Genomic DNA, 115343 nt, shown 5'->3' with positions numbered 1-115343 from the left:
TGACATTCAAGACCACCTGTTTTTCATCCAGCTGCGCTTGAAGCTCGGTAAGGAACTTGTCTACAACCCCTTTAATCACCTCTGGGTTCAGTGGTTTGAACTGAATAACACTATCAAGACGATTACGGAATTCAGGTGTAAACAAACGCTTCAAGGCTTCCATTCCATCAGTGCTGTGATCCTGATGTGTAAAGCCTATGGAGGGTCGACTCATGGCCTCAGCACCCACGTTGGTTGTCATCACCAATACTACATTGCGGAAATCGGCTTTACGGCCATTATTATCCGTCAAGGTACCGTTATCCATCACCTGCAGCAGGATGTTGAATACTTCTGGATGCGCTTTCTCTATCTCATCCAGCAACAACACACAATGAGGAGATTTACTGATCGCCTCTGTCAGCAAGCCGCCCTGGTCAAAACCAACATACCCAGGCGGAGCACCAATTAAGCGCGATACAGTATGTCGCTCCATATACTCGGACATATCAAAGCGTACCAGCTCAATCCCCATAATGCGGGCCAACTGCGCCGTCACTTCGGTTTTACCCACCCCAGTGGGGCCAGCAAACAGGAAGGAACCGACGGGCTTGTTTGGCTCTTTAAGCCCGGCACGAGACAACTTGATCGCTGCAGCCAGTGTATCTATGGCCTCATCCTGACCCAACACCACCATTTTCAGGTTGGTATCCAGCTTGCGAAGCAGATCTTTGTCGGAGGCCGACACACTTTTTGGAGGAATCCGCGCTATTTTTGCAACCACCGCTTCAACCTCAGGGACATCAATAACTTTTTTGCGATTTTCCGGCTTTTGCAGGCGCTGATAGGCACCGCTTTCATCGATGACATCTATGGCCTTATCTGGCATATGTTTGTCATTGATATAGCGATCCGCCAATTCCGCGGCAGCCTTTAAAGCTGCATCGGTATATTCCAGCTCATGATGCTCTTCGAAGCGAGATTTGAGCCCTTTAAGAATCTGATAAGTGTCAGCCACGCTAGGTTCCAATACATCCACTTTCTGGAAGCGCCGCGCTAATGCCCGATCCTTCTCAAAGATGCCTCTAAATTCCTGGAAGGTGGTGGAACCGATACAACGTATCTCACCCGAGCTCAGCAGCGGCTTGAGCAGATTGGACGCATCCATAGAGCCACCAGACGCAGCACCAGCACCGATAATGGTATGTATCTCATCAATAAACAGGATAGCCTTGGGCTTCTGGCGAATTTCATTCAGCAGATTTTTAAGGCGCTTTTCAAAATCGCCACGATACTTGGTTCCTGCCAATAGCGCACCCAGATCCAACGAGTAAACCACGCTGTCAGCAATGATTTCAGGCACTGAATTTTCAATGATTAACTTCGCCAACCCTTCCGCTATAGCGGTTTTACCAACACCCGCCTCGCCCACCAACAATGGATTATTTTTACGCCGACGCGAGAGTATCTGCACTACGCGCTCCACTTCCATGTCACGACCGACCAATGGATCAATGCGCCCTTGTGCCGCTTGCTGATTAAGGTTCACGGCATACTGTGCCAGCGCACTCTTGCTCTGACTTTCCCCACCCGACTCAGATGCTTCTTCATCTGATTGCTCAGGTTCGGGAGAGTCACCCACACGGGAAATACCGTGAGAAATATAATTCACCACATCAACCCGTTCGATTCCCTGCTGCTGTAGAACGAAGGCCGCATGACTTTCCTGTTCGCTGAAAATGGCCACCAGAACATTGGCGCCATTGACATCCGACTTTCCGGAAGACTGCACATGAAATACGGCGCGCTGCAATACCCGCTGAAAACCCAGAGTCGGCTGAGTTTCAACATTGGGAATATTGTCTGGTAGCAGCGGTGTGGTTTCTTCAATAAACTGTGCCAACTGATCACGCAATCGATTAAAGTCGGCACCGCAAGCCAGCAACACCTCGGCCGCATCACGATTATCCAGCAATGCCAACAACAGATGCTCAATAGTCATATATTCATGACGTTTGTCACGTGCTCCTCGAAAGGCAGCACTCAGGGTTTCTTCAAGCTCTCGATTCAACATAGGGCTACCTCTTATACCTGCTCAACTTCACACAATAATGGATGTTTGTTGGCTCTTGCATACTGATTAACCTGCGCCGCCTTGGTTTCAGCTACATCTCGGGTGTACACACCACATACGCCCTTTCCCTGAGTATGGACCGATATCATCACCTGTGTCGCCTTTTCCTGATTTAAATTGAAAAAAATCATCAACACTTCAACCACAAAGTCCATCGGCGTGTAGTCATCGTTCAGCAGTACCACCCGATACATGGGTGGCTTTTTCAATGCTGGCTTTGCACTGGCCGTCGCCAGTTGTCCATCGGACGGGTGCTGGTTTTCATCCCCAGTTCCATCACCTGCCATTGTTACTAACCACTGCCTATCACTGTTCATTAAACACCTGACCTGATTGTTTTGCATCATTCGCTTTATCTGCACTTTCGTTTGATCACCGTAACGTAATATAATTCCCATTCGCAGGAGTGGTACAAGTATCTGCAGTCCCTGCATGGATGTAAAGGAACGCTAGTCTACATAAAGTGTAACAGCTAGGCGTCATCATAGGATATCGGGTCAAAAATGGCTCGGATGATTGAATTTCAGGGGAGCAGATAATGCAGACAGGTATAGTCAAATGGTTCAATAACGCCAAGGGTTACGGCTTTATTTTAAGTGAGGCATTCGACGAAGAGTTATTCGCCCACTTCTCTGCCATAGTTGCAGACGGTTACAAAAGCCTTAAAGCCGGGCAAACCGTGGAATTTGAGACCCAGAATGGTCCCAAAGGATTGCACGCCATTAATATCAAACCCTTAGATACGCCGCCGCGTATGGATTAAATAATAACTGCCTTGAATCTGCGCAGGTTTTCGGAGAACAGACATCGCTACACTGATACTTTTTCATAAACCGTTTCAGGTATTAAGCTGTTTCACCGATGCCGAAGGCCGCACAACTTTGGCTGACTACATTAGCCAGCCGGGCTTTTATGCGGCTGGACGGTTAGATTACGATTCCGAAGGATTGCTGCTGCTGACCAACCATGGACAGCTTCAGCAACACCTGGCCAATCCCCGCTACAAACTCGAAAAAACCTATAGAGTTCAGGTTGAAGGCATTCCTGATGCCAACGCCCTTGAGCAGCTTCGTCAGGGTGTAATGCTTAAAGATGGCATAACCTTGCCTGCCAAAGCACGCCTGATTGATCCTCCTACGACCTTCCCGCGCAACCCGACCATCAGGGAACGCAAAAATATTCCGACACAATGGCTGGAGTTGACACTGCGCGAAGGGCGTAACCGACAGGTGCGACGCATGACGGCGGCTGTCGGTTACCCAACCTTACGCCTGATTCGCTATGCCATAGGGGACTGGACGCTTGACGGGTTGGCTCCAGGGGAGTGGCGACAGCAAGACGTAGCCGCTCCGGAGCAAAAAAAGCCAACACCCTCAGCCAAACGCAGTGGAAAACCGATCAAGCGCTACGGAAAAGCAGCGAAAACAGCGCAAAAATGATATGCTAAGTTTTTTATTCAGAACCAGAATCTGCTCTCACACTCATGACTGATCACGCCCAAACCAAAGTTATCGTCGGCATGTCCGGCGGCGTAGACTCCTCCGTATCGGCTTTACTCCTGTTGCAACAAGGCTATCAGGTGGAAGGACTGTTTATGAAAAACTGGGATGAAGATGACGGCACCGAATACTGCACCGCCAAGGTTGATCTGGCCGATGCGCAGTCCGTTTGTGACAAATTGGGTATCCCGCTACATACTGCCAACTTTGCCGCTGAGTACTGGGACTTTGTCTTCGAACACTTTCTGGCTGAATACAAAGCGGGCCGTACGCCTAACCCTGACATTCTGTGTAACCGGGAAATCAAATTCAAAGCCTTTCTTGAGTACGCTCAGTTTTTAGGTGCCGACATGATCGCCACCGGTCATTATGTTCGCCGCGGTGAGCGTAACGGACAAATCTGCCTGCTTAAAGGGCTGGATAACAATAAAGATCAAAGCTATTTCCTGCATCAGGTCGGTGAAGCACAACTGAAACAGACCTTCTTCCCTGTCGGTGAACTGGAAAAGCCAGCTGTTCGGGCTCTGGCGGAAGAATTCGATCTAGTCACCCATGATAAAAAAGACAGCACCGGCATCTGCTTTATCGGAGAGCGGCGTTTTCGCGACTTCCTGCAACAGTACCTGCCAGCCCAGCCAGGCAAAATAGAAACACCCGAAGGCCAGGTGATTGGCGAGCATATGGGGTTGATGTATTACACTCTTGGTCAGCGTCAGGGACTGGGTATCGGTGGCCTTAAAGATTTTCCCGATGCACCGTGGTTTTCGGCTGCAAAAGATCTTGAGCGCAACGTATTGATCGCCGTACAAGGACAGCAACACCCGCTGCTTTTTTCAGACTGGCTGACAGCCTCTGATATTTTTTGGATCAATGGCCAGCCACCGCAACTTCCCTTGCAGTGCAAAGCCAAGGTACGCTACCGCCAAAGTGATCAGTCTTGCTGTATAGATACAGACGGGCAAGGCGGGTATAAAATCACATTCACACAACCTCAGCGTGCAGTCACCCCAGGACAATCGGTTGTCCTGTATCAGGATGATATCTGTCTTGGAGGGGGGGTTATAGAAACCACCAGCCGCTGCAAGCCTAACCAGGTGAAAGACTAGTATGTCCAGAGAACACGATGAACAGGTCATAGCACTGGCCGGTATTTTTCAGGCGGCCAGTCTGGTTGATCAGATAGCTCGCCGCGGCATGGTGCCGCAAAATAGTTTTGAAACCAGTATTGCCAGTCTTTTTGTCACCAACCCAGAAATGACCGAAGATATCTATGGCGGCGCCACAGAGCTACCCTTCAACCTGAGTACCGGACTGCGTACCCTGCAAGATGTAGTGGAAAAAAAACGCAACGAGAATAATGCCGATGTCATGCGTTATGCACTCAGCGCCATGCACCTTGAACGCAAGCTCAGTGCCCGCCCTGACCTGCTCAACGAGATAGGCAAACGCCTCGACGAGTTGAATCGCAAGGCTCAGTATTTTGGTGACCATTCAGACGTTACTGATGACACTAAAGAAGACCGCTTTATACCCTCTGCCTTTACTCATACCAACGTCATAGCGGGTCTGGGTGGGCTTTACCAGGACACCCTTAGCACTTTCAGTTTCCGTATCCAGGTCAGTGGCGATCCGCGCAACCTGCAAAACAGTGAAAATGCAGCCAAGATACGCGCCCTGCTACTAGCTGCCGTACGTGCTGCAATGCTCTGGCGCCAGGTAGGCGGTAAACGCTGGCACCTGATTTTTTTCAAGTCCCGGGTACGCCCTTCCCTGAAGCGTATTCAGCGCTAAAATCAGGTATAATATTGCCCATTCCTTTAACCCGTAGATAAAAGCGAGACAGTTGCTCATGGAGCTTTCCGCCCTTACCGCTATTTCCCCCGTTGACGGCCGCTATGGCAGCAAAACCGCTGCACTGCGTGAATTTTTCAGTGAGTTCGGTCTGATCCGTTACCGTGTTGAAGTGGAGATCCGTTGGTTACAACAGCTGGCTGCTCATCCACAGATTACCGAAGTGCCAGTGCTTAGCCACGAAGCCGATGTCTTGCTGAATAGCCTCATTACTGATTTTAGTCTGGCGGATGCCGAAAGGATCAAGGCAATTGAAAGCCGCACCAATCATGATGTTAAAGCGGTTGAGTATTTCATCAAGGAAAAGATTAAGGACAATACTGAACTTCTTAATATTACAGAGTTTGTTCACTTCGCTTGCACCTCGGAAGACATCAACAATCTGTCGCATGCCCTAATGCTTAAGAATGGCACTGCCGAATTGCTGCAACCGATGAAACAGCTGGTTAGCGTCCTGTCCGGGCTCGCCCAGGCCCATGCTGAACAGCCGATGCTGTCACGTACGCATGGCCAGACAGCCTCGCCTACGACGGTAGGCAAAGAGTTAGCCAATGTCGCTTATCGCCTGCAGCGTCAGATCAAACAGATTGAAGCTATTGAATACCTGGGCAAAATAAATGGTGCTGTCGGTAACTACAACGCCCATTTAAGCGCCTATGCCGAAATCGATTGGGAAGCCAACGCCAAACGCTTTATCGAATCCCTCGGCCTGACCATGAACCCTTTCACCACACAGATAGAACCGCATGATTATATTGCTGAGCTGTTTGATGCGGTATGCCGTTTCAACACCATACTGATCGATTTTGACCGTGATGTGTGGGGCTATATCTCACTGGGTTACTTCAAACAGAAAACCGTCGCCGGTGAAGTGGGTTCATCTACCATGCCGCACAAGGTCAATCCGATCGACTTTGAAAACTCGGAAGGTAACCTGAGTCTGGCCAACGCCATCATGCAGCATTTGGCTCAGAAGCTACCCGTGTCCCGCTGGCAGCGGGATCTAACCGATTCCACCGTATTGCGTAACCTGGGTGTTGGCTTTGCTCACAGCCTGATCGCTTACCAGGCCAGCCTGAAAGGCATTTCTAAACTGGAAGTGAATCCAACCCGCCTGAATGATGATCTTGATAATGCCTGGGAGGTTTTAGCCGAACCCATCCAGACCGTCATGCGCCGCTACGCTATAGAAGAGCCCTATGAAAAGCTCAAGGATCTGACCCGCGGCCAGGCCATGACCCGTGAAACCCTACAGACCTTTATCACCACACTGGAGATTCCCGAGCAGGCGAAACAGGACCTGTTGGCACTGACACCGCACAGCTATATCGGCAATGCGATCACACAGGCCAAGCGTGTCTGAGTGCGTCTATCATGCTGAACAATATACGTATCGTCCTGGTTGAAACCTATCATCCAGGCAATATAGGCGCGGTTGCCCGGGCCATGAAAAACATGGGGTTGTCTCAGCTAACCCTGATCAACCCACGTGTTTTTCCTGATCCGGAAGCCACCTCCCGTGCCGCCGGTGCCAAAGACCTACTGCAACAGGCACAGGTGGTCAGCAGCCTGGATGAAGCCATTGCCGACTGTCAGTTGGTGGTAGCCACCAGTGCTCGTGAACGTACCTTTGATCTCCCGTTGATGGACCTGGAAACCGCCGCACAGCAGATGCTAAGCGAAAGCCCTGGCGGTAACATCGCCATCCTGTTTGGGCGTGAAACCATGGGACTGACCAACGCGGAAATGCTGGCGTGTAACCGCCACCTGTATATCGATGCCAACCCGGACTACCCGGTGCTCAATATTGCTCAGGCGGTTCAACTGGTTTGCTATGAACTTTGGCGCACCCAGCGCAAAGCACTCCATACACCCACAGAGCCTGCACCCTATCCACGCCAGGACGAGATGACGCGTTTTTATACACATCTGGAAAAAGTGCTGCGCGCCACCCAGTTTATCATTCCTCAGCACGAAGGCCGGGTACTGGATAAGCTCAAACGCTTTTTCAACCGCGCCCGACCGGAAAAAACTGAACTGGGTATCCTGCGGGGTATTCTGACATCGGTTGAAGAAAGCCTTGAGCGCAAACCGAGCCAATCGACTGGCCAACACCCTCCCGATAAACACTGATTCCTGAATGGATATTATGCCCATGAACCTGCCCTTTCCGCTTGGTGATATGCCTGTCGAAACCTTTCTGCGCGATTACTGGCAGAAAAAACCGCTAGTGATCCGCCAGGCTTTTCCTAATTTCATCTCACCAGTAGCTGCAGACGAACTGGCCGGTCTGGCATGTGAAGCCGATGTCGAGTCGCGCCTGATTGCGTTCGATCCAGCGTCAGATAGCTGGAACATGGAGCAAGGCCCGTTTGCAGCCGATCGCTTCAGCAGTCTACCTGAGCGTAACTGGACACTGCTGGTACAAGCCGTGGACCACTGGGTACCCGAAGCCCATGCGCTGCTGCGACGCTTTAACTTTGTTCCCAACTGGCGAGTTGATGATCTGATGATCAGCTATGCCGTTGATGGCGGCGGTGTCGGCCCGCACTATGACAATTACGATGTCTTCCTGATTCAGGCCAGTGGCACCCGGCGCTGGGAGTTTGGCGGCTTGTATGATGAGCACTCCCCCAAGCGTGATGATGCCCCTGTGATGATTCTGCCGGAATGGCATGCCGAGGAAAGTTTTGATCTGCAGCCCGGTGATATGCTCTATCTACCCCCGCGGGTGGGTCACAATGGTATTGCGATTGGCGATGACTGCCTGACCTGCTCCATAGGATTTCGCGCACCCGCCATCCATGAGATGCTCAGTAGCTTTTCAGACTTTATGGGGGAGCGCATTGGTCATGATGAACGCTATACTGATGCCGACCTGACACTGCCAACTGATCCAGGTGAAATCAGCTCAACCGCCCTGGACAAAACCCGGCAGCGTTTGCTGGCAATCTTCCAGGACGAGCAGCTGTTCAGCCAATGGTTTGGCCGACTGGTTACGGAGCCCAAATACCCTGAACTGGCCGCTGACGATGCCGACAGTGTCAGTCATGAGGATCTGCTAGCGTTTCTGCAGGACGAGGGTGAACTGTATCAAAACGAAGGCAGTCGTCTGGCCTGGACTGCCTGTGACACAGGCATTTTATTATTTGCTGATGGTGAGCATTACGCCCTCAACAGCGAATCGGCCATCGCACTGGCCAAGCATCTGTGTCTCTATCAGCCTGTCGATGTCAACGGCGTGGATACTGCAGATGCACAATCATTGGATCTGTTGTGTGAACTTCTGAAACGTGGATTGCTTTACAGTGAAGCACCAGAAGAGGACGATGCCTGACACTGACTGACAATAAAATTCAGAACGACTGACAGTTAACTTCACGACCATCCGAAGCCCGCTCCAGCATGAGAATGCAGCGGGCTTTTGTTTATACTAAAGCCTAACAACTTTGGTATAAATTTCTTAGAAATCAGCTATTTCTTAGTAAGTTTTCCAATTTTGTAGTCAACTTTTTATAGACTTATTACGAATATAAAAGTTATTTTTTATTCCAGTAGTGAAGGTTAAAAACCTTACAGACCCGACTGAACCAAAGTCTAATCTCTGCCTTTAATTGGGCTGGAACCACCTTGTTTGCTCACGGGTGCCGCCATCATTTACTGGGTGTCAATGTAGTAAAATTACACTCCGGGTACCGCCAAGCCTGTAGTATGACTACACCTTTGCTGCTATGCACAAAATTAGCTTTGACTCTCCTCAGACTTCACCGCATCATTCGTTTCAGCAACGCCCTGACAGTTGGCTGATCAGTGGCAGGAATTTAAGTTCAATTTCCTAAACCGAAAATTTTGAGAAGGAAAAACCATGTCTACTCTCGATAAAGACATTGATGCTGTTGCAAAACTGACAGAAGAGTTTGGCCCAGCTTTTAAAGGTATTAATCCTGAATATGCGGCTCGCATGCGTGCTCAGAACCGTTTCAAAACCGGTCTGGAAATCGCGCAGTACACAGCTGACATCATGCGCCAGGATATGGCCGACTACGATGCCAACAGTGCGGCTTACACTCAGTCTCTGGGTTGCTGGCATGGTTTTATTGGTCAGCAGAAACTGATTGCGATCAAAAAACACTTTGGCACCACTAAAAAGCGCTACCTCTACCTGTCTGGCTGGATGATCGCGGCACTGCGTTCTGAGTTCGGTCCGCTACCTGACCAGTCAATGCATGAGAAAACCTCAGTGCCCGCACTGATTGAAGAGCTTTACACCTTTCTGCGTCAGGCTGATGCCCGTGAAATGGGTGGCTTGTTCCGTCAACTGGATGCCGCACGTGCGGCTGGCAATGCCGCCGAAGAGAACGCGATTCAGGCCAAAATCGACAACTTTGAAACCCACGTTGTGCCTATCATTGCTGACATCGATGCCGGTTTTGGTAACGAAGAAGCCACTTACCTGCTGGCCAAGCGCATGATCGAAGCCGGTGCTTGCGCCATTCAGATCGAAAACCAGGTATCGGATGAGAAGCAGTGTGGTCACCAGGATGGCAAGGTTACCGTGCCACATTCTGACTTCCTGGCTAAAATCCGTGCGGTTCGCTACGCCTTCCTGGAACTGGGTATCGACAACGGCATCATCGTTGCACGTACCGACTCCCTGGGTGCTGGCCTGACTAAACAGATCGCTGTAACTAACGAACCAGGCGACCTGGGCGACAAGTACAACAGCTTCCTGGACGGTGATTACATCAGCAGTGCCGACGATATCGCCAACGGTGACGTAGTCGTTAAAGCCAATGGCAAACTGCTCAAGCCTAAGCGTCTGGCATCTGGCTTGTTCCAGTTCAAAAAAGATTCTGGTGTAGACCGTGTGGTGCTGGATTGCATCACGTCACTGCAGAACGGTGCTGACCTGCTGTGGATCGAAACTGAAAAACCCCACGTTGGCCAGATTGCCGATATGGTTAACCGTATCCGTGAAGCCGTACCAAATGCCAAGCTGGTATACAACAACAGCCCGTCATTCAACTGGACACTGAACTTCCGTCAGCAGGTATTTGATGCCATGGCTGAAGAAGGTAAAGACGTCTCTTCTTACGACCGCGCTGATCTGATGAGCGTCAAGTACGATGAAACCGAACTGGCGATCGAAGCTGACAACCGCATCCGTACCTTCCAGGCTGATGCCTCACGTGAAGCGGGTATCTTCCACCACCTGATCACCCTGCCGACTTACCACACTGCCGCCCTGTCTACTGACAACCTGGCGAAAGAGTACTTCGGTGACGCGGGTATGCTGGGTTATGTTGAAGGTGTTCAGCGTAAAGAGATCCGTCAGAGCATCGCCTGTGTGAAACACCAGAACATGGCCGGTTCCGACATGGGTGACGATCACAAAGAGTATTTCTCTGGTGATGCCGCGCTGAAAGCATCTGGTAAAGACAACACCATGAACCAGTTCTAATCTGATTTGAACTAAATCACCCTGCCTAAAGCTGAGTCTAGCTCTAGGCAGGGTATCTCCATCAATATTGACAACGGCTAGTCCCAAGAAAAATCAATCGTAACATCACGTCCATATGAGTGTTCAACTGTTTTATAGTGCCACTTATATTGCTGAATTATCCGATCCGTCAATTCTAAACCCAAGCCGAAGCCTAGCTTGTCCTGCGCGTCACCGAAGCTTTCATCCTGATTTGAAATGGTTACCAATGACCCCTCCTGGCTAATCACCACCCTTCCACACAGTGTGTGTTGATAGGCATTACGAATCAAATTACTGAGGACAATCCGACATAGGGTTGCCGGCAGCAGAAACAGCCCCGGGCTAATGTTCAGCTCTACCTCCACGGCTTTGTCGCTTAGCAGATACCTAAGCTCTTGACTGATTTGCGCCACCAACTCGCCCATGTTCAGTTCAGTTAAGGGCACTTCAGTTTGCTTTCCTCTATTCAACCACAACAAGGTTTCGCATAGATCAGTAACCGTCACACCCGCACGTAAAATACGTCCTACTACTTGCTGCTGCTTTGCTTCTGTGTGTGGCATGCCAATCAACTTGGCCAGTAACTCTGCATTACTGCGCACCACGGCAATAGGGGTACGCAGCTCATGACTGGCATGTGCTAAGAATTTCTGTTCACGACGCAGCGAGTTTTCTACTGACAACAGGCTGTTTTTCACTACTTCAGCCAATCGATTCAGCTCATTGTAGTGGAAGTCTGGAGCCGGAGAATTCAGTTGCCCTGGTGTCAGTTGCTTTGCCCACACAGCCAAGCGCTCAACGGGTTTGGCCACCATTTGCATCAAAATATACATACACAATGCAAACAATCCGATGCCAAGCAGGGCGTAACTCAGTAGCTTAATCACATGAGGGATTTCTTCATGCGGTATATCACGGCTATAATCCTGACGATTTAGATCATCCATTACACGGGTAATGTACAAGATTTCATCTGAAGGTTGGTCGTAGCGCATAACAAATACAGCCCGGTCCGGTACAGAAAACCAATGGGGCCTTTCAATCTGTTTAACGAACTGCATGTGCTCATCAGGTATCTCAAACAGCGACGTGATTTCAGGTGAGATATCTTGCCAACGATTGAATACCTGAAAACCAAGTAACTGTTGTGGCTGGTTGTCCTGGATGTCAGCATGACGTCCAACTTCCATCATCATCAGACGTATGCCGCCATCCAATCCTTGCTCAAAGTAGTTTGCCGCCAAGGTAGAAAAGCTGAGCACGGTAACACTTGCCATTGCCATCATCATGCAGGTAAAGAATATTTTAAGACTGCGGCGTATTTTCATCGTGATCCTGTCGCTTAATGCTAAATCCGTAGCCTGGCAGGGTATGGATGAGCGGTTGCCATCCTTCTCTATCGATCTGTTTGCGTAAATTAAATACGTGAACTTTTAAGCTGTTACTATCTGGCGGTTCATCACCCCAAATGGTTTGAGCGATTTTATCTCGCGACACACCAGCTGGATATGCACGCATCAATAGCTCTAAAATTTTTATCGAGATGGGAGCAAGCTTAATTTCCTGTCCTGAACGAATAACCTGGCGTAGAGAAAGATCCAGCTCCAAGTCCGCCACTCGTAGTTTGGAAATTTGTCCACTGCGACGTTTGCCTAATACCCTGATGCGAACCATCAGTTCTTCCATGGCAAAGGGCTTAACCAGATAATCGTCCGCGCCATGACTAAAGCCCTGCAGCTTGTCATCTAATGTGTCGCGCGCTGTCAGCATCAGTACCGGCGTTTCAATACCCAGTTCCCGAATACGTTCACAAACCACCAGTCCTTCGATTCTAGGTAAGTTGAGGTCAAGAATGATCACATCATAATGATTGGCGACGATCAGGTTATAACCCACCAGACCATCGGCAGCAAAATCGCAGGCAATCCCTTCCAGTGACATGTAATCGATAAGAGCCGTTGCCAGGTCAATATCATCCTCTACCAATAAGGCACTTAACATTTCTTAGAACCTACCGCTGTTAGGGATATCCTTTTAATGATATTGCTAATCCCCTGGCTGATTTCATACTGAATCATCAATAACGCAGGGATCAGCAACAAGGTGATCACCGTGGCAAACATAATACCGTACCCCAATGAAGCGGCTGCCGGTTTAAGAAATTGTGCCTGCATCGATGTCTCGCTTAGCAGTGGCAGCAGACCAGCAAAGGTAGTAATGGACGTTAGCAGTATCGCCCGCAAACGTCTATTGCATGCTTCTAGGATAGCCTGAGTAACCGTTTTACCCTCCCCCATTAGATCGTTAAAACGACTCACCAACAGCAAACTGTCGTTCACCACGACACCACTTAATGCCAGCATACCAAATATCGACAAAATGCTCAGCGTCAGTCCATTTAACCAATGACCAAGTATGGCACCTACAATACCAAAAGGGATTGCGGTCATGATCAGTATAGGCTGTATATAGGAGCGCAAGGGTATTGCCAACAAGGCATATATGGCAATCAACGCAGCTATAAACATCAACTCCATCGACTGCATGGTTTCTTGCTGTTGCTCCGCCTCACCGGCAAAATCAACACGCAAATGGGGGTATTGCGCTTGCAGTTGAGGTAACACCAGTTGAGTGACCTGATTGACGACCTGACTTGAAGACAGTTGGCTTTTATCAACCACGGCACTGACATACACGGCACGCTGGTTATTAATACGGGTAATTTCTGATGGCTGGTATTCCGACTGAATGTTAGCAACCGCACTCAGTGGTACTATGTTGCCATCCTCTGTGCGGACATTTGCAGTCAAAATATCCGCCATTGTTTGGCGTTTCTGATCTGGGTAGCGCACACTTACGGTCACTTCATCCTGACTGCGCTGAAATTTTTGCACCTCGCCCCCACCAAACGAACGCAAAATTTGTTCAGCCAGGGACGCCGTTGTCATACCCAGCGAACGCCCCTGTTCGGTCAGCTCAAAACGATACTGCGGCACCCCTGAACTCAGGTTGTCGTCAATGCCACTGATCGCAGATAAGGTTTGCAAATAGCGCTTCACCTCATTACCCGCCAGGATGGCCGACTCACTATCACTGGCTTTCAACTCAATTTTGAAGTTATCGACCATGTCCATACTGGAGAGTACTTTTAACTTTTTCACCCCTTCTAACGGCCCAATCAATTCACGCCAGAGGTGTGTGTATTGATTCGTGTCATAACCCGGTTGATCAATGAAGGCAACGGTTACACTGCCTTCGGTATCAGCCGATGCCAACACTTGTAAACTCGAAATACGGCTGTCGTCCAGCGACATACCAAGCTGACTGCGTAACTGCTGATCGGCTTGCAAGGCGGCTTGCTCTATAATTAGCAGGTTTTTTTGAGTCTGGCCAAAGCTGACGTCTTCCTGCATAGTCATGCTGGCGGTGGCGATATCACGTGGAATATCTGGAAAAAATGCCATTTTTACCACACCTGACATTGGCAGATTCACCACCAGAATGAGTACACTGATAAACGCGAGTACCAGTGCATAGCGCAGTTTAAGGCATACTTTGATCGCCGGCGTATAAACCTGGGTATTAAACCAAGCCAGCGCCGCATCGGCGCCATGCTGAACTCGGGACCAGCCTGTGCGATTTGGGTTACGCTGCGTGTTCAAATGAGCAAGATGTGATGGCAAAATTAATTTAGATTCCACTACTGACAACAATAAGCAAATCGTCACGACCGATGCAAATTGTGCAAAAATCTGTCCCAAACCTCCGCTCACTTGAGACAAGGCCATAAATGCCGCCACCGTGGTTAATACGCCAAAAATGGTTGGCAAGGCCACCTTCATCGTCCCTTTGATGGTGTTCTCTAAGCTGTCACCCTCTTTGCGCCGGGTATCATAAATACTTTCACCCACTACGACGGCATCATCAACGACAATACCCAGCGCCATAATGAAGCCAAACGTAGTCATTTCATTGAGAGTCAGATTAGCAAAGGACCCTGACATAAAAAATACTGTGCCAAAGAAAACAAACGGCAAGCCAGCAGCCACCCAAAATGCCACACGTACATTGAGAAACAAGGCTAGTATCAGAAAGACCAGGGCGATCCCTGAAACTGCATTTTTCACTAAAAGATTAAGTCGATCCTTAATCATCAAGCTTTGATCATACCAGGTTTCAATATACACCCCCTGGGGTAACAGCTCTCGACTTTGCCACTGCTGCACAACTTGATTAGCCTGATCAGCGATGCGGGTCACATCACCGTATTCATCCATGACTATCTCAATAGAGATACCATTTTGTTGATTGTAGCGCGAATAGGTAAAGCTATCTTCATCAAAGCTATTGCTAAGGCTGGCAACATCCCCCAAACGAATAACGGCACCCTCGGAGGTCGTCAACAAAGGGATACTGGCAAAGTCTTCAAGCTCGTACTTCTGATCCGCAACCTTTAAGCGCACTGATTTTTCACTATTGCGCAAACTGGTAGTTAGTGGCGATGATGATTCAGCGTTAATCGCGCTTTCTATGTCCGAAAGACTTAAGCCATAAGCCTGCAAGGTCGCCTCATCTATTTCAATTGCAACAACCGGATCACGCGTTGCCTCAATAGACAAATCACGAATACTGCTTTGCTGCAATAAATCGGTTTTGAGCTGTTCAGCGAGCGCCTGTAGCGTAGCATGATCGGCGTCACCATAGAGCTGAACCCAAATCGCATGATCTTGCATCCGTGCTTTTTCAATCACCGGTTTTTCTGCATCATTTGGGAAATTATTGATCGAATCGACTTTGGTTTTTATATCTGTAAGCAACGCATCCAAAGCATAATCACTGGTCTTTTCCACCGTTACTCTGGTACCAGACGCATTGGAAGCTGAGGTAATGCGCTTAATGCCAGAGACACTTTCCAGCGCATCTTCAATTTTAATTGCAATGCCTTCTTCGGCTTGTTTCGGATCGCCACTGTTATAACTAACTGAGATGGTTACCTGATCCGGCTCCATGCTCGGAAAAGCCTCCCTGCGCAACTCTCCCAAGGACATGATCCCCATAAAGATCACACCCAAAAGCAATAAATTAGCCGCTACAGTATTACGTGTGAACCAGGCGATAATGCCTTTTTGAGTCGATAATTCACTCATAGTGAAGTTTCCTCTTGCACTTGCACCAGCGTCCCTACTCTGTAACTACTCAAGGGGCGCTTAACGATTTGTACTTCACTGTCAGTAAAGGGTTGAAGATAAACATAACCCGCTTGCTCGAAATGTTTGTTGGCGGCCTGCTTCGCTAGTTTCCCTTCGCTATCGACGTACCAGATATCACCTTGTTGTGAAACTGCTGACTGAGGCAATTTCCAGATAGCATCGAGCGTAATACCTTGAATGGAGGCCGTCACAAAAGTCCCTGGATACAGGGGATGATCCTGCTCTAGCGGATGCTCCACCGTAACAATCAAGGCGCGTTGACGGGTAGCCGCGTCCAGGTGCTGCTGAATACGCGTAACATAGCCCGGCCACTGCTGCTGGTTGCTATTGTTAATCAGGGTGACCGGCCAGGCTTGCGGGTTTGCCGCCAATTGCTCATTGTCCAGTGAGGGCAAATTTAGCCACTGAGCTTGTGAAAGTGGTATCGACACTTCCACTAGATCGGTGCTGTAGAGGGTCACAATTTGAGCCCCTTGCTGCAGGTAGCTACCCAACTGAATATCACGACTGATGACCAAGCCATTAAAGGGTGCGCGAATCATGGTATTGTTTAAGTCGTACTGTGCTTCAATCAATGCCTGCTCGGCACTTTTAAATGCCGCTGTAGCCTGCGCCAATTGAGGTTCCCGCAGCACCAACGGTGAGTCAGGTTCACCGGTTAATCCTGAGCGTTGCCATTCCAGTCGAGCCTGGTCACCTTGGCGTTGCTCTTCGAGTAAATCCAGTCGGGCTTGTGCCAATTCAGCGTTGGCGTTGCTCAGCGCATTTACATATCGGGTTTGCTCCAACTGAGCTAGTAACTCACCTTCTACCACCCGCTTACCTACTTCAAAATTGTCACCAAGCTGCATCACCCGCCCTGACAATTCGGCCGTTAAACTTAACTCATAACGTGATTTAGCTTCACCATAACCTTCAACCTCCGCTCTATATTGCCCGGGTTCAACCGTCACAACTGACACCAGTAATGCAGTTGTCGGCAAATCTGAGGCTTGGGTTTGCTCTGCTACTGGGGAATCTGGACTAGCAGGTGGCGACAGTTGGGCATTGGTATAACCAACCACGCCAGCTAACACGACACAGGACAGCAAGGTAATCCAGATCACTGTATTATTGCGCTTCATTTATAACTCCTAATCCCAGCGCTAACCCCAGGTCTACGCGGTTGCTTAAACGGTTAAAAGTGACTTGGGCCAATTGAATTTCAATGTCATAGACTTGTTGCTGTGCCGTCAGCAGATTGAGGATATCCACCAACCCCATGCGATACTTGTCCTGATAATTGGCTTCACTGCGACGTACACTGGCGAGTGCCAGGCCAAGATGTTGTTGCTGCCGCTCCAGCGCTTGCTCCTGGCTAAGCGCATCTTCGACTTCATTTACGGCATTCAATAAGGTTTCCTGATAAGCCCAGAATGTCTGCTCGGTTTTCAAGGCCTCAATCTGCGCTTCAGCTTTTAGCCTGCCGCCCTGAAACAAAGGTGCGGTAACCTGCCCCAAAATGCTCCATAACGGGCTGGTCAGCAGGCTATCACTTAGGTGTGTGGCAGTGTCGCTTAGCGCTGCACTCAAACTGAGGCTAGGCAGCATGGTTTTGTAAGCAACTTGGGTGGTGTACTGCTGTGCTTGAATATCTGCAAACGCCGCAATTAAATCTGGTCGACGTGCCAAATCCTGATCAGGGACATCGGCCAAGGGCAGGATGACCTGTGGAAATTGATCGGGGATCTCAGGTAACGAGTAATCACCTAGCTGACCCAGCAACACTTTAAGGTTGCGCTGAGCCGCCGCCAGTGTTTCCTGATACTCAGCAATAGTTGATTTAGTCGATTCGCTACTGCTTTTGGCGCTATCTAAATCCTCAAGACCACCCAGGCCTTTGCGATAACGCTCAGACACAAAGGTTTGATTGGCATCCAATGAAACCAAACGCTGCTGCTCAATACTTACCTTTTGCTGATAGAGACTAATTGACAGCCACTGACGCATGATGCTGGCCGCCAGGGTATCTTTCGCCGCTTGATAATCTGCCGCACTACTGGCTAACTGAGCACTAGAAGCCGCTTTACTGTCGGCGATTTTTTGCCAGATATCCAATTCCCAACTCACACTCAATTCGGTATTGAACTGGCGTTCGTTTTGCTCTTCGTCACTTGCGTTGATATTTAATCCAAGGCTCGGTAGTTGATCGGCCCCTACTTGGCGTTTTTGCGCATAGGCAATTTGTAACGCCAGCGCAGTCTGCTGCACACTGGGATTATGATCTAATGCCTGTTTGATTAATTGTTCGAGTTCAGGAATAGTGACCAAATCGACAAGGGTCGTCGCGCGCTGTGCCTGGGAAGTATTAGAGATCGACCAGACGCTCAGTGGTTCAAGTGATTGCGCTACTCTATCGCCGTAATCCTGTTGCGAATACATAGCGCAGCCAACCAGGCTTGCCGATAACAAGCTGATGACTGAAAAACGCAATGAATTCGATAATTTCATAGTTCTTTACTCCTCGTTGATATAGCAAAGAGTAAATGACGCGGGGTTAAGAGCGGGTTAACTACTGGACTGAAGCACTTTACATTCTGCCAGGCTGTACTAGTATGGATATAGAGAAGCTCAATTGCATCTCAGACCGCAAAGCCCCAACCCCACGGGTCTGGCGGCATAGGTCAGAGGCCAGCCACCTTCGGGTCGCTGGCCTTCCTATGTGTTCAAATTGTACTCAAATCGGCAGGGGCGTTTCTGTCTTTACCACACGTATCACAAAGTTACTGTGTATATCCTTTACGAACGGCAGGCTCTGTAGTTGTCGCAACAAAGCTTCATAACCTTGCAAATTGCTCACCACCACTTCCAGCCGATAATCGGCGGCTCCAGACACCAAGTAACAACTGATCACATTCGGCATTATCAGCACCGCCTGTTCAAACTCATCACTGGCTTGATCGTTATGGTGACTCAAACGCAGATCGACAAATACCGTCATACCCAGATTCAATTTCACACGACTCAGTGAGGATTGATAGCCGGTAATGATGCCCGCCTCTTCTAATGCCCGCACCCGCCTTAGACAGGGTGAGGGTGACAGACTCACCTGCTCGGCTAGTTCAACGTTGGTGAGACGCCCATTGCGTTGCAAGCAGGCCAAAATACGCATATCTGTGATATCTAGCGAAAACTGTGGCATATATAATTAAAAATCTCCATAAAATTGGCATTTAACGCCAATAATACACGATTTCATAGTCAAATTAGCAAGGACATGCCCGTCTTTTCAACGCCATAATAGGCTGTAACCTCAGTCTGTCATTAAGGGAAAAAGCGATGAACACAGCCTTGCCTGCTTACCGATACACCGCTACCGGAACTGCCATGTATTTAGGTATTGCGGCGGCCTTGCTGACTGTTTGCATCTGGTCAGGCTGGTTAATTGCGGTGCGTTTTTCCAGTGGCTCTGCCCTCACGGCATTTGATCTGGCGCTGATGCGCTACAGTCTACCGGCGCTGCTGCTATTGCCCTTTATCTGGCAAGCCAGAGTGGCGATACGCCGCACCCATTGGCTACACCTGATCGGCATCAGTATCGGTGCTGGCGTACCCTTTTTCTATCTGAGTTCTACCGGCCTGAATTATGCACCCGTCGCCCATGCGGGGTTACTGATACCTGGCACTTTCCCCGTATTCGTGACGATGATTGCGGTCCTGATCTACCGGGAGCCCCTTACTCGACATAGGTTGATTGGATTGAGTCTAATTATGACAGGCGTTACTTTGCTAATGCTTTCGTCATTGGTCCAGCAGCAGGCTAATATTTTGAAAGGCGATCTGTTACTGCTCGGTGCCAGCTTTTGCTGGGCACTGTTTACCGTATCCATGCGCGTGGCAGGTCTACCACCACTGGCGGCGGCAGGCCTGCTTTGCTGGGTTTCCACTCTGATACTGGGGGTACTTTATCTGTTTGGCTGGGTAGAGAGTGGTTTAACTCAAGCTAGCCAGGATGAACTGTTACTGCAATTGATCATGCAGGCACTCGGAGCGGGATTGTTGGCGGGCTTTTTTTACGGCTTTGCGATTAACCGTCTGGGAGCAGAAAACACCGCCGCTATAGGTTCACTGACGCCGGTTATTGCAGGTCTCGCCGCTATTCCGCTACTGGGAGAGCACTTGAGCCTGGCCGCTCTAGTAGGTATGGCGTTTATCTGCTTCGGGGTTGTCAAAGCCAGCGGCTTCCGTCGCCGCAAGCAAAAAGCGGCGGCGATCATTCCCGCTACGCGTGATGAAGTCGACCTGTTAGCCTCTCGTTAACAGGTCGCAAAAGCGCTGTACATCTTCATCGGTGGTGGCAAATGAGGTGACCAGGCGCACGAAACGCTGGTTAGCGCCGCATCGCTGTCCGGCGGGTAATGCACTCAGCCCCCAGTCATAGAACACAGCACCAGCTGCCTCTAGCTCCTCAGCCAGTTGGCTCGGCAGCAAGGCAAATATTTCATTCGCCTCTACGTTCCAGGCCAGCCTGACTCCCGGCGTGTTCTGCAAAGCACTGGCCAGCACCTGTGCATGTTTATTAGCTTGTGCGGCCAGCGTTAACCAGTGCAGGTCTTTGAGCCAGGCGACGACCTGAGCACCGAACAAGCGTCCTTTGGACAACAGATGCCCAGTGCGCTTACGCCGATGCACAAAGCCCTGCGCCAGACTCTTATCAAAGAAAATAACCATTTCAGCACTGAGGCAGCCATTCTTGCTGGCACCCAGACAGAGCACATCAACCCCGGCCTTCCAGGTCAACTCGGCCGCTGAACAGCCCAGACTCGCCAGTGCATTGGCAAAACGCGCACCGTCCATATGTACACGCATGCCTCGCTGGTGCGCCAGACTCGCCAGGGTTGCAACTTCTTCCGGACTGTAAACCTGGCCTGCTTCATTGGCTTGAGTCAGGCTCAATACACCTAATAAGGGATTGTGTGGTACATGTTGGCTCTGAGTAGCCAGCAGTGCTGAAAAGTGTTCCGGGGTTATCCTGGATTCGCCGTCAGCAATGCTCAATAACCGGGCCCCTCCGGTAAAGAACTCAGGTGCTGTCGACTCATCGACCAAAATATGCGCCTGCGAATGACAGACAATCACTTCCCAGGGCTGCACCATCGAAGACAAGGCCAGGCAGTTAGCTGCCGTACCACTGGCGACAAAGAACACCTCACAGTCGCACTCAAATGTGGCTTGTACGGCCTTGACCGCCGCCGCAGTCCATTGATCATCACCGTAGGATGCACAAATACCCGTGTTAGCTTCAACTAGGGCTTTAAGCACCTGCTCCGAAGCCCCAGTTTGGTTATCACTACCAAAATACATTAAAAACTTTACCCCTTGAGTGACTTAATCTGATGACTCTTTAGTTGCGTCGCTAGACTCTTCAGCCTCGGCTGACTTGGAGGCACGGGCCTCCTGCTGTTTTTTCTTGGCATTGAGTTTGCGAATCTTATCAGCCAGCGGACCAAAGGTTTGTGAACCACGGCGCCCAGATGCCTCATTACGTGCTTGCTGCTCAGCTTCCAGGCGTGCTTTTTCATAGACTGACAGGTGTTTTTTACGCTTTTTCTGCGCCTGCTGCTTGCGGCTTGCATAGCTGTCCGGATCCGATAAGCGTTCTTTTTTCTTCGGTGCTGTTTCCATCAGGATAACTTTTACCGACTTGCGCTGTTTTTTAATGCGTGTCATTACTTTTCTCTCCGGTCGCGGCTGCATTTTCAGCTTCAAGCGCAGCGAGCCGAGCCGCTTCATCTTTTTGCTGCCATTCTGTAAGGGTTTCGAAACTGATGCGACCCAAGGTACCGGCGCGCATCTCATTAATCAGTATTTCGGATGCTTTATGTCTGTCTACCACACCACCAGGACGCAAACAGCCGCGCTTTCGGCCAATCACATCGAGCAGGTCATCAGCTATCTCCGGCAAGTCTGTCAAACGGTAACGTTCGCGCAGATTATCGGCATAGTGATCCAGCATAAAGCGTGCAGCAAACGTGGCGACTAATTCATGCTCAATGGCCGTGTCTTTAATCGCACCACTTGCCGCCAAACGGTATCCAGAATCCAAATCTTCAATTTTAGGCCAGAGTATACCTGGCGTATCAGACAGTGCCAGTCCACCTTGAACTGTGTAGCGCTTCTGCTGACGCGTGACCGCTGGCTCATTACCCACTTTCGCAAGCTTACGTCCCAGTATGGCATTCAGCAGCGTGGATTTACCCACATTGGGTATGCCCATAATCATCGCTCTAACCGGACGTTCAGCTTTGGCCCTCGCCGGTATCATTTGCTTGCAGATCTCAGGTAGTCGCTTCACTAATTTCTGTTGAGAAGCGTCCAGTGCAATGGCCCGCACACCGTCCTGGCTATTAAAATGCGCAAGCCACTCTTCAGTGACTTGCGGGTCAGCCAAGTCCTGCTTATTGAGGATTTTCAACACTGGTTTACCTTTACGGAGTTGATTAACCAGTGGATTTTCGCTGGATCGTGGCAAACGGGCATCCAGTACTTCGATTACCAGGTCGATTTCACTCATCACTTCAGCGATCTCTTTACGCGCTTTGTGCATGTGTCCTGGGAACCAGTTGATTTGACTCATAGATTTCAGACTTATATAACTTAAAGGGATTCAGTGCTACAAACTAGTGCGCTCTTACTACAAACATTATACACTTTCATGACACCACTCCTCAGTACAAATTAAGGTTTTCCATCGGTATGGGCACACAGGCGCAAATTCTTCTTACCCGACAACCGATCTTTGATGCCCATCAAAAAGTTGTAGCCTATGAATTGCTCTGCCAAAGTGAGTCCATACAGCAACTGGTCAGTGCCGAAGACGACAGCCTGTCGTCAGCGGCGGTGCTGGATGCCTACACTAGCATTTCAGATCAGGGGGAAGTCAAAAGAGTTCCTGCCTTTATTTCCTTGTCTTTTGCCTTGCTTAAACAAACCGGTCTGCCTGGCTTGCCAAAAAAACAGGTCATCCTTGAATTCAGTCTCAGAGGTGCAGACCCTAAAGATGCACTGCGTAATCTACTGCCACTGATTAATGAGGGCTATCGGGTTTCTGTCAGTAACGTTGACGACCCAGAGGCTTTTTCTTCCCTGTTGAAATTGGTCTATTTGATTAAAGTCAGTGTGGATGGTAAATCACCTGACGAAATCCACGCCTTGCAACAGCATCTGGCGCCCTGGAAACGGCCGTTGATGGCCACCCATATCAGTGACTATGAAACCCTGGAACTTTGTGTATCCAGCAAGTTCAGCTTGTTCCAGGGAAATTTTCTCAGCAAACCCCGCGCCATGCCTGGACAAAAAGTCAAAGCTAATCAAGTGGTTCTGATTCAGTTACTGCAGATACTCGGTGATCCCAAAGCCACGCCGGAAAAAATTGAAAAGCTGATTCTGCAAGATCCAGTACTGACATACAAACTGCTGCGCATTGTTAACTCGGCGGCCTATGCACTGGTCAGAGAAGTGGAATCAGTCGCTCAGGCGGTGGTACTGCTTGGACTTGAGCAAGTGAGAAAGTGGGCAACCGTTATTTCGTTGGATGCGCATACTGGTAAACCTGAAGAATTGACGCGTAACTTACTGACACGTGCACATATGTGCGAATTGATTGCCGCCAAACAGAAGCGCTTACCGCACTCCTCCTATTTTATGGTGGGTATGATGTCCGGTATTCACTTATTATTGGATATACAGCAGGATGAACTATTGCAGCAGCTACCCTTGGCTGATGATATAAAAGAGGCCATCAGTCAATACAGCGGTCCGCTGGGCGATATTTTATCTCAGGTGATGAGCTATGAAAGTGGCGAATGGGATAAGCTACCGGCTGATTTTGATGGTGAGCTGTATGAAAATGCCTATCGTGGTGGCCTGAAGCTAACCAAAGAATCCATGCAAGCTTTGTATGACACAGCCAGTAGTTATAGTTAGCACAGCATGATTAATACACTTGATGCTTATCAGCATCTTGCCAGGCAGGAAAACCATCTCTAAAACCGTCGAGTGCCGCCTTACTTAATTGACAGGTTTCAATAAAGGCTTCCCCCTTGGGATAATCACACAGCGCTTCCCCTTTAAAATCAACCAGCATCGAATCACCACTATACTGATTACCCTTGGCATCATCTCCTACTCGATTAACGCCAATGACATAACTCAGATTTTCGACGGCTCGCGCCTGAAGCAATATACGCCAGGGGTGCGCTCGCGGTGCAGGCCAGTTAGCCACACAAAGTAACAAATCATATTCAAAAGGCTGTTCAGACGATGATTGCTGGCGTAACCAGACTGGAAAACGCAAGTCATAGCAGACGCTTAGCAAGATACGAAAACCGTTTAACTCAACTACAACCCTTTCCTGCCCCATGGCATAGCGTTGGTGTTCCCCCGCCATACGAAACAGGTGACGCTTATCATAAAAAGTTAGCTCACCGTCCGGGGTTGCCCAGATCATGCGGTTATAATACTGCTCGTTCTGTTTTACCGCTACACTACCGGTAATGACACAGCCCCGCTGAATCGCCTGATCTCGCATCCATTTGACCACATCGCTTTCGTCATAAGGCTGTGCCATTTCACGTGAGTTCATAGTAAAACCGGTGGCAAACATTTCCGGTAACACGATCAAATCGGTAACATCCGAACCTAGGTCACCTAGCATAGTATCGATACGGTCACAATTTTCTACCGGATCTTCCCAGCGCAAATCGCATTGCACCAGTGTAGCTCGCAAAGATGAGTGCATGGATGACATGAATGACTCCTAGGCTTTTTTGGTCAGGTCGGTGCTGAAATGCTTACCCATTTCCAGCGCAATTCGACATTGTACCAAAAATTGGTTAAACACTCTGAAATCACGATCTTCAACCGGGCCAGCCACGTCAGTTTTATCCGCATAGAGTAAGCCCAGGACTTTGCCGGATACTATCAGTGGTGACACGATCAAACCACCCGGCCTGACACTGTGTAAGTAATCATCTGGCAAACGATTCTGCCAGCTTGGGTCGCTGGCATCAGATACCAGCAACGCAACACCTCGGTCCATAATATGAAAGAACAGGCGGCTGTTTTTATCTGTCCGGTTCAACTGAAAGTAACTCATTAGTGGGTCCAATTGCTCACCCTCAAGCAGCTTTGCCACCAATTGCTGGCCAGCATTAACACTAAGACAAAACACCACTCGTTCCAGTGAACTGCTGGCCTCAATACCTTCAACACAGGTCAATAATACCTGAGTTGTGGGTGCCTGACCGGTCATCAGTTCATTCATTTTTTCCAGATATTTCAGCTGCAATTGATTGTATTCAGCCAGACGCTTTTGTTGTTCCACAGAATAAGCGTCCTCCTGATATTTTTTCGAGCTTTGCTGTTCCTGTCGTGCATGCACATAAAAGGACACTTTACGACTGAGTTCATCAAGCGATTCATTACCACTAGCGGAAACGGGTGGAATTAACGCGCGGTGCGACAATCCATACTGATCAATATGGTCACACAACTGCCGGACAGAATAATGCAGTGTTTCTTCAAGTTTTTCGGCAGGTTGACGAGTCAACGCTGACATCAGCTTTAGTTGCTCGGTATATTCATTACCTTCCAGTTGCGGAGAGCGCTGATAAACCTGCTCGAACAATTGATGACAGCCGGAAACGATCTGCTGATTAAGTCGTTCCTGCTCGGATACTCCCGGTTGAGGCTCACCCGTACGCAGACTACTAACAACGCGTTTAGAAAAACCCCAGCTCTGAATTAAGTCACGTCCAAGGGTAACAAACTCTCCTCCCAGGGTTTGCTGTTGGATGTTCACCCAGCTCAACAGACGTTGCTTACGCTGTTCCAGCATGGCGCGATAGGTATCAGGTAGGGTAAAGGCGACAACAATTTCACCTAAGCTGAAGAGTAAGCCACAAATATAGGTTTCCTCAACATCATCGATGCCAGCACTCAGTGCCAGATCACGTGCGGTTGAAGCATTCAGAACAGCGCTAACCAACAGATCCTCTACATGGCGATTCGGCTCTTTCTCGCCAAAGCTTTCGATCAGCTTTAATGTCATGCAGAGGTTACGTATACGCTCAAAACCTATCAATACTACAGCGCGTGAGATGGCCGTTATTTTGCCACTGCCACGGTTATAATGATTAGAGTTGGCCAGACGCAGTAGCTTGGTGGTCAGATTGGCGTCCTTCATGACGGCGATGGCCAGTGCCATAGCATCCGTATCACCAGCACTACTGATCTGGCGAATATGATTGACCGTTGCACTGAATACCGGCAAATCACCTAATCGATCAAGGCGCGCGTAGATGGTATTCAAGGTTTCCTGATACTTCAAGGAGATACCACACTTATCGATAGTGACAGTTTATATAAACTTATAGTATTCAGCATAGCCCCAAGCTCAGGGTGACTCAAGCAAAACAGGCTAATCCAAACGTCGACCCTGATCCAGCCTGATAACCTGATCATAACGATGCAGCTCTTGCATATGGTGGGTGATAATCAACAGGGTTTGCCCTGGCCGGTAACTGAACACGGTCTCCATGACTTGTGCAGCAGTGTGAATATCCAAACCTTCTGTGGGCTCATCCAGAATCAGTATCGGTGCCGTCTTCAACAAGGCTCGCGCAATACCCAGGCGCTTACGCTGCCCACCCGACAGGCGATTCCCCCCCTCACCCACTTCACGGTCCAAGCCTTCGCTGCCGAGCATCTCTGTCATGCCAAGCTGACCCAACAACGCCAGCATCTGCTGATCAGAGGCTTCAGCATCAGCCACTTGCAAATTCGCACGGACACTACCGGCAAACAGCTGTACCGGCTGAGACAAGACCGCCATCTGGTCACGCAACTGCTGTTCGGGGTAGGATTCAACAACCACTCCCCCCACTAACACGCGCCCTTGTTGGTATTGCCAAAAGCGGGATAACAAATTAATGATTGAGCTTTTACCACTGCCCGTATGACCCACCAATGCAACTTTGTCCCCTGGATTCACCTGCATAGACAACCCTTGCAATACTGGGGCGGAATCATAGGCAAAACTCACCTGATCAAACTGAATTTCTCCTGCTCTTACAACCACTATGGGCTGGTCGGGAAACTCGATATCTGAACGTTGGGAAGTGATCTCCTGCAGGTTCTCTGCCGCCGCACGGGTTTTACCCAGGTATTGGTAAGCCAGCGGCAGTGAGGCTACGGCCTCGAAACTTGCCAGCACACAAAACACCACCAACGCCAGCCAGGCTGGCGACAGTTGCTCTTCGGTCACCAGATTGATGCCAATCATCAACGCCAGCAGTGTAGTCAATCCAGCCGCCAACGTCATCAGTGCCGCTGTCACGCCACTCACCAGACTCATACGTAGTTGCGCTTGCAACAAAATCTGCTGAGATTGCTGCAACTCCAGCTGTTGTTTATCCAGGGCCGAATATACATGCAGCTCTGCCATTCCCTGCACATAGGTCAAGGTACGCTGACGCAACGCTGATGCCTGGCCAACCATGTCCCGCCCTGTCACTGCACCTAGCTTATGCCCTAGCATGGGGATTAACACCCCCGATACCGATAAAGCCAGCAACAGCAACACCCCCAGTGAAGGGGAAATCCACCAGAGGAACAAGGACACCAGTACAGCTGTAACCAACGCAACCAGGCTGGGAGAAATTACCCGTAAATACAGATTATCAAGTGAGTTAATATCACTAATCAAACGGTTAAGCAGGTCAGCCGAGCGATAATGCCGCAGACGTGCTGGATTCAAGGGTTCCAGGTGGGCATAAAACCAACTGCGCAGCTGTGCCAATAACCTGAAGGTTGCTTCATGTGTTGTGACCCGCTCAAAATACCGCCCAGCGGTTCTGGCTATAGCAAAGGCCCTCACCCCTCCACCTGGAGTCATGTAATTAAATGCCTGTGCAGAGACCACTGACACCCCAGCCAGAGCCGTGGCTGAAATAAACCAACCGGAGAGGGTCAACAACCCGACACTTGACAGCAGCGTGACCAAACCCAGAAAGCTACCTAACAGCACCCAACCCAGATGCGGTTTCATCAAGCGGATAAAAGGCATAAGTGCTGACATTAGTTAACTGCCCCCTGTAACGCTTGTCTCATAGCCGCATCTGCTTCAACACACCGACCTTGCTGCAACACACACACGCGATCAGCTAACTTCATAGTAGCCGGGCGGTGTGTTAGCAGCAGGGTGGTCCGCCCACGACAGAGTCGAGACAATGCCTGCAACACCAGCTCTTCACTGGCATGGTCCAGGCTCGCGGTAGGTTCATCCAGCAGCAGCACCGGTGCATTCTTCAAAAAGGCTCTCGCTAAGGATAAACGCTGAATCTGACCACCAGAAAAGTTTGCCCCGGCTTCGCCAACCGACGTATCCAGCCCCTCCTCAAGGCGATCAATAAACTCACTGGCTGCGGCCTGATCACAGGCCAGCCTGAGTTGATCATCGGTCGCTTGAGGGTTAGCCATCAAAAGGTTGTCACGAATACTGCCTGGAAATAACGTCGTATGCTGGCTGACAAATGCGACCTTATCCATCCACTGTGAACGTGATAATTTTGCCAAGGGGATAGCACTTATAAGAATGTCACCCTGCTGCGGACAATCGAAGCCTGCCAGTAAATTCAGTACAGTCGATTTACCTGCTCCACTAGGCCCTACCAGTGCAACACATTCGCCAGGTTCAACCTGTAAATAAAAATTGTCTAGCACGGGCTGGGATTGTTCAGGGTAACTAAAACTGATCCGATCCAACGTAAGCGCAGGTTGGTGTTCAGGTAACACTTGTTGACCACCCGATTGCAGGTGCTCATGTTGATCAAGCAGTTCAATGATCCGCTCAGCAGCGGCAATGGCTTCCTGCTTGGAATGGTAATGTGTGCCCAACTCCCGCAATGGCAAGTAAAACTCCGGCGCCAGAATCAACAGAAACAGTGCATGGTAGAGTGTGATTTCAGCGCCCCAGCTACCGAAATCAAGCAAACCCAAAAAACTGAAACCCAGGTAAACGGCCAGAATGGCAATAGATATAGAGGCAAAAAACTCCAGGACGGCTGAGGACAAAAAAGCCAGCCGCAATACCTGCATGGTGCGAATACGGAACTCATCAGCATTATCAGCGATAACACGCTGTTGCTCCTGGCTACGGGAAAACAGCTTCAGTGTGCCCAATCCCTGAACAACATCCAGAAAATAGCCACTCAGCTGTGCTAAAGCGCGAAAATTACGACGGTTAGCTTCGGCTGCCCGGGTCCCGACCAGCGCCATGAACAAAGGGATCAGTGGCGCGGTTGCCAGAAAAATCAGTGCCGCGGCCCAGTTAATCGGTAATACAAAAGCCAAAATAACTAATGGAATAATGCCAGCCAGGGCCATTTGCGGAAGATAGCGTGCGATGAAGCCATCCAGTGCTTCGACCTGCTCCATCAGCAGGCTGCTAAGCTCACCACTACGCTGGCTCTTGCTATAGGCTGGCCCCAGTTGCGCTAACCTGGCCAGTAGTTCAGCGCGTAACCTGGAGCGCACTCCTACAGAGGCACGTTGACCGCTCCATTCTCTGAACACACCGGCAGCGGCACGGAACAGTAAAGCTAACAACAGGATAACTATAAGCCCTTTCAGCTCACTGAGCTGAGCGCCCTGAAACAGGGTCTCATTCACGGCACGCGCTAACAAATGCGCCTGCAGCACCAGCATTAAGCCAGCAAATATACCGGCGGCAACACTGAGCCGAACCCAGCGTTTCTCATTACCCAACAGTCCTTTCAACCAGCGGGATTTGTCACCTGTTGACTCGCGTGTTGTTGCTTGCATCGTTGCTCTTAAATTTTCGTAGGACTACGGGTTAACTCACTATCAGATCAGCGCCACACAACGGCCCGCCAACTCACGGGCCTGCTCAAGTCGCTGGGTGTCCTGCAGTAAGTCACTGGGTTTTCCACGCATCGTGGCAATGCGCGGATTGTTTACCACCGGCCTAGTTTTTAAATAGTCCAATACCTCAAGCGCATGCTGCGGCTTATTGCAGACCAGCACCATATCACAGCCAGCGTCCAAAGCTTTTTGGCAGCGTTGCGCATAACTTCCGGCAATACTGGCACCTTCCATAGTCAGGTCATCACTGAATATGACTCCGGAAAAGCCCAATTGTTTGCGAAGTTTCTCTTTTAGCCAATAAGGTGAAAAGCCTGCCGGTTCCGCATCAATCTTACTGTACACTACATGGGCAGGCATAATGGCATCCAAACCCTTTGCAATCAAATACTTAAATGGCTGGATATCGGACTGTTCAAGACGGGATTCGTCACGCTCATCAACAGGCAATTCCAGATGTGAATCAGCCTGTACCCAGCCATGCCCGGGAAAATGTTTACCAGTTGCCGCCATACCGGCCTCATGCATACCCTGCATAAAGGCCAGCGCCAATTTGGCCAGGGTTTCAGGCTCAGATGCGAAGGCTCGATCGCCGATAATGGAGCTTTGCTGCCAGTCAATATCCAGCACTGGGGCAAAGCTGATATCTATATCAAAAGCCCGCAACTCGGCAGCCATCAACCAACCCAGCTCATGCGCTGAAGCACAAGCCTCGACTGGATCTTGTTGGTACATACGCCCCAGGACAGCCATTGGCGGCAGCCTGGTAAAACCGTCGCGAAAACGCTGCACCCGTCCACCTTCCTGATCTACAGCAACGATCAAATCAGGTCGTATCGACCGAATTGCTTGCATCAGTTGCTGAAGCTGCACCGGATCGGTGTAGTTACGGCTAAATAAAATCAGCCCACCCACTTCTGGTTGTTGAAGGGTTGTCGCTTCCTCAGCGGTCAGCTTTGTGCCAACCAGGTCCAGCATCAAGGCGCCTGTTGCCATGTATTCTCTCACTCAGCAGTAATGCTGACCCGACAACCCGCCGGAATCAGTTCAAAAAGTTCAATTATATCGGCATTGCGCATGCGCACACAGCCATGAGATAAGGGTAACCCCATGGGTTCTGAATCGGGGGTGCCATGAATGTAGATAAAACGGCGCATGCTATCGACCCGCCCTAAGCGGTTGATGCCAGGTTCAAGGCCACACAGCCAGAGAATACGTGTCAGAATCCAGTCACGCTGCGGGTAACGCGCCGCTAATGCCGGCGTATAGTATTCACCGGTAAATCGACGACCGACAAACACGGCATTCACAGGCAAACCCGAGCCAATTTTAGCACGGACATAATGCAAGCCAACGGGTGTGCAACCACTGTTTTCGGTATTACCTATACCCTTTTTAGCCGTGGAGACAGCATAACTACGAACTGACTCGCCTGGAATAAACAGCTGAAGTTGCTGCCTGGCAATCGAGACTTGGATGGCTACGGCGGTCATCAGATGCGGCAGAAATAGGTTTTTTCACCACGCGCCTGCATGCCAGCGGCCAGTACTGGGATCATGCGATGTAAAATACGCTCAATTTCAGCACTGTCCTTGAAACTGCTTTTTTCTAAGGTCAACAGCATATGGTAGTTGGACAGGGTAAACACGATTGAGCCAAGCAAAAAATGCAACCGCCAGAAAAACTCATTATCTTCCATCGGGGCGGCATCTTTACGTAGGCAATCCATGAATTTTTCCAGCCTATGCCAATACTCAGTAATAAAGAATTCGCGTAACTCTTCCTGGTTCTTCATATACGCCAGTTCTAACAAACGCATAAAAACTGACAGCGAGTAGGTGTTAATCTGACTTACATTCAGCAACGCACGCATCAGAATTTCGAGAAGTTCTTCAATACGTACAGGTGAGGGATCAAGCATACGATCTTCAAGCGCTGATTCGATCTCATCACAGAGCGGCTCCATCAGACGCTCACATACAGCATTTACCAGCCCTTGCTTTGAGCGGAAGTGATAATTCACAGCAGCCAGATTTACATCAGCCGCTGACGTAATTTGCCGCATGGTGGTTTCAGTGAAACCCTGCTCTGCAAACAAGGCCTCTGCTGCCAGAATGATCCTTGTAGCGGTTTTCACTCGACGTTTCATCACCATCTTCCGTATACTCCCTTAAAGACGAACCTGCGTTTGAAACTATTCAACACCTATTATACAAATTTTAGCCGGAATGTCAGTGATAATTATTACATTAAGGGGCGCTGACTAATACGCTGCCACCAGCGCAATAACAACCGATCGGAAGAATCAGCGGCCAATTCGCCCAATCTATCTTGCAAACCTTTTTTGTGTTCGTAACTGACTTTGTACAAGTCAGCCTCTTCAGCCGCCTCGGTCAGATATTCATCGCTGGTGATCAGCTGATCCACTAACTGTTCGGTTATGGCCTGGCGACCATACCAAATCTCACCCGTTGCCACCTTGGCGATATCCAACTGGGGACGGTATTCGGTAACAAAGGTTTTAAAGAGCTGATGCGTCTCTTCCAGCTCTTCAACAAACTTCTCCCGACCTTTATCGGTGTTCTGTCCAAATACCGTCAAGGTACGCTTGTACTCACCTGCCGTCAGTATTTCGTAGTCGATATCGTTTTTCTTCAGCAAGCGGTGAAAGTTGGGTAATTGCGCAACCACACCAATCGAACCCACAACAGCAAAGGGTGCGGCCAGGATTTTGTTGGCAATACATGCCATCATATAGCCACCACTCGCCGCCACCTTATCGACACAAATGGTCAGATTAATCTGTTTGCGGCGCAAGCGCTCCAGCTGTGAGGCAGCAAAGCCATAAGCATGTACCATGCCACCGGGGCTTTCCAGGTTCAGTACCACTTCATCTTTTTCAGGACGGGCAATGGCCAGGATAGCGGTGATCTCTTCGCGCAGCTGATCCGTAGCCGAGGCACTGATATCACCATCAAAATCCAACACATAAATGCGTTTTTTATCGTCCTCTTCTAACTCACCCTTCTTCGCGGCTTTTCGACGGGCCTTGGCGTCCGATTTTTCTTGCTTACGCTCTTGTTTGATGCGCTGACGCAGCAACTCATCATCCAGCACAGCCTCTTCCAGCGCTTCGTACATCTCCTTGTACTTGTCATTAAGATTTTTTACTTCAACATGTCCTTCAGACTGCTGATGACGACGGCGACTGACCAAACTCGCCGCAACAATTATGACCAGCAAAATTGCTAATACCAATGTCAGTGTTTTGGCCAGAAACAGGCCATATTGTGTCAGAAAATCGATCACCATCTTCTCCAAGTACAGGAAATTGCATCAGGTTCGCTTTCGCGGCGGGCTAATGTAACATATATACGTAATAATGAGCCCGGAAGCCACTGCATGAGCACAAATATTACACTTGATAAAATTGTCCTAAAACTGCCTGCAAAATTTAACCCAGAGCAGTCCAAGGGTCTGAAAGCCATCTATCAGTTCAGAGTGACCGATGCAGCCTCTTTTTATTTGACCATCATAGATACCCACTGCGAAAGCCATTATGGTGACCATCCAGATCCAGACATCACCCTATTGATGGATGAAGCAACGCTGATTCGAGTCATCAGTGGTGAACAGGATGGCATGAGCGCGTTCATGAAAGGCCAACTGCGAGCCGAAGGCAATATCATGCTGGCCACTCGCCTGGGCAAACTCTTTAGTCGTTGATTCGTCCGGTCAGAAAATGCTCGATTAGCTGCCGTGATATAGAAAATGACGGTGGCATATAGGGCATTTTGTCAGCCGAGAACCAGTCCGCAGCGAGTATTTCCACACCATCAGGCTGCAACTCCCCGCCTGCATATTCGGCAAAAAAGCCCAACATCAGTGAATGAGGAAAGGGCCAGGACTGGCTTTTGAAGTAACGAATATTAGTCACTTCAATCCCGACCTCTTCACGCACTTCCCTGGCAACGGCTTGCTCGGCCGTCTCGCCAGGCTCAATAAAACCGGCCAGGGTACTGTAGCGTCCAGGTGCGAAATTGGCCGCATGCGCTAATAAGCATTGATCACCCTTGGTAATCAGTACGATGATGCAGGGCGACACAGGGGGGTAATGCACATGGCCGCAGTGAGTGCACTCCCGCGCTATCGCCTCCTCGGCATGGGGTTGCAAGGGCGAGGCACAACAATGACAAAACTGAGCCTGCTGCTGCCAACGGCTTAACTGCGCTTCGCGCGACAATGCGGCAAACTCATCCTCATCAACGGCTTGCGACAAAGCTTCACGTAAATCCTGCATAATCAATCCTAACTTGCTGTTTTAGATTCACTATCCTGCTTAAGCCAGACACAATTACCCGCTGATTTTTTATCCAGCAGATTTAGAAACGCCTGGTGCGCCTGCAGTTCGGCTTCGGAAGGCTCAATCACTCTGAAAGTCAGATTTTCAGTGTTAACCGGACGCACACCAAACACCCCGTCGTCATCTTCATTATCACCCTCCTGCCCCAGCGCCAATGCCGTTTGCCCACCGGTGAGCAGCAGATAGACTTCTGCCAGGATTTTCGAATCCAGTAAAGCCCCGTGCAACTCACGGTCAAAATGCTCAACACCAAAACGACGGCACAGTGCATCCAGATTATTTTTTTGCCCTGGAAATTTCCTCCGAGCCAACATCAGCGTATCGGTTACCTTCGGGCAAATATCTTCCATCCGCTCGGTATAACCGTTGCGCGCTAACTCCGCATCCAGAAAGCCTATATCGAAGGCCGCGTTATGAATGATCAGCTCAGCTCCACGCACAAACTCAATAAACGCCTCGCTGATGGCGGCAAATTTTGGCTTATCCGCAAGATCGGCATTGGTGATCCCGTGCACAGCGATTGCTTCAGCTTCAATCTCACGATCCGGTTGGATATATTGATGATAGGTATTACCCGTAAGCCGGCGTAACTGCATCTCAACACAACCGATTTCAATAATATTATGGCCCTGTGCCGGATCGATACCGGTGGTTTCCGTATCCAGAATAATCTGTCTCATTACGCTTCTCGCCTACCGAATTCATCGACACCACGGTTTGCCAAGGTATCGGCTATCTCATTTTCCACATGGCCACTATGACCCTTTACCCAGCACCACTCGACCTGATGTCGAGCAACCTGTTCATCAAGCGCCTTCCATAGATCAGCATTTTTAACTGGCTGCTTTGCGGCCGTCTTCCAACCGTTTTTTTTCCAACCCTTGAGCCACTCGGTAATCCCTTTACGTAAATACTGCGAATCGGTAGTTAAACGTATCTGACAGGGCCGCTTCAGGCATTTAAGCGCCTCCACAGCGGCAGTCATTTCCATGCGGTTATTGGTCGTATCTGGCTCACCACCATACAACTCTTTCTGCTTACCTTCATAGCGCAACAAGGCACCCCAACCTCCTGGCCCAGGATTCCCCTTACAAGCGCCATCGGTAAATATTTCCACTAGACTCAAACTGACTTCCCTCGAGCGGTTTTGTTACGTGCCGATGGCTCAGCCACCGGAAAAGGGATAAGTTTACGCGTTTTCCAGGCAGGTTTTAATGGGGTAACACCCGCAACATCCTTGCGGATTAACATCATTAACACCACGCCACTGTAGGTAGGAAAGCGAGATACCCATTTTTCAAGAAAACCCATACGTTTGCGCCAACGTTCATTCTCCAGTGGTGGACGATGAAAAGCACTGACACTTTTGAGTTCGGTCAAATCCAGCAAACGCACCCAGTCATTCAAGCGCCAATGACTGAAGCCATGCGCCACCCAAGGCACTCTGGCACCACGCTTACTGCGTCGACAAATCCCCCAGAAGCTGGTCGGATTGAAACTCACGATCAACATATGACCACCAGGACGCAATACCCGCGAGGCTTCTCGCAACACCTGATGGGGCTGATCAGCAAAATCCAGTGTATGGTGCAGAATCACAACATCCATGGTGCTATCAGGCAAGGGTAACTCATGCGGCTGAGCAATAATGGTGTGTTCATCCATACCCAATGACATCCGCGGACAGAGCATCACTTTATGCGAAACCGGGCTCGGCTCATACAGCTTCACCGAAGCGTCATAGCCTATTTGCACCAGATGATAACCAAAGGCTGTATGGATCAACTGATCAGCCATCTGACGTTCACAGGCTGCTATTTCCTGGCCTAGTGGCGAAGCAAACCAGTCTTTAAGGCCTTCCGTCAGGCCTTCGGCAGAGATGTGTTGTGCTTGACTCATACAGCGTCCTCTGTGGTATGAAAGACAGGTTACAGCAGATTATTTCCCCACTGACTAAACATGCCATGCTTAATTACAGTACAATCGATTAAGGCTAAAGTTTTATTAACCGGAGCATATTATGCTTAATCTGACCCCCATCCCCGCATTCAACGACAATTATATATGGGCTATCTGTAACCCTGAAGCCCCTGATTCAGGCGTTATCATAGTAGACCCCGGCAGTGCGGAAGGCGTTCAGCAATGGCTTCAGGAAAATAACAAAAATCTCGCTGCCATACTCATTACCCACCATCATGAAGACCATACCGGCGGCGTCACTGAGCTACAGCAACAAAATGACTACTGCCCCGTCTACGGGCCTTCCAACTCTCCCTTTGAAGGTATTACTCAACCACTCAGTGAAGGCAATCTGATTTGTTTACTTGATACGGCTTTTGAAGTCAAAGCCGTTCCCGGACACACCCTCGATCATATCAGCTATTATGCGCCGTCTGCGGCTTTATTGCTCTGTGGTGATACGCTGTTCATGGCGGGTTGCGGACGACTTTTTGAAGGCACCGCCGAGCAGATGCAAGCAGCAATGGATTACTTTGCCAGCCTGCCCGATGATACCCGCGTTTGCGCAGCACACGAATACACTCTGTCCAATCTGGCATTTGCTCATGCTGTTGAACCCGAAAATCAGGACATACGCGTGATGACAGAAAAATGCCGCAGCATGCGCGAACAGGACCTGCCAACACTACCGTCTCGAATCGGTCTGGAGAAAGCCATTAACCCCTTCATGCGCACCCGTGAAACCTCTGTTATTCATACGGTTTATGGTCACAGCGGCGAACATCCTGACACGCCAGCACAAACTTTAGCGCTGTTGAGGGAATGGAAAAACAGTTTTTGATTGCGTCTGAGTGTTTGACTGATAGAATGTGCGGTTAAGTTCACATTCAGGTTCAGATTATTTATGTCTAAATTACGCACAGGTCTATTCTCTCTGCTTGCCGCGGCCGTCATCAGCGGCTGTGCCAGCAGCAGTAAGCCCACTCAAGAAATAAGTCATAATACCTATGAACAGAGTCTACTGATTTCCAGAATGCACATGGGTAACTTGTATAAGCGTAGTGTATCTCAACAAAAAATCGAACCTGTGACCGCCTGGGACCTGACCCGAGAACACCTGCTTCTGGAACTGGACCGAGAGGATATCAGAGTGACACGGGAGCTGGACTGGCTAGCTGAAAACCCTGAGCATTTGACTGCCGTAAGCCACCGAGCACTTCCCTACTATCACTATATTCTTGAGCAGGTAATTGAGCGAAGCATGCCAGCTGAAGTCGCTCTGATTCCATTCATAGAAAGCGGCTACAACCCTTTTGCAGTCTCTCCAGCTAGAGCGGCTGGCCCTTGGCAGTTCATTCCTGGTACCGCTCGCAACTTTGGTCTGGAAAGTAACTGGTGGTACGATGGCCGTCGTGACATAGTTGCCTCCACTGATGCCGCACTGACCTATCTAACCAAGCTCAACGATATGTTTGATGGTGACTGGTTGCTTACCTTTGCAGCCTATAATGCGGGTGAAGGTAATGTATTGCGCGCTATAAAGCGCAACAACAATGCCAATCAGCCTATTGACTACTGGTCATTACGCTTGCCTGGTGAAACGATGCGTTATGTTCCAAAACTGCTGGCCACAGCAAAAATGATTCGTGATGCCGACAGTTTGGGGGTTGAGCTAGAGGCCATCCCTGCTGAACCTTACTTCACCGAAATTGATACAGGTGGACAACTCGATCTATCTCAGGCAGCCGAACTGGCAGAGATAGACCTGGAGGAACTGAAACGCCTCAACCCTGGCTTCAATCGCTGGGCAACAGCACCAGAGGGACCACACCGTCTGCTGGTACCGGTTGAGCAAGCGGATCAATTCCAGAGCGCGCTGGTTTCATTACCCGCTGAACAACGGGTTAATTATCAACACTACACCATTAATTCAGGCGACACGCTGGGTGCTATTGCACGACGTTACAGCACTACCGTTTCGGCGTTACAACAGGCAAATAAATTAAACACCACCAACATTCGTGTCGGCCAGACCTTGCTTGTTCCGGCTGACAGCACCAATATAGCACTCAAAACTACAAGGTCTGAATCAGGTTAAGACTCTATGATAAAACGCCTGCAACACACTACACGCATCACGGCAAGCATCCTTTTTTTTAGCCTCAGCAGTTGGAGTTTTGCAGACACAACCACCACTCATGGCATCGCCATGCATGGTGATCTTAAATACCCTGCTGACTTTCCCCACTTTGAATATGTTAACCCTGACGCACCCAAAGGCGGCCGCGTTGCGCAAGCAGCGGCTGGCAGCAGCTTTGACAGCTTCAATCCATTCATAGTTAAAGGCACCCCGGCTGATGGGATCGGCCTGCTGTATGACAGTCTGACCACAAAATCCGATGACGAGCCTTTTTCTGTATACGGACTCCTGGCTGAACACATCACCCTGCCGGATGATCGTCGCTGGATCGAATTTGAACTGCGTAAAGAGGCCGTGTTCAGTGATGGTGTGCCGGTCACTGCCGAAGATGTGGTAAACACCTTTCAGTTACTACGAGAAAAAGGCAGCCCATTTTATCGTGCTTACTATGCTGACATCACTCGCATCGAAGCACTCAGTAGTCACCGCGTTCGGTTTGAGTTTGCTGAAACAGAAAACCGTGAACTGGCGCTGATTGTCGGTGAAGTACCGGTACTGCCAAAGCACTTCTGGGATCAGCGCAACTTTGAAGAGTCTGGCCTGGAAGTACCCATCGGCTCAGGACCTTATCTACTAGCCAGCTACGACCCAGGACGTTCCATCACCTATAAACGTAACCCTGACTATTGGGGTAAAGACCTGCCGGTACAACGGGGACGGTATAATTTTGATGAATGGGTATTTGATTATTATCGCGACGGCACCGTGGCACTGGAAGCCTTCAAGGCAGGCCGGTATGACTTCCGCACCGAATATGCCGCAAAGAACTGGGCTACCGGCTATACTGGCTCAGCGCTGAACGAAGGACGGATAATCAAAGAATCCATTGAGCATGAAAATCCTACCGGCATGCAGGCTTTTGTAATGAATACCCGGCGCTCGCTCTTTGAAGATGCGCAGGTACGTTATGCCCTGGCGCACGCTTTCGATTTTGAATGGACCAATCGCGCTATTTTTTACGATGCCTACAAGCGCAGCCATAGCTATTTTTCCAACTCGGAGATGGCCGCTGATGAACTGCCCAGTGCAGAAGAGCTGGCGATACTGGAACCACTAAGGGAACAACTGCCAGAAGAAGTCTTTACCCAGGTTTATCGTGCGCCACAAACCGATGGCGACGGTAATATACGTACGCAGATACGTGAAGGGTTACGACTACTGGCCAAATCCGGCTGGAACCTGGATCAGGGCGTACTCCGCAATGAGCAAGGCCAACCCTTTCGTTTTGAAATACTTATTTTTCAAAATAACCTGGAACGCCTGATCTCGCCCTTTATCCGCAACCTGGAACGCATGGGCATTCAGGTTAGCATTCGCGTAGTGGATATTTCTCAATACATCAATCGTCTGCGTGATTATGACTTTGATATGGTCGTGGGCAGCTTTGCCCAGTCAAATTCGCCGGGCAATGAACAACGCGAATACTGGCATTCATCCAGCGCTGAACGCCAGGGTAGTCGCAATATAATAGGTATCCGCAACCCCGCCATAGACCACCTGGTTGAACAATTGATACAGGCACCTGATCGAGAGCAGCTAGTCTACAGAGCCAGAGCACTTGACCGTGCTTTGCAATGGAATCATTATGTTATTCCGCATTATCACACTAACGCTTACCGTATTGCCTACTGGAACAAGTTCGGTATACCCGATATTCGCCCAAACCATGCAATAGGTTTTGATACCTGGTGGATTAAACCCTGATGGTCGCCTACATTGTCCGACGTTTACTGCTGATTATTCCCACACTGTTCGGTATATTGCTGCTGAACTTTTTAATCGTACAGTTGGCACCCGGCGGACCGGTTGAACAGACCCTTGCGCACCTGCAAGGCTTTGGCGATACGGCTGGAGAGCGTATTGGCAGCAGCCCTAGCTCTGACCTGGCTTCAGCACCATCCTCAGGAGGAACAGGCTACCGAGGCGCGCAGGGGCTGGATCCTTCTCTGATTGCCGAAATCGAAAAAATGTATGGTTTCGATAAGCCCGCACATGAGCGCTTTATGCAGATGCTGGTCAGCTACCTGAAATTTGATTTTGGCAGCAGCTTTTACAGCAATAAAACCGTAATGGAACTGATCATTGAAAAAATGCCGGTATCCATATCACTCGGGCTTTGGACCACACTGATCGCCTACCTGGTATCTATCCCTCTGGGCATACGTAAAGCTGTCCGTGATGGCACCGCGTTTGATATGTGGACCAGTAGCGCGATCATTATCGGCTATGCAATCCCCAACTTTTTATTTGCCATCCTGTTGATCGTACTGTTCGCTGGAGGCACTTACTTTGACTGGTTTCCGCTACGAGGCCTGACATCAGCCAACTTTGATGAAATGACACTGCTACAAAAAATTGGCGATTACTTCTGGCATCTTTCGCTGCCGGTACTTGCATCGGTAATTTCCAGCTTCGCCACCTTGACGATGCTGACCAAGAATGCATTTCTGGATGAAATTCACAAACAGTATGTGCTAACTGCTAAAGCTAAAGGCCTGAAAGAAAACCGTGTGCTTTACGGCCATGTGTTTCGCAACGCTATGCTACTGATTATTGCCGGCATGCCTGCCGCCTTGATCGGTATCTTCTTTACCGGCTCGCTGCTTATCGAAGTCATCTTCTCACTCGACGGGCTAGGATTACTGGGTTACGAAGCCGTTATTCGCCGTGATTATCCGATAATCTTCGGTACACTGTATATCTTCACCCTGGTCGGTTTGTTGCTCAAGCTAGTGAGTGACATCACCTATACGCTGGTCGACCCGCGTATCGACTTCAGTAGCAGGGAGGGCTGATCATGACGCCGATTATGCGCCGCCGCATCGATGCTTTCTGCCGCAACCGCCGGGGTTTCTGGTCGCTGTGGATTTTTCTGGCATTATTTATCCTGTCATTAGGTGCCGAGCTGATTGCCAACAACAAGCCAATACTGGTCAGTTATCAAGGCAGTCTCTATTCACCTGTTTTCAATAACTACTCTGAGCTGGAGTTCGGGGGAGAGTTTGATGCGCCTGCCGATTTTCGTGATCCGTTTATACAATCCCTGATTGAAGATGCTGGCGGCTGGATGGTCTGGCCGATGATCCGTTATCACTACCAGACCATCAACTATGACTTGCCCTCACCCGCTCCCTCTCCACCTTCCTGGGAGAACTGGCTGGGTACCGATGATCAGGCCCGCGATGTGATGGCACGGGTGATCTATGGTTTCCGTATCTCGATTGTGTTTGCCTTGGTTCTGACACTGGCCAGTTCCGTCATTGGCGTCGCCGCAGGGGCTGTACAGGGATATTACGGCGGTAAGGTTGACCTACTGTTTCAACGCTTTATTGAGATCTGGTCAGGCTTACCGGTGCTGTTTCTGTTGATCATTCTTGCCAGCCTTGTTGAACCCAACTTCTGGTGGCTGCTGGGAATCATGTTGCTGTTTTCCTGGATGCAACTGGTCGATGTGGTGCGTGCTGAGTTTCTGCGAGGACGCAATCTGGAATATGTACGTGCCGCCAGAGCCTTAGGGTTAGGCAACTCAACGATCATGTTCCGCCATGTACTGCCCAATGCGATGGTAGCCACTCTGACCTTCATGCCGTTCATTTTCAATGGCTCGATTGTCACCCTGACAGCTCTGGACTTCCTGGGCTTTGGTCTGCCGCCCGGTTCACCCTCGCTGGGTGAGTTAGTCGCTCAGGGTAAAGAAAACCTGCATGCGCCCTGGTTGGGGCTATCAGCCTTCTTTACCCTGGCACTGATGCTGACCCTGCTGATTTTTATCGGTGAAGCCGTGCGTGATGCCTTTGATCCACGTAAAGTCAGTTGAGTTTAACGGTGCTTCGCATGTAAACGCACATACAGACGTCGGGTCACCTTGGCAACCAGGGTGCCCTGCTGATCGCGAATATACACCACAAACTCAGGAAAACACTTATCGCCCTCAGCGGTCATTTCACGAATCTGGTGCAGTTGCTCATCCTCAAGATGAAACTCGGCAGTCAGACGTCCGATACCAGGTGAAATAAAATCGATATCGGCTGATTTATCCCAGATAATATAGCGCTCATAGCCCAGACAACCGAACAACAACAGGGCGTAGTAAGGATCAGTCATAGAGAAGAGACTGCCGCCATACTGGCTGGCATTGATATTTTTAGTCCAGGGGCGCCACTTCAGATCCACTCGTGCCGAACGGAAGTCAGAACTGATGGTTACCAGCTTGATGCCACTAAAAAACAGTGGCGGCCAGAGATTCATCACTCGACGAAACAGGTTAGGATAACGAAACAAAAACGCTTTCATACTAGGCATACCACTGAGTAAAAACTGGCATGCTAGCATCTGATCAACAGGTTACGTATAACAAAAAGCGTCAGATTGACTGTGTAGAAAAATCATATCCGGGCAGGCTTTCAAATCCTGGCTTGGCAAAATAGTAACCCTGCATCAACCTAACCCCATGCTTACGGAAGTACAGCATTTCGGCTTCGGTTTCCACGCCTTCAGCCAGCACTGTAATCCCTAACTTTGCACACATGCCAAGCAGACCCTCAACAATAATCTGCTTGACGGAATGGCTATCGATATCACGCACTAGCTCCATATCGATTTTGAGGATTTGGGGTATAAAGCTGGCCAGCATATTCAGCCCGGCATGGCCGGCACCAAAGTCATCCAGCGCGGTAATAAAGCCCTGTTTTTCATAATGCTTAAAAATATTGGTCAGGTGAGCCCGATCATACACATATTCTGATTCGGTAATTTCAAACATGAGCTTTTCAATCGGAAAACCACTTTCTCGCGCGGCCGCCAGGGTACTGCGAATACAATGCGCCGGTTCATACACCGCATTAGGCAAAAAGTTGATGCTTAATACCTTATCCAGCCCTAACTCACTGGCCAGGTGGATAGCCTTAACCCGGCAAGCCTGGTCAAAAGCATAGCGATTTTCATCATTGATACGATTAAGAATACTATAAGCGGATTCAGCCTGGGGGCCTCGCACCAAGGCTTCATAGCCAAAAATCTCACGCGCTTCCATATCCACAATGGGTTGAAAAGCAAACGTAAACTCGAAGCCCAATGGAACAAAACAATAGCCGCAACCGGGTTTAGTCAAGGATTCTGGAAACTGGGTAGCCAATACAAGGCTCCTTTTCAAACAAAATTCAATTTGAATACACTAACCTTAGCATAGCAAAAAATCACTTAAACTAAACCCGAATACGGCCTAACCTTGATTTGCAACATCCCAATGCGTTGAGATTATTTTACCGTCTGGCTGGCACGCGTAAAGCCCATCAACGAGAGTTCTACTACCAGTGTTTGTTCTGTATTAAAAGGCCGGAAACCCACCTTGGCAACACTACCCGAACGCAGTTCAGTCAAGCGATTTTCGTCCAGGGGTACTGCAACCAGACAACCTTCCTGAACGCAGGTCAAAAATGGCGCGCCAAACTCGGCACCTTCATCGATCTGCATCACTACGCCCGGACGAACATCCAGTCCCAGAGGCAAAAGCAGTTGCATAATCAACTGATTATCTAGCTTGCTTATTGTTGCTCTGAGCAGTCGAGTATTACCCTGTTCGTTCTCCATATTCAGCACTTGCTGTATTTCACAACGCTCTTGACCCTGAACCTCAGCACAAATGCCAACCCAGTCCTGATACTCTGTTGTTTGCGGTGTTTGTGCGAAGGTCACTGACGAAAAAAATAAAGTCAGTAATAGTGAAGAACGAAGTTTATTCATTTTGATCATCTTAACTCGCCGTATTGGTATTAATAGAGAAATTTATAGTGACAGAAATTAAGACTTTCTGCCAGAACCTGTCACGAACATCCTTGTTCGTTCAGGCCCCATCTCCTGTTGCACGCGAGTCTTTGAAGGGGATACGCTGTTTATAAACCAGTCTAGTGTCGATACGGCTATATGTCCTGAACAAAAAATGAATATTCCCTGTTGATTTTGAATCATTAATGAACCTGGTCGTCATCCGAGGGTTGACTAACCGATGTAATACCCTGCTTAAGTAGCGCCAGATTTTCAGTACGCGACAGTGAAGTCAGGTGTGCATAGATGGGTGCCAGATAGTGCTGATGACGAATCTGTAGAAAAAGCTCGTCAGAAAGATTGGCAAAACGCTGCTCATTCACAACATAGCACCCGGTCACATTTTGTACTTTATTACCCACACGAACCTGCATATTTAGCGGTGTAAACAGATTGTGGCTTTGCAGAAACCGACAAAATGCTTCAGTGATCACTTCCATTTGCTGTAACTCACCCAAATAGCGTTTGACCTGTTCAATCACCTCAGCAGGTTCACCGGTATCAGAGAACAACGGATTACCTTCCTGGGTACTAACCAATTCGGCGTCTTCGTCAATACAGACGGTAAACACTTCGTCTTCACCCGAACGAGCCAATGCAAATGGATAACGCCGAATTACAGCGGGAATGTAGGAGGCTTGCCAACGTCCTTCATCGGTCACAAACAGATTCTCATTCTGCTCCAGACCTAATAGAGCAACGGGATAGAATTTATCCTGAGCCTGATCTTCAAGAAACACTATCGGGTAAATCGCGGAGGCGCGGGCAAACTCATGCAGCATAACGGCGGCAACGTGCACACCAGCTGCAAACTGAAAGCCATTGATCGGCTGGATACGCAATTGTTGATGATGTTCTTTGTTCAGTGGAACCAGTTTCTTATACATACTTAAATCTCTGATCAGTTATTCATGTCGGATAGAGCCTTATGCGCAATCCGTAAAGTTAAAGTGGGTTAATACTACAACTCAAACCTGCCGGGATATGCGAATCCGGATTGGGTAATGACAGACGCACGCGAAAGGTACCACTTCCGGCATCTATAATCGGATCAACAGCAATCACTTCAGCATCATGCTGTGTCTCTAGATGTTGCAAATGTACCTGATACCTGTCGCCGGGAACGACCCGACCAAATTGATCCAGTGTCATCACCACCTCAACATAAAGCGGGTCCAACTGCACTAATCGAAAAATATGACTTTTTTGTATCAAGTCACCGACATCAGCATAGCGTTCCACAATGATACCGGAAAATGGACTAACCACTCGGCGCAGTTCCAATTGTTCCTGCTGGACAGCCAGCTCAAGGCGGGCCAGTTGCTGCTCAGTGCGGATGTCATCCACTTCCTGAGCGGGTATCAGGTTGCCTGATTGCAACTCCTGAATGCGCTCCAGACGCCGACTGGCATAATTTTCGCGAGCACGCTGCATGCTAATTATCGCTTGCTCTACCGAGAGGTCCAGCTCTGCCAATACGGCACCCTGCTCTACCCTTACCGAACGCTCAGCATGAACCTTAGCCAGCACACCCTCAACAGGCACACCTAACTCGGCATCCAGTGAAGGTTCCAGCAAACAACTCAGCACTGACAGCTCAGTTGCCTGAATAGGTACAGCAACGGCAAGTACGCAAAACCCGGCAGCTATCTGTTGTTTCATCCAACGCATGATTTACTCCATCTTACCGGTAAAAGAAAGTGACCGGCGCAAATTGAATTCGGCCTTAAGCAGTTTGGCACGAATACGCCGGTGTAAGCGCTCCAGCATCCACTGTGCGGATCGGTAATAGCGGCGGGCCATCCATTGAATTGCTCGATTTTCAGGAGCAGAGCGCAACAACAGGCTCAGTAGACGATTTAATACAGGTAACCAGTTGGCCACCAGCTCATCCTCAAGTGACAATATTTCCTGCCAACTACCGGGTTCGCCCTGTCGAGCACAACGGCCAATTAATTGCCGATCGATACGCTGATTATCATGCAACTCAGTGATCAGTACATGCAAACCACCCAGTTCAGCTACACCCGCTTGCAGTTTGATATCGGTTCCTCGTCCAGCCATATTCGTAGCGATGGTGACGCGCCCGCGCTGCCCTGCCTGTGCAACAATTTCTGCCTCAGTTTCATCCTGGCGGGCATGTAATAATTGGTGCTCAACGCCACGGGACTGCAGGCGCGATGATAAGGTATCTGCGGCTAAAATCGAACGGGTCCCAACCAGCACCGGCTGCCCGCGTTGCTGGCACTCAATAATACAGGCTTCAACTGCCAGCCATTTTTGCTCTACATCGGCGAATAACTGATTGGCATGTTGTACACGTTGGCTGGGTTTATGCGGCGGGATACGGATCATCCGCAGGTTGTACACCCGACTGATCTCCCCGGCAATTTCACGACAGGTGCCCGACATTCCGGAAAGTTGCAGAAAGCGACGAAAGAACAGCTGAAAACTGATTTTTGCCAGAGTGACACGAGGCGGTGTCAAGGAAACACTCTCCTTGACCTCAATCAGCTGCTGCATACCTTTCTCCCAGGAACGATCTGGCATGATCCGCCCAGTATGTTCATCAACAATCAGCACCTTGTCGTCGCGAACAATATAATGAATATCCCGTTGAAAGCGATGCAATGCACTGAGTGCTTGCAATATCGCTTCTTCTCGCCGAAAACGGTTACACCACAGCCCTTCCGCTTCAGCAGTCAGTTGCTCCAGCAGATGACGTCCAGCCAGTGTCAGGTCAATCAACTGACGGTTTTCGCTGAATTGAAAATGTTCTGCCTGTCGCAGTTGCTGGGCGAATTCAATCGCGCTGACATAAAAAGCGTCTTCTTCTGCTGAGCCGCCAGAGGATGAAATAATCAGCGGTGTGCGTGCTTCATCGATCAGAATGCTGTCCACTTCATCCACTATGGCAAACTGCAATCCTGGCAAGAGCACCTGTTGTTGCCAGCGACCGGTGTAGGCATCCAGTAACATTTTTAAAGGCGATACACGATCATCCAGAGCGATACGGTCCTTGAGGTAGTCAAAGGTCAGCGTTTTTCCGGTGCAGTACACAATATCAGCCTGATAGGCCTGGCGTCGTTCAGCCGGTCCGGCCTGTTCAAGCACCCAGGCGATGCGTAGCCCCAACCATTCATAGAGAGGCTGCATTTCAGTAGCATCCCGTTGAGCCAGATAATCATTGACCGTCACCACCTGAACTTGTCGACCTGACAGTGCCGCCACAGCAGCGGCCAGGGTAGCCGTCAGTGTTTTACCTTCGCCGGTATTCATTTCGATCAGAAAACCCTGCACTAAGGCATGGCCGCCACGAATCTGTACATCATGATGGCGTAACCCTAGCGTCTGTTGCGATGCCACACGCACCAGTGCAAAAGCCTGTGCCAAATGCCGCTGCTGTAGACCCTCCCGACGCAAATGCAGGCGCACATCACATAAAGCCTGCTGTAACACTTCAGACGTTGCCCCCTGCAGTTCCATTTCACACTTTGACACCGCCCGTACGAATGCCTTTTGTCGCGCTTCATTCATCAGAATCAGCCGACGAAACAACGTCGCACCGCGGTCCCAGAATCGCACTAACAAGGGATCTTCATGCCAATCTGTACGTTGCGGATACTGAACAGTGCGTGTTTGCAATGCATACATGGATCAGATTCCAAAACGACGAATAAAGAGTTCACGCAGGTGACGGTATATCTGCCGTGCCGCTGACTCATCGGTATGCGCAAAGCGAACATAGACACGTCCACCCAAAGCCTGTACCGCAAAGTTTTCGGGCTGCAGCAGTTCCAGTTCGAACAGAAATACCGGATTGAGTGCCTGAGGCCGACTTCCCGGCGCTCCGTCAGGGCTTAAGCCAATACGCCCTCCCCCTTGCAATGACAACGCCAGGCTTGGCAGATCACGCGTGGCTGCTGGCACAGCTCGCAATATTCGAAGTGGGTGTGACTGATGTACTGAGTCGGCAGAACGCATAGCAATACTGACACTGTCACTGCGAATACGGTCAACATCGGCCTGATCAACAGCAACAAGTAAAGTGAAGTGGCTAGGATCCAGCAGATAGCCAATAATATCGCCACGATGATACCAGCGACCCATAAAGTCATCAGGCGATGACATCACAAATTCACCCGCATGTGGACTGCGAATTTCGAAGGCATCAATACGCTGTTCAAGCGTAGCAACACGCTGCTCAACATGCTGGCGCTCTTCCAGAAGATTTTGTGCCAGGACTCTGTCTGTCCCTCTCGCCAGCAGCAACTCCGCATCCAGCTCAGCCAAACGTGCCTGCGTTTCCTGCAGCTCGGCTGGCAATACAGGCTCATCACAGTATAGCAGGGGCTCATCGGCTTTCACGACCCCGGGGTTGTGTAGTACCTGCTGACCAAAACAGTCGGTCCGTGCGCGTACCTGTGACTGCTCCGGCATCCACACCACCCCCTCTACAAAGGTCGCTGATGGCAAGGGCAGCACCCCGACCAACCCTACCAGCAGACTAACAGCCGTGAAACTGACCAGGTACAGACGAGGACGCTTTTCACTGATTAATGGATCGCTAAAGGCTGTCTTGAGGGTACGACTCAACGGCATCAAAATCATCAAAAAGAACGCATAGGCCGCCAGCAGCACCCCGATGACAAAAAACTGGGAGGCGACAAACAGCAGAATCATCCCGACAATGAACATCCGATATACAAAAGACAACAGTGCAAAGCTAATCAACCAAGCCGGTTCTCCAGCCGTTAGACGTGGCGGCTGTAAGCCTCGGTCAATACGCAACAAGTAACGTTTCAGTAAATAGCCAAAATACTGATTCGCTTTATTCCCCAGATTGGGAATTTCCAGCCAGTCACTGAAAATGTAGTAACCATCGAATCTTAATAAAGGGTTCAAGTTGAATAACAGCGTTACCACACCCGCGAGGATCACAATATCGTGTAGAAAGACCCTCAGCAGTCCCGGCTGTGTCCAGGTCCAGAGCCACAGTGCGAGACTGGCAACAAATAGCTCAATCATCATCCCGGCAGCGCCCACCAGCATACGCTGGTATTTGCTCTTAAATGCTATGGCATGACTGGCATCAACGTAGGGAATCGGGACCATCACCAGAAACATCAACCCCATTTCATGACACTGGCCACCAAACAGTTTGATCGCAATACCATGTCCCAATTCATGGATCGCTTTGATCAGTGGAAACACCAGGATCAGCGTAAAAATATACTCCGGGGTAAATACCAGTCGTGTCAGATCACCGGTCAGTTCGGGCCAGTGAAGTGCCGCAAGACTGATACCGAACACCACAGTGACTAACCAGATAGTCAGCAGCAGCGGTCGTGCCCAGACTGGAATATGACCCACTAAGTGCTGCAAAAAACGATCCGGATCAATCAATGGCACCCTTAGCGCCAATGGGTTGGCAATATATTGTTTAACACGATTGCGTCGTGCTTTGATAGAGCGTTCGCTAAGCTCTTCAATATCGGGAGTTCGATTGCTGGTCAGTACACCGATCTGGTTTAACTGCGTCATCAACTGCAGCACCTCATCCTGACTCGGCGCATCATCCTGCAACTGCTCAACCGCCTGTTTCCAGATTTGATCAAGCGTAGACTGTCCATCCACCAGCGAGAGGATACTGTAAGCTGTGGGGTTCAGACGCAAGAATTTGCCACTGGCTAAATCCTGAATGACATGCCAGCGCTGACCACGATAGACATGCCGAAAAATCCGGGTTTGTGTACGTAGCCGAGGGACCAGATCTGCCAAGCGATACCAGGACGCTGAAAAAAGAGAAGACATTAGCGCCCCAACCACTTCCACCATTGCAGACGTGCCCAGTCTACCAGTGTACGTGTCCATATCCAGATCAAACGCTGCTGACTGACCTCCACTTTTGCCACACCTTCCATACCAGGACGCATAGCGGGTAACAGCTGAGCGATTTCAGCTTCAACGCGAAACAGGTTCTTGCCATCACGAGCTTCGGCCACGGGCGTTACGCTAATCACCTCGAAATCGATTCTGGCCTCTGGAAAGGCTTTCAGAACCAACTGGCCTTGCTGCCCTTCACGAATATGTGCCATATCAGTTTCTGCCAGATCCAGGACTAAACGATATTCATCCAGTGGCGCCAGCTCAAACAGCACTTGCCCTTTGGTAACCGGCAGGCCCAAGTCTTGGGATAGATCACCTCGCGTAATCAGCGCCGTAAAGGGTGCGCGAATCTGCGTGCGGCTGAGCAATGAGTTGGTCAGTGCCAGTTGAGCTTCGGCCTGCTCGGTCTGTGCGGCAGCAACCCTTGCCTGAGCCGTATCGCGTTGCGCCTGGGACTGGCGCATTTGACGTTCAAACTGTGCTAACTGGCTCTGCCAGCGAAGTTGCTCAAGGCGCAGATCACTGTCATCCAGCTCGGCCAGCACCTCGCCTTCTTCCACGGTCTGACCCGCACGGTAATGGGCAACCATAACATAGCTGTCAAAGGGAGCCGAAAGAGTGCGGTTCGATGCCCCTTCAAGGCGAGCATCTGATGCTAAGCGGAAAGTGCCTTCAGCCAAGGTAAAAAATATCACGCTCACGGTCACTAACAACACCAGCAGCTTGGTGCCCAGGTAGCGAGGCCCGACCAGACGCTTGCAGACATGTTTCACGCGCCGGCCCAGATAACTGAGCAAAGACAGTTCTGACTGACGCTTTTCCAACAGCACGCGGCCAACAACACTGGCAATGGATTCAGCTAACTCTGGCTGCTGTTCATCAGGCGCTTCAGCCCACTCGAAACAGATGGCGCCGTAATTTTCGACATCCGTCATGAAGGGTACCGTCAATACCGTGTGATTACCCTGCTCACGAATTAACGCCTGATGTGCTCTGAAGGTATCGAGACTGGTCTGTTGCTGCGGCCAGCATAGACTATGCCCCTGGTCCACGGCCTCGTTCATGGCACCTTCAATACACTGCACCAGATCGATTCTGCGGGTGAATTCAGCACTGTTGGAGAGGGTTACCATGCGAACACTCTGCCCGGTAGCAAAGCCCAGCGCTATTCGATCACAACCCAGATTCACAGCAGCCTGAGACAAAACAGCCTGACAAGCATCCTGCAATGACTGCCCTCCAACAGAGGACATCAACAGATCCAGCAGCACCATCAGACGTTCACTCAGCTCACTGTCTCCAGCCTGCTGATAAGTCTCGGTACGGGTCAGTATCCACCCCAGGCCCCACTGCAGCCATTGGCGTTGCTGTGTCGAGAGACTCTTAGCCGTCAGACCCAATACCCCCAGTAGTGCACCACCCTGTTGAATAGGCACTACCCAGTGGGTCACAGACTCATTACGCTGACTCAACGGACGGCGTAGTTGCATAACCTGTTCGCACAAGCGCATCAACACCGATGAACAGGGGGTGTTCTGTGGATGTGTCACAATGGGCTTGAAAGGCCCCTGATCAGCTGGTCCCAATACCAATACGGCCTCTTCAAGACCTGGCAACTCCTGCTGTAACAACGCCAGCCAACGTACAAAAAAATCTGGCTCAGACGCCTGTTGTAGCTGTCCGAGCCAGTCGTTGGATGATTCTGTCACAGCAATATCAGAGTTTGACTTCACCGAATCTGGTTTCATATTCTTTCAGGCCCATTTCCAGCAATACCTTGAGGCGTTTCGCCGCATGGGGTGTCAGCAGAATACGATTGGATAATTTAACCTTCACTTCGGTCTGACCCGTTTGCCAGGCCTGATTGGAACCGAACAGCAACATGATCTCCTCACGCGTACCCATGACATTGCAGACATTGGAATAGTTAGTCTGCATTTCACTGTCGTCCCAGTGGATTTTGGGCGACTGGGCAGGGTTAGCTTGTGCGGCTGATTTCAGTTCGTTTTCATCACTCATGCATTGATCCTCTAGGGTGCTGTTAGATAATTGTTGTTTCAGTGTCGTCTTCAGGCGCAGTGATCTCAATCAGGATATCCACCCATTGTGGTTCACCGCTGTGCGGATGCTGCATGGCCAGTCGTATAAACAACGGTGAGCTGCTCAAAGGCAGGCTGCCAACCAGTCGCAATGAAGGCCCCTTACCCAGCAGTTGCAGTGTATCCGGTAATGGCGAACCGTCAACCAGCGAAACACCAATCAACTCTGCATCGCCCAGTATACGACCCAGCAAGGTCTGGAACGGCTTATCCGCACTAACCTGCATAGCGACAGGCGCTACCAGGGTACGTCCACCCGTTGAGTGGGTTGTCAGACTGGCAAATCCGCTTTCGGCAGGCAGTACCGACAGCGTCATGCCATAGCTGGTATCTGGATCTGACTCGATAACCGGTGCCAGGGATACCAGCAAAGGACTGGGCTGCTGAGACGCTGCACCCTCTGTCAAAGGGTTACCACTGGTGTTGTTCTCTGTTCCCGGAAGACGCAGATACTGTTCTGGATCGGCAATCGGCGTACCCACCAGATAACCGTTACCCATCAAGCTAACATTGCCTGGACGTTGCAGTTCGTAGCTAGTGCTGAAAAAGCTGAAATCGGGTACCAACCCAGCCAGCCGCTGGGTAAAGCCATTGACGCTCTGCTCATAGATCAACCACCCACCCTGAGCCTGAATTGCATCAGTACCCTGACCCGTCTGGTTGAAAAATTGATTACCCGCCGACAATATCACTGGACGCAATCCAGTCGCGTCAGCAACTACCGATTGAGTCAGCCTGAGATCCTGCTGAGCACGTATCCAGACATTATCAGCCTGAACACCATCCGTCAGCACCTGGCCAACTTCCAGACTCCCCAGACCCGCAAACATTAGGTCGCCGCCCAGGTCTGCTGCCAAAACTGCTACCTGATTGGCATTTTCGGTACGGAAGAGTGTTGTAGAAGCTGTATTCAGCGCATTCTGCGGCTGCGTCAGCAGCGCATCCCCACTTGCCTGCAATTGCAGCTGATTAGCAGTAATCATTCCAGCGGTTGCCGTGCGCAGTAAAGAGCCATCTGCAGCGTTTAAGCTGACACGTCCTTGCTGTCGAGAACCCGTGGATAGCTGTTGTGCGAGTTGCAGATCCCCGCTACCACTAATCCGCAGGTTTATATTCCCACCGGCGGTGAGAATGCCATCCGTTTGCCCCTGGCTCTCGCTGTGCCCAAGACTGGTGATCACCCTGTCAAGGGTAAAACCGCTCTGGTTCACTAACTCGAAGTCGGCATGAGTCTGCGACAACTGCACCGCCACACGGTTTAGTTGATTGCCGGCATGACTCAGATCGCTGCTCTGGGCCGCAACCAGTCTCAAGGCGTCGGTGCTGATGGCTGCATTGCCTGACTGGACACCCCCTTGCAACGCTTGCAGGGTAATCACACCAGCCGCTTGATCAGCCTCCAGCGCTTGCAGCAGGGTCAAATCACCTTCGACACTGCGAAGGGTAATATCTGTGGCCGCTGTGATGCCCTGCACCCCAGAAACCGTATCAACCTGCAAGTTTCCAAGGTTGGTATAACTGGCTCCCGCTGCAGCACGGGCCGCCAGTGTTGTCACACTGTTGTGGGTGTTTTCCAAGCGCAGATCGCCGACACGGGAAATCAGTTGCAGACCCTGCGTCAAGATTTCGCTACCACTGTCGACTAACTGACTGATGCTGGCAGCCGCCAGTCGGACAATGCCAGCAGTCGTTGTTGTGCTGATACCCGCATTCAGTGACAGTGCCTGATCTACATCCAGATCGATTACACTGCCCTGACCGGCGTTCATGCCACTGAGTGAGGTGACACTCCTATCCAGCTCACTGCTGCTATTAACAGCATTAACCTGACTGATCGCCAGATCATCACCGCTATGCGCAATAAACTGACTGCCAAGACTCTGAGAGGCCAACTGAGCGGCACTGGCGATCTCGATGCGCTGGGTTTCTGTGCCTATCTGACCGCCACTACTCAGCAACACCTGACCGGCTGTCGCCAGCTCTGCCTGAGTACCGGTCAGAGTATTGGTACCAATAGCCCCACCCGCAACCAACTGCAGCGTCCCGGTTGCAGAGGTAATTGTCGCGCCATTGATGTCAATATTACCTGTGCCCGCTGTGCGCAAATCAACATAACCACTGCCATTGGCATTCAGCGCTGACACCACACGAATATCACCGCCCTGAGTGGTCAGGGTGATATTACCATTACCCTGCTGTGTAATCAGTCCAGCAAGATCAGTGACCGCACCACCGACTAACTGAGCCGAATTCAATGCATTCACTTGACCCAATATTATTGGATCTGTACCGAGACTGCGCAGCCAAATGCTGCCATTACCTGCCGTGGCTGCCAGGGTATCGACACCGGATAGTTCGATTCGATTCTGTTGAGAACCTATCGCACTGCCCGCCTGTAGCATTACATTGCCAGCAGTGCTCACTTCAGCGCTAGCATCGCTGGTGGATTGCGTAGTAATACTTTGCCCGGCCAACAGCTGTATCTGTCCGCTGCCACTGCTGATCGAAGCAAGCTGACCAGACTCCGGCACAATGGCTAGATTTGACGCTGTGCCACCGGCACGCAAATCGATATTTCCACTGCCAAGCGTCATCACATCTCGTGCTACCGTCAAGGTGCCATTGACTGTCGCCAGGGTGATATTACCACCCTCAGCTGCCTGAGCGCCTACTTGAGTGCCGCCAGTAATGAGAGCTTCAGATAGCCCGGTGACACTACCAAGCGTCATCGCCTGGGCATTGAACACGGTTATATCCTCATTATCAGCATTCACTTTGGCAGTTAATATACTGATTTGATTGGTTTGATTCTGTAGCAACAGGCTACCTTGGTCAGCCAGCAGCACCGCTCGCTGTGCCCGTAACTGCGAACTACCTTCAGTCGCACCCTGTAACAAATCTCCCTGTCTGACAACAACTGCCAGTGTGCCACCACTGGCGCCAGTGGCGCCACGCAGACCATTTCGATCTGACTCGGTGGTATTCACTTGTCCTTCCAGACTGGTTGAAGCGGTATCAGCACGATATTGATCAATCGACACTCCGTCTATCGACAGCGTCTGAGCATTGCTAAATTCTAGCCCGGCGCTACCAGTAAAGTTGCCCGCCAAGGCGTCGATTTCATTATCACTGTGTAACGCTGAAATGCCCGTAGTAGCTGATAACCAAAGGTTAGCAGCACGAATAATGGCATTATTTTCCTGAATAATACGTCCACCACCGGTCACCAGGCTGACTTTGCCACTTTCAACGAAAACATTTTCTGACTGGCGTAAATCACCTGTATCCAGCAGCACTTCAAGCTGTCGACCACCGGTCAGGGTAATACCTGTGGTTGTCTGAGCGGTGGGGGTGGTCAGAACCGGATTACCCGCATAATCGATAGCATCCAGCCAGAGTGATTCATTTTCTGTAATCTGAAGTGACTGGTTGTTACGCAGTGTGACATCACCTTCCACCTCGGCGGAGAAACCTGCAATCTGGTTACTGGCAGTCGCTATAAACTGACCTGCGCCCAGCAAATTAAGTTGATTGGCTGTAATCAACCCTTTGGCCACCAACGCTCGTTTATCCAAAGCATTCGCTACCAGTGTCAGCAATCCATGCTGGGTTGAATTGGGTTGACGTTGTACGGTCAATGCCGAATTAATGACCATATTGGCCTGATAGTCGCTGCCATGCGTGCCACTCAAAAACGTCACATCATCACGGAAAGTCGTGGGTGCATTCACTTGAATCTGGCCGGTCAGATCACTGCGGCCCAACGTGATCGCTTCAAAGCCGCGGGTATCGCCACCAGCGACCACTAGACTGGCGGGAGCAGCGGTAAAGTTAATCCGTAAGTTACTACCGGAAATACTGACAGTGGCTCCCTCATGTCCGGTTATCCCCTGTATAGCGGCCTGAATCTGATCACGTAGATCTGTCAGGTTAGTGGTATAGGTAATGGCCGCGGTTTCCTGCTCACCGATAACCAGAGTGAAAGCACCACCAGCATTACCCTGTATAGAGAGTTGCTGCACATTAGTGGATACATTACTGGCTGTGATCACTGGTCCTGGCAGAAACACCCCCAGGGCACTGCCGTTAAACCAGTTCTCGCCTAAATAAAGGGTACTGACCCCATTTAGTTCGGGGCGGGTGCCGGCATTGCCCAGATGGATATTGGTGTCGTCATGCTCGGGACGAATGACCAGGTGACCACTGCTAGACACCTGCAGACGCTGATCTGAGGTGTTGACGAACTGCATGGAGTCACCTACGAAGACGATATCTCCTGCGGCGGTACTGCGGTTCTGATCCCGGCCAATGTACATGGCATTACCAGCAGCATAGATGCCATAGCTGTTTTCCCCTTGATCAGAGGTTTTGCCACCCGAAGCGCCCAACAGCAGAATATTACCAGATTCGGAAATCACACTGGTATTCAGGTCTTCCATGCGAATACCATGGTTCTCCTGAATAAAGTTCTGGTTGCCACCACCACCGCGCCCGGTTAACTGTATATCACCTGTCTCGGTACGCAACAGCACCCCGGAAGACAGCATCAAGCCGTTATAACGGGTACCACCGCTTGGATTCACCACGGCAGACGCATCACCTTCAACAATCAGATTACCGCTGCTGGTCGCCAGCAATGAGCGTGCCGCACTGCCTTCACCAATAATAACACCGTCTTTATTACCGGCATTGGTCTGGGTAGTAACACGCCCAATCACCTGTATATCATTACGGCCCGACTCAATCCGTGTCGCCGCACCGGCAATACGCACCCCGGCACCGGCTGATTGCGCCAAAGGCGCTCGGCCACTGATATTGATCAGTCCATCGGTATCCGTACCACGACTGTCCAACTGGACATTCTGCAGAAACACCCCATCGGTACGGCTGTCACTGTCACCGGCAAAACCTGCGGCAAACTGGTCAACATCAGCATTATTCACCACACCGGCATTAGTCAGGTTCGAGGCACCGCCGAGAAAAATATTGCCACCGTTAGTGAGAATCGCAGCTTCCAGCATAATCACAGCACCACCTAATGCATCAGCGGCAACAAAGGGATTCAGGATCACATCCATCCCTTCGGCTCTGTCGGCAGCAATTTGCTGATTCAGAATCTTGATCGAACGGTCGGAATTGATCACCAATGATTCCGCCGTACTCATTCCACGAATATCAAAGGTATCCTGCACATAGTCGGTATAGCCAGTGACACCGGATACCGTGCCACCGTTAATATTTATTATGGTATGTGCGGCATTCAGCTGTAACTCGGGGGTTCCCAATGTCGATCCAGCAGTGATCACCGCACCCGAGGGTGACAACAGATTGATCAGGCCGGCGTTCAGGGTAATTGTCTGAGGACCGAGAAAGCTTAGCTGTCGTAAGGCCGACTGGCCGTTGCCACCAACAAAATTACTGGCGTCACTGCCCAATACAATCGCACCCGCTGATGTGCCACGCGTATCCAGCGTCAGGGACTGAGGTCGAAGTAACTGATTGGCTGCTTCTACGCTGTATATATCACCCTCAATACGAATATCACCACCCAGACCGGTGAAACCACCGTCAGATTGTCCCTGTGCGCCCAGGGTGACATTGGCATCACTGGCCGCCAGCAAGAGATCCTGTTTGAAGATGATATCACCTGAGGTATAAGGGCCTGTGCCACCCACTATTCCGGTGATTTGGGTACTGACAGGATTGGAAGCCCCCATCTGGGCATCTTTCCAGAAAGTGACCGTACCACCGTTGGTGGCCAGTCGACCATTAATGAAGGCCGTGCCGGTACTGGGTAACGTGGTACCGAAATCCAGATGTAGCCGTCCAGTGGTAGCCGATATATCGATACCCGTGTTCAGGGTAATGTTGCCACCCGCATCAAATGTCAGACGTGCATCACCACCCGATGTTTTGGAAATATTGGCTGCAATAGTGATGCTGTCATCGGCCTGAAGAATAACGTTACCACCGGTATTGAGAGTATTCTGTATGGAGGTGTTACTCACACTGACATTTCCCGCGCCAGCTCCATCCCAGTTAACACCGCCTGGGGTGACCACGGTGATATTTTCAGGATCAAGTAGCCACAAGCCCCCCTGGCCCGTGGTTGCAGACACATCCACCTCACCCGTCACACCCAAAGCACCGCGACTGGAAGTTTCGACTGCACCGCCTTGTCCATCACCGGCACCACGTGCTGAAATAACCCCGGCATGGGTGGTCACTTCAGAAGACCAGAGCGCTATCTGTCCACCATCACCTTCCACCGTAGCATCGGCAGTTACCCGTGCCCCCATCTCGATATGTACCTGACGTGCTTCAGCAATCGCAGCATCCTGCCCTTGCCAACCACCTCCCAGATAAACCTCGCCACCAGCATTGGCGCCACTGGCATCCAGTTCACCACTGACCAGCACCCGGTCACCTGTGGCACTGATATAGCCTCCGGACAGATCGGGTTCAAGACCAGTTGCTTCAACCCTGCCCGCCAGCAGCACATCGCCCTGCCCCCCGTCAATAATGATGCGCCCTTCATTTTCAGCCACTGAATTAGCACGGATAATACCCGTCTGATTGACAGCAGCCGCCAAGGCACCGGTGGCCTGTCGACTCTGAATGAGAACCTTGCCACCGTCGGATACCAGCACACCCGTGTTTTGAATGGCGGCAGTTGCGGTTTCGCCATCCACCCGAATACCGATCAGCCCGCCTGCCGTCAGTTCTACACGCGCCTGCTCGCCAGCCAGCAACGCCACCGTGCCTTCCGGGGCTTCGATGCGTCCGCTATTACTGACCTGATCAGCCGCCAGAATTACGAATCCACCACTTCGGGTATGAATCTGTCCCTGGTTGATCACCTGTCCACCGGCTGACATCTTATCCAGTTGCAGATTACCTTCGACAAAATCCTGATCAGCAATATCCTGACCCGCTGCCATCAAGCCACCGACATCCACGCGGGCCGACTGCCCGAACATGACGCCAGCCGGGTTAGCAATGATCACATTACCATTGGCATTGATCTGACCATGAATCTGGCTGGGATCACCGGATGTGACCCGGTTCAACACCGTAGAACTCGCACCAGGCTGATGGAAGTTCACAGTCGCCTGACTACCTACGTTGAAGCTGTTCCAGTTAGTAATCATGTTCTGCGTGTTCTGTTGAACATTCATCACATTACCCGCCTGGGAAATAGCCCCTTGCCCATGAACTATTTGCCCCCCATTGGGTAATTCATTGGCATCCGGTGCAGCGATCGCCGTCATCGGTGATATGGCCGAGGCAATCAGCAGTGGCAACAGTCGGGGGGTAAAAGCCCGAACCGATGCGTTGTATTTTCTATTCTTTTTCATTCTCTGTGCCTCTATCAGAATAACAGGGTACCAATCAGCCAGATACGTCCTGACTGATCAGTGCCATCACTGTCTGTGCCACTGGCTGTGGGGTTGGGGTTACTACGGTCTTTCTGGGCATACACCAGACGTACATTGCCTGTTTCGCTGTAAGTCATGCTTAGCCCGACACCATAGCCACCAAGTTCATAGGTGTTTGGACCTGAATAGGCTGGAGCATCCGCTGAGTTGGCATACTGGGTAACGCCACCGATATCATAAAAACCAAAGGCTTCGAAATTAGCATCGCCGTGATTACCCAGATTGCGACGCAGTTCCAGATTGGCCAACCAGCCATGATCACCAATCGCTTCACCTACTGGCCAGGCGCGTACACCCATCGGTCCGCCTAGCTGAAATTTTTCGGCACTATCAAGATTGCCACTGGCTAGCTGCCCACTCATACTGGCATAAACAAACCATTGATCGGCTGGCAAAGCCTGCAGTCTGGAAATATTGAAGTTACCCTTGCTGAAACTGCCTTCAGTGCTTGAGTCACCACTGCCCTTCAAAGACAAGTCGCCCTGAGTCAAGGAAACACCCCAACCTGTTCGTCCTTGATAGCGGTCTATCTGGTTACCACTGGCACCGACTGTCAGGCTGGTAATATCACGCTGATTGTCAAAAAAACCAAAATCCGGGTAGTTGTTTTGATAGGATTTATGATCCAGGCTGGCAAACAGATCGATATTGCGTGCCGCACTACGGGCCAGTGGATAATTGGCAAATAGGGAGAAAGACTCCGAGTCACTGCTCTGATTAAGCGGCGCAATACTACCCTCGTTGAGCTTTACATCCATTGCGGCATAGGATGCCCCCATGCGCAAACCGGAGTAACCCACAGGGGCATGCACGCCCAGCTTGTAGCTATTGGTTCCTTCAGAACCAGTATAATTGACAAAAAACTGCTCACCATAGCCCATCGGACTGTTCAGGTTCAGGTTTAACCCCAGACGCTCTTCACCAGAGAATTTGCTGCCATAATTATCCAGCGTGACGGCCGAGGTCAGGAGAGCGTCTTCTTCAACCTCAGCAATGACCTGTGTGGTACCCGCTACAGACCCAGGAGCCAGGTCTGTCTGAACACTGCGAATGCCCGGCATTTCGTTCAGCAGGCGTACCTGACGCTCCAACGCATTGATGTTAAGTGGCTGATCTGCCACTACACCTTCCGCCAGATAAGCCGCAATCACCTCAGACTTGATACGTTGAGTATCTGCTACAGTAATACCTTGATGACCGGATTCGCCGTCTACGACCCCTTCCAGCACCTCAATTTTAACCTGGCCATCAGTAATTTCCTGCGGTGGCAACCAGGCCTGCGCCAAGGCATAACCCTGATCACGCAGCAACTGAGCAACTGATTCAACCGCTTCACTCAATTCATCAACGCTAAGTGCCCGCCCCGTCCAAGGGGCAAGGTGAGACTGAACCACAGCATTATCCAGCAGCGTCACGCCCTGCACGTCAAATCCAGCTACCTGGATACGTGGTGAACCGTCCTGATAGCTATCTGTCGGTGTTAGACCGTCAATCGCCACAGCCACTTGCTGATTTTCAAGAAACTGAAGTTGAGAAAAACGTAACACCGCATCAGGATGGCCATGCTCACGCAAGTGTTCCAGGAGTGTCAGCGCTGCCAATTGAAACTCGGCGAAGGACAACTGGCGCTCAGTCCAGGGAGTCATTACTGCCATTAACTCCTGCTCATCAAATAACTGCGAGTCAATCATGCGCACAGCATCCAGTGAGAAACGCCGCTGCTCCAGATTTTCAACCGGTGCAGTTAACACCGGATCCACTCGAACAGCACGGGGCGCGCGTACCACCACACGACCCTGCATGCGCTGGGGAATGCGCATATCCGTGCGGTTGGGTTGCAACTGATCGACAGCTGTATCCGGATCATAGAACACGCTGGTAACCTGACTACTAACATCGCTGGCTTGAACGGCGGTATGCATGGGCACACATACCACTCCTATTAGGGCCATTCTGATCGCCTGGGTCAGGTACCCAGTCGTGTACTGTCGAGGTGTTTTTCTGAACTGCATGGAAAATACTCGGTTCATTGTGTCTGATTTCATCCGTTCCAACCCCAGAGAATACGTCCAGGACGGGTTGTTAACGCGGCGGTCTGTGCCAGGGTCTGCAACGCTTGCAAACTGGCAGCGTCTTCATTTATCTCTTGGGTTTCTTCTGCTTCTTCGGTTGCATCGAGCTCTTGATCCTCTTCATCAGGTATCTCTGAACCAGTAGGGTTGAAAGACTCACCCTCGGCTGATAAACCTGGATCCAGTAAATCCAGGACCTGATCAGCTTGCTCGACAGCGTCTTGTTCATCATTATCGACGGCTTCATCGGCATCAGTGTTTGCCAGGGGCAGCGACTCTATCTGTAAACCCTGCTCCAGCAGCCCTTTGGAAAGATCGGTACGCAACTGTACCCCCGTTACAGGGGGAGCCAGCGGCTTGAGTTGCATAAAGCCTTGCTGACCCAGTGTGAGTAGACTGATTTGAACATCTGGCAGATCATCATCGTCTTTGCCATCACGATCAGTATCAACATCGCTAGTATGACTGTAGGAGGCTTTCACCGAATTTGAGGGAGACAGCTGCCCCCAATCAATGGCACTTGGCGGGTATAGAGCATCACTGTCTTGACCGGCTTCTCGTACACCCGTTTCACCCGTGATCCGAACCTCCACGATGAAGGTCGTGCCATCCAGTGTATTCAGTGTGAAACGGTCATAAACCACCTGATCACGATTCAGATCACGCAGTGCTTGACTGTCAGCCTGCAACTGATAGCCCCACTGGCCTTGAGCATTGATCTGCAATTGGCCATAAGCACTGTGGTAGCTGGCTGGCTGGAAAGACGACTGATCTTGATCAGCATCCATGACAGTCAGGCTGCCTGAGGCACTGAGTTGTTGTTTTTCAACCACTTGTCCACTGAACTGGCCGGCAATCTGAGCAGGGTTATTTACCCCGGTCAAGGTAATCTGTATCACCTCTGATGCGGTGCCATCCAGTGAGTAAACGGTGAAAGTTTCAATCAGTGTTTCGCCTGCATGCAGATACTGAATATCACCATTGTGCAGAGTGTAAACCCAGTCGCCCTCAGCACTGAGTTGCAGTTGTCCAAGCACGCCCTGAGCCGCCTCGATTCGTTGCAAATCAAAGCGATCTTCACCTGTATCCGGGTCCACAACACGAAGTTGACCTTCCACCCGCAGTTCACGTTCGGCATCCAGCGCATCTTCTACCAGTGCGGCAGTCGAACTGCCTTGAATTTCAGCCGCATCATTGACACCTTCGACAGTGATGGCAATTTGGCTGGTTGCTCCATCCAGGGTTTGTACCAGGAACAGCTCTATTCCCAGTTCACCCTCACGTAGTGACTGGGCTTTGTCATTATCCAACTGGTACTCCCAGCGTCCATCAGCATGGAGCACTAGAACACCAAAAGTTCCCACGGACTCAAACGGCTGGAACAGCGTGCGCTGTTGCGGATCATTTGTATCGACTACCTGACCAGAAATACTCAGTTGCTCAGCATCTTCCTGTATCTGGGCATTCACATCTGCCGGGGTATCTGTACGACCATTCACTGTGATGATGACCGTGGTAGTACTACCATCGGTGGTCGTTACGGTGAAATACTCAGTACGCTGATCACCATCAGTCAACGCCTGTACCCGAGCATTCAAGTCAGCATTTAATCCTTGCGCGTCATGGGCCAGGTTGTAACGCCAGGCACCATTTTCCAACACAGTGAGGTAGCCATACAGTCCAGCCTGGCTATTTTGCTGAGCATCAAAGGTGGCAAAACCACCCTCCAGTGCAGGATAGGCGATCCGTCCGGAAATTTCGTTAGCCAGGTCCTCGGTCACACTGCCCGCACCAAAATAGGTGAAATCAGTCGGCTCATCCGGGTCAGCAGGATCTGGATCATCCGGGTCCACCACCGGGGCAGCACGAACAAAATCACGTCCTGGACGTTTCAAATAAACGCCGTTCTCATCAGGCAGCCCAGTGGCATACTCACCCTCTAAAGTGAAACCAAGTTCGCCCTCATCACCTAACACCACCACACTGACTACTTTAGTCAGCAGGTTGATCGAACCGCTGCCAGGTAAAAGTCGATGCTGATCGCCCTGACTGCCTGTAAGCGTATCAAAACCAGCCCCCCCAATAACAAAATTGGTACCTGAGTTGGGCAGAATGAAATGGGTGTCAGCACTGCCCGCATCAACCTGATCAGGCCCTGCACTTTGCAGCAGTACTGCAACGCCCTGATCAAAGTTAACCTGAGCACTGGCCGCACTGATTATACGTGTTGATTCATCATTTCCGGTCACCGTCACAGTGTCACGGCCCAGTCCAGCAAACAGGAACAGTTCACCACCGGTTACCGTCAGGTTATCCTGACCACCCAACTGCGCAGAGGTTGAAAGTAACTGGATCAACTCACCATTGCCGTTGCTGTTAAACACCGCATTACCAGCATCGCCGAACATAACGGTACGATCACCAGACTCGGTATTAGCGGTAATGCGATCATTCCCTTGTCCACCGAACAGGATCTTTTCACCAGCGCCAACACGAATAATGTCATTACCGCCGGCTGTTGGCACTAGCACTCCAGCAAACAGATGTTGGCGTTCGCCGCTAACACTGATGCTACGGCGATAATCCAGGTTATCACCTGAAACCACATCACTACTGCGTGTTGACCCTTGTATATTGATATCGTCATCACCCATACCACCGGCAACAACATTGTAATCCGTGATCACTTCACTCTCACGATCACCTGACATACTCAGGGTAATCTGGTCGTTACCGCCGGTTGCCAACTCACTGTCGAGTGTAGTGAAACTGGTCATTCGTCCCAAGACATCAAAGGCCATACTGACGTTGTCACCGGCAATAGCGCGCTCGATAGGGTCTGCAGCTGAACCGCGGTTAGAACTTAGGGTAATGTTGTCAGAGCCAACGCCACCGATAACATATTTATGACCATCGATACCACTACCGACACCCAGCTCGATGGTGTCATTACCACCCTGTGCAATCGACAAACTGGTCAAAGAGCTCAGGTAACCCGATGCTGAATAGCTGATGCGTCCATGGTCCCCAAATACGACCCCTGTACCTTTACCAGTACGAATATTATCGCTTCCAGAACCACCGATAATGACATAGTCACCGGCTACAGTCTGCAAGGTCCCCCCCGCACCGAGTGTTGGATCCAGACTGCTAACCAGCAAGCGATGTCCCTGGTGCCCAGCCACACGCTGCACCTCACCATTGTCACCAATCAAGGTTACCCGAGCGCGTTCACCAGACACACGGATCGCATCAGAACCCACACCACCCAGTGCGATGACTTCACCCATATCGCCAGTGGAAGCTCCGGAAATGCCGATGTTCATCACATCATTACCACCGGTGGCTGACACCTGATCCAGAGTGATGATACGCGTCAGGCTGGCGGCCTGTTCACGAATATCCTGAACCGGTGAAAAAATAATACGTGCATTGTCGCCCGCCAGAATACGGAAGGCCGTGCGGTTAGAGTTAATGTTCAGCGTATCACCGCCAAAGCCCCCAACGAAGGTAACGTCACCATCGCCGATGGTAACGCTATCACGGCCCCCAGCATTGTGTCCCAGGCTTTCGATGCGCTGCAGTGCACCACCGGAATAGACAACTTCACCTGAATCGCCCAGCACAATGCTGCGGTTGAAATGCGCCGCAACCAAGGCATGTTGATCATCAGAGTCTAGGCGCAGAGTATCATTGCCAAAGCCGCCGATCAGAATGTTATCGCCAGATCCTACCTGTATTGTGTCACTGCCACCGGAGTTGGGAATGCTACTGGTGAGTGACAGCATCTGATAGCTGAGTGCCTGACGATCATACTGACCGTTATCACCAAATATAACGTTCTCAGCCATACTGCCAGACTGCACCAGAATCTGATCCCCCCCCATACCACCGAACACCACGTTTAGGCCCAAATAAGCACTGGTATTCTGTCGACCGGTGGTGATTTGATCATCACCACCGGTCGCTGCGATCTGGTCGGTTGTCGCCAGGTTAGTTAAACCGCCACGCTGATCAAAGGTGGCTCGCAGGTTATCACCGGCGATATAGCGACCGGTTCGGCCCCGTGCTTCCTGAGCGGGTACTGTTAACACCCCGCCAAACCCGGCAATAACAGCGGAGATCCCCGTTACACCAGCAAGGAATCCGCCATCGGTATCCCACTCCACACCAAAGGCCTCTGGGGTGCCTTGCGCATCGATTGAAATCACATCATCACCGATACCACCGCTAACCAGCTTATAACCCTCACCCAGCGTAATGGTGTCGTTACCGCCCAGCACTTCATTTTTCGACTGCGCCAGACGGAGCACGCCATTGACAGCAACCGCGTCATATTGCAGTTCAGCATTGTCACCGAAGACAATATTGATACCGTCCAGTGCAGCGATCTCATCAGAGCCAAAACCACCCAAAATCACCTTACCCGCATTGCCAGTTATGATGACATCATCGCCACCCTTGTCATCTTCAAGGGTACGAACGCTCTGCAATAGATTAGGTTTACCATTACCGGACACTGTCCAGCGAATTTCGCCATTATCTCCGATAATCACATCTTCACTCTGAGCCAGGCCACGAATCAGTTGCCCATTGTCATCATAATGTGCCGAGATAAGAATCGTGTCTGAGCCCATGCCGCCGAGGATAAAATTACTTCCTAGATGACGCAGTGCTGAATCAGCGCCATCACCGATACGGATGAAGTCATCACCACCGCTGCTGTTTTCGATATCCAACGTTTTGAACAGCACCACGCCGCCATTGCCATCCGTTTCGATGCGGGCATGATCACCGGCAATAAAACGCACATTCTGGGCCGTAGAACTGGATGCTGCCATACTGATGACATCATTACCGGCTCCGCCGAAAATGATCGCCGAGCCACTGCCCATCTGGATCAGATTGTTACCCCCGGCACCCCCCATCTCATTCACGGGGGCTTCAATATAGTCCAGCATACGAAAACCCTGCGAATTCACAGCAAAGGTGCGTTGGTCAGTTTTGAAGGCAATGCGACCATTATCACCCAGGATAATATTCAGGCTTTCCGGGCGATCGGCTGCAGTAATACTGTCGTTGCCATTCCCGGCTATAACAATATTGTTACCACCGCCGAGGAAGATACTGTCATTGCCGCCACCGGCTGCCCCGAAGCTTTCCAGATAGAGCGGCAGGTTATAATTGAAATCCACCCGAATCAGGCCAAGGTCGGCCATAATGGTATTATTACCTTCCCCGGAAAGGATTCGATCACTTCCCAATGATCCCATCAATATGTCATTGCCTCCGGCACCTCGCAGTACCTGGCTGCCATTGCCCAGACCGATGGACTCCAGGGTCTTGTCTTTCCACAACCACATCCGACCATCATTGCCATGACCGCCAGCGAGCCCAGCCTGTTGCAGGCTGGTATAGTCACCCACTTGAATAGCGGACACGCTGCTATCGCCATTGCGGTAGGTCCGAAAGCTATCAGCGATCAGTAGATTATGTCCGCCAATGGCACTGAGATTATCACTGCCACCATTGCCGACAATCAGATTGTTGTAGCTGTTGCCGATCAGTACATCATTGCCAGCACCACCAAACATATTGTGGAAACCACGAATACTGATATTACCAGTGCCAGAAAAACGGCTGGTGCCGGTCTGATCAACTTGAACACCTTGGGTAAACTCTGAGAAGTCGATCGTGTTACGGGCATTGACGTTATCCATGCCGGTATCGCCACGCAGACTACCTGTAACCGATGCCCCAGCCTGAACTCGAAATACGTCGCTGCCTTTACCGCCGAGTACATTTTCGAAACCGACAAAGGTAAAGCCTTGTCCAGACGTTTCAGCAGCACCTTGCTGAGTGCCATTGGCCGGTAAATTGGACTGCCCCATGCCACTGGTAGAGCTGGTTACCCAACCGGCATTTAACCCGGTCAGAGTAATCATCAGGTTCTGGGCATTACCGGCGAAGTTCAGCCAGTCATTGGCCTGACCACCTTTAACCAGATTAATCTGGGTGCTTGCCTGCCATTGCACAACATTGCGTCCTTGCACAGCATTCAACGCTGCATCATCAAAGGTCACACTGCGTTTCTGAGCACTGAAATCAAGAATATTACGGCCTTGGTTGTCACTGATAGTGACGCGGCCCCACTCGTTGAGGAAACGGTAGGTATCATCCCCGGCCTTACCTTCCATGACGGTTTGCCCACCCCGAGCAATGAGCATATCCTCACCACTGCCTCCGTAAAGGCGCGCAATGCCCTGGGTACCACCAATCAGCACATTACCGCTGGCAGCATTACTGGCATAGAAGGTGTTATCACCACTACCCGCGACAAAATAGACTGGGATATTGCCAAGACCGCGCGCATCAAACACATCCGTTCCGGCTCCACTAAAGCCATGTACTGCGGTGGAGCGACGATAGGTCTGGGTGTATTCCTGACCATTCGGCAATACCGCTACTATTTCGATATTGCTACCAGACAGGTTCAAAGTGTAATGTTCATCACCATCTTCGGTGCTCTTACGCAAGCGGTCTGAAGCATCAAAACTGATTTTCGGATAACCATCGACACCCGCAAAACCGGAACCGGTATTCAACACCAGCACGCTACCATCCATAGAAGCCAGAACTGGATCCTGATTACAAAGATCCAGTGACCACTCAAACAGCGTCACGTCCATGAAGGTATATTCCCACACACGAACGTACTTGATCAGTGCCAAAACGTCCAGATAAGCGCGGATAAAGGCAGTGGCACGCATATCTAAGCTAACCAGTGCGGCTGGATTTTTAGCAATTATTGCGTAGATTTCAGAACCACGCACCTTGCCATCCTGGTCCGGATCGCACAGATCCAGCGTACCTTCAAAACGTATTCCTCCTTCCACACCACCACGTGCGACTACTGCATTCAATTCGGCAAAGGCAACCAGTTGTGCAGACAGCATCACTTCTGGCTGGTCTACCCCTCGGGAGTCAATATTGTCACTGATGTAGAATCCATCCATGACATCCACAACATTCTTGCTGTCGAGGAACTTGATCACACCATAGGTATCGAATCCCAGCGTAATAAAAGCCTCCAGCTTGATCTCCCCCCCTACACCGACAAACAGCGGTGGATAGACAGGGAAGCTTTTGCGAAAGCCAACACCGACTTCCAGATTAGCCGGAGTATAAGTTACCAGGTCAACCGGTTTACCAAACAACAGACCCAGTACGGCATCACCCGGATTATCGATAATCGGGAACTGCAGCGCATTGGCAGGTTTTTCCAGCGCAGCAAAGAAGTCATTCATGCCTTGATCCAGCGAAATGGTGGTTTCGCCAGGGATCGCTTTGGCAACGGCACTGAAATCTGCTACGTCACCGATGTAGTTGAGGACATTATCCAGAGCAAACTCTGAATGACTATTGCCTGCCAGTAACAACACATCAAACACCGGCAGCTTGACTGTCGAACCACCGGCATCAATCACGGCTTTGAGGCTGTTGATGGTATCAAACAGGCTGATCAGCGAGACAATAAAATCTATTTTGGCATTGCCACCGCTGATTTTGGAGAAGTCTACCGCCATATCCACCAGCGAGTAGTTCTTACGCATCAGGTCAGAAATACCGGGTATCGGCTTGGTCAGTTGCTCAATGACTGGTGCAAACGGATCTGTAACCACTGAAATCACATCGATCACTGGCTCCAGGAAGTTGGAGAAGAAAGTCCCCATATCCAACGCGATATCAGTCATCCATACACCCGGCTGATCGGCAAACAGGGAGTAGTAGTCGCTGGAGGTCAATTCCTCAAAACGATCCATCCACTGCTGCCATTCCGGCTGATCTGGGTCTTCTTTCTCCGCTGACCAGGTAAGCTGGAAGTTACCCTCGATGGCCGGCAACAGGTCCGGTTGAATCGCATCACCAAAACCCACACCAAGCTGCATCTGCAGGTTAATCTGTGCATAGGCTTCCCAATGTGTCTCAAACAGATCACCCAGGTCATTGGTGGTCAACACATTGTATGTCAGACGACCATCGCTGCCACCAAAGGTGCCATCGAGTATATCGTCCACTTCCCCAGCCACACCTTCATCCAATCCCAGAGTGTCTCCTGAGCTGAAGCCGAGTGATGCATTATCGGTAAGATCTATTTCAAATCTGGCCAGGAACTGCGTTCTGGAACCTTCATAGCCGGTCTTGCCATCAAACAGCGTGTCGCTGACACCCCAGGCATCAAAGTTGGACTGATCGTCGTACCAGATGGTACCAAAGGTGTCATCCTGCCAGGCTTCACGATCACCCCAGACACGACCTTCATTATCTTTAATCCAGCCTGAATAATTATCCGTGATGGTGCCATTCATAAACAGCAATTCGGCTTGCAGACTCGCCGGAGCACGCAATTCTTTATATTGAGGCACATAGCGACCAAAACGATCAGTCATTAATGCCTGTTCGCCATCCACCATCACGGCGATACGCTGACCACCGCCATCCAGTGTATAGATCGGAATCGGATCACCGAAGCGGTCCGTTTGCAGCATCAGCTCCCAGCCACCAGTATTGGTAAGACGGCTGCTTTCTTCTTTATACTCGTATTGCCCATTTCCAGTCTGACGACGGTAGACAAAATGACCGGCCGCACTGAGCAAGGCTTCGTATTTTATCTGTTCACGACCATCCACCACCTCGGTTTCATATTCCCAGGCCAGCTCATAGAGTGTATTGCCTTCAGCATCCAGTTTGGGCTGGTCGGTGTAAACTACTTCATAAACATATTCACTACCGTTCTTGACGAAGCGCTTCTCAATCTGCTTGGTTTCAAGATTGAAATATTCTTCAACTACACGCTGCTCATAGAAATTAGTCTCATTCGGTGAAGGTGCCAGAAAGGCGCTAATCTGGAACTGTATCTCAGATACTTCAACACCATCATCCAATGACCAGAGATTGCTGATAGCTTCATCCATCGACACGAGTTGATCTGCATAGAGGGCCTCCTCCTCAACAGTGAGAGGATAGCCCTCATCGTTGAGAATGCGGTTACCATCGGCATCCACAGGAAAACCGGCTGAATCACGCAAAATACCTGCATCAGCAAAACCGGTAGCTACCCAGGCTTTGCCATACAACTCCTGACTGTCTTCAGCAAATTCAGTTACCTGGCCGATACCTGCATGGCCTGGCATATTTGCCACCAGATAAAAACCCTGATTGACATCCAGACCAAACCCAAGGAAAAAATCCCAGTCCAGATTAACAGCCAATCCGCCGTCTATCTCCAGGTTCAGGCCAGGCACGCCGACATCAAAGGCCACTGACGCATCGGGTAACTCGATGGTTTGACCCAAGTTCATGCGGAACTGGACAGCGCTGCTCTGCGCAAACACCAGTTGTTTGGAGGCGTTCACCTGCTCGTCTGAGTAGCTGACAAATTTCAGTTCGCGCAGGTCGGAGTCATTAATAAACTCTTCACGGATCACCTCAATGACATCAGCCGTCAACTCACCGTCCCAGCCAGGGAACTGACTCAGAAACGCATCTGATGCCAGGAAGGCATCGATCGCTTCGGCCTGATCATCAGTCAGGAAGTCTGGGTCACCGGACATATTCTCGCGATACCAGAATCCGCCAAACAAATCCTGATAAGTCAGATCAACAATCACCTGACCAGCAATTCCCAAATAGCAGGGTTTGAGCTTGTCTGCATCTAATTCAACAGCCTCGGCACCTACGACCGGCTGGATTTCGTAGACGGGTGTTTCACCTTCGGAAGCTACATTGACACGCACAGCGGCATAGTATTCAAACAGCAAATTACCGTCTTCATCCTCGCGCTGCTGGTCCATCTCATCCAACTGGGGCATGCGAATATAAGCGTTACCGGTAGCGTCACGGAATACCAGATTTCCATCAGCATCAGCCTGTTGCAGTCGCTCACCTGATGCCACCCACCCAGTACGTTGTCCGCCCTCAGTCAGGTTACGAATTGCCCAAAGCTGTTCAGCTTCAAGTAGCGTTGTCAGCTCAGGGATATTCACAAAGGTGTACTGGTCGGCATCCTGGGCTACGTACTCAAGCACAATATCATCTGGGGTAATGATGCCGTCGCCATTGTAATCGCGCAGGAAGTTCAGATATGGATTATCCGGATGGTAGAGCAGATCAAAGAGCACCATGCGCAGTGCATTGTCGAGACTGCCATAATTGAAAATTACCGAGTTCAACGCATTAGTTAAACTGCTGATAAAGCCTTCGCGAAGACCGGCAACAAACTGGGTCATTTCCTGCAAGGCTTCAGCACCGATGATTGGCCCAACCACGCCGGATGTCAGGGTGTCGATCACACTCTGGAAAGCACTCAATACCGTATCTAGCGTTTCCACCACAAAAGCCGGATCACTCAACAAGAAAAGTAAGGGGGCACTTTTCAGTCTGACACCATCTGGATCACAAAAATCTTCACCCAGACCGGCATTCTGTAGCACCTGAAGGAAGGTCTCCTGCCATCCACCGAGGTTAGGCAGTATCAGACTCAGATCAAACCCGTCACTGCCAGGTTGTATCTCAGGTGCAGAAAAGACCGGCACCTGAATATCATCACTGGGCTGGGTATATTGACCTTCGCCACCGGTCAGCGGGTTATCCGGAGTCAGATCCACACCGGGCAAATCAGACTCGTCCTGAGTATCACCAGGCACACCCTCCTGGTTCAAATCGCCACCGCCATTGTTCACCAGTGGCGGCCTGGCCGCTTCAGCCACCTGGGTGGCTAAACTGAGACTATCACCCAGCATTTTACTCAGCAGTTTATTCAGATCCCGAATAGCAATTTCTGCCGTGCCTATAGGCATAGGATTGACAAATATCGGTAACTCTTCAGCGGTAAGGTCTGCCAAATGGTCGGAAACCACGATACTCAGGGGTAAGCTGACTTCAATATCACCAGTCAAGGACAGGTCGAAGGCTCCCTGTTTTATCGCTTTGACAGCATTGCTGGCATCTGTATTGGCTGAACTCACCATCACCGGCGTCGTGCCATCGTCTTCAAACAGTGGTTGACCATTTTCATCCGTGGCTTGTACCTGCACGGGTAACATGGAGGCAACGATATGCGCAGCATATTCACCCAAATAGAGACGACCACCATCGCTGTTTAGCTGATAGCCGCCCTCCAGGTCCAGCTCGACCTTGCCACCATCAACCTGCAATTCATATAGCGTAACGGGCGAGGTGAAATTCAGCGTCTGATCGGTATCATTGAACAGCCGGAACTGCATCGACGTTCCGCCCTGGTCTCGCGCATTAAACAGGAACAAGCGCCCAAGATTAGAATTAGGCTGCCCCTCGTCTTCCCGCGCCAGATCCAGCCCTAATTCCAGATTGAAGGTTACTTCACGGAACAAGCGCAACAAACTTTCCTGATTTGCATCGGTAATACTCAGGGTAGGACCGAGCAACTCTTTTAATAAAGTTTGATCTGCAGCCGAAAACATCTGCATAAGCCGTGCGTCAGCCAGCAGCAGATTGAACTGCTCCAGTGATTCAAACGCCAGCGTAAAGGGGATATTGATTACCAGCGCTTGGCGGTCTGTATCCAGGTAGTAGTCAATCGTATTGGCTTCCAGGCCAAAGGCTGACTCCAGCAAGGTCTGTAACGAACGAAAGCTGGCCTGATCTATCTGACTCAGCTCGTCATAAACCTGGTTGAAGTGACCTTGAAGATTAAGTAACTCGTGCAATGACTTGTTCAGTACCGGTAATTTCTGACCAAACAAGCTTAATTCGCTCATGTTCGCCAGATTACCCAACAAAGAGGCCAGTTGCGTCAGGTCATCCAGCACCCCAGCCCAGCTCTGCTCAGCCAGGCCTTGATAGAGTCCAAAATCAGGCAGATCGCCATCAATGTCAGCCAGAATATCCGGTAGACTCAAGACCTCAGCGGCGTTCGCTAAATTCAGCACCAATGACTCGCTAATATCAGGAGCACTCAGGGTATTACCGAACTGATCCTTGAACCCTTCGGGTAAACCGACCTGAATAGCACCCAGAGTGATTGCCGCCTGTGTCGACTCCGACCAGACCAACCCCTCCGCACTGTACTCATCCAGCAATAACCGATTGCGCAGTGTCATCTGAACTTTTTGCTGTTCAACTCGGGTCGCACCCTCACCATGTGCAAGAGTCACAAAACGCAATTTTTCAAAGCGCCCGGTATCATCAACGACCACAAACACATGACCATCAAAAGGGTTTGTCTCCCCTTCAAAATGTGCACTCAGCGCTGCATGAATAGCGGCATTCAGATCGGCCGCCAGATCAGCAACCGAGGTGTTATTCTGTGTTGCCAACTGGCGTAGTACTACGGCCAAATCAAAGGCCTCATAGGCCTGATTACCCAGTGTAAAAGCATCGAAACTGATCGTCAGACCAACATCATGTACCGTCTGACCCTGCTGGTTGAACGGAGTAAGGAGCAATGTAGTCTCATCGCGAACCTGGGTATCTGCCGTCAACCCCAGCTGTGCACCCTGTACCAGCACACTGTCGAGGGCGGCATTAAAATCCAGGCTGGTGTCGTTGCTGTTGAGGGTATCAACCAGATAGTACGCAAATGCACCCTGATAGGCGCCATCGGCAATCTGGATATCGCCAAAAAGCAGCTCCAGCAACCCTTGCTGACCCGAAGCCGAACCACCGGCCTGCATTGCGGCACTGAGCTGGCCACCTATCATGGCATTTTGCAGTTGCATCGAAACAGCGGCTGTTTTTACCGATTGTCTGGCCGTCAGACCGAGTTCACGGTTACCAATATTGCCCTCATCCGCCATCTCAATCTGGGCACGCGCAATTTTATTGCCAAGAACCTGCAGCTCCAGGTAGTAGCTATGTTCTATATCCTGATCAGCGTCTGCTTCGTTTCCAAAGCTGAGGTCCAGCCCGGTATTGATTTCAGTGGAAAGCAAATTTGCGCGGATCAACTGACCCAGGTGGGTATAGCCCAACCCGCCGTCTAGCGTACCCAGATAAGCATGTGCCGAAATATCAATTGAATTCAGTACCTGCTGAATATCCGCCATCAGATCTGCCAACGAAGTGTTATCAACCGTCAGTGAAGCTGGAAGGGTAATATCAATAGCTGTGGCATTATCGAGGCGCAGCTGGAATGCAGCATCTTCTGTCAGTCGTCCATCAGACGGGAGTGTATAGTTAGAATCAGGTGCGGGTCGGATGGCGTTCTCAACACCCATTTGGATTCCTAGAGCCTCCAGTCCAACAACACCCTCCGCCGTATTCGGCTGTGTCAGAATAATCTGGTTAACCGCGGCAAAGGTGCGGAGTTGCAACTGCCCTTCTGCAGTCAACTCGAAATACAGTGCACCAGCCAGATTATCATAGCCTGACAGAGGTCCAGTGCCGGCAATTGCGGCCAGCTCCGCATTCAGAATGGACACCAGCCGATCACCGTTCAGGGTGGCGTCAAATGCACTATTAAAGGCACTATTGATGCTGTCTCTGAGAGCATTGGCAGTGATAGTCGAATCAACTAATAACGACCGCTCAACACCATTGATCTGGATAACGACCTCAATGGTTGCTCCAGCATCCAGCCCATTAATGACACTAACATACTCATCACTACCAACCTTTAGCGCCAGGCCGGGCGCACGGCCTACGGCACTGATTTCACTGTTTTCCAGCACGCTGCCATTAACACGAATAAATGCATTGACGCTGCTGTTAATATAATCAGTCTGCGAGGTCACCGATACTTGTGCGCCTGCCGCACTGGCGAATCCATTTTCAGTGGGTTGAGCAGCCAGTATGTCAGCCAGATTAAACTGGCGTCCATCCACATTAAATCCTAGCGACAGCGTTTGGTTGTTAAGCACAGGATCAGCCTGAGTTCCAGTCACAGAGCCCACCACAGGCCCCACAGCCAGGAGTGAAATAGCCTGTGGCTGACTCAGGTCAAAGCCCAATGATCCATTGAAAAAGGTTTCATGAGTAATATCCATCCAGGCATCGACACTGAACCCCTCTAGTCCACCCGCTTCAGCATCCAATAGCAACTGAACTGCATCGATCTGGATACCTGAGCCTACGAACAGGTCCAGCCAGAGTGTTTGGCTGGCCAGATCAAAACGAGGATTGACACTGAACTCGGCAAATTCAGTTGTCAGGGTGTTATTCAACAGGCTGTTGGTTGCGTGCTGGAAACGGTCCATCAACACGTGCCAATCAGTGAATCCCGGCTGTGAATGAGTCTGCATGGACTCGCCTGCCGCCTGAAAACCAGCCAAGGTAAGATCGGCATAGCTGGTGGTAAAATCCGATGCTGAGACTATGCTGGTTTTATTGATTGACAGGGTATTTATATCCTGGCCGGACAATTGACCGGTAAAACGGATATCGAAGGTATAGCCCTGACCCGCGACAACTGACACCTGAATATCAGCTGGATCCAGGTCGGCATAGACCTTAATCAGCATCTGATAGAGCGTGGAAGCAAGATCGGCCGCTAATTGATTGGCCGTTTTCAACTCACCCGATGTGGTAAGACTCAGGACATCAGATTCCAGTGCTTCATCAGCCAGATTCAATAGCATCTGCAGACTGCCACCGGCAACATTCGCCAAGGTCAGACGCTGAACTTCACCCAACCGCCCTTCCGCAGAGGTACCCACGCGACCCTCTTGTAGGGTAGTCACGAACACCTGTACACCGGGTTGAGAACGGAGCTCAGTAATATCAGCCGAGAAGCCGCTCAAGGTTTTTCCGGCGCTGACCTCCAGAATATTCGCTGCAATATAGAATGACTGGATACCGTCATTGGTAGTGCCCAAGGGAGCCAGTTCTACTGTGAGATATTCCTGATCTACATGCCCCGCATTATCCTCACGGTAGGCATCGTTAATCGCCTTATTCAAGGCCAATGCAATCCGATCGCTCCAGGTTCCCTCGCCCTCCAGACTGATCGTCTCAGTCTCAAATGACTGTCCGTCATAGCTGAAATTAACGCTGAAACTACCACCGGCCGCATGAATCAACTGCAACTGATACACCGCTGGTTGCACCGGTGTATCTTCATCGACATCAAATGCCGCGGCCTGTTCTTCGCTAAATTGAATCCCTACAGATGGTGCAATATTCAATTTCTCAAACGTACCTGGCTGTGTTTGAGAGATCACCAGGCGCCCGTAGGTGAGCCCATCGACGCGGTCCAGATCCTGTGCGGAGACTTCTAACAAACCACCGGCCTTGGCATTGGCAGCAAATTCCACTTCCAGCGGTGCGACCTCCTGACCCGACAATGCACCGACAAAAGTAACCTGCCAGTTACGTGCGTCCCCTGTGACCTGCACATTACCCTTGCCAATCTCCGGCAGATTCTCCAATACACGCTGCAATTCTGCCGCACTGCTATAACTGGAGACCTCTGCAGACCAACTGCCATCCCCAACACGGATACGGAAATCGCCCCCGCTGGTGTGCAACCTGACCTGCTGCTGAGCGTTGCTATAGCGACCTGCTTGTAACAGGCCGCCTTTGATCAGCTCAGTGACTGCCGCCACCGGTACCAGCGCTGTTACCGGCACATCACTATCCAGCAATTGCCAGCCCAATACAGCGTTAGCGGCCTGCGCTATTTTCTGATCAATGAGGCTGGCGAGTTGATTGATATGGGTAAAGCTGCTGGTTTCGCTGGCTAGCAGTGTAATGGTCAATACCGACAGCTCTGACTGCCCTGGCATTTGCACCTGTAAATCAAATGACAGATTGTCCGTCAAACGTGGTGATACCGCCTGACCCGCAAGTATTTCCTGACGGGTTGCCTGCAGGCCCTCGTTAAACAAGGCCATCAGGCCCTGACTGAAATCCAGCCCCTGCCCCAGATTCACCTCAGTGAAAGGGAGCAAACCGTCAAATTCACCAGAATCACGCAAGGATTCCAGGTACAGGACAACATCAGACAGCATATCCATCAACTGCTGGGGTTCCAGACTGCTCAATGCACTCAACTGAGTAAAGTGGGACAGCGTCACCTCAGAGTTATAGTTGGCAATGTCTGTCCAAGAGGTCGCCGCACCATTATTAAAACTGATCTCAACCCCAGGAACACCACCGGCCAGAGTTTCCAGAGGCACCCCAAACAGATCACCTGAAAGGGTCATACTCAGAGCAGCATTGACCTCAGCAGTTGAGGTATCAGCTGACACAACGTCATCAACGGCTGTCACAGTGACTCGTCCAGAGTCAAATGTCAGCACACCACTGGCAGTGACTGGCAAGGCACCCAATAGAGCGGGTGCATAGAAGGTTCCAGTAGGCGCACTAACCTGTAACGCAAGTTCATTGAGGTCAAAGCTGGCCGAAGACGTGGTAATGCGGTGATCAAACTTGAGATCGATTAGAGCATTCAGGGTTATTCCCTGTCCATCACCCCAGGCAAAACCCACCTTGGCAAGCGCATCACCAAAGCTGAGCTGTGCCAGAAACTCACGGTTTAGTGCCAACTCCAGGCCTAAAGCGAGTTCGTTACCCGCCGTATTAAGCCCTCCCGTCACGTTGAACAGGGAATCACTGGCATCGGCCGGAATCAGCGACTGCAAACTGCTATAAGTCCCACGGCCATGCAGGTAATCCTGCAACTCCAACATCAACCCCATGTAGGTGGCATCACCCTGAGAGAGGTATTGCTGCAACACAGTGGTAAAACCGCCACCCGGCAGATAGTAACCAAACTGGAAAATATCACCCAGAGTGCGGCCATCTTCCGTCACCATCAGCGACAGGAGTGACTGATCGACCAGCGGTAACTCGACAGAAAGTGCTTGCAACTGATCCAGCTGTACCGCCAACTGCGCCCAGTGCGCCAACAACGTTTGCAGTTGCGCCTGAATGGCTGCATCACTTAGATTGGCATCACGGTAAAAATTGAAACTCAGCGCGTCGCCATTCAGTATACCCTGCAGCGCCAGATAGGCCTGAGCACCAAATGCAGCCTGCTGTGTAGCACCACTTAAGGCAAAACGCCCCTGAGCTTCAGCTGTCACCTGACGTTGAATCAGACTAACAGCATATTCGCTATTGGTGATCTGGCGACTGTTATCCAGATTGTCTGGATCCTGCAAGGTAAACGCGGCACCCAAATTCAGGCTAAAATCACCTTCACCGGACATCTGCGTACTGAGTTGCAGCTTATCTGCGCGGATAAAACCCTCGGGGTCAACACTCGGGTCCGTACTCAAGCGAATACCGGCTTCGAGTGCCAGTTTCAGCCGGGTGACAGCATCGGCTGTGATAGCATCGAGTGTATAGCCAGCCGGATTCAGTGTTACTGTGTGTGTCGAGTTACGCTGTAGATCCGCTGTCAGACGCAAGCCATAGATTGGCATAGCTGGATTGCTGGCATCGACTGTCAGCGTGGCTTCTATACCGTCAATAAGCAATAAAGCGCTATTATTGTTGAGATAGCTGACCAGCCCAGAGAGGGTGTGTGGGCCGCCACTGGCAAAATAGTTATTGGCGTTTGCATGCAAATCAAAATTGGCACCACCTAAGTCCAACAGGCTCAGGATACTGGTGTTACTCAGCCCGGGTATATCCGCATTAGATAACGCATCATTGAGTGCCTGGTTACCCAGTTGGTCCAGGTTCTGCAGCGCAGTCAATATGGCGGATTTTGATTCATCCGTAAATGTCAGATCAGCCAGTAAGGCATCGTAAACCGTATGGCCGGCACTGAATAATGCCTGGGTTTCGATTACCCCGGTGGTGTATTCGAAGATCCAATTACCACCCAACTGCTCCGCACCAGTCATGTCATCCGATGCCGCTACATCCGCACCAGTGAGTTCAGCAATACGCTCAACAAAAGCCTGACCTGCCTCTCCCTCGGCCACAGAGCAGCCATAAAACAACAGATCAGCGCCTTCAGCTAAAGCGGTTTGCCAGCTACTGAGTACTTCTGCATAAGCATCCAGTGAGGTCGTATCAAGTGTGGTGTTGCCCAGCTGCACACTGGCGGCTTCGCCATGAGAAATAATATGGATCGCTTGCAAATCAGCATATTGCGACAACCACTGGCTGATTTGCTGCACACCGTCTGCACCGGCATCCAGATAAACCACTTCAACACGGGCCTGGCCATCACCACGCTGGGCTAATGCTTGCTCTATCAGATATTCAGGCTGCTCAACAGCCGTATCAATGAAGATCAGCTCATCAATCAAGCTTTGCTGCTGTACGCCACCAAGTGAAAAATCCGCCAGCATATCGGCTTCTGCCTGGTGCTGCAGATTGATCACAGATTCCTGCGAATCCTGAGGGGTGGGTGGTATCACCAACAGATCACCGGAAAGCATAAAACGCTGCTCAAGCAACTCCACCTCAGTGGTCGCTTGACGCTGGCTATTAACCCGCTGAGTGTCCAGCGAACGCCTGATCAGGCCATGCCATTGCCGCAAGGCCCGATGCTTCCAGGACTGTCCAGCCGCATTGTGCAGATAGCGTGCTGCGCTTCCCATGTGTAATCCTCCAGCGAGTTAGCTCGCTTTAATACTCAACTTCACCTTCCACAACTTAGTGGCGCTCCAGAAGGCGATCCAGTTCAGCCAGATCCTGACGACTCAGCGTGCCAACAGACTGTTTCAGAACCAGTCGATTCATCAAATAATCATAACGTGACTGCAGAAAATCACGTCGTGCAGCATAGTAGCTCTGGTAGGCATCCAGTACCGCGACGGTTGACTCCAGTCCTGCCTGGAAACCACGCATCCGCGTTGCCAGACGAACCTCCTGCGCCAACACCCCTTCACGCAGCGCAGCCAACATTTCCGCACTGCTGGTCACCCCATTGAATGCTGAACGCACAGTGCGTTCAGTGCGCCGATGCTCCAGCTCAACTTCATGGCCGGTCTGTTCATAACGTGCTGTTGCTTCGCGCACCAGAGAGGAAGTGCGTCCACCACTAAAGATCGGTACATTGACCCGAATGCCGACTTCATAATTGCTGACCGTCTGACGGCTATCACTGTAGAGCGTTTTATCAGCATCCTGATAACCGGTGGATGCAAACAAGTCGACTGTCGGCAAATGATCAGCACGCTGACGACGAATCTGATTACCGGCAATCTGCTCGGCCATACGCTGCGACTGCAACGACAGGTTCTGATCCAGAGCGGCACTGATCCAGGCCTCAACCTGAGCAGGAAAAGGTGGTGCAGCCCGGAAATCCGCACTAAAACTATGCAGACTTTCCACTTCACTGCCGATAATTTCTTTAACAGCCAACTGCGCATCATCCAGGCGGTTCTGCGCCTCGATCATTCGTGCACGGGTCAGCGCTGTCAGACTCTGGGCTTCGCTTAAATCACTGCGACTGGCCAAGCCACTGCGAAAGCTGATCTCGGTTTGACGGAACTGGGTCGCTATGGCTTCGTGTTCAGCCTTAGCCACTTCGAGACTGTCTTGTGCAGAAAGCACATTCAGGTAAGCCTCGGCAATACGCATAATGAGCGACTGCTCGGCAGCCAATAGTGCCAATTCAGCTTGCTGAACGGCTTTTTCAGCCTGCGTCAGGCCAATCAGACTGCCCGGGCGGTAGATAGGTTGTGTCAACGTTAAGGAGGCGTTTTGTTCGGACAAGGTAGTTTGTTCTTCCGGAATGGATCCTGAACTCAGCACATCCTGGTTCTTAGCTGAAAACTGATACGAAAAACTCACCTGAGGCAAATATTCTGAACGTGCCTGAGGAATCAGTTCCTGGGTGGCACGGAACTCAGCCCGGGCTGCATGATAAGCTGGATCACGCTGCATCGCTTCATCCAGGGCTGTCATCAATGAGAATCGTTGCCCTTGCTCCAGCGCTGTCAAATTGCTGCCATCACGGTATTCAGCACCCGATAGAGTCACTGAACCTATAGTCAACGATGGCTGCACACTGAAGTCAAAGCGTGGCAAATGGCGTAACGTATCGCGTTCAAAGTAGGCAATACCTTGCAAATCATCCGGATAATCTCCTTCTGATAACACGCGACTGGCCTCAGGTAGTGAAACCAGTGTTCCAAACTCATAATTGTCGCGATGAGCAACGGTTTGCCGAGACAACTGCTCAGCATAACCGTCTTGTAACGTTAACTCTATTCTGGCTGAACCCAGGCGGGTTTTGCCATAGCGAATACGCTTGACGTAATCAGGGTCAGGGGAATAGGCAAACACCGCCTGCTCTACAGCCTCGGGACTGACACCGGGAAAGTCCACCATTAAACGCCCTGGAGCTTCGAGAAAGTAGCCATTCACACGAGACTCGCCAAGTTTGCCGATAATCAAATTGAGGCCAGTACCTGCTTCACGGGTAAGCTCAAAGCGATCCAATTGCTCTGTGTCCATCAGTAGGCGCTCAGACACAGCGCTATCAGGTACCAACAACAGATGTATACGGCTTCGGTTGGTCACCGGATCAATACTGGTATGTGCATCCACCAGATCCAGCGGCCCTTGGGTAGTAAACACCAAACGGGAGTGTCCATTGGGTGCCCCCTGCACTTCGGGCATTCCCAGCAATGCGGGCATTTGTAAATTGGCTTGACGTAAATAATGTCGGGGATCCACACCGGGTAATTCGATAACCAGTTGATCAGGGTCCTGTTCAAACATTAACTCAGTAATCAGGTCATGATGACCGGTAAAGGTTAATTCAATCAAACCACCACGGGATTCAGCCTGGATCGAATCGAGTAGTTCTGCTGATACAACCGTGTCATCGAGGTTAGCAAACACCATTTCCCAGTTAACCAAACCAACTACTGACAAGCTCAGCGTTTCATCTACCAGATAAACCGGACGGGCCAGATCAATTATCAGGTGGGATCGCTCACCCAGGGTCTGTAAGCTGGACGCATGATAAAGACTGTACTGCTGCACCAGACGCTCACCGGTCTGACGCCATTCATTCAGATCGGCTCTGTCCGTCAGGGTGATGAACAGGCGTTGGCCATTTTCCTGAAGATACGCACCCGCCATTTCACCGGCTCGGGCACTCAGCATCAAACGGTGATAGTCCTGCTGAATGCTAGCTTGCTGATCCGAGGATGAGGGCTCTGCTGCTGAAACTGTCCCGCCAATCGCCATAGAGACTGCCCCCACCAGCAATAGTCGGGTCAGGCGCCACACGCGGGATTGAGGGTTCGGTACCCTCCGAAACATCAACATACAGCAGATCCTCAGCTATCCGAACAGATTTTGATTAGTTATTATAGAGTTGATCGAACAGTCAAGTCCTGAACAACAAATGAACCAGATCTGCATAGATAAAATAGCTGTTTGATTTTAAAGGCTGCGAAGCATGACATCCTGCTGTCAAAGCTACCAATCAGGCGGGTATTCTCAATATAAAGCAGGCCCCTGCATCAGCTGCATTCGTGACCACCACATCACCACCATGAAGACGGATAATCTGATCAACCAGATAGAGCCCCAGACCTAAACCAGGGTTGGTTTGAGCATTACGGCGGTAGTATTTACCAAAAATCTTGAAGCGATCCTGCTCATTAACTCCCTTGCCTTGATCAGTCACACTAATACAAACCCGATTCTGCTCATCCATGTAGGCGCTAATGAAAATTTCACTCTGATCAGGTGAAAACTTGACCGCATTATCCAATAAGTTATTAATGCAGATAATCAGCAATTCTCGATCCGCTTGCATGCGCCGAGACATGGCGTTAATCGTAAAATGACGACTATCGCCATTTAAACGCTCAGCCTCACCAACCAACTCCTGCAATAAGGTTTTAATATCAAACCAGGCGGCATTGGTACGCCAGAAAGTAGTTTCCACACGTTCTTGATCCAAGGCTTTGTTCAGCAAGTTAGCCATACGCTGCACAGCCGTTTTGAGCCGACTTATATGCTTTTGCCTCACCTGGGGATCGTTACTAACCTCCAGCTCCAGCAGATCACCTAAAGATTGTATGACTGCCAGCGGGGTTCGGAACTCATGTGTCACAATCCGCAAAAACTGCTTTTGCGCCACAGTAACCTTCTGCTCCTCTTCGAGCGCACGAGCAACACGCGCCTGAGCCATTTCCAGGTCTCTGGCTATACGGGAGCGCTCCCCGATCTCTTTTTCCAGCTTAACCTTGACATCTTCCAACAGTTCTCGGCGACGCTCCATCTCAGCTTCTATTCGCTTGGGTTCTGTGATATCCCGAGCGATTCCCATGTAATAGGTAACCTCACCCTGTGCATCAAGCGCTGAAGACTCGTTGGCAATCATGTCATGCACTTGCCCCCTGACATCGACCAGTCGAAATGCAATGCCCGACAAGCGCCCTCCTTTGAGAGTGTGCTCGTGACATTCAGCTAAAAATGGAAGGTCTTGCGGATGAACATACTTAGCAAAAGGCTGACCCACGGCCTCTTCCAGGCTATAACCAGTAACATTAACCCACTCGCCAGAAAGATAACCAATAGTCGCATCAGCCGATATGATATAGATAATATCATTAGCATTTTCGATTAAGCGCTGAAATAGATGCTCATTCTCCTGCAAAGCCTGGTTTTGAATTGAAACCAACTGCTGGATCTCGCGACGCTGCCTTGACAGAAACAGTGTATAAGCCGCCAACACCAGTAACAGTATCGTAACCACTAACAGTGCAACGAACCAACGTGGCACAACCTCAACCACCAATTCACTACGTAGCCAACGGTAACTGAGTTGGCTAAGAAAATCCTGATCAAGTTGCTGGATCGCTTGGTTAATTTCTTGCAACAGCTGCTCATCCCCTAGCGCTACCCCAGCAACTAAATTCTGGGTATAAAGCTGCACTAACGGATGAAAATTAGAAGGGTGCCCATGGCGATCCAGCAAGTACATGCTGACCGGATAGTCGGCCAAATAGGCCGCCACTTCTCCTGCAAGAGCGGCCATAACCACCAATTCATTAGAGCGGTAGGCACGTATTGGCTGATCAGGATAATGGTGCTGAATATACTCCATCTCATAACTGCCATCCGTCACACCAATCGGCTTATCACGCAGATCATCAAATCCTGTCAGCGGCCCACCACTTGGTGCAAACAGATACCCACTGAGCGGCATAATTGCTTCACTGAACTGCATAAAAACAGCCCGATCCTCTGAAGCAAACAACCCTCCATGCAGATGTGCCCGCCCTTCTGTAACGGCACGTATTGAATCCGGCCAATCCACCAGATAAAACTCAACCGGCCGCCCCATCTGAGCAGCGATCTCCCGCCATAGTTCGATAAGTAAACCGCGCGGTTCACCATTTTCTCCCACAAAAGCAAACGGTGGCCATGCCCGGTCTTGCGCAATGATAAGTGGCTCAAGCTCAGTTGAATTGGACGAAGTGTGGGTTTGAGCTACAACACAAGAAGCTGAACTGATCAGATAGCCAAGCAGCAAAATACGAACCAGACGCAAACCTGAACCACTCAGCATGGCATACGCCTTTCAAGATATTTCAAGTCGATACCCAATGCGTGACAAAGTCACTATCGGCGAGTCCAGATCCGTCTGTGCAAATTTGCGCCTCAAACGATACACCAGCGCGGTAATCGTTTCCGCACTATAAATATCCGCGGCTTGTTCCAAATGGTTCAACAAATTATCCCGGGTAACTACAGCTCCCCCTGCTTCAGCCAGAAAGGCCAGCAACTCATATTCGCCCCGGGTTAACTGAATTTGCTTTCCTTGCTGATGACAAACACTCCGTGTTGCCTCTTCAAGTTGCCACCCTTGAAAAATAAATACACCCGGCTGTTTATCCTGAGACTCAACAAAGTCAATAACTGGCCCATGCCGCTTTAACGCATTACGTACTTTCAGCTCCAACTCACGCGCACTGAAAGGCTTAGCGATAAAATCATCAGCGCCTAGCTCATAGGCTCTCAGGCGGCTGGTCTCATCCTGACGACCGGAAACCACGTAGAGCAACACCTGCTGCTCTTCACGCAACATTCTTAAGAGCTCAAGCCCATCAGCATCGGGCAAATTCAAATCCAGAAGAATAATGTCGAAAGCCTGTTGGCGAATCAATCGGGAAAACTCATCACCACTTTGCGCCTGACTGATCTGATAGCCAAACATGTTGAAAAAGTCAGTTACAACCTGGCAAAGGGATTCATCATCCTCTACCAGTAACACTCTGGATTTTTCCATGCGAATACAGCCCTTTTGCATGAAATTTTAGCGAAGTCTAATACCCTGCTCATCCACAAGGATCACTCCTTGCTTTAGCAGATTGCCAACCGCCATTTTGAAAGCTTTTTTGCTGACGCCAAAAATCGCCTTAATCTCATCCGGAGAACTCTTGTCATTAAGAGGGCACTGGCCACCACGCAACTTCAGATAATCAAGCAACTGCTCGGCCAGCGGCTCAACCCGTCCATAGCCGGGCTTATCCAGCATCACATCGATCTTGCCATCATCTTCGCGCACCTGCTTGATGTACCCCGGCAGGGTCAAACCAGGTCGTACCGGTTTGAATAGTTCCTGTTGATGCAACATGCCCGCATGACGGTGATTGATGATTGTCAGATAACCCAGCTCAGTGCGACGCCAAATCAACAAGTTCACCGATTCACCCACGCGATAATCCGCTGGCTCAGCACTCAGATGACGCTCCAGACGAGCTGATGCCGCCAGACGACCGGAGTTATCCAGATAAACACACACCATGACCTGCTGGCCGGTTTCGACCCGCTGAGGCTGCTCAGCAAAGGGCAAAAAGAGTTGCTTGGGTAACCCCCAGTCCAAAAATGCACCCACCTGATTAGTATCGGCGACGCGCAGTTGGGCAAACTCACCGAGCTGAATCAGCGGCTTTTTCAGCGTGGCCACCGGAAGGTCATCACTATCTAAATAAACAAATACCGACAGGGTGTCACCTGGTCGTAAACTTGTTACAACCTCCTGCGATGGCAATCTCACCGTCTCACCTTCTGTCGCCTGAAGATACGCACCTTGTTCGACAATGCGTTTAACTTTGAGCTGGTTAACTCGTCCTAACTCCACCCGAATACCTCACACCAATATTTTGACTATAGATTAGCACAGATAGTTGTTTAAATAAGCAGGCGAGCACCGGCTATAGCTGTGATCGGACAACTGACTTGCGACCTAGGTATAAAAAAGATTACTATTTTATTAATATTTCTTATACGCTGTATTTCATGAATCCAGAAACTTCATTAATGACCACTGATAACACCCATTCAGCTACACTCGAAGTCACCGATTTGCATAAGCGCTACGGAGACATTGAAGTGCTGAAAGGCATTTCCCTGACGGCAAAGGATGGTGATGTTATCTCAATTATCGGTTCCAGTGGCTCAGGAAAATCAACCTTTCTGCGCTGCCTTAACCTACTGGAAAATCCATCCCAAGGCCGTATTGCTTTACGGGGCGAAGCCTTGCAACTGGTAGCCAACAAGCAGGGCGAACTTGAAGCCAAAAAGCGTCGCCAACTGGAAATGATGCGTGCCCGTATAGGCTTTGTGTTTCAGAACTTTAATCTCTGGCCACACATGACCGTACTGGAAAATATCATGCTGGCTCCAGTATTGGTACATGGACGCAGCAAGCAAGCATCACGGGAACGCGCATTGGCCTTATTGGAAAAAGTCGGCCTGGCTGACAAAGCCAAAACCTACCCGGGTAATTTATCCGGTGGACAGCAACAACGCATTGCTATTGCCAGAACCCTGGCGATGGACCCGGAAGTTCTCTTGTTTGACGAACCGACCTCGGCCCTGGATCCTGAACTGGTCAATGAAGTATTAGGGGTAATGCAAAATCTCGCTGAGGAAGGCCGAACCATGCTGGTCGTGACCCACGAAATGCGTTTTGCGCGAGATGTGTCCAGCCAGGTGATGTTTCTACATCAAGGCCGAGTTGAGGAATTTGGGCCACCAAGCGAAGTTTTTACCCAACCCAAGTCTGAACGCTGTAGAGAATTCTTGTCGAGTCATTTATAAACGTTATACAACAGCTCAATTAAACTAAAGGTATTAATCTATGCAATGGTCAAAAAAACTCGCTACATCTGCGCTACTCATGGCTTCTGCTACAATGATTGCACCGCTAGCTATGGCTGATACCATCCGCATTGCCACTGAAGGGGCTTATGCACCGTTTAACTTTATCGACAGCTCAGGTCAGCCCGGTGGTTTTGATGTTGAAATCGCTAACGCGCTGTGTGAAAAAATGGAAGCCACCTGCGAAATCCTGACTCAGGATTGGGATGGCATTATTCCGGGCCTGCGTGCACGTCGTTACGATGCCATCATTGCCTCCATGTCGATTACCGAAGAGCGTGAACGCGTTGTTGCTTTCACCAATCCTTACTACTCAAACGTACTGGCCTTTATCGGACCTAAAGACAGTGACATGCCAACCGATGTAGCAAGTCTGCAAGGTAAAACCCTGGGTGCTCAACGTGCCACTATTGCGGGTCAGTACCTTGAAGATGAACTGGGCAACGCCGTCAGTGTACGTCTGTATGACACCCAGGATAATGCCTACCTGGATCTTGCAGCAGGTCGACTGGATGGTATGGTCTCGGATAAATTCCCAGCCTATGACTGGCTACAGACTGAAGATGGCAGCGCTTTCGAGTTCAAGGGTGAAGATATCGATATCGATGACAAAATCGGTATTGCCATACGTCAGAATGACACTGAGCTGAAAGAGCGCTTCAACCAGGCACTGGAAGCCATCGTCGAAGACGGTACCTATGCTGAAATCAATGCTAAATACTTCCCCTTCTCTATATATTAAGAACTGAAGCGGGATCGATAAGGGTCGGCAACTCAATCATTTGTGTTCCGACCCTTTGTTTTTAACTGTCTTAATGCGAGTGCGGCATGGATCTACACGGTTTTGGTCATCTTTTGCTGTCAGGCACCTGGATTACCCTGAAACTAGCCTTTACCAGCCTGTTTTTCGGTTTAATTCTTGGGCTTATGGGAGCGGCAGCCAAACTGTCACCCATTCGTGCACTGCGCTGGATCGCGACAACCTATACCACCCTGATCCGTGGTGTACCCGAATTATTACTGGTGCTGATTATCTATTTCGGCACGACTGAATTGCTGCTGAGACTGTTTGACCAATACATTGAGATCAGTGCATTTGCGGCAGGCGTCACCGCTCTTTCCATTGCATTTGGTGCCTATGCTACCGAAGTGTTTCGTAGTGCCCTGCAGGAAATCCCCAAGGGTCAACGTGAATCCGCGATGGCCATGGGCCTGACACGCTGGCAAACCTTCAGCCGAATTTTGATTCCTCAGCTATGGCGCATTGCCATTCCCGGGCTCGGTAACCTGTTTCTGGTACTGCTTAAAGACACCGCATTAGTGTCGGTTATTGGACTGGATGATCTGATGCGTCAGGCCTACGTCGCGGCTGGATTCACCAAGCTCCCCTTCACCTTTTATCTTGCTGCCGCGTTTATTTATCTATTGCTGACTATTATTTTTATGCAAGCTATCCGCCTGCTGGAAAACCGCGCTAATCGTCCTTGGCAGGGAGCACGCTAATGAGTGAATTGTTGGTTAACTTCTCACAATGGCTACTCACCCTGACACAGGGAGCTGAACCCTGGGATGCTTATGCCCGTTACCTGCCCCGTCTACTGGAGGGTGTGTGGATCACCCTGCAACTGGTGGTTTTATCGGGTATTGTCGGCTTTATTATCGCCATTCCACTGGCTCTGATGCGCATTGCCAAGAGCCCTTGGTTATGGCTATTTCCTTATTGCTACATCTTCTTTTTCCGCGGTACGCCACTGTTAGTGCAGATATTTCTGGTTTACTACGGTCTATCCCAATTTGAAAGCCTGCGTGACCTAGGTTGGCTATGGACTGATGTGCTGTCACAACCTTACTGGTGTGCCATTATCACCTTCAGTCTGCATACCGCGGCCTATATTGCCGAGCTCTTCCGCGGAGCCATTCAGGCAGTGCCCAGGGGAGAAGTTGAAGCAGCACAGTCACTAGGCGTCAGCCGCCGTAAGCAGTACCAGCATATTATTCTGCCTAGAGCCTTTGGCATTATCCTGCCAGCCTATGGAAATGAAGTAATTCTGATGCTGAAAGGCAGTGCTCTAGCCTCCACGATTACGCTGTTGGATCTGATGGGTGCTACCCGTGGCGCCATCGCCAGAACCTATATGAGCCTTGAGTTCTTCTTGCTGGCGGGTGTGCTTTATCTACTGCTCACCGCCATATTGATCGGCTTCTTCCGCTTGCTGGAGAATGCATTCAACGCCCATCAGCATGCCACACGGTTACCGGTGAACAAACTTGACCCACAACTACGTGACAAGCACCTTGAAGATAATGTGAAGTAATCTTCAGGCGATATCACCTTCTTTCAGGCGCTTGATCTGATCTAGCCCTTTTTTTCGTTGCGCATAAATAACATCCAGTTTATTTTGCAGTGCTTCTTGCAACTCGGGCTCTTGCTCATGGCGGAGCTCATCCTGCAATTCACGCTCTTTCTCTTTGAGTTGCTTGAGTATGCTGCGAGTAGACTTGATCTGTTCAAGCTGCGTTTGTGTGTCTGCATCCAGAAAGCGTCTAACTCGTTCCAGTAGTTTTTTGGCTTTCATCTCATCACTCCGGTCGACTCTCCACTGGTTCAGGCTTAGGACCGTCAGCCTGACTGGTTTTATCCATTAACTGCTCGATCTCTTTTTCATCCAGGCTAATGGACTCAAGCTGTGTAGCTGCTCGTCTGGATACGAGTGTAGACGCCGCATCTAATAGATTATCACCTATGTTTGTGACATAAGCTTCATCATTGAGAATAGATGTAGCGATCGATGCGGCTATGCGGCGATGACGAATCATTTCATCCAGCTCATCGATCATTTTGCGACTGGCTTTTTGTGAGGCAAGCCGCAGTGCATCTATGGATAAACGGGTTACTTCGCTTGGCTCCTCGCGAAGCAATTGGCGTAACTCACGCAATAATTTGGCCAGATGAATCCGAATCTGATCATAGCGCTCACGTACAGCAAGATTACTCGAGAGACCATGGCGTGACAAATTATTGTGCAGGTGTTTCATACCTTTAACCGCGGCAACAATAGCACGGCTGGCTTCCCGCAACTCATAGAGTTTTTCAGTAGCAGCCTTAGTGGATTCACGCATTTGTGCTTCAGCAATGAAGGCAATAATTTCATTATGCAGACTTTTTATTTTCTCTTCATAGGCATCTTCAACATCAATAGGGAAAATACGCCGGGTATATTTCACCGCATCCGTCAAGGACTCCTGTGAATCGATGGTATTACGCTTCAGACTTAGCCCGTGGGCCAATAAACCATAGGCATTATCAAACAGGTGCAACACTTCTTTTTTAACCGCATCAACCACCGTAACCGGTGTTTCCAGAGCTTCCGGATAAAGGTACTGTGGCTGCTCCATGCCCTGCGGCTTGAACTGTATGTGCTGTAATAGCCAGGCTTCTAATCTAGCCACAAATGGGGTCAGGAGAACTACGCCTAACACATTGAACAGGGTATGAAACAGGGCCAGCTTGAGTAGAAAATCATCAGCGCGAATACCAATCAGGTCAGCCGTTTGATCCACTAGCCAAGCCAGTTGGCCGATAAACACAATCGCTACAGAGGCTGTCACCACATTAAATAACACATGTGATGCCGCCAAACGCTTGCCTCCCAGGTTGGAAGCGATACTACCCAGCACGATGGTTACCGTACTGCCAAGATTGGCACCGATGGCCAGTGCCAGCGCATTTTCATAACTGACCTGGCCCGCCGACAAGGCCGTAATGATAATCAGCAAAGTCGCATGACTGGATTGCATGATGATCGTAATCAACATGCCAATCAGGGTAAACACCAGTACGCCAGCAATACCGGTCATAGCAAAGGCTGATAAATCAAAACTCTGCTGAAACGATTCAAAACCTTCTTTCATGTAATGAATACCCAGAAACAAAAAGGCAAAACCCAACAGCAGGTAACCTAATCCCTTCAGGCTTTTGCTTCTTTGCATCTGAAACACCATACCAAACACCAGAACGGGCATGGCATAGCTGGCAATATCCACTTTCAGCCCTAAACCGGCAATTAACCAGGCCCCAGTGGTTGTACCTATATTCGCCCCCATGATGATGCCAATACCACCCATCAGCGTGATCATTTCTGCACTGACAAATGACACGGTAATCAATGACACCAGTGAGCTGGATTGCATCAACGTCGTACTGGTCACACCAAAGGCAAGACTTTTCCATAAGCGATCGGTGGATTTGCGCAGAATGCCTTCCAGCATACCACCGGTAAAGGCCTTAAAACCCTCTTCCAGACACAGCATGCCGAACATGAATAGCGCAATACCCGCCGCGATTTCAGTAAAATCAGCACTGACCCAGAAGGCATAAATCAAAATAACCAGAACCAAGGGCAACGATATTTTCTTCAACATATTCAGCGATCCAGCCGGAGTTTTAATTTTTATTCTAGCCCAGTTTATGACTTAGCGAGGCAGAGGGTGACGTTTCATAATAATAAGCAACAGAGGCAAACCTATCAGGGCAATAATGGCGCATAACAAAAAGAACAAAGCCCAATCACCATCCAGGGCATCAACCATCATGCCACTGGTAGCTGAGAACCAGATACGTGCCAGGTTTGCCAGCGAGGCCAGCAAGGCATACTGAGTGGCTGTGTAGGCACTGTTACAAAGGGATGATAGATAAGCGACTAAAGCAACCGTAACCAAACCGGTAGTAAAATTATCTGAAGCCACCGCAACAATAAATACCTCTGTGGATTGGCCTGACATGGCCAACCATGAGTAGGCTAAATTGGTTGCAGCCGTCGCCAACCCGGACAGGAACAGCGCTTTTAAGATACCGATACGCGCTACCAAAATCCCCCCTATCACGATACCAATAAGGTTGGCGCTCAAACCATAGACTTTGGCAACTTCAGCGATTTCCGTCAGTGAAAACCCCAGTTCACGGTAAAACACGCCGGACATACGCCCCAGCAGCGCATCACCCAGTTTAAAAACAAATATAAACACCAGAATCAACAACCAACCACTTCGCTGGGTAAATTCAGCCAGCGGAGCCACAATAGTCAGGTAGATCCAACCCATAATTCGACGCGGAATCTCTGGCAAAAAGGTCCAGCGCTCCAGCAATGCCAGCGCACGCTCTTCCTCAGCGAGTGTTTCTTCCGGCGGTGAGACTTGAGGCTCTGGACTCATCAGCACCGCAAGCATGCCGATCAGCACACCAAAAGACAGCAGCATGTAGGCTGAGTTCCAGCCAAAGGCCTGCGCCATGTACAAGCCACCCGCACCACCAATCAAAGTGCCGCCCAAGTGCCAGCCCCAGATCCCAGCCGCCGAACCACTCCCATATTGGTCCAGATCCAGTATCTCAATCCGGTAAGCGTCTATGACAATATCCTGTGTGGCTGAAACAAAGGTGACAAACAATACAGCCGCGGCCATTAACCAAAGACTTTCGGAGGGATTGGTAAGCGATAACAACGCAATGGCCAGCATCAGTAACGACTGGGTCATCAATGCCCAGCCGCGTCGACGACCAAAGCGGGCCGTGAGGAAGGGTAATTGCAGTCGATCAACTAAAGGCGCCCAAAGAAAGTTGATCGCATAGGGTGTAGCTGCCAGCGCGAACAAGCCTATATCGGTACGACTAACACCTTCATCACGCAGCCAGATCGACAGGTTGGAAAATACCAGCGGCGCCGGTAAGCCACTGGAGAAACCCAGCGCCAATAGAGTCAACATGCGACGGTCGCGGTAGGGAGCGAACCACTTTTGCAGCAGTGCTATCAAGATGACTTAGGCCCCTCGCCTATCACATCACTCACCTGGGCGATGAAATACACCGGATCGAATTCAGGCGGAAGCTGATCGTGGATGACAAAATACATAAATACAGCATGCAGGACACCATACCGAATAAAGATACCGCTGAACCAGCCGGTCCAGGGAGATGGTGGGATACGCTTTAAACCCAGCTTGCTGTGCGCAGCACCAAAAAGATAACTGTAGGTTGCCCCCACAATCGGCTGATCGGGTTTAAGTAGCCCCTTGCCGACCAATTGTCTGGAAAACTGCACTGCATCACGGATAGAGCGCGCCAAAGATATCGCCAACTGGCGACTGATGTTGCTTGTTTTTCCAGCCGCTTGCTTCAATAACTGGTGCTTTTCATGTAGCAAGGTATGCGCTTTGGCCAGGTGCAAAGTGATACTGCCATTACGGTTTTTACGATAAAACACATGCTGGCTCATATCATTAAACAGGCGCCGACGCGTCAGCCAATGTGCCAATCCATCAAACATGTCTTTAAACGAGAAGAATGGCATAGTCGCCAGCGGCATAATCAGTAGAAAAATATAGAGTGAGAAAAAGGTTGTGCTCAGATCTCGGCGACTGGGAATGTAGCCGTCAAACAGCGCAAAGAAGGACAATATAATACCGACCAGCACCATTCCCGCGAGCACCAGTGTATTCAGCAAATGAATCAACAGAATTCTACGACCGGCAGCGCTTGTCAGGATCGCCAGAATAAAGCGCCGTATTTCACCAAGACGAAAAGTGAGTTCTGAGGTCATGTCCCATGCTCCTAATACAACCCGTGCATTGTAACAGAGATTGGCCTTTAAATTGGAAGCAATTCTCTACTGGACAGCCTCGCCCGACGATGAAGTATAGCAAAGCCGGGCAAGGCTTTAGCGAGGCGACCTAATCAGCTTTTTCATTAGCGAGGAAGAACCAGGTATCCAGCACTGAATCCGGATTGAGTGACACACTGGAAATACCCTGATCCATCAGCCAACGCGCCAGATCCGGATGATCTGACGGGCCCTGGCCACAGATACCTATATACTTGTCAGCGTCACGGCAAGCTTTGATCGCCATAGCCAACAGCATTTTTACCGCCTCATTTCGCTCGTCAAACAGATGCGCAATGATGCCAGAGTCTCGATCCAGCCCCAGGGTTAACTGAGTCAGGTCGTTAGAGCCAATGGAGAAGCCGTCAAAGTATTCAAGGAACTGGGTTGCCAACAGCGCATTGGATGGAATTTCGCACATCATGATCAGCCGCAGACCATTTTCACCGCGCTTCAGTCCGTTATGCGACAGCAGATCTACAACCTGACGTGCCTCCCCAACCGTGCGTACAAACGGCACCATGATTTCCACGTTGGTGAGCTTCATCTCATCACGCACACGTTTTAATGCACGGCATTCCAGCTCGAAGCAGTCCTGAAACGTTTCCGAGATATAACGCGCGGCGCCACGAAAGCCCAACATCGGATTTTCTTCAGCGGGTTCATAGCGATCACCGCCGATCAGATGGCCATATTCGTTGGACTTGAAATCCGACATGCGCACTATTACTTTGCGCGGGTAAAAGGCCGCCGCCAGGGTCGAAATACCTTCCACCAGCTTGTCGACATAAAAATCCACCGGTGAGGCATAACCAGCAATACGCCGATTGATAATCTGCTTGATGTCCCGGGGTTGTTGGTCGAAATTCAGCAGCGCTTTGGGGTGAACACCGATCATACGGTTGATAATGAACTCCAGCCGCGCCAGACCTACGCCCGCACTCGGCAGTGCCTGAAAATCAAAGGCACGATCTGGATTACCCACATTCATCATGATTTCGAAGGGCAATTCCGGCATGGATTCAATACTGTTAGTCTGGTGTTCAAATGCCAGCTTGCCTTCATAGGCCCGCCCGGTATCCCCTTCGGCACAGGACACAGTCACCAGTTGGTCGTTGTTCAACCGCTCAGTGGCATCACCACAACCAACAATCGCCGGAATCCCCAACTCACGCGCTATAATGGCCGCGTGACAGGTACGTCCACCACGGTTGGTAATAATCGCACCAGCACGCTTCATCACCGGTTCCCAGTCAGGGTCAGTCATATCGGTGACCAGCACATCTCCGGGTAGCACATCATGCATCTGCTCAAGGGAATCCACCACGCGGACAGGTCCGGAGCCGATACGATGGCCGATAGAGCGCCCCTCTATCAAGACCTTGCCTTTTTCCTTTAGCAAATAACGCTCCATTACCGCCGCCGAATTTTGGCTGCGCACCGTTTCAGGACGAGCCTGAACAATATAGAGTTCGCCATCATCACCGTCTTTGGCCCATTCGATATCCATGGGCCGACCATAATGCTGCTCAATGGTGATAGCAATCTTCGCCAAAGCCTCGACATCAGCGTCATTAATGCAGAAACGGTCTCTGTCTTCACGAGGCACGTCGACTGTTTCTACCGCGTCGGCTGTAGTCCCCTCGGCACCATAGATCATTTTGATCGCTTTAGAGCCAAGACTTCGACGCAGGATGGCTGGGGCACCCAGCTTGAGCGTGGGCTTGTACACATAGAATTCGTCTGGATTAACTGCCCCCTGAACCACGGTTTCACCCAATCCGTAAGCGGCAGTAATAAATACCACTTGCTTGAAACCTGATTCGGTATCCAGCGAGAACATCACACCCGAGGCACCGGTTTCACTGCGAACCATACGCTGAATTCCGGCTGACAGCGCCACTTCACTGTGAATAAAGCCACGGTGCACACGGTAGGAAATCGCGCGATCGTTATACAGTGAAGCAAATACAGATTTGATCGCTTGCTTGATATTGTCCAGCCCGCGGATATTTAGATAGGTCTCTTGCTGACCAGCAAACGAGGCATCCGGCAAATCTTCAGCCGTAGCCGAAGAGCGTACGGCTACTGAGATGCTCTGATTACCGGCCATCTCCTGGTAGCCATCATCGATGGCCGCTTCCAGGGCGGGTTGAAACTCAGCAGCCAGAATCCATTCACGAATCTGACGACCAGTCTCAGTTAGCGCTCGAGTGTCATTGCTATCCAGCTCACTCAGCAACGCATTAATTTTATCTGTCAGGTGATTGTGCTGCAGAAAATCACGATATGCCTGTGCCGTAGTGGCGAAGCCACCGGGTACTTTTACACCGGCATCACACAGTTGATGGATCATTTCTCCAAGCGAGGCGTTTTTACCGCCGACCTTATCAACATCTCCCATTCCCGCCTGATCCAGGCGTATGACGTAATCCTGCAAGGTAAACTCTCCTGTGGTTGGTCTGAAAGTCCGCCGTGAGTATTTTTTTTGTCGGCACTAAAACCCCGATGATACTTCAGTTAAAATGAAAAATCCTTGTCCTGACTGTATTGTAATAAAACTACATAGCATCCAGGCCGATATTTTCGTTCTAACAAGATAGGCGCTCTCTTGATTAAACGTACAGCATTTTTCATTTCTGACGGTACAGGCATCACGGCCGAAACACTGGGCAATAGCCTACTGACTCAGTTTGACGGCATTCAGTTCGAAATGGTGACCCTGCCCTATATCGACACGCTGGAAAAAGCCCATGCGGTTGTCGTCCGCATCAATGAGGCCTGTGAGCGTACTGGTCAAGCCGCAATTGTTTTCGATACCATTGTTAATCCTGAAATACGTGAAACCATCGCCGCTTGTCGCGGGTTCAAGATCGATGTGTTCGAATCCTTTCTAAAACCGCTTGAACAGGAGTTGCAGCTACGCTCCTCCTATTCGGTAGGAAAATCCCATGCGATCAATGAGTCCAGTCGTTATAAAGAACGTATCGCTTCAGTTAACTTTGCGCTGGACAATGATGATGGCGGACGAGTACAGCAATACAGCAAGGCAGACGTGATACTGGTTGGCGTATCCCGCTGTGGTAAAACACCCACCTGTCTATATATGGCGTTGCAGTTTGGTATACGTGCAGCCAACTATCCAATTACCATCGAGGACCTGGAAATGGGAGGTCTGCCAGAGGTTCTGATGCAACACCGCGACAAACTTTTCGGCTTGACCATCGATCCCTTCCACCTGACAGCCATACGCCATGAGCGTCGCCCGAACAGTCGCTACGCCTCTCTGGAACAGTGTGAGTTTGAGGTGCGCGAAGTGGAACGCCGCTTCAAGCAATTAAGTATCAGCAGCATCAATACCACACATTTTTCCGTAGAAGAAATTGCCACCCGTATTATGGCAGAAGCCGGTCTCACTCGCCGGGGCGTTTAACCCGGCCTGCTAGTCCATTCCCAGTTTTTTCAGCCGGTAACGCAGCGTCCGGAAGGAAATACCCAGCTTGCGGGCGGCAGCTGTTTTATTAAACTGGGTTGTCTCTAAGGCTTCCTGCAATATCTGTCGTTCAACCAGCTCCAGATAAGCCTCCAACCCCATGCTACACACCTTGTGTAAGCCATTTGCACCGGCAAGTGGCTCCTCACAGGCTGACTGACTGCGGTTATCGACTTGAATATCCTCAACCTCTATCAGATCACCTTCATTGAGGGTAATCGCGCGTGCCAATACGTTTTCCAGCTCACGGACATTACCAGGAAAGCGATGCTGGCATAGGCGTTCTTGTGCTTCGGCTGATAAGCGTGGTGCCGAACGCCCCATTTCTGTAGCCAGCTGCTGCAGAAAATACGCAGCCAGATAGGGAATATCTTCCGCATGCTCTCGCAGTGGAGGCACACGCAATTCGATCACATTGATGCGGTAGTAGAGGTCTTCACGAAACTCCCCCATCTCCACTTTGGCGGCCAAGTCTTCATGGGTTGCACTGACAATACGAACATCGACGAACTCTTCTTTTTGTGCCCCCACCGGTCTGACCGACTTTTCCTGGATCGCACGCAATAGCTTCACCTGCATATCCAGCGGCAAGTCAGCGACCTCATCCAGGAAAAGCGTGCCGCCCTCTGCCGCCTGAAACAGCCCCTCTTTATGCTGAGTCGCCCCAGTGAAACTGCCCTTACGATGGCCAAAAAATTCACTTTCCATCAGGTCAGCTGGAATAGCGCCACAATTTACGGCGATGAACGGCTTGTCACAACGGTGGCTGCGATGGTGCAGCATACGTGCTACCAGCTCTTTACCTGTGCCCGATTCACCCGAAATATGAACAGGGGCCAGGCTACGCGCAAGACGTGCTACCAGAGCGCGTATCTTCTCAATCGCGCGAGATTGTCCCATCAATTCAGGTCCAGGATCACCACCTGGCGCGTTTTGCTGTTGTTTTTCCAGCCTGACAGCTGAGGTAACCAGGTTACGCAGCGTCTGTAATTCAACGGGTTTATTCAGAAAATCGAAGGCGCCAGCCTTGAGGGCTTCAATGGCACTACTCATATTGCCGTGTGCAGTAATCATGGCAACAGGAATGTGTGGATAGTACTTTTGTATGCGATAGATCAAGTCCATGCCATTACCATCAGGCAGACGCATATCCGTCAGGCAGAGCTGAATACTTCCCTGTCCTTGCTGTTCCAGTAATTGCAAAGCTTCTGCCAGGGTAGCCGCCTCCAGACAATCAACCTGCATCCGTGTTAACGTCAAGCTGATCAACTCACGTATATCCGGCTCATCATCTACCACCAGTACTCTGGGCTGTAAAACCGGCGACCGGTCAGTAGCACTTACACTTTTCATTAATCAGACTCCCTGATAATCGCTTGTGGCCCAAAACTCAATCTAAAACAGGTGTTTTCATTTTGCTGCCGATGAGCAAGATGGCATTGATTTGCTTGCGCAAGCTCCTTGGACAGGTAAAGCCCCAGCCCGGTGCCCTTGCTTGTTGTAGTGAAAAAAGGCTCAAACAAACGCTCCTTTTCCTGCGGCAGAACCACTGGCCCATTATTAATGACCTCAAGATAACAACCTCGTGTCGCGTCTCCGGCAAGCAACACAGTTACACTGGGTGATGCAAGCGACTGATTGGCAAAATTCAGGGCATTTTGACATAAATTGCTGAGGATCTGGTGCAGGTGTCCTGAATCAAAATAAACTGTCAAGGGTTCAGTACTCTGATCATCGATTTTCAACACAGAACGGGCATCAGGATATAAACAATAAATCTCTTCAATAAAACCACTTAAGTATTTGTTTAATAATATTTCTTCTCCAAATACCCTATCGCGATTACCCAACTGAAGCACATCTTCAACTATCCGATTCACCCGTGCGGTATTCTCCTGAATGATGTCAGTCAGCCGCAAATCTTCAGGCGGTAATTTATCAGACTCCGCCAGTAATTCGCCCGCATGACGGATGGCACTCAGCGGGTTGCGGATTTCATGTGCGATACCGGCGGTTAACCGACCCAGTGCGGCCAGTCGCAATTGCTGTGACTGATCGTTGACCGCGGCCGCATCTTCAAGAAATATCAACACGCCGGTCTTGGTGTCATCACCGGCACGACCCACTTTAATCATCTGTACCAGCAAACTGGCAGGCAAGGTTTCAACCGAACGTTTTTCATGGCCCTGTCGACTCTGTCCACGCCAAAGCCGCAATTGTAAATTCAGCTCTATACTGAATTGCTGCAGATGAGTACCCAGCATTTGCGAAGGGGCATCCAGCAACCGCCTTGCCGCTTCATTTACCAGGCGTACATGGTGCTGTTCATCCACCACGATTACCCCCGTTGCCATCTGGCTGATCACCTGCTCGGTCAATTCAGACATATTGGCCAGATCAACACCACGGGAGTGAGCCAGATCGGCACTCTCCCTGGCCTGGCGCGCCAAAACCGTTGCCAGCACCGAGGTCACGATCAGTGTTAATCCCAGCAAACCCGCCATAGAGTAATTATAAGCACTGGCTATACCATACAACTGAGTATAAAACTGTTGCCCCAGCACGGCCAAGGAAGCCAGTGCAGCAAAAAACACCGACATACGCCCTGCCAGCAGCATGCTGGCATTGGCAATACTAACAACCATAAGCATACCGACACCACTGGCTACACCACCACTGGCATGCATCATCAGGGTAAATACCACAATATCGACACAGGTATAGAAATACACCTGCCAGGTGTAGGCCGGCGTACGCAGTAATAAGGGATAGATAGCCAGGAGCGTCACCACCACATAGACAGAGGCCGTTATCAAGAACAACCGTGGCGCTTCCTCACCCAAAGGCTCAGGCAGATATCCAGTGGAAATCAGCACCATGAGCAATAATGCCAGTATAATCCGGTAGACCGTCAACAGGCGCATAATACGCCATGCCTTTTGACTTGCTTGCATAAACTGCTTATCCCGTTGATGGCCTTAACTGAATCCTTGCGCCGGATCAAATAAAGCCGGATTGCCCGCGACATAAGGGCCCAGGCAATTGATAACTGTGAGTAACTGTGATTTGATTGCTATGCTGTTATATTATAAACAACTAGATTAGCTTGGGAGTTACTGTGGCACAAGGGGCTCAACCACTCAGCGGACTTGCCAGACGCCTTGTAATGGACGGTGTTTTTTCATCCGAAGTTGCAACCGATGCGATAAACAAGTCACGTGAAGCCAAGCAACCATTCGTCAGCTATATCATTAAACAACGTTTGGTCAGTGCACATAGAGCTGCTTCAGCGGCCGCCGAAGAATTCGGTCTTCCATTGCTGGATCTGGACGCCATCCCCGGCGATTCACTTCCCAAAGAAATTGTTTCTGATGCCCTGATCACCAAACACCACATCTTGCCCTTGATGAAGCGCGATAACCGTTTATTTGTTGCGGTCGCTGATCCAACTAACATGCAGGGTATTGATGAAATAAAATTCCAGACCGGGATCATTACTGAAGTTGTCATTGTTGAAGAAGACAAACTGTCAGCCGCCCTGGATGTCTACCTCGACCAGCAACAAAGCTCTGCACTGGGCGATCTCGATGACGCTGATCTTGATAATCTCGACATTGAAGACGGCACTCAGAAAAAAGACGAAGAACAGTCAGCCGAAGATGCCGCCAGTGAAGCACCAATCGTACGTTTCATCAACAAAGTACTCATGGATGCGATCAAGTCCGGAGCATCAGATATTCACTTTGAACCTTACGAAAAGAGCTACCGTGTGCGCTGTCGTATCGATGGCATATTGCAAGAGGTGCATCGCCCACCGATGAACCTGGCCACTCGCCTGGCAGCCCGACTCAAAGTTATGTCACAAATGGATATTTCCGAAAAGCGCGTGCCTCAAGACGGGCGCATCAAGATGAAAATATCCAAGACACGCGCTATAGATTTTCGTGTCAACTCGTTACCGACTCTCTGGGGCGAAAAAATCGTACTACGTATCCTCGACCCAACCAGTGCCCAAATAGGTGTTGAAGCCCTGGGCTTTGAGCCCGATCAGAAAAAAATCTACCTAAGCACCCTAGAACAACCCCAGGGGATGATTCTGGTAACAGGACCCACAGGTTCAGGTAAGACCGTTACCCTCTATACCGGCTTGAACATTCTCAATACCGCTGAACGCAACATCTCCACTGCGGAAGATCCGGTGGAGATCAATATGGATGGCATCAACCAGGTACACGTCAACATCAAAGTGGGCCTGACCTTCGCCGAAGCCTTGCGTTCTTTCCTACGACAGGACCCCGATGTGGTCATGGTCGGTGAGATACGTGACCTGGAAACGGCTGAGATCGCTATCAAGGCAGCACAAACAGGCCACATGGTGCTATCAACCCTGCATACCAACAGCGCCCCAGAAACACTGACCCGTTTGCGTAACATGGGTGTCCCTGCCTTTAACGTAGCCACGTCCGTCAGCCTGATTATTGCCCAACGCTTAGGCCGGCGCTTATGCGAATCCTGTAAGCGGCCGATCGATCTACCAGAAGCCACCTTGCTTGAAGAGGGCTTTAAACCTGATCAGATTCCTGACCTGCACCTATATGAAGCAAATCATGAAGGCTGCTCTAAATGTAACCGCGGATATAAAGGGCGTGTCGGTATTTATGAGATGCTTGCCATGACACAAGAGGTTGCCGAATGTATTATGGAAAACGGTAACTCACTGGACATATTACGCGTTGCTCGCAAACAGGGTTTCAAAACTCTACGGGAATCCGGACTACTTAAAGTCGCCAATGGCCTGACTAGTCTTGAAGAAATGAATCGCGTTATTAAAACCTGATAAGGGAAATAACTCAGATGGCTATAGCAGCAAAAAAGGAAAAGAAAAAAGCCACATTCCAGTGGGAAGGCAAGGATCGCAGTGGAAATCGCAGCAAGGGTAAAATCGATGCCGAAAATGTAGCGATCGCCAAATCACTGCTGCGCAAACAGGGCATCAACCCCAACAAGGTGTCCAAACAAAGCAGCATGTCGCTGTTAGGCAGTAAAAACAAGCCGATCAAACCGCTCGATATAGCGTTTTTCACCCGGCAGATGGCGACGATGATGAAATCCGGCGTCCCCTTGCTCCAAGGCCTTGAAATCGTTGCTAACGGCACCGAAAAAGTGAAGCTCAAAGAGCTCACATACGATATACGTAATGACGTTAACGGTGGTACCGATTTTTCCACTGCATTGAGCAATCACCCAAAATACTTTGATGAATTAACCTGTTCTCTGGTCCGGGCCGGCGAACAGTCCGGTGCGCTGGAAACCATGCTTGATCGAATTGCCACCTACAAAGAAAAAATTGAATCGCTGAAGGCCAAAATCAAGAAAGCCATGACCTACCCTGCGGCTGTAGTGGCCGTGGGTATCATTGTATCGGCTATTTTGCTGGTTAAGGTTGTCCCTCAGTTCCAGGATATTTTCCGCAGCTTTGGTGCTGACCTGCCTGCCTTCACACTGTTTGTCATAGGCCTGTCAGACCTGGCTCAACAATACTGGTTCTTCGCTCTGATCGGCTTTGTTTTACTCGGCTTTGGCTTCACCAAGCTGATGGAGAAATCACAAAAATTCCATAACGCCGTAGACCGCTTTGTGCTCAAGATCCCGGTACTGGGTGCAATATTATACAAGGCCGCTATTGCCCGCTTTGCCCGCACCCTGTCCACAACGTTTGCTGCAGGGGTTCCCTTGGTTTCAGCACTCGATTCGGCCGCTGGTGCAGCAGGCAACGTGGTGTTCAGAACAGCCATTATTCAAGTGCGTAACGGCGTATCCACCGGTCAATCATTGCAAAATGCCGTTAATATGACCGGCATCTACCCCGCCATGGTGACACAGATGATCGCCATCGGTGAGGAAGCCGGTTCACTGGATACCATGCTGGATAAGATCGCCACTTTTTACGAAGAGGAAGTCGACAATGCCGTTGATAACCTGTCCAGCCTGCTTGAACCTTTAATCATGGTGGTACTCGGCACCCTGGTCGGCGGTCTGGTTATTGCCATGTATCTGCCAATCTTCCAGTTGGGTAATGTTGTCTAAGGTTTTCCAAAACATATGCTAATGCTTGAACTCTTTGCGGCCCACACCTGGTGGGCCGTTTTCTTCGCCCTGCTGCTAGCCTTGCTGGTAGGCAGTTTTCTTAATGTGGTAATTTTGCGTTTGCCGGTGATGATGGAGCGTGAGTGGCAAGCCGCCCTGGCGCCAGAGTCAGGTGACGAAACGCAGGACCCATTCAACCTGGCCGTTCCCCGCTCACGATGCAATCATTGTGGCCACTTGATCCGTTGGTATGAGAATATTCCTGTATGCAGTTGGTTGGTTTTACGCGGCAAGTGCAGTTCATGCAGCAGCACAATCAGCCCCCGCTATCCCCTGATTGAACTGCTCAGCGGGATATTATGTGCCTTTATTGCCTGGCAGTACGGCATCACACTGACAGGACTGGCGCTGATGTTGCTAACCTGGGCGCTGATCGCACTGACATTTATCGATATAGATCATCAACTTTTGCCAGACAGTATCACCCTGCCGTTATTATGGCTGGGATTACTATTAAACAGCTTTGAGGTGTTCACTACACTCAGCAGTGCCGTCTGGGGTGCCGCCTTAGGCTATCTGGCGCTCTGGGGCGTCTACTGGGCATTCAAACTACTGACCGGCAAGGAAGGTATGGGCTATGGCGACTTTAAACTGCTGGCCGCACTGGGCGCCTGGGGTGGTGCCATCAGCTTACCGATGATTATTCTATTTTCATCGGTCACCGGGGTTGTATTAGCCGGTGTAATGATTGCTCTGCGCAAGCACCAGGCTGCAAATCCCTTACCTTTTGGACCCTATCTGGCGATTGCAGGCTGGTTTGCAATACTTTGGGGTGAGCCGGTGATGCGCTGGTATTTAGGCAGTTAAACTCGGCGAGTAGTTAAGCCTTGGGCAGTTAAGCTTTGGAGAGGTTAATCCTCTCCGATTCAACCAGGCAGTACCGAGCCACCGCGCAGCACATTGATGTTTACCCAACTGCCAACTTCAAAGCTCTGGTGTCGCGGCGCTATAACACAATACTGTACGCCATCACGCTCCAGTGTGTAGAAGTAATCATGGCCACGGAATTCCCGAGAGACCACCCGAGCCGCGGCATCGCAACGTGGAGCTGGGCTCAAATGCAGATCTTCAGGACGCACCGACATCTGTACCTGGCCCTGCAGACCTTTTTCTACTTGTAGCTGGCCCAGTGGCGTACTGACAAAACCATCCAGTGCATCCCCATAGAGTAAATTGGTATGCCCGAGAAAACGCGCCACAAACGCATTGGCAGGATGCTGATAAACCTGCTGCGGCGTATCTGTCTGCACCAGAAAACCCTGATTCATAACACCGACTTTATCTGCAAAAGTGAGTGCTTCAGCCTGATCATGTGTTACCAGAATTACCGTAGTACCTGAGCGCTTAAACAGGGCACGCATCTCATTACGTGTTGATTCACGCAACGATGCATCGAGGTTCGAGAAAGGCTCATCCAGCAATACCAGTTCTGGCTCAGCCGCCAGCGTTCGAGCCAAAGCGACACGCTGTTGCTGACCACCGGATAATTCATTGGGATAACGCTTACGCAGTGCATCCAGCCCCATCAGCTCTAACCAACTGGTTGCTTTATCTGCACGCTCACCCTTAGGCGTATCACGCATGGCAAACATGACATTTTGCTCAATGGTCATGTGTGGGAACAGCGCATAATCCTGAAACACAATACCAATCTTGCGCTGCTGTGGACTCAGGTGCGTCACATCACGCCCCTGCAGAAAAATCTGCCCGCTATCCGCCTGCTCAAAACCGGCAATCATTCGCAATGTTGTGGTTTTGCCACAGCCACTAGGACCGAGCAAGGCTAATATTTCACCCTTATGCAGAGTAAACGACAAATCATTCACCGCCAGTGCATCGTCACGGCGGTAGCGCTTACTCAGGTGCAGCGTCTGAATCTGCACATCACGTTTATCGATCGCTGGGTCTTCAATCTGAATAGCCCCTGTCACCAACTGCTGACTGTTCATTGACCCCCCTTGATTTTTTCACGATTCAAGACCATGCCCACAGACAGGCTAGAAAAAAGCACTATCGCCGCCGCAAAGGGTGCGGCCTCAGCCATCATCCCTTCTGAGGTGCGTGAAAACACTGTAACGGCCAATGTACTATACCCTGTCGGTGCCAGTAGAAAGGTAATCGGCAGCTCTTTCATGCAAAATAGAAACACCAGCGCCAACGAGGCCAAAATACCCCGGCGCAAGCGAGGAAATACCACATGGAAAAACGTACTCACCGGACCATAACCCAATGAATATGCGGCCTCTTCTGTATTCGGTCGTGTCTGGATAATTGCACTACGAATTGGCCCCATCGCCAGCGCTAATGTTGCCAGGGTCCAGGCAAAAATCAACAACCCCAACGTCTGATAAAAAATATAAGCCGTCTGTAAAGCAAAAAATACCATCGCCAATGCCAGTGTCAGTGGTGGCAAGGCATAGCCTATATAGGTTGATCGCTCTATAGCACTGGTCAGGCGAGAAGGATAGCGCACCGACAGATAACAAACCGGCAAAGCCATAACCGCTGCCAGTACCGCAGCAGGAGCAGCGGCCGCGGCAGAGCGCAAAAAGGTCCAGGGCACCTGAAGAAATACACTGACGTCAGGTGGTACCACAATAATCCAATAAGACAACATAGCGACTGGCAGACCAATGGACGCGGAAAAAACAAAGCCGACATAGATCCATGCCGGAACAGCCAGCTTACCAAGGTACTGCGGTGCTGCAGGACGGGAGACCCCACTGCCCACACTGGCAAGGCGCTTGCGTTTGAGTAAGTAGGCTTCCATTACCAGAAAACTGGCGGCTAGTGCCAGTAACATGATCGATAACCAGGCTGCATATATACGATCAAACGCCCCCGAATACTGGGTATAAATCGCATAACTGAAGGCTTCATAACGCATCAGCGCGACAGCACCGAAATCACCCAGCACATACAACCCTACTACCATATAACCGGCCAGCAATGCAGGCATTAGATGAGGCAGCATGATCTTACGAAATACTTCAACGCGTGAATAGCCAAGACTCTGCGCACTCTCTTCCAGGCTACTATCCAGCCCCAGCAATGCTGCACGTAAATTTAGGAAAATATACGGAAAGGTGTAAAGCGCCAACGCCCATACAGCACCCCAATAACCGGAAATATTCTGTACCTGAATACCAAACACCTGTGATAACACGCCCAGATTACCGCCTACACCCAGCAACGCATAGGCCATAACATACCCAGGCACTGCAAGTGGCACTACAGCCAAAATGGTCAGTAAGCGTTTGGCGCGAATATCACTGCGAGTCACCAGCCAGGCCAGCGGCAAAGCCAGAAACGTACAAATAACTAACACACCACCTGTTAAGGCCAGAGTATTAAGCAATAGTTGAAAGTTTCGCGGACGAAAAACCAGTTCGAGCAATTGATCAGGCTGGGCCTGCCCGGCTCGAAGAAAAAGATAAAGCAAAGGAATAATCATGCAGACTGATACAGCTATAGCAGGTATCAGCAAATACAGGGGGGGACGTTTAACTTTGACTTGTAACGATTGGTGCTTACCAGCCTCTACTACGCTATGACTATGCATTACCACCCACTTCAATAAACCTCACTGGCCAGAACTCTGGTAACGCACTGCTGAATAAAGCTAACCGATAGCCATCGCCAGGAATACTACCGGTTAGCTTGCATCAGTTACAGCAATTCAGCATCACGTAGGAGCTTAAGGGTACCTTCCAGATCAGACAACTGATCCAGATCAACAACTGGTGCAACTTCCAGCAAGGTTTCCAAGCTACCCAGAACCGGATTAGGGATTATACCATCAACTACTGGGTACTCATTCACTACAGAAGTGAAATATTGCTGAGCAGAGGGTGACAGCATGTATTCGATAAACTCAACAGCGGCTTCTTTATTGTCGCTGGTTTTAAGCACAGCAACACCCGCTACGTTTACCAGGTTACCTATATCGTCTTTTTCAAAGTAAGTCTGCTTTGCCGGAAAATCCGCATTCGCCGCTACAAACCGGGGCAAATAATAATTATTTACCAAGCCAAAGTCTATCTCACCATCACCAATCGCCTGAACCTGTGTAGAGTTATTACGGTAGACTTTAGTCTCGTTGGCTTTCATACCCTCGAGCCATTCCAGCGTTTTCTCATCACCATGAACAGCACGCATAGCTGTCAGGAAAGACTGAAAACTGCCATTCGTTGGTGCGAAACCAAAGCGGCCTTTGTATTCCGGTTTAGTCGCATCAAAAATAGAGGCGGGAATTTCATCTTCAGAAACACGTTCAGTTGAATAAGCCACAACACGTGAACGACCACTGGCCGCTACCCACTGACCCGTCTTGCTGGTAAAAATTTCTGGCAAGTTGGCGTATAGGGCATCTGGCAGCTCATCCAACATACCGGCATTAGCCAGGGCACCCATAGCGCCTGCATCCTGACCCCAGTATAGATCTGCAGGAGAGCGATCACCCTCTTCCTGAATCAATACAGCCAACTGTGCTGTATCACCATAACGTACGTTTACCTTGATGCCACTTTTCTTCTCAAACTGTTCAATAATGGGCTGAACCAATGATTCGCCGCGACCTGAGTAAAGTGTCAACTCTGTCGCTGCAGCGAAGGGGGCCGCTACTAGCGCGCTGATAAGGGCCATGCCGGTAAATAGTTTTTTTTGCATCAGACAACCTATTTTATAATTGAGATAAGAACATTTCGAAACGGCCATGAGAAGCCACTCAAAATACTTAAAGATAAGTATTATCACTTCCACTTACTTAGTCAACACAAATAAGATTTGTTATCATTAAAAATACGCTATCAATGCAAATCCTGAGATAAATTGTGTCTATAGGCCACTCTCTCCTGCATGGTAGCAGCTTCATGCTATATTGCAGTCATTGCATTCTTGGATTATCTACTATGCTGCGCAGAATCGTTGATTTTGAACAACAAGCACTTGATCTTAGCCATTACCAACAACTGCCTGATGACTGGTACATTGCTGTTGCCGATGTGGTGGGGAGCACCCAACTCGCCCGTGTAGGCCGCGATAAAGATGTTAATTTTATTGCCGGTGCGGCTGTAGCCGTGTTAACACCTGCGCTGACAGGAAACGACGAACTCGCTGCCATTCAGTTTGGCGGGGATGGGGTTTTAGCCGCCGTACCCGGTGACAAGGCAGAACAGATCAAAACGTTACTGGCAGCACTCGCTTATTGGTCCAAAGAGGCTTTTTCTATCGAGTTGCGCATAGGCATGGTGCCGGTAAAAGCACTGAACCAGTCAGGTCTGAGAACTTACGCGTCCTTGCAGATGGTCAGTGAACAACGCGCCTTTGGACTGTTCCTGGGTGAAGGCATTCAGGCGGCGGACGATTGGGTAAAACAAGACCCCCAATGGCATATATTACCCGTACAAGGTGTTTTACCCGGGCTGGAAAATCTATCCTGTCGCTGGGACCCCATACCATCACGCCGCGGTAGTATTTTATCCATCATCATCGATCCTCTGGTTCCAGGCGATGAAGGTATCCAGGCGCTGAATAAGCTGTTCCGTGAGCTGAACAGCATCGCGCCGGGAGAGCTCACTTCGCCGCTAGGTACACGGGAACAACTGACCCCTCCGGCCATTCCTGGCTGGCGTTCAGTTTCACGCGAGTTGAAAACCCCCAATACAGGTACAGGCATTAAACGTTTCCTGAAAGCCTATGCAGGTTCCTTCATCCTCTGGCTGGCCTGGCGAATCGGCGGAAAACTGGGTCCGGTAGATGCCAAGCGTTACTTGAGCAGCCTGCGTTATCGCAGCGATTTCCGCAAACAAGCCGGGGGCCCCCGCATGGTCTTGGACCTGACACCTGATGAAGTGGCAGCAACGCTAAAGCGGCTTGATGCAGCCGAAGCACGTGGTGAGATTATCTATGGTACAGCCACTAGTGAGGCCTCTACCCTCACCTGCCTGGTAGGTGACTTTCAGGCCGATGATCACATCCACTTTGTTGATGGCCAGGCACTGGGATTTTGGCGTGCATCGGTAGTACTAAAGGAAAAACGTATCGCCCGAGCTAATAAAATGTAATTTTGAAGGCAGTTTCAGACCAGTCAATTCAGCGCAAATTTCTTTCCTGAAAGCAGGCTTCAAGTGTGTGATAAGTACACTTTCCGGAGGATATTCTAACTGCTGTAAAAACTGCATCAGGCCTTGGGGAGTGAAGTGTTTGCTTTGCTCTGCGACAGTTTTAAGACGATCAGGAAACGCGCACTCCAGCATCAGCATATCGATAGGGCCAGACAGGTTATAAGCTTGAAGTATGGAGTCGTCATAGCGGGTATCACCACTGAAACAAAACACCTTCCCCTCTGCCGATACGACTCGATAACCACAGGTTGGAACAGCATGTATTGCCAGCAGGGGTGTCAGGGTTAAACCAGCTGTTTGCATTGTCTGACCCATGCTAATAGGCCGATAGCGAAGTACTGGCTGCTGAGAATCGGGTAATACGCTGAAATCAGGCCAGACCTGCCAATTAAAAATATGCTCGCGCAGCACCTTCAGGGTTTCGGGTAAGGCCAGCACTTCAACCGGAGACTTCAGTTGTTCAAACAGGTTATCCAGTAGCAAGGGTAAAAAACAGATGTGATCCAGGTGCGCATGCGTCAAAAATACCTGCTTAATCGCCAGCATTTCATCCTGGGATAGCGCCCCTAATCCACTACCCGCGTCGATCAACAAATGCTCATCAATACGAATGCAGGTAGTGTGTTCGCCGTTCCCCATCCCACCACTACAACCCAGGATTTCAATTTTCATTAATGACTTTCCTTATTCAACCCAGGTAATGCTGACACATCAACGGCATCCATCTGCTCCGGTGATAAATGCACTGCCGCATAACGTTCATACACGCGCGCTTCAACAAATACGGCAAACAAATCAGGATCCAGATGCTTGTCTTCAACCATACGCCCCATAATCATCAAGGCTTGTGATAACTTCATCGGCTCTTTGTAGGGGCGCTCTTTGGCAGTCAGCGCTTCAAATACATCCGCAACGCCCATAATACGGGCAGGAATCGACATCTGCTCACGCGTCAACCCCCTTGGATAACCCTTGCCATCCATACGTTCATGATGGCATCCGGCATACTCAGCGACTCGCTGTAAATGCTTGGGAAAAGGCAGTTGCTCCAGCATATCCAGCGTTGCCACCATATGATCATTCATAATCTGGCGCTCTTGCGGATTAAGCGTGCCACGGCGAATCGACAGATTTAGTTTCTCATCGTCGCTCAGTAGAGACTGTCGTACACCCTTATGATCAACCCAGGTTTTCTCAGCCAGGTTTTGTATCCGCAGCAGATCTGCATCGGTCGTGAACTCTGTGCCGACATTGACACGTCGGAGAAAGTCCAGGTCATCAAGCAACTGGGCTTGTTCAGCCGCCAGTGTTTTTGCAGCCTCATCTGTAAGCGGGTATTTGAGCTGCTGTATTTCCAGATCACGCCGCAGAATTTCAATTCGTGTCGCAATGAGTTCTATGCGATCAAACACGGTTTCCAGCTTACGCGACTTTTCCATCACATGGTGCGGCGTAACAACTTTACCGCAGTCATGTAACCAGGCGGCCGTTTTCAGCTCGTAGAAATCAGCATCACTCATGACAAAGTCTTTGACGGCCGGATGATTTGATGCTGAAACAGCTTCAGCCAGAAACAGCGTGGCATCCGGCACCCGTCGGCAATGATTGCCGGTGTGAGGCGACTTTTTATCTATCGCGGTCGCCAGCACCTGGGTGAAGCTGTCAAACAGCGTTTTCATCTCTTCGATCAGGCGCTGATTAGTCAAGGCCACGGCGGCCTGAGAGGCTAGGGATTCGGCCAGCTCCTGATCTGTTTCTGAAAAGGCGACCACCACACCGACAGACTGTTTATTGATCAGTTGCAGGGCGGCAAACACTTCGCCCTCGTGATTTACCAGGGGCACCGTCAGAAAAGAACGTGAGTGATAACCACTTTGTTGATCGAATATACGGGTACCACTGAAATCGAAGTTACTGTGATCATAGGCATCGGCAACACGGATAGTCTGTTTGTGTAATACCGACCAAGCAACAACTAACTGTTCATTCGGCTGTCCGTTATCCAAATACAAGGAGATTGGCTTAAACAGTTCAACACCAGGCTGTTGGTAGCCCCCCAGGTACAGACCCAACTGATCATTCTGTACCAGTGCAAACTGCAAGCTTCGTGCTGAGCCATCCAGCAGATACAGGGTTCCGGCATCGGCACTGGTCAACTCACGCGCACTACTGAGAATCAGCTCAAGCAATTGCAACTTATCGTGTTCTGCTGACAGGGCAATACCGATCTGGTTCAGCCGACGTACTTTCTGCTCCAGCGACTTATCCTGTCTTTCACCATCTTTTAAAGTCATACACCAAGCTCAAACAGGTTGACGGCACAAAACCGCAAGGTACAAAATAGTATGCCATTTCAGCCTTCGAAAAGCTGCGCTCTCACGCTACGTTAGCCCATCGTCTAACAATTCGGCGTATAAAAAAATGTAGCGATTCGATACAATAATAGTGTAGTTTTTTTACCAGAATAAAGAATCAACAGCTAATTTACGCGGTTCAGGCGCGTCTAATCAACGTCTGAAGCGATACATCCATGCAATTTGGGGAATAAAATGACAGAAAAAAGTCCAAAAATTATTTATACGCTCACTGATGAAGCTCCAGCACTTGCGACCTGTTCCCTGCTTCCCATTGTAAGAACCTTTACAGCCGCGGCTGAAATCAGTGTTGAAACCAGCGATATCTCTGTTGCTGCGCGCGTACTTGCGGCCTTCCCTGAAAAGCTTACAGAAGAGCAACGTGTTGCAGACACCCTGTCTGAGCTGGGTGAGCTGACCAAAGATCCTTCTGCCAACATTATCAAACTCCCCAACATCAGCGCATCCATTCCGCAGCTTAAAGCTTGCATCAAGGAACTTCAGTCGCAGGGTTATGACATACCTAACTTTGTTGATGAGCCAAAAACTGACGAAGAAAAACAGATACGTGAGCGTTACGGCAAAATTCTTGGCAGTGCGGTAAACCCAGTACTGCGTCAGGGTAACTCTGACCGTCGTGCGCCGCCGGCTGTTAAAGCCTTCGCACGTAAATTCCCGCACTCTATGGGTGCCTGGAGCAAAGCATCCCGCTCTCATGCCGACTATATGCGCGGTGGCGACTTCTATTCCAGTGAAAAATCCACCACCCTGACGGATGACACCGATGTGCGCATCGAGTTTGTCGGCAAGGATGGGCAGGTGCAGGTGAAGAAAGAACTACACCTTGAAAAAGGCGAAGTGCTGGACGGCATGTTCATGAGTGCCAAAGCCCTGCGTGATTTCTTTGAAGAAACACTGAATGATTGCAAAGACAGCGGCGTAATGTGGTCACTGCACGTCAAAGCTACCATGATGAAGGTCTCCCACCCGATCGTGTTCGGTCACGCCGTGACTGTGTACTACAAAGACCTGTTTGAGAAACACGGCGAACTGTTCAAAGAGCTAGGGGTTAATCCCAACAATGGTCTGAACAGCGTTTACGAAAATATTAAAAGCCTGCCGCACTCCAAGCAGGAAGAGATCGAAGAAGATATCCATGCCTGCTATGCCAATCGCCCTGAAATGGCGATGGTTGACTCCGTAAAAGGCATCACCAACCTGCATATCCCCAGTGACGTTATTGTCGATGCCTCCATGCCGGCGATGATCCGCAACTCCGGTCAGATGTGGGGTCAGGATGGCAAGTCGAAAGATACCAAAGCGGTTATGCCAGAAAGCACTTACGCACGTATCTATCAGGAAATGATCAATTTCTGCAAAACAGAAGGTGCATTTGATCCTACCACCATGGGTACCGTACCTAACGTTGGTCTGATGGCAATGAAAGCCGAAGAGTATGGCTCTCACGACAAAACTTTCGAAGTACAGGCCGACGGCATCATGCGTATCGTCAATACTGCTGATGGCAGTGTGATCATGGAGCATGAAGTAGAAAAAGGCGACATTTGGCGCGCTTGCCAGACCAAAGACGCGGCTATCCGCGACTGGGTCAAGCTGGCCGTTACCCGTGCACGTCAGTCAGATACCCCAGCGATCTTCTGGTTAGATAAAGAACGTGCCCATGATGCTGAGCTGCGCAAAAAAGTAGAACTCTATCTGAAAGACTACGATACCGAAGGTCTGGATATTCGCGTTAACTCTTACATTCCAGCGATCCGTCGTACTATGGAGCGTCTGATCCGTGGCAAGGACACTATTTCAGTCACAGGTAACGTATTGCGTGACTACCTGACCGACCTCTTCCCGATCATGGAACTGGGAACCTCAGCCAAAATGTTGTCTGTCGTGCCAATGTTGGCCGGTGGCGGCATGTACGAAACCGGTGCCGGTGGTTCCGCACCCAAGCATGTTCAGCAGGTTCTGCAGGAAAACCACCTGCGTTGGGACTCACTAGGTGAATTCCTGGCCATTGCCGTATCGCTGGATGAACTGGGCATGAAAGAAAACCTGCCCAAGGCTCGCATTCTGGGTCATGCGCTGGATCGTGCTACAGAAACTCTGCTGGAAAATAACAAGTCTCCTTCACGTCGTACTGGTGAGTTGGATAACCGCGGCAGCCACTTCTTCCTGGCCATGTACTGGGCACAAGAACTGGCTGCGCAGGATGAAGACCCTGAACTGAAAGCACGCTTCGCCTCCCTGGCCAAAGCGCTGACTGAAAATCAGGACAAAATCCTGGCGGAACTTAGCGAAGTACAGGGTAAACCAGCCGATATCGGTGGTTACTATCACCCAGACGCGCAAAAAGCCGTTGCGGTGATGTGCCCAAGCAAAACGCTTAACGAAATTCTGGCTAAATTCCGCTAAGCCCTTTCTGTGGGAGCTCGCTTGTGGGAGCTCACTCTGTGAGCGAACGCCTTTTCGCCCGCAGAGCGGGCTTATATGGACCCGCCCGTGTTGCAAGCTATTTTTGACTCGAGCAGATGTGTTGCACGCTTATATCCGACCTATGA

General features: G+C 50.3%; 77 protein-coding genes (1 of these 77 running past the window's edge). 26 read left to right on the top strand and 51 right to left on the bottom strand.

The window, feature by feature from the left end; all coding sequences use genetic code 11:
• A protein-coding gene (gene clpA, locus ACN0R1_RS04925; RefSeq protein WP_417580531.1) for an ATP-dependent Clp protease ATP-binding subunit ClpA crosses the window boundary here: on the bottom strand, positions 1 to 2053 show its 5' portion. It extends 206 nt beyond the left edge of the window; the window shows 2053 of its 2259 coding nt (coding positions 1-2053); it begins with the start codon at positions 2051 to 2053; its stop codon lies beyond the left edge, outside the window.
• Between the two features lie 11 nt (positions 2054 to 2064).
• Positions 2065 to 2460, bottom strand: a complete 396-nt coding sequence (gene clpS / locus ACN0R1_RS04920) for an ATP-dependent Clp protease adapter ClpS (protein WP_417580529.1) — start codon at positions 2458 to 2460, stop codon at positions 2065 to 2067.
• A gap of 191 nt (positions 2461 to 2651) precedes the next feature.
• Here clpS and ACN0R1_RS04915 point away from each other — a divergent pair, with 191 nt between their 5' ends.
• The 8 genes from ACN0R1_RS04915 (at position 2652) to ACN0R1_RS04880 (ending at position 10924) form a co-directional block, all read left to right on the top strand.
• Positions 2652 to 2876 carry a cold shock domain-containing protein gene (locus ACN0R1_RS04915; protein WP_417580527.1) on the top strand — a complete coding sequence of 75 codons (225 nt, stop codon included), beginning with the start codon at positions 2652 to 2654 and terminating at the stop codon, positions 2874 to 2876.
• Positions 2877 to 2919: 43 nt separating this feature from the next.
• Positions 2920 to 3552 carry a pseudouridine synthase gene (locus ACN0R1_RS04910; protein WP_417580632.1) on the top strand — a complete coding sequence of 211 codons (633 nt, stop codon included), beginning with the start codon at positions 2920 to 2922 and terminating at the stop codon, positions 3550 to 3552.
• 44 nt (positions 3553 to 3596) lie between these two features.
• Positions 3597 to 4718: a tRNA 2-thiouridine(34) synthase MnmA gene (mnmA, locus tag ACN0R1_RS04905; protein ID WP_417580525.1), complete on the top strand. Its 1122-nt coding sequence runs from the start codon at positions 3597 to 3599 to the stop codon at positions 4716 to 4718.
• Between the two features lies 1 nt (position 4719).
• Positions 4720 to 5403 carry a high frequency lysogenization protein HflD gene (hflD, locus tag ACN0R1_RS04900; protein WP_417580523.1) on the top strand — a complete coding sequence of 228 codons (684 nt, stop codon included), beginning with the start codon at positions 4720 to 4722 and terminating at the stop codon, positions 5401 to 5403.
• Positions 5404 to 5461: 58 nt separating this feature from the next.
• Positions 5462 to 6826, top strand: a complete 1365-nt coding sequence (gene purB / locus ACN0R1_RS04895) for an adenylosuccinate lyase (protein WP_417580521.1) — start codon at positions 5462 to 5464, stop codon at positions 6824 to 6826.
• Positions 6827 to 6837: 11 nt separating this feature from the next.
• Positions 6838 to 7596 (top strand): RNA methyltransferase, encoded by a 759-nt coding sequence (locus tag ACN0R1_RS04890; RefSeq protein WP_417580519.1) that lies wholly within the window; start codon positions 6838 to 6840, stop codon positions 7594 to 7596.
• A gap of 7 nt (positions 7597 to 7603) precedes the next feature.
• On the top strand, positions 7604 to 8800 hold the full coding sequence (locus ACN0R1_RS04885; RefSeq protein ID WP_417580516.1) for a JmjC domain-containing protein: 1197 nt from the start codon (positions 7604 to 7606) through the stop codon (positions 8798 to 8800).
• Positions 8801 to 9328: 528 nt separating this feature from the next.
• Complete coding sequence (locus ACN0R1_RS04880; RefSeq protein WP_417580514.1) at positions 9329 to 10924, top strand: isocitrate lyase; 1596 nt, start codon at positions 9329 to 9331, stop codon at positions 10922 to 10924.
• A gap of 77 nt (positions 10925 to 11001) precedes the next feature.
• Here ACN0R1_RS04880 and ACN0R1_RS04875 read toward each other — a convergent pair whose 3' ends face one another.
• The 6 genes from ACN0R1_RS04875 to ACN0R1_RS04850 form a co-directional block, all read right to left on the bottom strand.
• The gene (locus ACN0R1_RS04875; RefSeq protein WP_417580512.1) at positions 11002 to 12273 is read right to left on the bottom strand and encodes a histidine kinase dimerization/phospho-acceptor domain-containing protein; all 1272 of its coding nucleotides are present in this window, start codon (positions 12271 to 12273) and stop codon (positions 11002 to 11004) included.
• A complete protein-coding gene (locus ACN0R1_RS04870; protein ID WP_417580510.1) occupies positions 12251 to 12946 on the bottom strand; it encodes a response regulator transcription factor in 696 nt (231 codons plus the stop codon). The genes ACN0R1_RS04875 and ACN0R1_RS04870 overlap by 23 nt, the downstream gene beginning before the upstream one ends.
• Positions 12940 to 16092, bottom strand: a complete 3153-nt coding sequence (locus ACN0R1_RS04865) for an efflux RND transporter permease subunit (protein ID WP_417580508.1) — start codon at positions 16090 to 16092, stop codon at positions 12940 to 12942. Before ACN0R1_RS04865 ends, ACN0R1_RS04870 begins: the two co-directional genes overlap by 7 nt.
• Entirely contained in the window at positions 16089 to 17279 is a 1191-nt protein-coding gene (locus ACN0R1_RS04860; protein ID WP_417580506.1) for an efflux RND transporter periplasmic adaptor subunit, read from the bottom strand. The genes ACN0R1_RS04865 and ACN0R1_RS04860 overlap by 4 nt, the downstream gene beginning before the upstream one ends.
• The gene (locus ACN0R1_RS04855; RefSeq protein ID WP_417580504.1) at positions 17266 to 18645 is read right to left on the bottom strand and encodes a TolC family protein; all 1380 of its coding nucleotides are present in this window, start codon (positions 18643 to 18645) and stop codon (positions 17266 to 17268) included. Before ACN0R1_RS04855 ends, ACN0R1_RS04860 begins: the two co-directional genes overlap by 14 nt.
• 226 nt (positions 18646 to 18871) lie before the next feature.
• On the bottom strand, positions 18872 to 19336 hold the full coding sequence (locus tag ACN0R1_RS04850) for an Lrp/AsnC family transcriptional regulator (RefSeq protein ID WP_417580502.1): 465 nt from the start codon (positions 19334 to 19336) through the stop codon (positions 18872 to 18874).
• Positions 19337 to 19473: 137 nt separating this feature from the next.
• On the opposite strand from ACN0R1_RS04850, the gene ACN0R1_RS04845 reads away from it, so the two are divergent.
• A complete protein-coding gene (locus ACN0R1_RS04845) occupies positions 19474 to 20454 on the top strand; it encodes a DMT family transporter (protein WP_417580500.1) in 981 nt (326 codons plus the stop codon).
• On the opposite strand, the gene ACN0R1_RS04840 is transcribed toward ACN0R1_RS04845, so the two are convergent.
• Genes ACN0R1_RS04840 through ylqF form a run of 3 tightly spaced genes read right to left on the bottom strand, consistent with a single transcriptional unit; the run spans position 20440 to position 22771 of the window.
• A complete protein-coding gene (locus tag ACN0R1_RS04840; RefSeq protein ID WP_417580498.1) occupies positions 20440 to 21498 on the bottom strand; it encodes a threonine aldolase family protein in 1059 nt (352 codons plus the stop codon). The genes ACN0R1_RS04845 and ACN0R1_RS04840 overlap by 15 nt on opposite strands.
• 24 nt (positions 21499 to 21522) lie before the next feature.
• Positions 21523 to 21864: a hypothetical protein gene (locus ACN0R1_RS04835; RefSeq protein WP_417580496.1), complete on the bottom strand. Its 342-nt coding sequence runs from the start codon at positions 21862 to 21864 to the stop codon at positions 21523 to 21525.
• Entirely contained in the window at positions 21851 to 22771 is a 921-nt protein-coding gene (gene ylqF / locus ACN0R1_RS04830) for a ribosome biogenesis GTPase YlqF (RefSeq protein WP_417580494.1), read from the bottom strand. The genes ACN0R1_RS04835 and ylqF overlap by 14 nt, the downstream gene beginning before the upstream one ends.
• A 119-nt stretch (positions 22772 to 22890) precedes the next feature.
• On the opposite strand from ylqF, the gene ACN0R1_RS04825 reads away from it, so the two are divergent.
• Positions 22891 to 24120, top strand: coding sequence for an EAL and HDOD domain-containing protein (locus ACN0R1_RS04825; RefSeq protein WP_417580492.1), 1230 nt, complete (start codon positions 22891 to 22893; stop codon positions 24118 to 24120).
• A gap of 10 nt (positions 24121 to 24130) precedes the next feature.
• Here the strand turns inward: ACN0R1_RS04825 and ACN0R1_RS04820 are convergent, their stop codons facing one another.
• The 8 genes from ACN0R1_RS04820 to sohB form a co-directional block, all read right to left on the bottom strand.
• Positions 24131 to 24943 carry an amidohydrolase gene (locus ACN0R1_RS04820; RefSeq protein WP_417580490.1) on the bottom strand — a complete coding sequence of 271 codons (813 nt, stop codon included), beginning with the start codon at positions 24941 to 24943 and terminating at the stop codon, positions 24131 to 24133.
• 9 nt (positions 24944 to 24952) lie between these two features.
• Positions 24953 to 26506, bottom strand: a complete 1554-nt coding sequence (locus tag ACN0R1_RS04815) for an HDOD domain-containing protein (protein ID WP_417580488.1) — start codon at positions 26504 to 26506, stop codon at positions 24953 to 24955.
• Between the two features lie 108 nt (positions 26507 to 26614).
• The gene (gene cydC / locus ACN0R1_RS04810) at positions 26615 to 28273 is read right to left on the bottom strand and encodes a thiol reductant ABC exporter subunit CydC (protein ID WP_417580486.1); all 1659 of its coding nucleotides are present in this window, start codon (positions 28271 to 28273) and stop codon (positions 26615 to 26617) included.
• Positions 28273 to 30018, bottom strand: coding sequence for a thiol reductant ABC exporter subunit CydD (gene cydD, locus ACN0R1_RS04805; RefSeq protein ID WP_417580484.1), 1746 nt, complete (start codon positions 30016 to 30018; stop codon positions 28273 to 28275). The genes cydC and cydD overlap by 1 nt, the downstream gene beginning before the upstream one ends.
• A gap of 42 nt (positions 30019 to 30060) precedes the next feature.
• Complete coding sequence (gene nagZ, locus ACN0R1_RS04800; protein ID WP_417580482.1) at positions 30061 to 31074, bottom strand: beta-N-acetylhexosaminidase; 1014 nt, start codon at positions 31072 to 31074, stop codon at positions 30061 to 30063.
• An 8-nt stretch (positions 31075 to 31082) separates the two neighbouring features.
• Complete coding sequence (locus ACN0R1_RS04795) at positions 31083 to 31571, bottom strand: L,D-transpeptidase family protein (RefSeq protein WP_417580480.1); 489 nt, start codon at positions 31569 to 31571, stop codon at positions 31083 to 31085.
• Complete coding sequence (locus ACN0R1_RS04790) at positions 31571 to 32227, bottom strand: TetR/AcrR family transcriptional regulator (RefSeq protein ID WP_417580478.1); 657 nt, start codon at positions 32225 to 32227, stop codon at positions 31571 to 31573. The genes ACN0R1_RS04795 and ACN0R1_RS04790 overlap by 1 nt, the downstream gene beginning before the upstream one ends.
• Positions 32228 to 32322: 95 nt before the next feature.
• Positions 32323 to 33390, bottom strand: coding sequence for a protease SohB (gene sohB, locus ACN0R1_RS04785; protein ID WP_417580476.1), 1068 nt, complete (start codon positions 33388 to 33390; stop codon positions 32323 to 32325).
• 90 nt (positions 33391 to 33480) lie between these two features.
• Here sohB and ACN0R1_RS04780 point away from each other — a divergent pair, with 90 nt between their 5' ends.
• A complete protein-coding gene (locus tag ACN0R1_RS04780; protein WP_417580474.1) occupies positions 33481 to 33804 on the top strand; it encodes an SCP2 sterol-binding domain-containing protein in 324 nt (107 codons plus the stop codon).
• Here the strand turns inward: ACN0R1_RS04780 and nudC are convergent.
• The 4 genes from nudC to ACN0R1_RS04760 are packed head-to-tail and all read right to left on the bottom strand — an operon-like array spanning position 33794 to position 36340.
• The gene (gene nudC / locus ACN0R1_RS04775; RefSeq protein ID WP_417580472.1) at positions 33794 to 34378 is read right to left on the bottom strand and encodes an NAD(+) diphosphatase; all 585 of its coding nucleotides are present in this window, start codon (positions 34376 to 34378) and stop codon (positions 33794 to 33796) included. The genes ACN0R1_RS04780 and nudC overlap by 11 nt on opposite strands.
• 8 nt (positions 34379 to 34386) lie before the next feature.
• Positions 34387 to 35121, bottom strand: a complete 735-nt coding sequence (dnaQ, locus tag ACN0R1_RS04770) for a DNA polymerase III subunit epsilon (protein ID WP_417580470.1) — start codon at positions 35119 to 35121, stop codon at positions 34387 to 34389.
• The gene (gene rnhA / locus ACN0R1_RS04765; protein ID WP_151055550.1) at positions 35121 to 35567 is read right to left on the bottom strand and encodes a ribonuclease HI; all 447 of its coding nucleotides are present in this window, start codon (positions 35565 to 35567) and stop codon (positions 35121 to 35123) included. The genes dnaQ and rnhA overlap by 1 nt, the downstream gene beginning before the upstream one ends.
• Positions 35564 to 36340 carry a class I SAM-dependent methyltransferase gene (locus ACN0R1_RS04760; protein WP_417580468.1) on the bottom strand — a complete coding sequence of 259 codons (777 nt, stop codon included), beginning with the start codon at positions 36338 to 36340 and terminating at the stop codon, positions 35564 to 35566. Before ACN0R1_RS04760 ends, rnhA begins: the two co-directional genes overlap by 4 nt.
• A 121-nt stretch (positions 36341 to 36461) precedes the next feature.
• Here ACN0R1_RS04760 and gloB point away from each other — a divergent pair, with 121 nt between their 5' ends.
• The 5 genes from gloB (at position 36462) to ACN0R1_RS04735 (ending at position 42417) form a co-directional block, all read left to right on the top strand.
• On the top strand, positions 36462 to 37241 hold the full coding sequence (gene gloB, locus ACN0R1_RS04755; protein ID WP_417580466.1) for a hydroxyacylglutathione hydrolase: 780 nt from the start codon (positions 36462 to 36464) through the stop codon (positions 37239 to 37241).
• A 63-nt stretch (positions 37242 to 37304) separates the two neighbouring features.
• Entirely contained in the window at positions 37305 to 38498 is a 1194-nt protein-coding gene (locus ACN0R1_RS04750) for a transglycosylase SLT domain-containing protein (protein WP_417580464.1), read from the top strand.
• A gap of 6 nt (positions 38499 to 38504) precedes the next feature.
• Positions 38505 to 40304, top strand: a complete 1800-nt coding sequence (locus ACN0R1_RS04745; RefSeq protein ID WP_417580462.1) for an extracellular solute-binding protein — start codon at positions 38505 to 38507, stop codon at positions 40302 to 40304.
• Positions 40304 to 41395, top strand: coding sequence for a microcin C ABC transporter permease YejB (locus tag ACN0R1_RS04740; protein ID WP_417580460.1), 1092 nt, complete (start codon positions 40304 to 40306; stop codon positions 41393 to 41395). The genes ACN0R1_RS04745 and ACN0R1_RS04740 overlap by 1 nt, the downstream gene beginning before the upstream one ends.
• A gap of 2 nt (positions 41396 to 41397) precedes the next feature.
• Positions 41398 to 42417, top strand: a complete 1020-nt coding sequence (locus ACN0R1_RS04735; protein WP_417580458.1) for an ABC transporter permease — start codon at positions 41398 to 41400, stop codon at positions 42415 to 42417.
• A gap of 2 nt (positions 42418 to 42419) precedes the next feature.
• Here ACN0R1_RS04735 and ACN0R1_RS04730 read toward each other — a convergent pair whose 3' ends face one another.
• The 16 genes from ACN0R1_RS04730 to ACN0R1_RS04655 form a co-directional block, all read right to left on the bottom strand.
• On the bottom strand, positions 42420 to 42893 hold the full coding sequence (locus tag ACN0R1_RS04730; RefSeq protein ID WP_417580456.1) for a DUF4442 domain-containing protein: 474 nt from the start codon (positions 42891 to 42893) through the stop codon (positions 42420 to 42422).
• A gap of 70 nt (positions 42894 to 42963) precedes the next feature.
• Positions 42964 to 43734 (bottom strand): EAL domain-containing protein, encoded by a 771-nt coding sequence (locus tag ACN0R1_RS04725; RefSeq protein WP_417580454.1) that lies wholly within the window; start codon positions 43732 to 43734, stop codon positions 42964 to 42966.
• Between the two features lie 122 nt (positions 43735 to 43856).
• Positions 43857 to 44342 (bottom strand): invasion associated locus B family protein, encoded by a 486-nt coding sequence (locus tag ACN0R1_RS04720; RefSeq protein WP_417580452.1) that lies wholly within the window; start codon positions 44340 to 44342, stop codon positions 43857 to 43859.
• A gap of 224 nt (positions 44343 to 44566) precedes the next feature.
• Positions 44567 to 45310 (bottom strand): SapC family protein, encoded by a 744-nt coding sequence (locus ACN0R1_RS04715; protein WP_417580450.1) that lies wholly within the window; start codon positions 45308 to 45310, stop codon positions 44567 to 44569.
• Positions 45311 to 45368: 58 nt separating this feature from the next.
• The gene (locus ACN0R1_RS04710) at positions 45369 to 46094 is read right to left on the bottom strand and encodes an efflux RND transporter periplasmic adaptor subunit (protein WP_417580448.1); all 726 of its coding nucleotides are present in this window, start codon (positions 46092 to 46094) and stop codon (positions 45369 to 45371) included.
• Between the two features lie 3 nt (positions 46095 to 46097).
• Complete coding sequence (locus ACN0R1_RS04705) at positions 46098 to 48077, bottom strand: DEAD/DEAH box helicase (protein WP_417580446.1); 1980 nt, start codon at positions 48075 to 48077, stop codon at positions 46098 to 46100.
• A gap of 3 nt (positions 48078 to 48080) precedes the next feature.
• Complete coding sequence (locus tag ACN0R1_RS04700; RefSeq protein WP_417580444.1) at positions 48081 to 50237, bottom strand: PqqD family peptide modification chaperone; 2157 nt, start codon at positions 50235 to 50237, stop codon at positions 48081 to 48083.
• Complete coding sequence (locus ACN0R1_RS04695) at positions 50237 to 52021, bottom strand: HlyD family efflux transporter periplasmic adaptor subunit (protein WP_417580442.1); 1785 nt, start codon at positions 52019 to 52021, stop codon at positions 50237 to 50239. Before ACN0R1_RS04695 ends, ACN0R1_RS04700 begins: the two co-directional genes overlap by 1 nt.
• A 7-nt stretch (positions 52022 to 52028) precedes the next feature.
• Positions 52029 to 52331 (bottom strand): DUF3467 domain-containing protein, encoded by a 303-nt coding sequence (locus tag ACN0R1_RS04690; RefSeq protein ID WP_417580440.1) that lies wholly within the window; start codon positions 52329 to 52331, stop codon positions 52029 to 52031.
• 22 nt (positions 52332 to 52353) lie between these two features.
• The gene (locus ACN0R1_RS04685; protein ID WP_417580438.1) at positions 52354 to 59769 is read right to left on the bottom strand and encodes a filamentous hemagglutinin N-terminal domain-containing protein; all 7416 of its coding nucleotides are present in this window, start codon (positions 59767 to 59769) and stop codon (positions 52354 to 52356) included.
• A gap of 14 nt (positions 59770 to 59783) precedes the next feature.
• Positions 59784 to 61772: a ShlB/FhaC/HecB family hemolysin secretion/activation protein gene (locus ACN0R1_RS04680; RefSeq protein ID WP_417580630.1), complete on the bottom strand. Its 1989-nt coding sequence runs from the start codon at positions 61770 to 61772 to the stop codon at positions 59784 to 59786.
• 119 nt (positions 61773 to 61891) lie between these two features.
• Positions 61892 to 80458, bottom strand: a complete 18567-nt coding sequence (locus tag ACN0R1_RS04675; protein WP_417580436.1) for a VCBS domain-containing protein — start codon at positions 80456 to 80458, stop codon at positions 61892 to 61894.
• Positions 80459 to 80513: 55 nt separating this feature from the next.
• Complete coding sequence (locus ACN0R1_RS04670; RefSeq protein WP_417580434.1) at positions 80514 to 83144, bottom strand: TolC family outer membrane protein; 2631 nt, start codon at positions 83142 to 83144, stop codon at positions 80514 to 80516.
• Positions 83145 to 83304: 160 nt separating this feature from the next.
• Positions 83305 to 85401 carry an ATP-binding protein gene (locus tag ACN0R1_RS04665; RefSeq protein ID WP_417580432.1) on the bottom strand — a complete coding sequence of 699 codons (2097 nt, stop codon included), beginning with the start codon at positions 85399 to 85401 and terminating at the stop codon, positions 83305 to 83307.
• Positions 85402 to 85413: 12 nt separating this feature from the next.
• Positions 85414 to 86121 carry a response regulator transcription factor gene (locus ACN0R1_RS04660; RefSeq protein WP_417580430.1) on the bottom strand — a complete coding sequence of 236 codons (708 nt, stop codon included), beginning with the start codon at positions 86119 to 86121 and terminating at the stop codon, positions 85414 to 85416.
• Positions 86122 to 86148: 27 nt separating this feature from the next.
• Positions 86149 to 86976, bottom strand: a complete 828-nt coding sequence (locus ACN0R1_RS04655; protein ID WP_417580428.1) for a S1 RNA-binding domain-containing protein — start codon at positions 86974 to 86976, stop codon at positions 86149 to 86151.
• A gap of 179 nt (positions 86977 to 87155) precedes the next feature.
• Here ACN0R1_RS04655 and ACN0R1_RS04650 point away from each other — a divergent pair, with 179 nt between their 5' ends.
• From ACN0R1_RS04650 to ACN0R1_RS04635, 4 genes are all read left to right on the top strand, one after another.
• Complete coding sequence (locus ACN0R1_RS04650) at positions 87156 to 87938, top strand: ABC transporter ATP-binding protein (RefSeq protein WP_417580628.1); 783 nt, start codon at positions 87156 to 87158, stop codon at positions 87936 to 87938.
• Between the two features lie 40 nt (positions 87939 to 87978).
• Positions 87979 to 88740, top strand: a complete 762-nt coding sequence (locus ACN0R1_RS04645; protein ID WP_417580426.1) for an ABC transporter substrate-binding protein — start codon at positions 87979 to 87981, stop codon at positions 88738 to 88740.
• A gap of 86 nt (positions 88741 to 88826) precedes the next feature.
• Positions 88827 to 89501: an ABC transporter permease gene (locus tag ACN0R1_RS04640; RefSeq protein ID WP_417580424.1), complete on the top strand. Its 675-nt coding sequence runs from the start codon at positions 88827 to 88829 to the stop codon at positions 89499 to 89501.
• On the top strand, positions 89501 to 90313 hold the full coding sequence (locus tag ACN0R1_RS04635; RefSeq protein ID WP_417580422.1) for an ABC transporter permease: 813 nt from the start codon (positions 89501 to 89503) through the stop codon (positions 90311 to 90313). Before ACN0R1_RS04640 ends, ACN0R1_RS04635 begins: the two co-directional genes overlap by 1 nt.
• A gap of 3 nt (positions 90314 to 90316) precedes the next feature.
• Here ACN0R1_RS04635 and ACN0R1_RS04630 read toward each other — a convergent pair whose 3' ends face one another.
• The 5 genes from ACN0R1_RS04630 to ppsA form a co-directional block, all read right to left on the bottom strand.
• Positions 90317 to 90574 carry a hypothetical protein gene (locus tag ACN0R1_RS04630; protein WP_417580420.1) on the bottom strand — a complete coding sequence of 86 codons (258 nt, stop codon included), beginning with the start codon at positions 90572 to 90574 and terminating at the stop codon, positions 90317 to 90319.
• Between the two features lie 4 nt (positions 90575 to 90578).
• Positions 90579 to 92420, bottom strand: coding sequence for a Na/Pi cotransporter family protein (locus ACN0R1_RS04625; RefSeq protein WP_417580418.1), 1842 nt, complete (start codon positions 92418 to 92420; stop codon positions 90579 to 90581).
• Between the two features lie 51 nt (positions 92421 to 92471).
• Positions 92472 to 93806 (bottom strand): AmpG family muropeptide MFS transporter, encoded by a 1335-nt coding sequence (locus ACN0R1_RS04620; protein ID WP_417580416.1) that lies wholly within the window; start codon positions 93804 to 93806, stop codon positions 92472 to 92474.
• Entirely contained in the window at positions 93803 to 94591 is a 789-nt protein-coding gene (locus ACN0R1_RS04615; protein ID WP_417580414.1) for a hypothetical protein, read from the bottom strand. The genes ACN0R1_RS04620 and ACN0R1_RS04615 overlap by 4 nt, the downstream gene beginning before the upstream one ends.
• A gap of 130 nt (positions 94592 to 94721) precedes the next feature.
• A complete protein-coding gene (ppsA, locus tag ACN0R1_RS04610; protein ID WP_417580412.1) occupies positions 94722 to 97091 on the bottom strand; it encodes a phosphoenolpyruvate synthase in 2370 nt (789 codons plus the stop codon).
• A gap of 174 nt (positions 97092 to 97265) precedes the next feature.
• Here ppsA and ACN0R1_RS04605 point away from each other — a divergent pair, with 174 nt between their 5' ends.
• Positions 97266 to 98084 (top strand): pyruvate, water dikinase regulatory protein, encoded by an 819-nt coding sequence (locus tag ACN0R1_RS04605; RefSeq protein WP_417580626.1) that lies wholly within the window; start codon positions 97266 to 97268, stop codon positions 98082 to 98084.
• A gap of 9 nt (positions 98085 to 98093) precedes the next feature.
• Here ACN0R1_RS04605 and ACN0R1_RS04600 read toward each other — a convergent pair whose 3' ends face one another.
• Together ACN0R1_RS04600 and ACN0R1_RS04595 are read right to left on the bottom strand one after the other, a co-directional pair.
• The gene (locus tag ACN0R1_RS04600) at positions 98094 to 99497 is read right to left on the bottom strand and encodes a sigma-54-dependent transcriptional regulator (protein WP_417580410.1); all 1404 of its coding nucleotides are present in this window, start codon (positions 99495 to 99497) and stop codon (positions 98094 to 98096) included.
• Positions 99497 to 101098, bottom strand: coding sequence for a sensor histidine kinase (locus tag ACN0R1_RS04595; protein ID WP_417580408.1), 1602 nt, complete (start codon positions 101096 to 101098; stop codon positions 99497 to 99499). The genes ACN0R1_RS04600 and ACN0R1_RS04595 overlap by 1 nt, the downstream gene beginning before the upstream one ends.
• 164 nt (positions 101099 to 101262) lie before the next feature.
• On the opposite strand from ACN0R1_RS04595, the gene pilB reads away from it, so the two are divergent.
• Genes pilB through ACN0R1_RS04580 form a run of 3 tightly spaced genes read left to right on the top strand, consistent with a single transcriptional unit; the run spans position 101263 to position 105098 of the window.
• Positions 101263 to 102981, top strand: a complete 1719-nt coding sequence (pilB, locus tag ACN0R1_RS04590; protein WP_417580406.1) for a type IV-A pilus assembly ATPase PilB — start codon at positions 101263 to 101265, stop codon at positions 102979 to 102981.
• Between the two features lie 17 nt (positions 102982 to 102998).
• Entirely contained in the window at positions 102999 to 104231 is a 1233-nt protein-coding gene (locus ACN0R1_RS04585) for a type II secretion system F family protein (RefSeq protein ID WP_417580404.1), read from the top strand.
• 21 nt (positions 104232 to 104252) lie between these two features.
• On the top strand, positions 104253 to 105098 hold the full coding sequence (locus ACN0R1_RS04580) for a prepilin peptidase (protein ID WP_417580402.1): 846 nt from the start codon (positions 104253 to 104255) through the stop codon (positions 105096 to 105098).
• 59 nt (positions 105099 to 105157) lie between these two features.
• On the opposite strand, the gene ACN0R1_RS04575 is transcribed toward ACN0R1_RS04580, so the two are convergent.
• The 3 genes from ACN0R1_RS04575 to ACN0R1_RS04565 form a co-directional block, all read right to left on the bottom strand.
• The gene (locus ACN0R1_RS04575) at positions 105158 to 106240 is read right to left on the bottom strand and encodes an ABC transporter ATP-binding protein (protein ID WP_417580400.1); all 1083 of its coding nucleotides are present in this window, start codon (positions 106238 to 106240) and stop codon (positions 105158 to 105160) included.
• Positions 106237 to 107853, bottom strand: a complete 1617-nt coding sequence (locus ACN0R1_RS04570) for an ABC transporter permease (protein WP_417580398.1) — start codon at positions 107851 to 107853, stop codon at positions 106237 to 106239. Before ACN0R1_RS04570 ends, ACN0R1_RS04575 begins: the two co-directional genes overlap by 4 nt.
• A gap of 107 nt (positions 107854 to 107960) precedes the next feature.
• Entirely contained in the window at positions 107961 to 108959 is a 999-nt protein-coding gene (locus tag ACN0R1_RS04565; RefSeq protein ID WP_417580396.1) for an iron ABC transporter substrate-binding protein, read from the bottom strand.
• A gap of 242 nt (positions 108960 to 109201) precedes the next feature.
• On the opposite strand from ACN0R1_RS04565, the gene ACN0R1_RS04560 reads away from it, so the two are divergent.
• Positions 109202 to 110356, top strand: a complete 1155-nt coding sequence (locus ACN0R1_RS04560; protein WP_417580394.1) for a DUF3095 family protein — start codon at positions 109202 to 109204, stop codon at positions 110354 to 110356.
• Here ACN0R1_RS04560 and ACN0R1_RS04555 read toward each other — a convergent pair.
• Positions 110318 to 111088 (bottom strand): 3',5'-cyclic-nucleotide phosphodiesterase, encoded by a 771-nt coding sequence (locus ACN0R1_RS04555; protein WP_417580392.1) that lies wholly within the window; start codon positions 111086 to 111088, stop codon positions 110318 to 110320. The genes ACN0R1_RS04560 and ACN0R1_RS04555 overlap by 39 nt on opposite strands.
• Positions 111088 to 112710 (bottom strand): HD domain-containing phosphohydrolase, encoded by a 1623-nt coding sequence (locus tag ACN0R1_RS04550; protein WP_417580390.1) that lies wholly within the window; start codon positions 112708 to 112710, stop codon positions 111088 to 111090. The genes ACN0R1_RS04555 and ACN0R1_RS04550 overlap by 1 nt, the downstream gene beginning before the upstream one ends.
• A 255-nt stretch (positions 112711 to 112965) precedes the next feature.
• Between ACN0R1_RS04550 and ACN0R1_RS04545 the strand changes: the two genes are divergently transcribed.
• Entirely contained in the window at positions 112966 to 115197 is a 2232-nt protein-coding gene (locus ACN0R1_RS04545) for an NADP-dependent isocitrate dehydrogenase (protein ID WP_417580388.1), read from the top strand.
• Positions 115198 to 115343: the final 146 nt, after the last annotated feature.

This window comes from Nitrincola sp. (assembly GCF_048264025.1).
Lineage (GTDB): Bacteria > Pseudomonadota > Gammaproteobacteria > Pseudomonadales > Balneatricaceae > Nitrincola.
Note: the sequence above shows the minus strand (reverse complement) of the source record. Positions and strands in the feature narration are given on the sequence as shown.

Excerpts from the sequence above, each read along its gene's own strand:
- ACN0R1_RS04720 (WP_417580452.1), bottom strand. The coding sequence starts at position 44,342 with ATGAATAAACTTCGTTCTTCACTATTACTGACTTTATTTTTTTCGTCA.
- ACN0R1_RS04730 (WP_417580456.1), bottom strand. The coding sequence starts at position 42,893 with ATGAAAGCGTTTTTGTTTCGTTATCCTAACCTGTTTCGTCGAGTGATG.
- ACN0R1_RS04615 (WP_417580414.1), bottom strand. The coding sequence starts at position 94,591 with ATGACCTCAGAACTCACTTTTCGTCTTGGTGAAATACGGCGCTTTATT.
- ACN0R1_RS04550 (WP_417580390.1), bottom strand. The coding sequence starts at position 112,710 with ATGACTTTAAAAGATGGTGAAAGACAGGATAAGTCGCTGGAGCAGAAA.
- ACN0R1_RS04555 (WP_417580392.1), bottom strand. The coding sequence starts at position 111,088 with ATGAAAATTGAAATCCTGGGTTGTAGTGGTGGGATGGGGAACGGCGAA.
- ACN0R1_RS04865 (WP_417580508.1), bottom strand. The coding sequence starts at position 16,092 with ATGAGTGAATTATCGACTCAAAAAGGCATTATCGCCTGGTTCACACGT.
- ACN0R1_RS04575 (WP_417580400.1), bottom strand. The coding sequence starts at position 106,240 with ATGAACAGTCAGCAGTTGGTGACAGGGGCTATTCAGATTGAAGACCCA.
- ACN0R1_RS04650 (WP_417580628.1), top strand. The coding sequence starts at position 87,156 with ATGACCACTGATAACACCCATTCAGCTACACTCGAAGTCACCGATTTG.
- ACN0R1_RS04670 (WP_417580434.1), bottom strand. The coding sequence starts at position 83,144 with ATGTTGATGTTTCGGAGGGTACCGAACCCTCAATCCCGCGTGTGGCGC.
- ACN0R1_RS04750 (WP_417580464.1), top strand. The coding sequence starts at position 37,305 with ATGTCTAAATTACGCACAGGTCTATTCTCTCTGCTTGCCGCGGCCGTC.
- ACN0R1_RS04880 (WP_417580514.1), top strand. The coding sequence starts at position 9,329 with ATGTCTACTCTCGATAAAGACATTGATGCTGTTGCAAAACTGACAGAA.
- ACN0R1_RS04870 (WP_417580510.1), bottom strand. The coding sequence starts at position 12,946 with ATGTTAAGTGCCTTATTGGTAGAGGATGATATTGACCTGGCAACGGCT.
- ACN0R1_RS04640 (WP_417580424.1), top strand. The coding sequence starts at position 88,827 with ATGGATCTACACGGTTTTGGTCATCTTTTGCTGTCAGGCACCTGGATT.
- mnmA (WP_417580525.1), top strand. The coding sequence starts at position 3,597 with ATGACTGATCACGCCCAAACCAAAGTTATCGTCGGCATGTCCGGCGGC.
- ACN0R1_RS04600 (WP_417580410.1), bottom strand. The coding sequence starts at position 99,497 with ATGAAAAGTGTAAGTGCTACTGACCGGTCGCCGGTTTTACAGCCCAGA.
- ACN0R1_RS04665 (WP_417580432.1), bottom strand. The coding sequence starts at position 85,401 with ATGCTGAGTGGTTCAGGTTTGCGTCTGGTTCGTATTTTGCTGCTTGGC.
- ACN0R1_RS04835 (WP_417580496.1), bottom strand. The coding sequence starts at position 21,864 with ATGACACGCATTAAAAAACAGCGCAAGTCGGTAAAAGTTATCCTGATG.
- cydC (WP_417580486.1), bottom strand. The coding sequence starts at position 28,273 with ATGTCAGCACTTATGCCTTTTATCCGCTTGATGAAACCGCATCTGGGT.
- ACN0R1_RS04790 (WP_417580478.1), bottom strand. The coding sequence starts at position 32,227 with ATGAAACGTCGAGTGAAAACCGCTACAAGGATCATTCTGGCAGCAGAG.
- ACN0R1_RS04760 (WP_417580468.1), bottom strand. The coding sequence starts at position 36,340 with ATGAGTCAAGCACAACACATCTCTGCCGAAGGCCTGACGGAAGGCCTT.
- ACN0R1_RS04570 (WP_417580398.1), bottom strand. The coding sequence starts at position 107,853 with ATGCATAGTCATAGCGTAGTAGAGGCTGGTAAGCACCAATCGTTACAA.
- ACN0R1_RS04595 (WP_417580408.1), bottom strand. The coding sequence starts at position 101,098 with ATGCAAGCAAGTCAAAAGGCATGGCGTATTATGCGCCTGTTGACGGTC.
- ACN0R1_RS04860 (WP_417580506.1), bottom strand. The coding sequence starts at position 17,279 with ATGAAGCGCAATAATACAGTGATCTGGATTACCTTGCTGTCCTGTGTC.
- ylqF (WP_417580494.1), bottom strand. The coding sequence starts at position 22,771 with ATGAGTCAAATCAACTGGTTCCCAGGACACATGCACAAAGCGCGTAAA.
- ACN0R1_RS04915 (WP_417580527.1), top strand. The coding sequence starts at position 2,652 with ATGCAGACAGGTATAGTCAAATGGTTCAATAACGCCAAGGGTTACGGC.
- ACN0R1_RS04710 (WP_417580448.1), bottom strand. The coding sequence starts at position 46,094 with ATGCGTTGGATGAAACAACAGATAGCTGCCGGGTTTTGCGTACTTGCC.
- ACN0R1_RS04705 (WP_417580446.1), bottom strand. The coding sequence starts at position 48,077 with ATGTATGCATTGCAAACACGCACTGTTCAGTATCCGCAACGTACAGAT.
- ACN0R1_RS04820 (WP_417580490.1), bottom strand. The coding sequence starts at position 24,943 with ATGTCATCCATGCACTCATCTTTGCGAGCTACACTGGTGCAATGCGAT.
- purB (WP_417580521.1), top strand. The coding sequence starts at position 5,462 with ATGGAGCTTTCCGCCCTTACCGCTATTTCCCCCGTTGACGGCCGCTAT.
- ACN0R1_RS04780 (WP_417580474.1), top strand. The coding sequence starts at position 33,481 with ATGAGCACAAATATTACACTTGATAAAATTGTCCTAAAACTGCCTGCA.
- ACN0R1_RS04680 (WP_417580630.1), bottom strand. The coding sequence starts at position 61,772 with ATGCATACCGCCGTTCAAGCCAGCGATGTTAGTAGTCAGGTTACCAGC.
- ACN0R1_RS04795 (WP_417580480.1), bottom strand. The coding sequence starts at position 31,571 with ATGACCGCCGTAGCCATCCAAGTCTCGATTGCCAGGCAGCAACTTCAG.
- ACN0R1_RS04735 (WP_417580458.1), top strand. The coding sequence starts at position 41,398 with ATGACGCCGATTATGCGCCGCCGCATCGATGCTTTCTGCCGCAACCGC.
- ACN0R1_RS04715 (WP_417580450.1), bottom strand. The coding sequence starts at position 45,310 with ATGTATAAGAAACTGGTTCCACTGAACAAAGAACATCATCAACAATTG.
- nudC (WP_417580472.1), bottom strand. The coding sequence starts at position 34,378 with ATGCAGGATTTACGTGAAGCTTTGTCGCAAGCCGTTGATGAGGATGAG.
- cydD (WP_417580484.1), bottom strand. The coding sequence starts at position 30,018 with ATGCAAGCAACAACACGCGAGTCAACAGGTGACAAATCCCGCTGGTTG.
- ACN0R1_RS04740 (WP_417580460.1), top strand. The coding sequence starts at position 40,304 with ATGGTCGCCTACATTGTCCGACGTTTACTGCTGATTATTCCCACACTG.
- clpS (WP_417580529.1), bottom strand. The coding sequence starts at position 2,460 with ATGATGCAAAACAATCAGGTCAGGTGTTTAATGAACAGTGATAGGCAG.
- ACN0R1_RS04565 (WP_417580396.1), bottom strand. The coding sequence starts at position 108,959 with ATGCAAAAAAAACTATTTACCGGCATGGCCCTTATCAGCGCGCTAGTA.
- ACN0R1_RS04675 (WP_417580436.1), bottom strand. The coding sequence starts at position 80,458 with ATGGGAAGCGCAGCACGCTATCTGCACAATGCGGCTGGACAGTCCTGG.
- ACN0R1_RS04630 (WP_417580420.1), bottom strand. The coding sequence starts at position 90,574 with ATGAAAGCCAAAAAACTACTGGAACGAGTTAGACGCTTTCTGGATGCA.
- nagZ (WP_417580482.1), bottom strand. The coding sequence starts at position 31,074 with ATGGCAACAGGCGCCTTGATGCTGGACCTGGTTGGCACAAAGCTGACC.
- ACN0R1_RS04825 (WP_417580492.1), top strand. The coding sequence starts at position 22,891 with ATGGGCACACAGGCGCAAATTCTTCTTACCCGACAACCGATCTTTGAT.
- sohB (WP_417580476.1), bottom strand. The coding sequence starts at position 33,390 with ATGGTGATCGATTTTCTGACACAATATGGCCTGTTTCTGGCCAAAACA.
- ACN0R1_RS04875 (WP_417580512.1), bottom strand. The coding sequence starts at position 12,273 with ATGAAAATACGCCGCAGTCTTAAAATATTCTTTACCTGCATGATGATG.
- dnaQ (WP_417580470.1), bottom strand. The coding sequence starts at position 35,121 with ATGAGACAGATTATTCTGGATACGGAAACCACCGGTATCGATCCGGCA.
- ACN0R1_RS04660 (WP_417580430.1), bottom strand. The coding sequence starts at position 86,121 with ATGGAAAAATCCAGAGTGTTACTGGTAGAGGATGATGAATCCCTTTGC.
- ACN0R1_RS04625 (WP_417580418.1), bottom strand. The coding sequence starts at position 92,420 with ATGTTGAAGAAAATATCGTTGCCCTTGGTTCTGGTTATTTTGATTTAT.
- ACN0R1_RS04885 (WP_417580516.1), top strand. The coding sequence starts at position 7,604 with ATGGATATTATGCCCATGAACCTGCCCTTTCCGCTTGGTGATATGCCT.
- ACN0R1_RS04840 (WP_417580498.1), bottom strand. The coding sequence starts at position 21,498 with ATGTATTTTGGTAGTGATAACCAAACTGGGGCTTCGGAGCAGGTGCTT.
- hflD (WP_417580523.1), top strand. The coding sequence starts at position 4,720 with ATGTCCAGAGAACACGATGAACAGGTCATAGCACTGGCCGGTATTTTT.
- ACN0R1_RS04745 (WP_417580462.1), top strand. The coding sequence starts at position 38,505 with ATGATAAAACGCCTGCAACACACTACACGCATCACGGCAAGCATCCTT.
- ACN0R1_RS04845 (WP_417580500.1), top strand. The coding sequence starts at position 19,474 with ATGAACACAGCCTTGCCTGCTTACCGATACACCGCTACCGGAACTGCC.
- ACN0R1_RS04700 (WP_417580444.1), bottom strand. The coding sequence starts at position 50,237 with ATGTCTTCTCTTTTTTCAGCGTCCTGGTATCGCTTGGCAGATCTGGTC.
- ACN0R1_RS04645 (WP_417580426.1), top strand. The coding sequence starts at position 87,979 with ATGCAATGGTCAAAAAAACTCGCTACATCTGCGCTACTCATGGCTTCT.
- ACN0R1_RS04580 (WP_417580402.1), top strand. The coding sequence starts at position 104,253 with ATGCTTGAACTCTTTGCGGCCCACACCTGGTGGGCCGTTTTCTTCGCC.
- ACN0R1_RS04850 (WP_417580502.1), bottom strand. The coding sequence starts at position 19,336 with ATGCCACAGTTTTCGCTAGATATCACAGATATGCGTATTTTGGCCTGC.
- ACN0R1_RS04635 (WP_417580422.1), top strand. The coding sequence starts at position 89,501 with ATGAGTGAATTGTTGGTTAACTTCTCACAATGGCTACTCACCCTGACA.
- ACN0R1_RS04690 (WP_417580440.1), bottom strand. The coding sequence starts at position 52,331 with ATGAGTGATGAAAACGAACTGAAATCAGCCGCACAAGCTAACCCTGCC.
- gloB (WP_417580466.1), top strand. The coding sequence starts at position 36,462 with ATGCTTAATCTGACCCCCATCCCCGCATTCAACGACAATTATATATGG.
- ACN0R1_RS04560 (WP_417580394.1), top strand. The coding sequence starts at position 109,202 with ATGCTGCGCAGAATCGTTGATTTTGAACAACAAGCACTTGATCTTAGC.
- ACN0R1_RS04855 (WP_417580504.1), bottom strand. The coding sequence starts at position 18,645 with ATGAAATTATCGAATTCATTGCGTTTTTCAGTCATCAGCTTGTTATCG.
- ACN0R1_RS04890 (WP_417580519.1), top strand. The coding sequence starts at position 6,838 with ATGCTGAACAATATACGTATCGTCCTGGTTGAAACCTATCATCCAGGC.
- ACN0R1_RS04545 (WP_417580388.1), top strand. The coding sequence starts at position 112,966 with ATGACAGAAAAAAGTCCAAAAATTATTTATACGCTCACTGATGAAGCT.
- ACN0R1_RS04685 (WP_417580438.1), bottom strand. The coding sequence starts at position 59,769 with ATGAAAAAGAATAGAAAATACAACGCATCGGTTCGGGCTTTTACCCCC.
- ACN0R1_RS04585 (WP_417580404.1), top strand. The coding sequence starts at position 102,999 with ATGGCTATAGCAGCAAAAAAGGAAAAGAAAAAAGCCACATTCCAGTGG.